The 115,343-nt window shown below is 66.8% G+C and carries 70 protein-coding genes and 4 pseudogenes (2 of these 74 cut by a window edge); 54 read left to right on the top strand and 20 right to left on the bottom strand.

All coding sequences use genetic code 11. The features are described from left to right. Nucleotides 1–78 carry the 3' end of a hypothetical protein gene (locus ACQPYR_RS18090; protein WP_433633666.1) on the top strand. The gene continues 204 nt to the left of window position 1, outside the view, so 78 of the gene's 282 nt are visible here — the last part of the coding sequence; the start codon falls outside the window, past its left edge; the stop codon is at nucleotides 76–78. Nucleotides 79–138: 60 nt separating this feature from the next. Here the strand turns inward: ACQPYR_RS18090 and ACQPYR_RS18095 are convergent, their stop codons facing one another. Beyond that, nucleotides 139–1,089, bottom strand: a complete 951-nt coding sequence (locus ACQPYR_RS18095; RefSeq protein WP_433633667.1) for a TIGR03564 family F420-dependent LLM class oxidoreductase — start codon at nucleotides 1,087–1,089, stop codon at nucleotides 139–141. A gap of 604 nt (nucleotides 1,090–1,693) precedes the next feature. On the opposite strand from ACQPYR_RS18095, the gene ACQPYR_RS18100 reads away from it, so the two are divergent. Together ACQPYR_RS18100 and ACQPYR_RS18105 are read left to right on the top strand one after the other, a co-directional pair. After that, nucleotides 1,694–2,686 (top strand): hypothetical protein, encoded by a 993-nt coding sequence (locus tag ACQPYR_RS18100; RefSeq protein ID WP_433633669.1) that lies wholly within the window; start codon nucleotides 1,694–1,696, stop codon nucleotides 2,684–2,686. Further along, nucleotides 2,683–3,324 carry a class F sortase gene (locus ACQPYR_RS18105; protein WP_433633671.1) on the top strand — a complete coding sequence of 214 codons (642 nt, stop codon included), beginning with the start codon at nucleotides 2,683–2,685 and terminating at the stop codon, nucleotides 3,322–3,324. The genes ACQPYR_RS18100 and ACQPYR_RS18105 overlap by 4 nt, the downstream gene beginning before the upstream one ends. Nucleotides 3,325–3,533: 209 nt before the next feature. Here ACQPYR_RS18105 and ACQPYR_RS18110 read toward each other — a convergent pair whose 3' ends face one another. Next, a complete protein-coding gene (locus tag ACQPYR_RS18110) occupies nucleotides 3,534–4,130 on the bottom strand; it encodes a TetR family transcriptional regulator (RefSeq protein ID WP_433633673.1) in 597 nt (198 codons plus the stop codon). Nucleotides 4,131–4,198: 68 nt separating this feature from the next. Between ACQPYR_RS18110 and ACQPYR_RS18115 the strand changes: the two genes are divergently transcribed. Both ACQPYR_RS18115 and ACQPYR_RS18120 read left to right on the top strand, forming a co-directional pair. Beyond that, nucleotides 4,199–5,137, top strand: coding sequence for a haloalkane dehalogenase (locus tag ACQPYR_RS18115; protein WP_433633675.1), 939 nt, complete (start codon nucleotides 4,199–4,201; stop codon nucleotides 5,135–5,137). Between the two features lie 60 nt (nucleotides 5,138–5,197). Continuing rightward, the gene (locus tag ACQPYR_RS18120; protein WP_433635176.1) at nucleotides 5,198–6,799 is read left to right on the top strand and encodes a sulfatase-like hydrolase/transferase; all 1,602 of its coding nucleotides are present in this window, start codon (nucleotides 5,198–5,200) and stop codon (nucleotides 6,797–6,799) included. A gap of 305 nt (nucleotides 6,800–7,104) precedes the next feature. Here the strand turns inward: ACQPYR_RS18120 and ACQPYR_RS18125 are convergent, their stop codons facing one another. The 3 genes from ACQPYR_RS18125 to cynR form a co-directional block, all read right to left on the bottom strand. Then, nucleotides 7,105–7,623 carry a DUF4822 domain-containing protein gene (locus tag ACQPYR_RS18125; RefSeq protein WP_433633677.1) on the bottom strand — a complete coding sequence of 173 codons (519 nt, stop codon included), beginning with the start codon at nucleotides 7,621–7,623 and terminating at the stop codon, nucleotides 7,105–7,107. Between the two features lie 120 nt (nucleotides 7,624–7,743). Then, nucleotides 7,744–8,142: a cyanase gene (gene cynS, locus ACQPYR_RS18130; RefSeq protein ID WP_433633679.1), complete on the bottom strand. Its 399-nt coding sequence runs from the start codon at nucleotides 8,140–8,142 to the stop codon at nucleotides 7,744–7,746. 231 nt (nucleotides 8,143–8,373) lie between these two features. Continuing rightward, nucleotides 8,374–9,267, bottom strand: coding sequence for a transcriptional regulator CynR (gene cynR, locus ACQPYR_RS18135; RefSeq protein WP_433633681.1), 894 nt, complete (start codon nucleotides 9,265–9,267; stop codon nucleotides 8,374–8,376). Nucleotides 9,268–9,432: 165 nt separating this feature from the next. Between cynR and ACQPYR_RS18140 the strand changes: the two genes are divergently transcribed. After that, nucleotides 9,433–9,903 (top strand): nucleoside deaminase, encoded by a 471-nt coding sequence (locus tag ACQPYR_RS18140; RefSeq protein ID WP_433633683.1) that lies wholly within the window; start codon nucleotides 9,433–9,435, stop codon nucleotides 9,901–9,903. Between the two features lie 719 nt (nucleotides 9,904–10,622). Further along, nucleotides 10,623–11,543 (top strand): helix-turn-helix transcriptional regulator, encoded by a 921-nt coding sequence (locus ACQPYR_RS18145; protein ID WP_433633685.1) that lies wholly within the window; start codon nucleotides 10,623–10,625, stop codon nucleotides 11,541–11,543. Here the strand turns inward: ACQPYR_RS18145 and ACQPYR_RS18150 are convergent. The 3 genes from ACQPYR_RS18150 to ACQPYR_RS18160 form a co-directional block, all read right to left on the bottom strand. Next, nucleotides 11,522–11,812, bottom strand: coding sequence for a hypothetical protein (locus tag ACQPYR_RS18150; RefSeq protein ID WP_433633687.1), 291 nt, complete (start codon nucleotides 11,810–11,812; stop codon nucleotides 11,522–11,524). The genes ACQPYR_RS18145 and ACQPYR_RS18150 overlap by 22 nt on opposite strands. After that, entirely contained in the window at nucleotides 11,733–12,371 is a 639-nt protein-coding gene (locus tag ACQPYR_RS18155; RefSeq protein WP_433633689.1) for an NB-ARC domain-containing protein, read from the bottom strand. Before ACQPYR_RS18155 ends, ACQPYR_RS18150 begins: the two co-directional genes overlap by 80 nt. Before the next feature lie 161 nt (nucleotides 12,372–12,532). Beyond that, complete coding sequence (locus ACQPYR_RS18160; protein WP_433633691.1) at nucleotides 12,533–13,213, bottom strand: hypothetical protein; 681 nt, start codon at nucleotides 13,211–13,213, stop codon at nucleotides 12,533–12,535. 1,839 nt (nucleotides 13,214–15,052) lie between these two features. Between ACQPYR_RS18160 and ACQPYR_RS18165 the strand changes: the two are divergent. The 5 genes and pseudogenes from ACQPYR_RS18165 to ACQPYR_RS18185 form a co-directional block, all read left to right on the top strand. Then, nucleotides 15,053–21,187, top strand: a pseudogene (locus ACQPYR_RS18165) (type I polyketide synthase); the annotation flags it as partial. Nucleotides 21,188–21,295: 108 nt separating this feature from the next. Beyond that, nucleotides 21,296–36,013, top strand: coding sequence for an SDR family NAD(P)-dependent oxidoreductase (locus ACQPYR_RS18170; protein ID WP_433633693.1), 14,718 nt, complete (start codon nucleotides 21,296–21,298; stop codon nucleotides 36,011–36,013). Continuing rightward, nucleotides 36,010–46,878, top strand: coding sequence for a type I polyketide synthase (locus ACQPYR_RS18175; RefSeq protein ID WP_433633695.1), 10,869 nt, complete (start codon nucleotides 36,010–36,012; stop codon nucleotides 46,876–46,878). The genes ACQPYR_RS18170 and ACQPYR_RS18175 overlap by 4 nt, the downstream gene beginning before the upstream one ends. An 8-nt stretch (nucleotides 46,879–46,886) precedes the next feature. Then, a pseudogene (locus ACQPYR_RS18180) lies at nucleotides 46,887–57,701 on the top strand (type I polyketide synthase); the annotation flags it as partial. A gap of 8 nt (nucleotides 57,702–57,709) precedes the next feature. Next, entirely contained in the window at nucleotides 57,710–59,290 is a 1,581-nt protein-coding gene (locus tag ACQPYR_RS18185) for an MFS transporter (protein ID WP_433633697.1), read from the top strand. Between the two features lie 144 nt (nucleotides 59,291–59,434). On the opposite strand, the gene ACQPYR_RS18190 is transcribed toward ACQPYR_RS18185, so the two are convergent. Further along, nucleotides 59,435–59,692 carry a hypothetical protein gene (locus ACQPYR_RS18190; protein ID WP_433633699.1) on the bottom strand — a complete coding sequence of 86 codons (258 nt, stop codon included), beginning with the start codon at nucleotides 59,690–59,692 and terminating at the stop codon, nucleotides 59,435–59,437. A gap of 651 nt (nucleotides 59,693–60,343) precedes the next feature. Here ACQPYR_RS18190 and ACQPYR_RS18195 point away from each other — a divergent pair. From ACQPYR_RS18195 to ACQPYR_RS18230, 8 genes are read left to right on the top strand one after another with little or no spacing between them, the layout of a single operon-like run. Beyond that, nucleotides 60,344–60,883: an MSMEG_0572/Sll0783 family nitrogen starvation response protein gene (locus ACQPYR_RS18195; protein ID WP_373283297.1), complete on the top strand. Its 540-nt coding sequence runs from the start codon at nucleotides 60,344–60,346 to the stop codon at nucleotides 60,881–60,883. A gap of 9 nt (nucleotides 60,884–60,892) precedes the next feature. Further along, the gene (locus tag ACQPYR_RS18200) at nucleotides 60,893–61,951 is read left to right on the top strand and encodes an MSMEG_0568 family radical SAM protein (RefSeq protein ID WP_433633701.1); all 1,059 of its coding nucleotides are present in this window, start codon (nucleotides 60,893–60,895) and stop codon (nucleotides 61,949–61,951) included. A 1-nt stretch (nucleotide 61,952) separates the two neighbouring features. After that, entirely contained in the window at nucleotides 61,953–63,362 is a 1,410-nt protein-coding gene (locus ACQPYR_RS18205; protein WP_433633703.1) for an MSMEG_0567/sll0787 family protein, read from the top strand. Continuing rightward, nucleotides 63,359–64,279: a carbon-nitrogen hydrolase family protein gene (locus tag ACQPYR_RS18210; protein ID WP_433633705.1), complete on the top strand. Its 921-nt coding sequence runs from the start codon at nucleotides 63,359–63,361 to the stop codon at nucleotides 64,277–64,279. The genes ACQPYR_RS18205 and ACQPYR_RS18210 overlap by 4 nt, the downstream gene beginning before the upstream one ends. Further along, nucleotides 64,272–64,589 (top strand): MSMEG_0570 family nitrogen starvation response protein, encoded by a 318-nt coding sequence (locus ACQPYR_RS18215; RefSeq protein ID WP_433633710.1) that lies wholly within the window; start codon nucleotides 64,272–64,274, stop codon nucleotides 64,587–64,589. The genes ACQPYR_RS18210 and ACQPYR_RS18215 overlap by 8 nt, the downstream gene beginning before the upstream one ends. Continuing rightward, nucleotides 64,586–65,866 (top strand): MSMEG_0569 family flavin-dependent oxidoreductase, encoded by a 1,281-nt coding sequence (locus ACQPYR_RS18220; protein WP_433633712.1) that lies wholly within the window; start codon nucleotides 64,586–64,588, stop codon nucleotides 65,864–65,866. Before ACQPYR_RS18215 ends, ACQPYR_RS18220 begins: the two co-directional genes overlap by 4 nt. Before the next feature lie 9 nt (nucleotides 65,867–65,875). Continuing rightward, nucleotides 65,876–66,727 (top strand): carbon-nitrogen hydrolase family protein, encoded by an 852-nt coding sequence (locus ACQPYR_RS18225; protein WP_433633715.1) that lies wholly within the window; start codon nucleotides 65,876–65,878, stop codon nucleotides 66,725–66,727. Then, nucleotides 66,727–67,869, top strand: coding sequence for an MSMEG_0565 family glycosyltransferase (locus ACQPYR_RS18230; RefSeq protein WP_433633717.1), 1,143 nt, complete (start codon nucleotides 66,727–66,729; stop codon nucleotides 67,867–67,869). Before ACQPYR_RS18225 ends, ACQPYR_RS18230 begins: the two co-directional genes overlap by 1 nt. Before the next feature lie 493 nt (nucleotides 67,870–68,362). Here ACQPYR_RS18230 and ACQPYR_RS18235 read toward each other — a convergent pair whose 3' ends face one another. After that, nucleotides 68,363–72,556 (bottom strand): caspase family protein, encoded by a 4,194-nt coding sequence (locus tag ACQPYR_RS18235; protein ID WP_433633719.1) that lies wholly within the window; start codon nucleotides 72,554–72,556, stop codon nucleotides 68,363–68,365. Then, nucleotides 72,549–73,412: a hypothetical protein gene (locus tag ACQPYR_RS18240; RefSeq protein WP_433633721.1), complete on the bottom strand. Its 864-nt coding sequence runs from the start codon at nucleotides 73,410–73,412 to the stop codon at nucleotides 72,549–72,551. The genes ACQPYR_RS18235 and ACQPYR_RS18240 overlap by 8 nt, the downstream gene beginning before the upstream one ends. A 951-nt stretch (nucleotides 73,413–74,363) precedes the next feature. Here ACQPYR_RS18240 and ACQPYR_RS18245 point away from each other — a divergent pair. Then, nucleotides 74,364–74,855: a MarR family transcriptional regulator gene (locus tag ACQPYR_RS18245; RefSeq protein WP_433633723.1), complete on the top strand. Its 492-nt coding sequence runs from the start codon at nucleotides 74,364–74,366 to the stop codon at nucleotides 74,853–74,855. Between the two features lie 40 nt (nucleotides 74,856–74,895). Here ACQPYR_RS18245 and ACQPYR_RS18250 read toward each other — a convergent pair. Beyond that, a pseudogene (locus ACQPYR_RS18250) lies at nucleotides 74,896–75,092 on the bottom strand (lipoyl synthase); the annotation flags it as partial. Nucleotides 75,093–75,487: 395 nt separating this feature from the next. On the opposite strand from ACQPYR_RS18250, the gene mug reads away from it, so the two are divergent. Then, entirely contained in the window at nucleotides 75,488–76,051 is a 564-nt protein-coding gene (mug, locus tag ACQPYR_RS18255) for a G/U mismatch-specific DNA glycosylase (protein ID WP_433633726.1), read from the top strand. Nucleotide 76,052: 1 nt separating this feature from the next. Here mug and ACQPYR_RS18260 read toward each other — a convergent pair whose 3' ends face one another. Beyond that, nucleotides 76,053–77,018: an alpha/beta hydrolase gene (locus ACQPYR_RS18260; protein ID WP_433633728.1), complete on the bottom strand. Its 966-nt coding sequence runs from the start codon at nucleotides 77,016–77,018 to the stop codon at nucleotides 76,053–76,055. Nucleotides 77,019–77,169: 151 nt separating this feature from the next. Between ACQPYR_RS18260 and ACQPYR_RS18265 the strand changes: the two genes are divergently transcribed. Genes ACQPYR_RS18265 through ACQPYR_RS18275 form a run of 3 tightly spaced genes read left to right on the top strand, consistent with a single transcriptional unit; the run spans nucleotide 77,170 to nucleotide 79,962 of the window. Beyond that, nucleotides 77,170–77,832 carry a hypothetical protein gene (locus ACQPYR_RS18265; protein ID WP_433633731.1) on the top strand — a complete coding sequence of 221 codons (663 nt, stop codon included), beginning with the start codon at nucleotides 77,170–77,172 and terminating at the stop codon, nucleotides 77,830–77,832. After that, entirely contained in the window at nucleotides 77,825–79,180 is a 1,356-nt protein-coding gene (locus ACQPYR_RS18270; RefSeq protein ID WP_433633733.1) for a glutamine synthetase family protein, read from the top strand. Before ACQPYR_RS18265 ends, ACQPYR_RS18270 begins: the two co-directional genes overlap by 8 nt. Continuing rightward, the gene (locus ACQPYR_RS18275; RefSeq protein WP_433633736.1) at nucleotides 79,177–79,962 is read left to right on the top strand and encodes a gamma-glutamyl-gamma-aminobutyrate hydrolase family protein; all 786 of its coding nucleotides are present in this window, start codon (nucleotides 79,177–79,179) and stop codon (nucleotides 79,960–79,962) included. The genes ACQPYR_RS18270 and ACQPYR_RS18275 overlap by 4 nt, the downstream gene beginning before the upstream one ends. On the opposite strand, the gene ACQPYR_RS18280 is transcribed toward ACQPYR_RS18275, so the two are convergent. Continuing rightward, complete coding sequence (locus ACQPYR_RS18280; RefSeq protein ID WP_433633738.1) at nucleotides 79,937–80,611, bottom strand: TetR/AcrR family transcriptional regulator; 675 nt, start codon at nucleotides 80,609–80,611, stop codon at nucleotides 79,937–79,939. The genes ACQPYR_RS18275 and ACQPYR_RS18280 overlap by 26 nt on opposite strands. Nucleotides 80,612–80,823: 212 nt before the next feature. Between ACQPYR_RS18280 and ACQPYR_RS18285 the strand changes: the two genes are divergently transcribed. The 13 genes and pseudogenes from ACQPYR_RS18285 to ACQPYR_RS18345 all read left to right on the top strand — a co-directional run bounded on the left by ACQPYR_RS18285 (nucleotide 80,824) and on the right by ACQPYR_RS18345 (nucleotide 93,535). Further along, nucleotides 80,824–82,437 carry a class I adenylate-forming enzyme family protein gene (locus ACQPYR_RS18285; protein ID WP_433633741.1) on the top strand — a complete coding sequence of 538 codons (1,614 nt, stop codon included), beginning with the start codon at nucleotides 80,824–80,826 and terminating at the stop codon, nucleotides 82,435–82,437. 10 nt (nucleotides 82,438–82,447) lie between these two features. After that, entirely contained in the window at nucleotides 82,448–83,242 is a 795-nt protein-coding gene (locus ACQPYR_RS18290) for an enoyl-CoA hydratase/isomerase family protein (protein WP_433633743.1), read from the top strand. After that, a complete protein-coding gene (locus ACQPYR_RS18295) occupies nucleotides 83,242–84,336 on the top strand; it encodes a Zn-dependent alcohol dehydrogenase (RefSeq protein ID WP_433635177.1) in 1,095 nt (364 codons plus the stop codon). Before ACQPYR_RS18290 ends, ACQPYR_RS18295 begins: the two co-directional genes overlap by 1 nt. Before the next feature lie 43 nt (nucleotides 84,337–84,379). Then, nucleotides 84,380–85,837, top strand: a complete 1,458-nt coding sequence (locus tag ACQPYR_RS18300) for an aldehyde dehydrogenase family protein (RefSeq protein ID WP_433633746.1) — start codon at nucleotides 84,380–84,382, stop codon at nucleotides 85,835–85,837. Between the two features lie 30 nt (nucleotides 85,838–85,867). Then, nucleotides 85,868–87,532 carry a flavin-containing monooxygenase gene (locus ACQPYR_RS18305; RefSeq protein WP_433633749.1) on the top strand — a complete coding sequence of 555 codons (1,665 nt, stop codon included), beginning with the start codon at nucleotides 85,868–85,870 and terminating at the stop codon, nucleotides 87,530–87,532. Beyond that, nucleotides 87,529–87,924 (top strand): hotdog domain-containing protein, encoded by a 396-nt coding sequence (locus ACQPYR_RS18310; RefSeq protein ID WP_433633751.1) that lies wholly within the window; start codon nucleotides 87,529–87,531, stop codon nucleotides 87,922–87,924. The genes ACQPYR_RS18305 and ACQPYR_RS18310 overlap by 4 nt, the downstream gene beginning before the upstream one ends. Nucleotides 87,925–87,928: 4 nt before the next feature. Then, nucleotides 87,929–89,227 (top strand): NAD(P)/FAD-dependent oxidoreductase, encoded by a 1,299-nt coding sequence (locus tag ACQPYR_RS18315; protein ID WP_433633754.1) that lies wholly within the window; start codon nucleotides 87,929–87,931, stop codon nucleotides 89,225–89,227. 75 nt (nucleotides 89,228–89,302) lie between these two features. Beyond that, on the top strand, nucleotides 89,303–89,995 hold the full coding sequence (locus ACQPYR_RS18320) for a transporter (RefSeq protein WP_433633756.1): 693 nt from the start codon (nucleotides 89,303–89,305) through the stop codon (nucleotides 89,993–89,995). Nucleotides 89,996–90,034: 39 nt separating this feature from the next. Next, on the top strand, nucleotides 90,035–91,393 hold the full coding sequence (locus tag ACQPYR_RS18325; RefSeq protein WP_433633759.1) for a flavin monoamine oxidase family protein: 1,359 nt from the start codon (nucleotides 90,035–90,037) through the stop codon (nucleotides 91,391–91,393). Nucleotides 91,394–91,476: 83 nt separating this feature from the next. Continuing rightward, nucleotides 91,477–92,083, top strand: a pseudogene (locus tag ACQPYR_RS18330) (DUF1345 domain-containing protein). A gap of 100 nt (nucleotides 92,084–92,183) precedes the next feature. Continuing rightward, nucleotides 92,184–92,678 (top strand): hypothetical protein, encoded by a 495-nt coding sequence (locus ACQPYR_RS18335; protein ID WP_433633761.1) that lies wholly within the window; start codon nucleotides 92,184–92,186, stop codon nucleotides 92,676–92,678. Nucleotides 92,679–92,821: 143 nt separating this feature from the next. Next, nucleotides 92,822–93,223 (top strand): hypothetical protein, encoded by a 402-nt coding sequence (locus ACQPYR_RS18340; protein WP_433633764.1) that lies wholly within the window; start codon nucleotides 92,822–92,824, stop codon nucleotides 93,221–93,223. A 138-nt stretch (nucleotides 93,224–93,361) separates the two neighbouring features. Continuing rightward, nucleotides 93,362–93,535 (top strand): CsbD family protein, encoded by a 174-nt coding sequence (locus ACQPYR_RS18345; protein ID WP_433633767.1) that lies wholly within the window; start codon nucleotides 93,362–93,364, stop codon nucleotides 93,533–93,535. 61 nt (nucleotides 93,536–93,596) lie between these two features. On the opposite strand, the gene ACQPYR_RS18350 is transcribed toward ACQPYR_RS18345, so the two are convergent. Together ACQPYR_RS18350 and ACQPYR_RS18355 are read right to left on the bottom strand one after the other, a co-directional pair. Then, nucleotides 93,597–94,802, bottom strand: coding sequence for an AI-2E family transporter (locus ACQPYR_RS18350; protein ID WP_433633769.1), 1,206 nt, complete (start codon nucleotides 94,800–94,802; stop codon nucleotides 93,597–93,599). A gap of 188 nt (nucleotides 94,803–94,990) precedes the next feature. Beyond that, a complete protein-coding gene (locus tag ACQPYR_RS18355) occupies nucleotides 94,991–95,320 on the bottom strand; it encodes a plasmid stabilization protein (RefSeq protein WP_433633771.1) in 330 nt (109 codons plus the stop codon). A 160-nt stretch (nucleotides 95,321–95,480) separates the two neighbouring features. On the opposite strand from ACQPYR_RS18355, the gene phoU reads away from it, so the two are divergent. Continuing rightward, entirely contained in the window at nucleotides 95,481–96,149 is a 669-nt protein-coding gene (phoU, locus tag ACQPYR_RS18360; protein WP_433633774.1) for a phosphate signaling complex protein PhoU, read from the top strand. Nucleotides 96,150–96,378: 229 nt separating this feature from the next. On the opposite strand, the gene ACQPYR_RS18365 is transcribed toward phoU, so the two are convergent. Continuing rightward, nucleotides 96,379–96,645, bottom strand: coding sequence for a hypothetical protein (locus tag ACQPYR_RS18365; protein WP_063038195.1), 267 nt, complete (start codon nucleotides 96,643–96,645; stop codon nucleotides 96,379–96,381). 66 nt (nucleotides 96,646–96,711) lie between these two features. Between ACQPYR_RS18365 and ACQPYR_RS18370 the strand changes: the two genes are divergently transcribed. Then, nucleotides 96,712–96,837 (top strand): Rv1535 domain-containing protein, encoded by a 126-nt coding sequence (locus ACQPYR_RS18370; RefSeq protein ID WP_433633776.1) that lies wholly within the window; start codon nucleotides 96,712–96,714, stop codon nucleotides 96,835–96,837. A 352-nt stretch (nucleotides 96,838–97,189) separates the two neighbouring features. Here the strand turns inward: ACQPYR_RS18370 and ACQPYR_RS18375 are convergent, their stop codons facing one another. Then, on the bottom strand, nucleotides 97,190–97,618 hold the full coding sequence (locus ACQPYR_RS18375; protein WP_433633778.1) for a hypothetical protein: 429 nt from the start codon (nucleotides 97,616–97,618) through the stop codon (nucleotides 97,190–97,192). A gap of 912 nt (nucleotides 97,619–98,530) precedes the next feature. Here ACQPYR_RS18375 and ACQPYR_RS18380 point away from each other — a divergent pair. From ACQPYR_RS18380 to ACQPYR_RS18430, 11 genes are all read left to right on the top strand, one after another. Further along, nucleotides 98,531–98,863, top strand: coding sequence for a hypothetical protein (locus ACQPYR_RS18380; protein WP_433633780.1), 333 nt, complete (start codon nucleotides 98,531–98,533; stop codon nucleotides 98,861–98,863). Nucleotides 98,864–99,001: 138 nt separating this feature from the next. Next, nucleotides 99,002–99,154, top strand: coding sequence for a hypothetical protein (locus ACQPYR_RS18385; RefSeq protein ID WP_433633782.1), 153 nt, complete (start codon nucleotides 99,002–99,004; stop codon nucleotides 99,152–99,154). Between the two features lie 267 nt (nucleotides 99,155–99,421). Beyond that, nucleotides 99,422–99,799, top strand: a complete 378-nt coding sequence (locus ACQPYR_RS18390; protein WP_433633784.1) for a phage tail protein — start codon at nucleotides 99,422–99,424, stop codon at nucleotides 99,797–99,799. A gap of 465 nt (nucleotides 99,800–100,264) precedes the next feature. Continuing rightward, nucleotides 100,265–100,765 (top strand): hemerythrin domain-containing protein, encoded by a 501-nt coding sequence (locus ACQPYR_RS18395; RefSeq protein ID WP_433633786.1) that lies wholly within the window; start codon nucleotides 100,265–100,267, stop codon nucleotides 100,763–100,765. Between the two features lie 605 nt (nucleotides 100,766–101,370). Next, entirely contained in the window at nucleotides 101,371–101,493 is a 123-nt protein-coding gene (locus ACQPYR_RS18400) for a hypothetical protein (RefSeq protein ID WP_433633788.1), read from the top strand. Nucleotides 101,494–101,841: 348 nt separating this feature from the next. Continuing rightward, nucleotides 101,842–103,092 (top strand): cytochrome P450, encoded by a 1,251-nt coding sequence (locus tag ACQPYR_RS18405; protein WP_433633790.1) that lies wholly within the window; start codon nucleotides 101,842–101,844, stop codon nucleotides 103,090–103,092. Nucleotides 103,093–103,384: 292 nt separating this feature from the next. Beyond that, entirely contained in the window at nucleotides 103,385–103,999 is a 615-nt protein-coding gene (locus ACQPYR_RS18410; RefSeq protein WP_433633792.1) for a cutinase family protein, read from the top strand. A gap of 1,097 nt (nucleotides 104,000–105,096) precedes the next feature. Next, the gene (locus tag ACQPYR_RS18415) at nucleotides 105,097–105,270 is read left to right on the top strand and encodes a hypothetical protein (protein ID WP_433633794.1); all 174 of its coding nucleotides are present in this window, start codon (nucleotides 105,097–105,099) and stop codon (nucleotides 105,268–105,270) included. Between the two features lie 187 nt (nucleotides 105,271–105,457). Then, on the top strand, nucleotides 105,458–107,029 hold the full coding sequence (locus ACQPYR_RS18420) for an HD domain-containing phosphohydrolase (protein ID WP_433633796.1): 1,572 nt from the start codon (nucleotides 105,458–105,460) through the stop codon (nucleotides 107,027–107,029). 215 nt (nucleotides 107,030–107,244) lie between these two features. Continuing rightward, entirely contained in the window at nucleotides 107,245–107,976 is a 732-nt protein-coding gene (locus ACQPYR_RS18425; protein WP_433633798.1) for a hypothetical protein, read from the top strand. A gap of 338 nt (nucleotides 107,977–108,314) precedes the next feature. After that, nucleotides 108,315–109,292, top strand: a complete 978-nt coding sequence (locus ACQPYR_RS18430; RefSeq protein WP_433633799.1) for a hypothetical protein — start codon at nucleotides 108,315–108,317, stop codon at nucleotides 109,290–109,292. A gap of 921 nt (nucleotides 109,293–110,213) precedes the next feature. On the opposite strand, the gene ACQPYR_RS18435 is transcribed toward ACQPYR_RS18430, so the two are convergent. Then, on the bottom strand, nucleotides 110,214–110,759 hold the full coding sequence (locus ACQPYR_RS18435) for a GNAT family N-acetyltransferase (RefSeq protein ID WP_433633800.1): 546 nt from the start codon (nucleotides 110,757–110,759) through the stop codon (nucleotides 110,214–110,216). A gap of 200 nt (nucleotides 110,760–110,959) precedes the next feature. On the opposite strand from ACQPYR_RS18435, the gene ACQPYR_RS18440 reads away from it, so the two are divergent. Beyond that, the gene (locus ACQPYR_RS18440; RefSeq protein ID WP_433633802.1) at nucleotides 110,960–112,486 is read left to right on the top strand and encodes a PucR family transcriptional regulator; all 1,527 of its coding nucleotides are present in this window, start codon (nucleotides 110,960–110,962) and stop codon (nucleotides 112,484–112,486) included. A gap of 448 nt (nucleotides 112,487–112,934) precedes the next feature. Next, nucleotides 112,935–113,519, top strand: a complete 585-nt coding sequence (locus ACQPYR_RS18445) for a CBS domain-containing protein (protein ID WP_433633804.1) — start codon at nucleotides 112,935–112,937, stop codon at nucleotides 113,517–113,519. Between the two features lie 188 nt (nucleotides 113,520–113,707). Here the strand turns inward: ACQPYR_RS18445 and ACQPYR_RS18450 are convergent, their stop codons facing one another. Beyond that, nucleotides 113,708–113,926, bottom strand: a complete 219-nt coding sequence (locus ACQPYR_RS18450; RefSeq protein ID WP_433633806.1) for a hypothetical protein — start codon at nucleotides 113,924–113,926, stop codon at nucleotides 113,708–113,710. 830 nt (nucleotides 113,927–114,756) lie between these two features. On the opposite strand from ACQPYR_RS18450, the gene ACQPYR_RS18455 reads away from it, so the two are divergent. Next, a protein-coding gene (locus tag ACQPYR_RS18455; protein ID WP_433633808.1) for a selenium-binding protein SBP56-related protein crosses the window boundary here: on the top strand, nucleotides 114,757–115,343 show its 5' end (the start). It continues 820 nt past the right edge of the window; 587 of the gene's 1,407 nt are visible here — the first part of the coding sequence; its start codon is at nucleotides 114,757–114,759; the stop codon falls past the right edge of the window.

Here is a 115,343-nt window from a genome sequence, read left to right on the forward strand (position 1 = left end):
GAGATTCCGCAGCCAGGCGAAGCTCGTGAAGCTGTCCTCCTTTATGAGTCCAGAGTGCAAGAAGCGCCGACACGGTGATGACTGCGTGAAGTTGCTCGGGTTCCTCGCCGTGCGCGGGTGCGCCGGGATCGCGTGGTGCTACCCCGCCGGCAGGGTTGCGGCCGTCGTGGCGCTGGCCCGGTCGGCCGTGAGTGCCCCGGCCAGCGCCCAGGTGCGCTGCTGATCGTGCGTGCCGGCCAGATCTGTGGTGGTGAGCACGACTTCGGTGGCGCCTGCGTCGTAGTAGCGCTGGATTCCGGTGGCGATGGTTTCCTCGTCGCCGATGAGTGCCAGTTCCGCTGCCCGGGAGGCACCTTCGAGTTCGATGACCCGGCGGTAGGACGGCACCTGCTCGTAGAACGCCAGCTGTTGCACCGCCGTCGCGCGGGTGCCCTCGACATCGGCGGTGACAACTGCCGGGACGAAGGCGACGATGCGGGGGGTGGTTTCCGAGGTCTTCGTGATCACCGGCACGATGTGGTTGCTCAAGGTTTTCGGGCCTGCCAGATACGGCAGGGTGCCGTCGGCGAGTTCGCCGGTGACGTGTAGTGCTTGCGGTCCCATCGCGGCCACCAACACCGGTACGCGTGGTTGCGCCCCGGGTACCGCGGTCGGTAGCGGTGGTGTGACCGTCAGCAGTTCGCCGTGGAAGTCGGCGGTGCCGGTGTCGAGCAATTCTCGTAGCGCGGTGAGGAACTCGCGTAAGCGGGTGATGGGCCGATCGAAGGCTGTGCCGAACGCACCAGCGGCGAGTGTCGAACCGACAGCCAGACCCAGGTGATAGCGTCCGTGCGTCGCGGCTTGGGCGGTCTGGGCCTGGGAGGACACCAGCAGGGGATGGCGCCCGACCACGGGGATGGCCGAGGTACCGACCTGCAGGCTTGGCACCTCCCGGCCCACGATGGCGGCCAGGGCGGGGGAGTCGTAGTCCATCCGCTGTCCGAACCACACCGACGCGATACCCAGCTCGGCGACCGAGCGGGCCTGCGCCACGATCTCATCGACGTAGTTGCTCGAATTCGAGGCAGCCAGCGCAATTCCGAGAGTCATGCCAGGGGCAACCTGCGCGCGGGAGCGTCTGTTCCCGAAATACGAGATGAAATCAGTTTGATCACAAGGGTTTTCGTCGTCCTGGCGTATGTGGCCTGACCCTGTGGGGAGGGGACGCGCCGATGCGGCAGCGGCGACCAGGCGTGCTCTCATGAGGAGGACATGTGCTCCGCCAGTTCAGCCACGTTCTCCCAGCAGGCGTCGACGCCCCGTCGCGTCAGCTTCCCTCCCGGGGCCGAACGCGCTTTCGTTATCGAACCGGCATGGTGTGTCGCGGCGTCGCGCCAGGTAGCGCCAAGGCGGGGGTGTTGGCGTCCTCGATCGGTCACTCACCAATCGCCTCGAAAAGTGCAGCCGCGTGCTGGTCGGGATGCGATCAGGGGATTTCTCGACAGCCCCTAATCGGTCTTAGGGTCTTGTCCGAACGTTCGGTCTCGAATACCCCCGGTTACGTCTCAGTTGACTGCTCTGCACGTGGCTTGAACGGCGGCTATGACCGAATTGGCTGCCGATTAAAGATTTCTGGCCAATTTTCCGTAACACAAGGCGCGATACATCCGACGGACGGGTTGTCGAATAACAACTGCTGGAAGAGAACTGAACAATGTCGGCAAGGACTTTCTCGGCTGCGGTGGTCGTCGCGGCCGCCGTCATCGTGTGCGCATCGTCGGCTGCTGCGGACCCCACGACGACAACGACTCCCGCTCCGGGCATCGATCTCGGAGCTGAGGTCGGCGGCGGGGGTGGCGCCTCGGCGAGCGTCGGCGCAGGCACGGCGGGCGCAGGAACCGGAAACCTCGGTGTCGGTGGGGGAGTCGGTGTCGGTGGGGGCGTCGGGACGGGTGTGGATGTGCAAGGCGGGGGTGGGCTCGGCGGCAACGTCGGTGGATCTGTTGCGCCGAGTGCCGGCGTAACACTGGGAGGCAACGCCGGAGGTGGCCCGCAGGTCGGCGGCAACGGGAATACCGGTGGCGGCGTCCAGGCCGGGGCCAACGGCGGCGGTGACGTACAGGCCGGGGGCAACGGGAACCTCGGTGGCGGTGTGCAAGCGGGTGGCAATGTCGGAGGCGGCGGGCAAGTCGGCGGGAACGCCGGTGGTGACGTTCAGACGGGTGGAAACGGGAACCTCGGCGTCCAGGTCGGCGGCAACGGCGGCGGTGACGTACAAACTGGCGGCAATGGAAACCTCGGTGGCGGTGTGCAAGCCGGTGGCAATGTCGGAGGCGGCGGGCAAGTCGGTGGGAACGCTGGTGGTGACGTTCAGACGGGTGGGAACGGGAACCTCGGTGGCGGGGTACAGGGCGGTATGCAGGCCGGCGGCAACGGCAATCTCGGAGCGGGCGTGCAAGCCGGTGGCAACCTGAACACCGGTGCCGGTGTACAAGCTGGCGGGCTGGGTGGTATCGACTTGGCCGCTGCTGGAGCGGGCGCGGCCGGCCCGGACACGGTGTACGGCATGGCCATTCCCGTGGGCGCGACCACGGGAATCCCCGGTGGCCCGGCAGTCACCGACCTGGTCCCGCCCGGCGGATACGTGATCCCCAAGGGCGCGCCCGCCACCGGTGCCGGCGGCATGGCTGGAGTGAGCCGACAGTGACGACCTCAGGCATCCAGGCCATGTGCATGCTGACCTCCCGCCGGAGAATGCTCGGCGTTTTCGTCGCCGTACTGGCGGTCACCGCGGCGCTGGTCGCGGGCTGCGGGTCGTCTACTGGCACCCCCTCGACCGCGAGTACGAGTGTTGCGCCCGCGCCGACGGGTGTGCAGACCGCGGCGCCGATAAGTCGGTCGACTCCGGTGTCGTTCAAGATCGCTTCGATCAACGCCTCCGGGTCGTTGATCGCGGTGGGCCTCAATTCCGATGGCTCGGTGCAGGTGCCCGCGGATTATCAGCAGGCCGCCTGGTATCAGAGGGGGCCCGCGCCGGGTGAGCAGGGCTCGGCGGTCATCCTCGGCCACGTCGACTCCTACCAGGGTGCCGGGGTGTTCTTCGAGCTGAAGAAGGTCAAGCCGGGTGACATGATCGACGTGCCCCGCGCGGACGGGAAAACCGCGCATTTCAAGGTCACCGACGTGCGGATGTACCTGAAGACCCAGTTCCCCGATCAGACCGTGTTCGGTGCTCGCGGCGGAGCGACCCTGCAGGTCGTCACCTGCGGCGGCGAGTTCGACCAGACCGCCAGGAGTTACCTATCCAACGTGGTCGTGTTCTCCTCACTCGACTCGGTCACCTAGACGGCACCGAGCCCGATCTGCGCCGCAGCCGCGGCGCAGATCGATGCGGGTATGGGGCACACAGGATCGGCCTTGGACTGCCCGGCCCCGCTCGGCGGTGGAATGGGTCTCGACAGTTTCGCCTGGACAATTCAGGCCTATCTGCCCATCCAGCGACCCGGATCCTGTTCTGCGCGTGCGTTTCTGGTGTCGAAGAGTCCGCACCACGGTCAGCCGATGACCGCGGCGGTTCCGTCGATGACGGTCGGCGCGGGTGCGAGCAGGGCGGTGAGGGTAGCGACGACGGCGGCTCGGGCGGCATCCGCGGAGAGGCCTTGATGGCGGCGGAATACGTCCCAGGTCTCCCATGAAGCGGCGGCGTAGGCGGCCTCGCGGGCGGGCCGGTCGAGGCGCTCGAGTTCGGGGAGGTTGGCGCGCAGGTGGGCGCGCAGGGCGGCGCGGCTTTCCTGTAGACGCTCGGCGAGGACGGCGGATTCGTGCTCGCGCAGCACGGCGGCACGGCGGGTGCCCGAAATGCGCTCGTACAGTTCGGCTCGCAGCTCGATCAGGGTCTTGATGCGATGACCCTGATCGCCGATCACCGGACGGAGCAGGGGAAACCAATGTCGCTGCATTTGCGTCTGCGCGGCGGCGGCATACATCGACTCGAGATCGGTGAAGTGATGGAACACCGACCTGGTCGCGACCCCGGCTCGCTCGGCAACGGCCCGCGCGGTCGGTTGCAGATCGCCTTCTTCCGTGAGCGCCAGCACGGCATCGAGCACCGCTTGACGGTTCCTTGCCGCCCGAGCGGTGCGTCCATCCATCGCGGTTCATCCTAACAAGCCGCGGCAATAGTTGCACTCATGATGCAAGAACATTTAGGGTCAGGACTATGCACGCACTGCGTACGCCTGAGGAACGGTTCTCGGCCTTGCCCGACTTTGCGTTTGCGCCGCACTATGTCGAAGTTGTGGCCGACGACGGCGACGACACCCGCCTGCGCATGCACTACCTCGACGAAGGCCCGCGAAATGGCGAAGTCGTCGTACTGCTGCACGGCGAGCCGTCCTGGAGTTTCCTGTACCGCAGCATGATTCCGGTGCTCGTCGCGGCGGGCCGGCGGTGTGTCGCACCGGATCTGATCGGCTTCGGCCGCAGCGACAAGCCCGTCGACCGAGCTGACTACACGTATGCCCGCCACGTCGAATGGCTGCGAGAAGCGCTCTTCGACCACCTGGATCTCGCGTCGATCACGCTGGTCTGCCAGGACTGGGGCGGTCTGATCGGGATGCGGCTGGTCGCCGAACATCCCGATAGCTTCGCCCGGGTGGTCGCGGCCAACACCGGACTTCCCGACGGAACGGCAACGCTGAGTGATGCCTTTCTCGCTTGGCAGCGGTTCTCGCAGGAGACGCCGCGGTTTCCGGTCGGGGCCATTATCGAAAATGGTTGCCGGGCAAAGCTTTCCCCCGAGGCTGTGGCCGCATACGACGCCCCGTTTCCCGATGAGAGCTACAAGGCCGGTGCCCGCGCCTTCCCCCTCCTGGTCCCGACCCGGCCCGACGACCCGGCCGCTGCGGCGAACCGTCAGGCCTGGGAGCAATTGGCCCGCTTCGACAAACCGTTTCTCACCGCCTTCTCCGATGGCGACCCGATCACAGCCGGCGGCGAGAAGATCTTCCAGCGCAAGATTCCCGGGGCGTCCGGTCAACCGCACACGGTGATCGAGGGCGCGGGACATTTCCTGCAGGAAGACAACGGTCCTCGGCTCGCGTCGGTGGTGAACCACTTCATGGACGCTTCTTCCCAGCACCCGACCGAAAGGCAGTAGGACACAGTGTCGATCAGCAGGCGTGGGTTCTTCGGTAGCGGAGCGGCGGCGACCGCTGCCATGGCGACTGCCGCCATGACCACCGGGAGCCCGAGCGCATCCGCCGGGCCGCGCACGGACATTCACCCTGACAAGCCGAATATTCTCGTCGTCATCGTCGACGAGATGCGGGCCCCCATGTGGTTCCCGGACCAGCCCGTGCTCGACACCATCCTTCCGAACATCGCCGGATTGCGGTCCAAGTCGATCTCGTTCGAACAGCATTACACCGCCGCCAACGACTGCACGCCCTCCCGGGGCGCGATGGTGACCGGCCTGTACTCACATCAGACCGGCTGTCTGTCGACCTCGACCTCGCAGCTGTCGCCGAGCTTCCCGACCTGGGGCTCGATGCTGCGCGAACAGGGCTACCGCACCTCGTGGTGGGGCAAATGGCATTTGGGCCACGACGCCGACACGACGCCGGGCGGGTTGGAGCGTCACGGCTTCGACGGCGGCACCTACCCTTCGCCCAACGGCACGCCCGAGCAGGGCCTGCAGATGGACGGCCGGATCGTCGACCAGTTCGTCGACTGGTTCAATACCGATGCGGGCCAAGGCCCCTGGTGTACGACGGTGTCGCTGGTCAACCCGCATGATGTCCAATGGTGGCCGCGCTGGACCCGGCGTACCTTGGCGTTCAACAACATTCCGCGCTGGATCGACACCCTGCCCGCCAATCACGAGACCCTCGAACAACTCTCGCGCAAGCCTCGTCTGCAGCTGGCCTTGGTGCAGGTGTCGGCGGCGACCTTCGGCGTCGCGCCGTACGGCACGCCCGACGCCGACCAGGAGTGGATCGACCTGCTCAATCTCTACCTGTGGTTTCAGCAGCAGGTGGACATCCAGATCGGCCGGGTACTGACGGAACTGGCGACCCGTCCGGAGGTGGCGGCCAATACCGTGGTGGTGTTCACCTCCGATCACGGTGACTACGCCGGCTCGCACGGCTTGCACGGCAAGGGGGGCGGGGCCTACGACGAGGCCATCCGGGTGCCGCTGTTCGTGTACGACCCGCGCGGTGACCTCACGCCGGCAGCCGGCACTCGCACCCAGCTGACCTCCAGCATCGACCTGGCTCCACTGCTGCTGGCCATCGGCGCGGGCGGCAACGGCTGGCGCGGCGACGAGCGCTACGCCCATCTGGCAAGCAGACACGATATCGCCGCGGTCTGCCGCGACTCGAGCGCGCCGGGACGGCCCTGGATCGTACACACCACCGACGAACACTCCATCGAGGAAGCCGCGGTGCTGTTCGACCGCGACGCACCCGGCCATGTGGTGGCCGTCCGGACCGCCGACGCGAAGTTCGTCCGCTACTCGCACTGGGTGCCGGGCTCCGCGAAGATCGACCCGTCGCGCGAGGAGGAGTACGAGCTCTACGACTACTCGACCCACGACGGTCGCCTCGAACTGGACAACACCGCCGCGGCGGGCGGGAGCCTGCGCGACGCGATGAGCCGGCTGCACGACCGAGCCGTCAGCGAAGAACTGCACCGACCGCTGCCCGACTACCTGCAGCAGGCACAGCAAGAAGGCTGGAACGACTACAACACCCAGATCGCCAAGCCGTTCGGCGAGCAGCTCAGCGACTTCCTCCGCGACGGCATCGGCGCGAAGTAGCCCGCCCGTGGCCCAGGTGTTCCGCACCCGGCTCGTCATCACGTCGCAGCCGGGATCCTCGCCGGTATGACCGAATCGGCCTCCGCCGTAGCGGAATGCGCCATAACCGACTTCGACGCCGTCACGTACCGCGCAGCGCGGCATGAGCATCGTGGCCCGTAACTGCTCACCGAGCAGACTGGCATAGGCGCGCACGAACTTGTCCAGGTCGGCAGCGGTTGCGAAGGCCCCACCGTCTGTACCACCCACTTCTGGTTGCTGCCGGGCTTTTCGCAGCACGTAGAACCAGCCCGGTGGATGCCGGGCTATTCGGCCGGTTCCGGATGGGTTGTCGGTGTGTGGATGATGTCGTAGTACACGGCCTTGTTGGCGGGCTCGGGGTAGACGCGGTAGGTGAATTCCTGGTCGGTGAGCGTGACGATGTCGACGACTCGGCGGAATTGTTCCTGTCCCGCATCGTTTTTCGCGACAATGGTGCGAGTCTTGCCGTCCGGAGAGACCGACCAGTCGCCGTGCATCTTCGGCGAATTGTCGAGGTTGAACATGGTGAAGGTGCTGTTCGGCCTGAAATAGGCGAAGCCGACGTAGTTCTCGACGCTGTCATCGGTCAGGGGTACTGATCCGCGCTGGGCGTTCTTGGCGGCGGTGGTCTCCCACGGGGTGGCGGCCAGCGTCGCCGAGGGCGCTGCCGCCGCGGACGAGATGTGAGTGGACATCGCGGTCGAATTGGAGCTGTTGCTGCTGCCGCAGGCGGCGAGCAGGCCGACCGCGGCGAGAGCCACGACCGCGGGTACAACTTTCTGCACGAGCGCATTCCTTGTCATGAGCACTTCCTGTCAGTCGCGAGATGGCGATAGATGCGGGGGTGTGGCGAATCGCGGCTGCCGCTGGATGATGGGGTGGTCAGAACGGCTTGGTGGGCAGGTACTTGCCGTCGAGGGTGATCACTGCGCGTTCGCCGCCGTCGGGGTCGGGCACCTTCCGCACGTCGAGCTTGAATTGATGGCGCTGATGATGCTGTCGCCGAACTGTTCGTGGACAAGGGCCTCGAGGGTGGTGCCGTAGACCTGCAGCATCTCGTAGAAGCGGTAGATCGTTGGGTCGGTGGGGATCCCGCCGGGGATTGAGCCGCGGCTCGGGGTGGTCTGCAGCTGCGTGATCGCTTCGTCATCGAGGCCGAGCAGGGTAGCGGCGGCGACGGCGGCCCGCTCCGGCAGCGGATGCCGGCCGAGTATCGCGGCGGTGACGAACGCGGTCGAGTAGCCGGCGGCGTCGGCGATCTGCTGCCAGGTCAGGTTGATGTCGCCGATGAGTCGCGGCGGATCGCGCTTCCCGGACTCCACCGACCCGCCCCACGATGGAAGTCGCCGCGCGGCGATCTTGGCCTCGACGCGGCTGCGGCGAGCGCTTGCCGGGCCGCGGGGTCGAACTGTGCGTGCACCATGGTGCGTGCCTTTCTTTCGAGTGCGCCGCCGTGCCGGGCGTGTGCCGGGTCTCGGCGCTGACGAAATCAGCCTGCAGGACCTGGTGTTATAGAGTCCAATACTTGTATTCCATCGCAACCATTGGCTTCATCAATGGGTGTGTCGGTACTCCTCCGCGACATCGTGGACGACCGCTGTGAACGCGCGACCGGCAGCCGAGTGGTACGCGGTGTTCCGCCGTAACAGCCCGACGGTGCGGGTGGGCATCGGCGGGGTCAGCGGCACCGCATACAGGTGGGCATGCATGCGCGTGATCGCGTCGGGCAGCACGGTGGCGACTGAACCGCGGCGGACGAACTCGAGCAGTGCGCTGATCGAATTCGCTTCTACCGCAATGTGTGGCACGATCTCACACTCGGCAAAGTACGCATCGATGTGCAGCCGCGTCGCGAAGTTGACGCTGAGCAGGCCTAGGGGCTCGCGGGCGAGTTGGCGAGCCGGCAGTGGACCCGTCGCCGCGAGCGGGTGGCCCGGGCCGACCACCAGCACGAGCGTCTCGGTGAACAGGGCGGTGGCGTCGATACCTGCGGCGTGCGCGCCGATGAACCCGATGCCGAGGTCGAGCCGGTCTGCGACCAGGTCTGCCTCCATCAAGTCCTGGGTCGTCTCCTGGACGGTGATGGTGATACCGGGATGTGCGGAACGGAACCGGTGCACGAGCGGTCCGATGAGATACGCGGTGAACGTCGGGGTGATGGCCACCCGCAACTGTCCGCGAGTCAAGTCCTGCACATCGTGCACCGCGCGTTCAGCGGCGCCGAGATCCCGCAGGGCCAGCCGCGCGTGGTGTGCGTACGCCTCGCCGACGTCGGTCAGCCGCACCGTACGGCCGGATCGGTCCAAGAGCACTACGCCCAGCGCATGCTCGAGCTGCTTGATCTGCTGCGAAAGCGTCGGCTGCGAGATGTGTAGCGATTCGGCCGCGCGGGTGAAGTTTCCGTGGTCGGCGACTGCGAGCAGGTACCTGATGTGGCGCAGCTCCATCGCCTCACTATAGGCCCGATCAATTGTTGCGATGGAATCTATAACTTGGACACTATTACCGCTGTTCGGCATCATGGATTCGGGCGCCCCGTCAGCGGAAACCGCCGACGATCTACACCCCGCGCCACCGACTGCCCGGCGAAATCACCGGAATCGAGGGACACGATGACCAGTGCCGACAATGACTTTCTGCGGCAAGCGATCTCGCTCGCCGAGGAGGCGGGGCAGCGTGGCAACCGCCCGTTCGGTTCCGTCATCGCGACCGCCGACGGCACGGTCATCGCCGCGGGACGCAATCAGGTTGCCGAGACCGGCATGGTCACCGCACACGCCGAACTCACCGCCATCACGGGGGCGACCGAGACCGGACGCTCCACCGACCTGGTCGGCGCCACGATCTACGCCAGTGGCGAGCCATGCCCCATGTGCAGCGCGGCGATTGTGTGGACCGGCATCACGCGGATCGTCTTCGCCGCCGCCGAACCCGACTTCACCGCAATTATCGGCGGACACCCGCGGTTCGCTCTACGGTGCGCCGACATTATCGGCGCCAGCGACGCGGACGTCACTGTCTCAGGCCCCCACCTCGGCGACGAGGCCCTCGAGCCGTTTCGTCGCCACCGTGGAAACCTTTAACCCGGCTGCACGATTCGCCTGGCCGCACCGATCTCGGCCGACTGGTCGGTGTGCATGTCCGTCGGGGATCGGTCGGTATCGACAGGCTCTGACTCTGCGGTCGATCGGCCGATAGTCGTTGTCACGCATACCATTCCGAGCAATGGACAGCGACCCGCGCCGCGCCTGCTGCGGCACACAGCCGGACCGCAGGTTCCCATGCCGCGCCCGCACACTTGCACCATAGAATCCGGATGCCGGTGAGCGAGTGAGTATTCGGATACCAGTGAGGTGTGGATCGGGAGACGACGGCTGGCGGGTATCGGTGCTTCGAGCAGGTTCCCACCCGTGCTCGAACCGTGACTGACACCTGAGTCTTGCGCCTGTGAACGGAGACCCGCTTTCGTCTGGCCATCCCCGCTTACCTGCTCGGCAAACTGTATCTCAGCGACCTGCGCCAACTCCCGCTCCCTAGAACATGTTGACCTTCGCCCAAACCTATGACGTCGACAACGATCTGGCCGCTTCCGCTGTCCTCGAGTCCACCATCGTGTCCCTGTGCCTGCTACCGATCCGGCAACTCGCTATCCGCTGACCGTCCGCGCTGGTATGTGCCCAGGGGAGGAGGTCGTTGTGGTGGCTGCTCGGTCGCCGATCGCGGTCGGGTCGTTTGGAGCCCTTGCTGATGCTGGTACTGGTGGCACCTGGATACCGCTAGTGAAGTGCGGGACGATCATCACATGACCGATGTTGTTGATGTGCAGGCGGTGCGCAAAGCTCGACGTTCCGAGCTGGGGGCATTCCTGAAGTCACGTCGTGCCAGGATCTCGCCGGAGGACGTGGGGCTTCCTCCGGGACCCCGTAGGCGAACGCCAGGTCTGCGCCGCGAGGAGGTCGCGCAATTAGCTGGGATAGGCGTGACGTGGTACACGTGGCTCGAGCAGGGGCGGAGCATCAATGTCAGTGTGCAGGTGTTGAATTCGGTTGCGCGGACGTTGTCGATGGATGCTGCGGAGAAGGCGCATTTGTATCGGTTGGCGGATGTGCCGACGGTGCCGACTGCGCATGCGGGTACGGCTCTGCCGGAGGAGCTTCAGGTGATTTTGGATCATTTGGAGCCGTTGCCGGGGGTGGTGCTCAGTCCGCGCTATGACGTGCTGGCTCACAACACGTCGTATGAGGCGCTGTGTCCGGGTTTCGTAAGGGGAGAGCGTAATGTGGCCCGTCGGGTGTTCCTGACTCCGGAGTGCTGCAATACCTATCACCATAATTGGGATGATTTGCGGCGGATGGTCGGTTATCTGCGTGGTTCGTATGTGAAGAATCTTGGTGATCCGGGTTGGGAGGGTTTCATCTCTGAGTTGTGTGCGGAGAGTGAGTCTTTCGCGTCGTTGTGGGCTCGTAATGATGTGGCGGTTCCGGCGAGTCGTACGAAGCAGATCCGTAATTTGGCAGTGGGGGAGTTGGAGATGTTTTTGACGAGTATGAGTTTGCCTGCGTTGCCGCATGCGTGGATGCAGGTCTATACCCCGGTTGATGAGGTGGCGTGGGGGAAGTTGCGTGAGTTGTCGGCGATGAGTGAGGAACAGCGGCAGCGGCCTTGGATCGAGCATCGCGAGCAGTATCACGCAGCTACCGGTCAGTCGGGGCTCGTTGGGTGAGTTGCCGTGGACGGGATCGTGTTCGACGGATCCGACTGCGGCAGTATCCGATAGGTGGCGATCAGTTCCGTCGCGTCGGTGGCCCACAGCATCGTCTGTAACCACGCCAGGTGCGACAGCAGCGCGCGCAGCTCCTCGCCCGCGTCGGCGGCGGCAAGGTGATGTGGCAGGTTGCGATAGAAGTAGCCGTCATCCGGCGAGGCGGTCGAGCAGCTCCGCCACGTCCAGGTCGTCGAGTCCGGACTGCCGCCAAAGCGTCTGTGCCGCACCGATGGTCGGATGTCTGCCGTCGAATACCGCGAGTTCGAGATAGCGGGCGCGATCAGCGGGATCCAGGGCATCGATGCTGACGCTGATTGCGCGCAAAAGGTCCGGGTATGGATAGTTGCTGAACGGTTGGGCGATCTTGGCGAGATCGGCCTGACGCAATCGGCGCAGCACTCCAGGCCAGCGCTCCGGGCGGCCGGCGATCATGGCGCCCGCCATCGCCATCGCCAGCGCAAGATAGCCGCATTCGGCCGCGATCTCCAGTTCTTCCCGCGGCAGTTCCTCAACCGCGAGCCGCGCCCACCGGGCCAATAACCTCAGCGATTCCCGGATGCTCAGACCGGTGACCTCGAAGCAGGTCGCGCCCACCGCTCGCGTGATGGCGGTATCCCGGGTGGTGAACAATAGCCGTCCAGGCACCTGCGTGAACTCCACCAGCACCTGTTCGGTGGGCATCGCGTCGGCCGCAGCATCTGCTCCGGTGGCATCGCCGATGACGTGGGCGCAGGTCAGTACATGCCGCTCGGTAATGAGGGAATCCGGCGCCGTAAGTCGCACCACCGGCGGACTCAATCGCGACCAATGCGCGCCGCCACTCAGGCGTAGGCATTCCACTGCTCCCCGTTCACCTCGCACCGTCCGGCGCGCAATTTGCCCGCCGCCGTACGGACGAACAGCGGTTCTCGACCGCACCGATGCCCCGGCACCACACCAGGGTCGGATCACCGGTACAGCGCAGCGATTCCCCGGTCGAGGGCGCGAGGTCGGGACCGACCTCGAAGCTGGTGCGGCCGGGCAGCATCGGTGTCGAGGTCCAGTCGTGTGCGTTCCTCGGGGAGGTGATACTGCCTGCGCAACACTCCGTCGAAGCTCCCGCGCGCGACAATTTCCAGCCCATACAAGCTCGTAACCACCACGGCGGGCTGTCCGACCACAGAACGAGCCAGGCTCTCCGGTCCTATCAGGCCGATCGGCTGCTGATACCAATAGTGTTCGAGCACGCCGTCCGCGCCTGTGCTGAAGACATCGAAGCGGCCGCGGCTCCAACTGACGAAGCTCGCATCCGATACCGCTCCTGCAGACCTCGCCAGCCGAGGCGGCCCCCAGTGACCGTCGAATTCGTAATGCCACAACCGCGTCTCGACATCGCGGACGAACACATCCAACCGATCCGGGCCCCAAGACCCGATGGTCGGGCGGCCAACGGGCCGGGCGGGCAGTTCCATCCGCTCGACGATCCTCGCCGCAGCATCGGCTACGACCAGATGACATAGCCGGTTTCGGTCATCGACCGCGACAACATCCACGCACTCCGGTGTGGGTGCGACAGCCGCCGGGTCGGTCACGATGCCGTCGGCGAGCACACCGAACCGTGGTACTCGCAGCACGGCGCATTCGTCCACAGCTTCTCATGATCCTATGGCGCGGGCGAATGCGGGGTGCCGTCGATCAATTCGAGCGCGCCAACCGGTTTCAGCCGATCACGGAGTTCATGATGGTCCCCGCGTCGGTTGCGATGACGCCGCCGCGCCTGATAGATCTCCACCAGCCATCGGGCCAGTGTGTGACGCCGCGCCGGGTTCGGCAGCGCGAGGCAGACCGTGTTGAGCGAGCCTTGGCTGGTATACGGATATTTCGGCCCGGCATGGCGGATGTTTCGATACATACAACGCCATAGCATCCGGTATGGAGGCCGAAGCTCGATACGCCACGGGCCGAAACCCCTGCACCCACACTGAATCCCGCCAGAGCTTTGGGGCCGCATGATCACAACTCCGCCCACTGGTCCGAAACCGTCCGGCCATACCGCGGGTGGCGGGCCGTTCGGTTTGGAAAGTCCGAAGGCGTGGCCCGGCGCGCGGGTAGTGAGATCCGCCAGGCCCGCGCGCACAAGGCGTGGGCCCTTTCCGTGACGCCGTCTCGATCGTGATCCGGCCCGCTCCGAGCGGAATTGCCGATCACCACCCTTCAGTCGTCGAATTCGATGAACGGTCGGCACCCTATCGGTGCATCCGCGCGACGTCATCGGTTGGTTCGCGAAAGTCTATCGAATTCGCGATGGGGCCGGAAATAGGTATGTCGTATAGGCATTAGAGTGCTGTTGCGGCCAACTGTGTGAATTGTCTTGCCGGTAGCCTGTCGGTTGCTGTGATAGCAAAACTGAATTGCAGATTCGGAATGACGGAAGATCGGTTCGGAGATCTTGCGGTTACAATTTCAAAGTTTGTGTTTTGTTCGTAAATATCACGTACATCGGTAGAAGCCGTTCGCTCCGCAGTATTACATTGGACTATCCAGGCGCTGGGTCTGGACGTTCATGCGCTCCGCGGAAACGGCTGGACGCAATGGGCGGCAAGAAGGACGTGGATCGCGATTCGACGGATAATGCGTAGTAGCCGGGACGCGTTGGGTGGATCGCTGACTTCTTCGTGACCGAGTGACGCTTCGGCGCACATTTGTAGAGCGACGATTGGCGGTGATCCGCATTTGCATCGACGGCGCTGATGTCCGGTATGGAACGCGATGCTGTTTCCAGCGTGACTGCGACGAGTTTTCGGCCTGCCCAACGGCCGTCTGGCCGTCGTATATAGCCGATCTAAGAAGTGTCAGCAAAAGATCGCCCATCGGTTGCGAGGGCCCGACCTTGTTGTCCGTGGTAGAGCGGGACCTGGCATGTGTGGATTCCAACACGTCTGTTCCCAATGTTGGGAACACCTGATACTTGGGTCGTATCGCGGTGTGTGGCCGATTTCTGCTGAATGAGGCTTCGAATTAACGGCCATTGATTGGCCGGAGCGGCGATGTTAAAAGGGTGTGAACGGTGGCAGTCGGCGACATTGTTGCGAGTCGGCTGGCGTCGGGAGTGTGAGAGGTATGTCGATGAGGGACATGGCGAGGGCGGCACTGTGTGCCGAAAAAAAGCAAACGTCCAGTTCGTGTCGAACGGCCTCGGCGAACGTTCGTACGTCATGGAGCGGCCGGGAATCGGTGCCCGCATGCTCGGTCGGGGACCGGTACCGCAGGCGGTCTGCGGGCGGATCCGTCGCTTCACCCCTGCCCAACGTTTCTGAGGGCAGTCACGACGGCTGGATTCAGCCGTAACGCCACCGGCCGTCTGCCGCCGATTCGCCGAATCACCGCTCCGCCACTCGAAGCTCGAGGACGGCGTCGGTATCCCTCGCCGATAGCGCCGGAATTCTTCCGGCCGCTTCGGCAACCCCGATCTACCCCTGGATGTGAACGTGGACACGAACACTGGTGACTCCTCCGATCGGATGTTGGAGTACCTCAAAAAGGTCACCGTGGAACTCATGTCGAGTCGCGACGAGCTCACCCGACTGCGGGAGCAGAGCGTCGAGCCCATTGCGATCGTGGGCATGAGCTGCCGGTATCCGGGCGGTGTAGAGTCGCCGGAGCAACTATGGGATCTGGTCGCCTCCGGCTCGGACGCGATCGGGGAATTCCCGGCCGACCGGGGCTGGGATGTGGCGGGATTGTTCGATCCCGATCCGGACCGGTTCGGGAAGGTGTATACGCGCGAGGGCGGGTTTCTTTCCGGCGCCGGTGATTTCGATGCGGGGTTTTTCGGCATCGGCCCGCGTGAGGCGGCGGCGATGGATCCGCAGCAGCGGTTGTTTCTGGAGGCCTCGTGGGAAGCCCTGGAAGACGCCGGTATCGACCCGACCTCGCTGCGAGGCAGCGACACCGGCGTGATCGCCGGAGTGATGTACACCGACTACGAGCACACGGCCAAGGCCGCCGGCCCGGCAGCGGAGGGGCACGCGGGCACCGGATCGGTGAGCAGTGTGGTGTCGGGGCGAGTGGCCTACACGCTGGGGCTGGAAGGTGCGGCGCTGACGGTCGACACGGCGTGCTCGTCGTCGCTGGTGGCGATCCATCTGGCCGCCCAGGCACTGCGCCGCCGGGAGACGTCCCTGGTGCTGGCCGGCGGTGTGACCGTGATGTCGACACCGTCGCTGTTCGTGGAGTTTTCGCGGCAACGGGGCTTGTCGCGTGATGGGCGGTGCAAATCGTTCTCGGCCGACGCGGACGGGGTGGGCTGGTCCGAGGGCGTGGGCGTGCTGGTGCTGGAACGATTGTCGGACGCGCGGCGATCCGGGCACGAAATTCTGGCCGTCATTCGCGGATCGGCGGTGAATCAGGATGGTGCGAGCAATGGTTTGACCGCGCCGAACGGTCCGTCGCAGGAGCGGGTGATCGCGTCCGCGCTGGCAGCCGCCGGACTCGAGCCGGCGGATGTGGATGTGGTGGAGGCGCACGGGACGGGAACGCCGCTGGGTGATCCGATCGAGTCACAGGCGTTGATCTCCGCATACGGACAGCGTCGCGGCGCGCCATTGCGGCTCGGGTCGCTGAAGTCGAATATCGGGCATTCGCAAGCGGCCGCGGGCGTGGGCGGGGTGATCAAGGTCGTGCAGGCGTTGCGGCACGGAATGCTGCCCAGGACGCTGCACGTGGGTGAGCCGTCGCCGCATGTGGATTGGTCGGCGGGATCGGTGCGATTGCTGACCGAGGCGGAGCCCTGGCTCGCGGGTGAGCGGGTGCGGCGGGCCGGGGTGTCCTCGTTCGGGATCAGCGGCACCAACGCTCATTTGATCGTAGAGGAAGCGCCCGCGTCCGTCCCTTCGCCGGTCGAGGAGACCGCCGCGACTCCCGCTGCCGCGGCGGATGTGCTGCCGTTGCTGGTATCGGCCAAGTCCGATGCGGCGCTGCGCGCCCAGGCGGATCGGTTGCGGCAGTGGCTGCTCGACAATCCGGATGCGGACCTGTGGAGTGTGGCGTCGTCGCTGATCGAGAACAGGACGCAATGGGACCGGCGCGCCGTGGTGGTGGGTCGCGATCGCGAACAGCTGGCGTCGGAGTTGGCGGACCTGGCGTCGGGGTCTTCGGCGGCCGGTGCGTCCGTCGCGGGTGGGACGGCATTTCTGTTCACGGGGCAGGGAGCTCAGCGGGTGGGGATGGGGGCGGAGCTCTATGCGGCCTTCCCGGTTTTCGCGACGGCGTTGGACGAGGTCTGCGCCGAGTTCGATCCCCATCTCGGCGGGTCGTTGCGGGAAGTGATGTTCTCCGGCAGCGCTGCGGCACGGCCGCCGGGGGTCGGCGCGGCCGATGTCGCACTGGATCGGACGGAGTGGACGCAGCCCGCGTTGTTCGCGTTCGAGGTGGCGTTGTTCGGGTTGATGGCGTCGTTCGGCGTGACCGCGGATGTGCTGGCCGGACATTCGATCGGCGAGCTGACGGCCGCCTACGTCGCGGGGGTGTGGTCGCTGGCGGACGCGTGTGCGCTGGTGGCGGCGCGGGGCCGCTTGATGGGTGCGTTGCCGACCGGCGGCGCGATGCTCGCGGCCGCCCTGACCGAAAAGGAAGCGCTCGAACTCGTTGCGGTACACGGTGATCGGTTATCGGTCGCGGCTGTGAATGGCCCTTCGTCGGTGGTGCTGTCCGGCGCTGCCGACCTCGTCGAAGCGGCGGAGCGCGAGCTATCCGACGCGGGCGTGCGGACATCGCGATTGCGGGTCGGTCACGCGTTCCATTCGGCGTTGATGGAGCCGATGCTCGACGAATTCCGTTCCGTGGCAGCGGGTCTGACATATCGATCGCCGACCGTTCCGGTGGTGTCGAACATCTCCGGCGGTGTCGCCGGTGCCGAGGTGACCGATCCGGAGTACTGGGTGCAGCAGGTACGCGGTTGCGTGCGATTCGCGCCCGGCGTCGATGCCCTCGTCGCGGCAGGGGTGCGGCGATTCGTGGAGGTGGGCCCCGATGCGGTGCTGGCATCCATGACTCGCCAGTGCCTGGCCGAATATCCGGAGGTCGAGGCGGGGGCGATGGTTGCCGCCGGGGCGCGGCGTTCGGTCGACGAAGTGACGCAGTGCGTGACGATGCTGGGGCAGCTGCACGCCTGCGGCGCCGAGGTGGATTGGCAGCCGATCTTCGCGGGCCGTCCGCTGCACCGGGTGTCGTTGCCCACGTACGCATTTCAGCGTCAGCGGTTCTGGTTGGAGCCGCTCGCCGCCGATGCCTCCGCGGTATCGTCGGATCATCCGATCCTGACCGGCGTCGTCTCCGTGGCGGGCAGGGACGAATGGCTGTTCACCGGACGGATGTCGTTGCGGACCCACCCGTGGCTCGCCGATCACGCGGTCTTCGACTCGGTGTTGCTGCCCGGGACCGGATTCGTGGAACTGGCGTTGACCGCTGGCGCTCGGCTCGGCGCCGAGGTCGTCGAGGAACTGCTGCTGGAAGCGCCGCTACTGATGCCGGACGACACCGCGGTCGATATTCAGCTCGGTGTCGAGCCCGCCGATGGCGCGGGCAGGCGTCGGTTCGCCGTGCACTCCAGGGTGTCCGGTGAGCATTCCGACGGCGTGGAATGGGTCGCGCACGCGACCGGGGTGCTGGCGCCCGTGGCCGGCGCGGCGAACGCGGTGTGGGACGGACGGGTGTGGCCGCCCGCGGGCGCCGAACCGGTGGACTCGGCGCGGCTGTACGAGCGGTTGGCGGACATGGGTTTCGGGTACGGCCCGGCATTCCGGGGTGTGCGCGCCGCGTGGATGCGCGGTGCCGAGGTGTTCGCTGAGCTGTCGTTGCCCGAGAACGCGGACGCGCGGCGGTTCCGGGTGCACCCGGCCTTGCTGGACGCCGCTTTCCACACCGCGATCGACCGTCTCGCCGATACCGGCGACGGCCGGGTGCCCTTGCCGTTCTCGTTCGCCGGAGTGCGCGTCTACCGGGAGGAAGCCACGGCCCTGCGGGTGCGTGTCGACCGCATCGACGACACCATCCGAGTAGATGCCGCCGACACGCGCGGTCTACCCGTAGTGGCGGTCGACACCCTCGTCGCGCGCCCGGTCGATGCCCGCACCCTGCGCCGTGATCGCGCACCCGCTCACCCGCTCTACACCCTCCGGTGGACTCCGGCATCCACCTCGATCTCCGTGAATCGTTGTGCTGTAGCGGTATTGGGCTCCACCACGATGCCGGGCGTCGAGGCACACACGGATCTGGACGCTCTGCTCGCAATGCCGTCCGTACCCGAGATCGTCGTCTGGCACTGTGACGACGTCCCCGCGACGGGTGATGCCGCCCAGGTGGCCCGGCTGCGAGTCGATGCGGCGCTGACGATGGTCCGGGACTGGATCGCCGACGAACGATCCGAGAAATCCACGCTGGTCGTTGTGACCCGCAACGCCGCGGAAATACCGGGCGAATTGTGTGATCCCGCGGCAGCGGCGGTATCCGGTCTGATCGCGTGTGCGCAGTCGGAACATCCCGGCCGGGTCGTCCAGATCGACTACGACGACGCCGCCGCGGTGACATCCGGCACGGTGGTGCGAGCCGCGGATCTCGGTGAGCCGCAGGTGGCAGCGCGTGACAACACGCTACTGGTACCCAGGCTGATACGGGCCGCCGGGCCGGATGCGGCACCGGTCTCGTTCGGCGGCGGGACGGTTCTGATCACCGGTGGCACCGGAGGTCTGGGTGCGCTGACGGCGCGACATCTGGTCGCGGCACATGGCGTTCGGAGCCTGCTGCTGGTTTCCCGGCGAGGACCGGATGCCCCGGGCGCCGCGGATCTGGTCGGCGATCTCGAGGCCGCGGGTGCGCAGGTCCGGGTGGCCGCCTGCGACGTCGCCGACCGAGATGCGCTGCGAGATCTGCTGCGGACCATCCCGGAGCAACACCCGCTGACCGCCTTGATCCACACCGCCGGCGTACTCGACGACGGCACTGTCGAGACGCTGACCACCGAGCAGATCGACCGCGTCATGCGGCCGAAAGTCGATGCGGCACTGCATCTGCACGAACTCACCCGGGATCACGACCTGTCGGCGTTCGTGCTTTTTTCCTCCGCCGCCCCGCTACTCGGTGGTCAGGGCCAGGGCAATTACGCGGCCGCGAACCGTTTCCTCGACGCGCTCGCGCATCGTCGTCGCGAAACCGGCCTGCCCGCGCACTCGCTGGCGTGGGGGCTGTGGACGCTCGGTATGGCAGGCGTGCTCGATCGGGAAGATACCGAGGACATAGCCCGCCGTATTCGCACCCGGCTCGGGCTGCTACCCATCACCCCCGAGCCGGGATTGGCGATGTTCGACAAGGCGCTGGCCACCGGCCACTCGCTGCTGATGACCGCGTCGCTCGATAGGGACGCACTCGCATCGCTCGCTCGCTCCGGCGTGCTGCCGCCGGTGCTGCGCGAGATCGTGCGCGCGCCCCTGGCAGCGCAGCCCGGCAGCGAACGCGGCTCGCTGGCACGGCGTTTGGAGATGCTGCCGGAGGACGATCACTACGAGGTCATTCTCCAGGAGATACGCTCGCTGGCCGCCGTCGTCCTCGGGCACAAGTCGGCCGCCGCGGTGGCCGCGGATGTGCCGTTCGCCGAACTCGGATTCGACTCGTTGGGCGGCGTCGAGTTCCGTAACAGGCTCGTCGCCATCACGGGTCTGTCTCTGCCGTCGACGCTGGTGTTCGAGCATCCGACCGCCGCTGCGGTCGCGCAGTTGCTGCGGTCCCGGATGGGGGCTGTCGAGGTTCGGCACGAGCCGCCGCCCGCCGCATCGGGAGTACGTGGCCGGTTGACGGAGCTGGTGATGGCGGCGCATCGGCGCGGGGACGCGACCGAGGCGATGCCGCTGTTGATCGAAAGTGCCAGACTGAGCGTCGCTTTCGATGAGCCGGCCGCCGCGAATGGCCTCTCGGCGCCCATGCTGCTGTCGCGCGCCGGCGCCGGACCCAGCCTGATCTGCATCCCGTCGTTCCTGGTCGGCAACGGACCACACCAGTTCGGCCGCTTGGCGCGCGAACTCGGCGCCGAATTCGGTGTTTCCGCGTTGCGACTGCCGGGGACCCGAGTCGGTGAACCGATGCCGCCGACCTGGGACGCGCTGCTCGACCACCTTGCCGTTGTCACCGAAAACGCCACGGGCGAGCATCCGTTCGTACTCGTCGGCTACTCGATCGGCGGAGCGGTCGCGCACGCGCTCGCCGAACGGCTCGACGAGCGTGGTCGTGGCCCGGTCGGTGTCGCGATGCTCGACACCTATTCGCCGGATGGTGAAGACCTCATCGGCACCGTTTTCGCCGGCGCGCTCGGCTTGGTGCTCGATCGTGGTCACGAACTGATCGATATCGACGACCACGCACTGGTCGCCATGGGCAATTATGTGCGGATCTTCGGCGAGCGCGGCACGCGGCCCATTGCCGCGCCCACGCTGAATCTGCGAGCCACTGTCGGGCTACCGGGCCTCGATATTGCTGCACCGGTGCCGGATTGGCAGCACCGCGGCGACACGATCCACATATCCGCCGACCACTTCTCCCTCATCGAAGACGCGGCACCGGCTGCGGCAGAGGGGATTCGGCGATGGCTCCACTCGATCGCGAGCGACGTCGTGGGCAACCGATGAACCGCGTGATCGCGAAAAACACATGCTTGGAATCGAATAAGGCGAGATAGAGGAATCATGGTCGACGCGAATGAGATCGCCATTGTCGGAATGTCGTGCCGGATGCCCGGCGCTTCCGATCTCGAGAGCTTCTGGCGGTTGCTGCGCGATGGGCGCGAGGCTATCGGCTCCGCTCCCGCAGACCGCCCGCGAATCGAGGAGAAGGCCGGATTCCTGGCTTCGGCATCGGAATTCGACGCCGACTTCTTCGGGGTGGCGCCGAATGAGGCGCGTGCGATCGATCCGCAGCAGATGCTCGGTCTCGAGCTGAGCTGGGAGGCCCTCGAAGACGCGGGCTACCGCGATCGCGACGGTGCCCGCGCGGGAGTGTTCCTGGGCAGCACCGGAACCGATTTCGCCGAAATCGAGGCGTCGAGGGGTAAGCCCGGCGTCGGCAGGCATTCGTTGTCGGGCGTCGGGCGCGGCGTCGCCGCCAACCGGATTTCGAATTACTACGGGTTCACCGGTCCGAGCATCGTGGTGGACAGCGGGCAGTCCTCGTCGCTGGTCGCGGTGCACCTGGCGTGTGAATCGGTGCGCGGCGGCGAGTGTGATGTGGCCTTGGCGGGCGGGCTGAATCTCATCCTGTCGCCGCTGGGTGGTGAGCGCTACGAGCAGTTCGGCGCGCACTCACCGTCGGGACGGTGCTACACCTTCGATGAACGCGCGGACGGCACGGTTCGCGGCGAAGGCGGCGGCATCGTCGTACTCAAGCCGCTGGCGCGCGCGGTCGCCGATGGTGACCGGATCTACGCGGTGATCCGCGGCAGTGCTATCAACAGCGGCAACGAGCGTCAAGTGCTGAGTGCGCCCAGTATGTCCGCGCAGACCGCGGTGATCAGGGCCGCGCTGGCGGCCGCCGATGTGGAACCCGCGTCGGTGGATTATGTGGAGCTGCACGGAACCGGTACACCCGCGGGCGATCCGGTGGAAGCGCGGGCCCTCGGCGAGATCTATGGCCGCGGGCGGTCCGGGAGCGCACCGCTGGCCGTCGGTTCGGTCAAGACGAATATCGGGCATCTGGAGGGTGCCGCCGGGATCGCCGGCCTGATCAAGACCGTGCTGAGCCTGCGGCATCGGGAACTGGCGCCCAGCTTGAACTTTCACACCGCCAATCCGCAGATTCCACTCGAAGCGCTGCGATTGCGGGTGCAGACCGCGACGGAGCACTGGCCGGGCGCGGCACAGCGCCGGGCGGGCGTGTCGTCGTTCGGAATGGGTGGCACGAACGCACATGTGATTCTGCAGGAGGCGCCGGCGCCGGTCACGGGTGATGCGGGTGTGGCCGCTGCCGACCGCCCGGTGACCTGGGTGTTGTCCGGTCAGAGCCCGGAAGCGTTGCGGCAGCAGGCTGTTCGATTGCAGGAGTGGCTGGCCGGACATCCGGCCGGTGATGCCGCCGATGTGGCGTATTCGCTCATCCATTCGCGCACGGCGTTGGAGTGGCGGGGTGCGGTTGTCGGTCGTGATCGCGACGGATTGATGGCGGGGTTGGCCGCGCTGGCCGATCCGGTGGCGCAGATCTCGGGAGAGGCTGCGGTGGTGTCGGGTCGTGTGGTGCCGCGTCGGGTGGCGTTTGTTTTTCCGGGGCAGGGGAGTCAGTGGGTGGGGATGGGTGCGGGGTTGTTGGCTGGGGGTGGGGTGTTTGCGGAGTCGGTGGTGGAGTGTGAGGCGGCGTTGGCGCCGTTTGTGGGTTGGTCTTTGACTGCGGTGTTGCGGGGTGAGGCTGGGGCTGGGTCGTTGGATCGGGTGGATGTTGTTCAGCCGGTGTTGTTTGCGGTGATGGTGTCGTTGGCGCGGGTGTGGCGTGCGGCGGGTGTGGAGCCGTCGGTGGTGGTGGGGCATTCGCAGGGTGAGATCGCGGCGGCTGTGGTCGCGGGCGGGCTGTCGCTGTCTGATGGCGCGCGCATCGTGGCGGTGCGGTCGCGTGCCGTCGCCGAGGTGCTGGCGGGTTCGGGTGGTATGGCGTCGATCGGTTCTACGGCGGAGGTGGTTGCCCAGCGGTTGTCGGGTTTCGGGGGCCGGTTGTCGGTCGCGGCGGTCAATGGTCCCGGCCAGGTTGTGGTGTCGGGTGAGGCCGCGGCGTTGGACGAGTTTCTGGCGGGGTGTGCGGCCGATGGTGTGTGGGCCAAGCGGATTCCGGTGGATTACGCCTCGCATTCGGCGGCGGTGGAGGCCGTTCGCGATCGGGTGCTGGCGGAGCTGGAATCGATTGTGCCGGTATCGGGTTCGGTGCCGTTCTTCTCGACTGTGACAGCGGATTTCATGGACACCGCCGAGTTGGACGCCGGGTACTGGTATCGGGGGCTGCGTGAGCAGGTGCGCTTCGCCGACGCGATCGAGACGTTACTGGACTCGGGGACGAATGCGTTCGTGGAGACGAGCCCGCATCCTGTGGTGTCGACGGCGATCGAGCTGACGGCGGATTCGATGGGGCTGGCGGACCGGGTCGCGGTCGTCGGCACGCTGCGGCGCGACCACGGCGGCCGACAGCAGTTCGCCGCGGCCTTGGCGCATGCCTACTGCGTGGGTATCGATGTGGCACCGGAACTGCTGGCCCCACCGGCACAGCGGGTGGAACTGCCGACGTATGCGTTCCAGCGGCGGCAGTGCTGGACGCTGGATGGCGTGGAGCCGCTTCCGGCTCCGCAGCGCACCGCGTCCCCGGTTCGAAGCAGGCGTGCCGTGGTGGAGGGCCCGCTGGCGCCGCGGTTGTTCGCCGCGGCCGAGCGTGACCGCGACGCGCTCGTGCTCGAGGTCGTGGCCGAACAGGCCGCGGCGGTGCTCGGCCATGATTCGGCCGATGCCGTCGCACCAGATCTGCCGTTCACCGCCGCCGGGTTCGATTCGGTGAGCGGACAACAGCTTCGGAGCAACCTGGCATCGGCCACCGGTGTGCCGTTGCCCGCGACCCTGATCTTCGACCACCCGACGCCGATGGCGGTGGCGCGGCTGGTGCGTGCACATCTGGAAGGGATCGATCCCGATGTGCCCCGTGTGACTCACCGGGCCGTCTCCGATGAGCCGATCGCCATCGTCGGTATCGGCTGCCGGTTCCCGGGTGGTGTCGGATCGGCCGAGGATCTCTGGGAACTCGTCGCGGCGGGACGGGACGTGATCGCGCCGTTCCCATCGGATCGGGGCTGGGATCTGGAGCAGTTGTTCGATGCGGACCCGGATAAGCCGGGGACCGTGTACACCCGGGAGGGCGGCTTCATCGATGACGCCGGCGGTTTCGATGCGAGCTTCTTCGGCGTGGGCCCGCGTGAGGCGGCGGCGATGGATCCGCAGCAGCGGTTGATGCTGGAGGTCTCCTGGGAGGCGCTCGAGGACGCGGGTATCGACCCCGCGTCGCTGCGCGGCAGCGATACCGGCGTCTACGTCGGCACCTGCTCGTCGGGGTACTCGCCCGGGGTCGTCGGTGAATACGAAGGTTTCCGGCTGACCGGGACATCACACAGCGTGGTATCCGGCCGTGTCTCTTATGTTTTCGGTCTGCAAGGCCCGGCGGTCACGGTCGATACCGCGTGTTCGTCGTCGCTGGTCGCATTGCACCTGGCGTGCCAGGCGTTGCGTCAGGGGGAAGCATCGCTGGCGCTGGCGGGCGGTGTGAGTGTGTCGGCGAGTCCGAGTCTGTACGTGGATTTCGCGCGACAGCGGGGGCTGGCGCCGGATGGGCGATCCAAGGCGTTCGCCGCCGCGGCCGACGGCGTGACGTGGTCCGAGGGCGTCGGGGTGCTCGTGGTCGAGCGGCTGTCGGACGCACAGCGGCTGGGGCACGACATTCTCGGCGTGGTGCGCGGCAGCGCGATCAATCAGGACGGTGCGAGCAATGGCCTGACCGCGCCGAACGGTCCATCGCAGGAGCGTGTGATCGCGCAGGCGCTGGCCAATGCCGGGCTCCGGGCATCGGATGTGGACGCGGTCGAAGCCCATGGCACCGGAACGGCATTGGGTGATCCGATCGAGGCGCAGGCATTGATCGCCACCTACGGGCAGGACCGGTCGGAGCCCTTGCGGATCGGGTCGGTGAAGTCGAATATCGGTCACGCGGTCGCCGCGGCCGGTATCGGTGGTGTCATCAAGATGGTGGCCGCCCTGCGGCACGAAACTCTGCCGCGAACGCTGCATGTGGATGCGCCGACGCCGCACGTGGATTGGTCGGCAGGGTCGGTGCGATTGCTGACCGAGGCCGAGCCATGGCCCGTCTCCGATCGGGTGCGGCGTGCGGGTGTGTCGTCGTTCGGGATCAGTGGCACCAACGCGCATGTGATTCTCGAGGAAGCGCCGGCGGTCGTGCCGTCGCCGGACGAAGACGCCGCCGCGGTGGCGACCGATGTGGTTGCTGTGCTGGTGTCGGCCAAGTCCGACGAGGCGTTGCGCGCGCAGGCGGATCGGCTGCGGCAGTGGATGATCGACCGGCCCGATGCCGGTGTCGCCGATATCGCGTATTCCTCGGTCGAGACACGCGGACACTTCGATCGGCGCGGCGCGGTCGTGGGCCGCGACCGGGAACAGGTGCTGGCCGGTCTCGCCGCTCTCGCCTCGGGCGAGGCGTCGTCGTCGGTCCTCGAGGGGCAGGTCATCCCGGGGAAGACGGCGTTCCTGTTCACCGGTCAGGGTGCGCAGCGAGCCGGGATGGGCGCGCAGTTGTACGGCGCGTTTCCGGTGTTCGCGTCGGCATTGGACGAGGTGTGCGCCCAGATCGATCCGCTGCTCGGCCGGTCGCTGAAAGACCTGATGTTCGATGAGGAGAACGCGGCGCTGCTGGACCTCACGGAGTTCACCCAGCCCGCGCTGTTCGCCTTCGAGGTGGCGCTGTTCCGGTTGGTGGAGTCCTTCGGTATGGCGCCGGATGTGCTGATCGGGCATTCGATCGGCGAGTTGGTGGCCGCCTGTGTGACGGGGGTGTGGTCGCTGGCGGATGCGTGCGCCCTGGTGGTGGCACGCGGGCGGCTGATGGGCGCGCTGCCCGAGGGCGGGGCGATGCTCGCGGTGGCGGTACCCGAGGATCGGGCAGCCGGGATGCTGACCGAGTTCCAGGGCCGGGTATCGATGGGCGCGGTGAACGGTCCGTCGTCGGTGGTGCTGTCCGGTGACGCCGCGGCGATAGCCGAGATCGAGGACAAGCTGGCCGGCGAGGGAGTCAAGACCTCCCGGTTGCGGGTCAGTCATGCGTTCCACTCGGCGTTGATCGAGCCGATGCTCGATGAATTCCGCAGTGTGGCAATGGGATTGACCTATCACGAGCCGTCCGTTCCGATCGTGTCGAATGTGTCGGGTGCCCTGGCCGGCGCCGAGGTGACCGATCCGGGTTACTGGGTCGACCAGGTGCGTGGCTGTGTCCGGTTCGCACCGGGTATCGAGACCGCGGTAGCGACCGGGGTGCGGCGCTTCGTGGAGATCGGCCCCGATGCCGTGTTGTCCGCGATGACTCGACAGTGCCTGGCCGAGATCCCGGATGTAGAGGCCACATCGACGGTGGTCGCCGCGGCCCGGCGTGCGGCCGACGAGCCGACGCAATTCGTGTCCGCGCTGGCGCAGGCCCATGTGGCAGGTATGAGTGTGGACTTGCGCCCGCTGTCGGCCGGTCGCGGTGCACAGCGGGTTTCGTTGCCCAGCTACGCCTTCCAGCATCGGCGGTACTGGCTGCAGCCTATCGAAGCGGCAGCAGGCGACTCTGGAGGTCATCCGATTCTGACGGGTGTGACCGAGCTCGCCGATACCGACGAATGGTTGTTCACCGGCCGGTTCTCGTTGCGCACGCATCCATGGATCGCCGACCACATGGCCTACGGCGTCGTGGTGGTGCCGGGCGTGCTGTTGCTCGAGTTCCTGCTCGCCGCCGGTCGCGGGATCGGCTGCGAGGTGGTCGAGGAAGTCATGGTGCAGGCGCCGATCCGGCCCGGTGCGGACGCGGTCGATGTGCAGGTGCTGGTGCAGTCGGTCGATGAGTCCGGGCGGCGTTCGTTCGAATTCTTCTATCGGAATGCCTCCGGTGAGGAATGGGTGCGCAACGCCACGGGCGTGTTCGCGGCGAAGCCGGCCGACGATTCGGCGTTGGTGTCGCAGCTACGGGACCAGGAGTGGCCACCGGCCGATGCCGAACGCGTGGACGTGGATCGGCTGACGCTTCCGGCGCAGATCACCGAGGACACCGGACTCGAGTACGGTCCGGCGTTCGTCGGTGTGCCGGCGGTATGGCAGCGTGGCGACACGGTCTTCTCGGAGGTCGTGCTGGACACCGACGCGGCACCGGAGTCCGGGCACGGTGTGCATCCGGCCTTGATGGAACTGGTCGTGCATGCCGGGCTGTCCCGCTTGGTTTTCCGGGCCGCGGAGCCCGACCCCGATTCCGGGTGGTTGCTGTTCCAGTGGGGCGGTGCGCGTTTTCACGCGCCGGTGCCCACGGAGGTGACGGAGCTGCGGGTCATGGCGGTGAAAGCCGGAGTGAACACCATCGCCGTCGCGGCCGTCGATACGAACGGCAATCCGATCCTGTCGATCGACGCCGTCATGATGCGTCGCAACGACGCCAAGGAATTCCGGCGCGGCTTGTCCGAGGGCGCGGCCGGTCTGTACCAGGTGCACTGGGAGCCTGCCACGGCTGCGTCGGCCGGATCGCCGGCGCCGTCGATGGCCGTGCTCGCGGGTTCGACGGTACCGGGGATCGGCGTGTCATTCGCTTCCGTCGCTGAACTCGTTGCGGCGGAACAGCTTCCGGAAGTCGTGGTGTGGCGCGTCCCGGAACAGACGGCGGATGGTCCGGCAGCGGTGCGGGCCGGGGTGCACAGCACGCTGTCCACGGTGAAATCCTGGCTTGCCGAGGAGCGACTGTCCGATGTCCGGATGGTGCTGCTCACCACGGGTGGGGCGGGGCTGCCCGGCGAGGTGCCGGATGTGGTGGCGGCCGCGGCGTGGGGGTTGGTCCGCAGTGCGCAGTCGGAGAATCCGGGGCGGTTCGTTCTCCTCGACGAGGATCCGGCCGAGCGGTCGGGCGCCGACCGGGTCGCGGCAGTGCTGGCCTCGGGTGAGCCGCAGGCCGCGTTGCGGGGTGCGGGAGTTCTGGTGCCCAGGCTCACCCGGACATCGAAGGCCGACGAGGTGCGCGACACCGGCGCGGCGCCGGCTTTCGGCGACGGCGCGGTCTTGATCACCGGTGGTACCGGTGGTCTCGGTGCGTTGTTCGCCCGGCACCTGGTCGCCGAACACGGCGTGCGCAGGCTGGTGCTGTCGTCGCGGCGGGGCCCCGAGGCGCCGGGGGCGTCCGAGCTCGTCGCCGAACTGGGCCGGGCGGGCGCCGATGCCCGCGTGGTCGCGTGTGATGTCGGCGACCGTGACGCGGTGCGAAACCTGTTGGACGCCATGGATTCCGACGGCGGTGTGACCGCTGTGGTGCATACGGCGGGGGTCATCGACGACGGCACCGTGGAGTCGCTGACCAGTGAACAGGTGGACCGGGTGCTGGCGCCGAAGGTGCACGGGGCGTGGTATCTGGACGAGCTGACTCGTGACCGCGATATGTCGGCGTTCGTGGTCTTCTCGTCGATGGCCGGGGTGCTGGGTTCGGCCGGGCAGGGCAATTACGCCGCGGCCAACGCTTTCCTGGACGGTCTGGTGCAGCGGCGCCGCGCGGCGGGATCGGCTGCGGTGTCGCTGGCATGGGGGCCGTGGAACGCCAGCAGCGGCATGACCGGGGAACTGGACAGCACCGCACTCGCACGATGGGAGCGGCTGGGGCTGGGCCGGCTCGGTGATGCCGAGGGCGTGCGGTTGTTCGACGAAGCGGTCGCCGGTTCGCAGGAGCGTCCGGCCGCGATCCGGTTCGACCCGACCGTATTGCGGCGCGTGTCGGATCCCGATGCGGTTCCGGCCGTTTTGCGCGGTTTCGTACCGCGTTCGATGCGCCCGGCGAAGGCTGCGGGAAAGCCCGCGGCCGGTGCGCTGGCCGAGCGGTTGGCCCAGGTGCCCGAGGCCCGGCGTGCCGACGTGGTGTCGGAGGTGGTGCTGGCGCAGGCGGCGGCGGTGCTGGGACATGATTCGGCGGCCGATATCCGGCCCGATCGGCGCTTCGACGAGATCGGCTTCGATTCGCTGGGTGGCGTGGAATTCCGGAACCGGCTGAACAAGGCCACCGGTATTCAGCTGCCGTCGACTCTGGTGTTCGACTATCCGACCCCGGCGGCGGTGGCGAAGCTGGTGTTGTCGAAGGTGGAGCCGAAAGCCGCGAGCGAACCGGCGAAGAAGGTGGCCCGCCGGACCCGGACCGACGAGCCGATTGCCATCGTGGGGATGGGCTGCCGGTTCCCCGGCGGTGTGACGTCGCCGGATGAGTTATGGGACCTTCTCGCCGGGGGAATCGACGCGACCAGTGAGTACCCGTCGGATCGCGGATGGGATCTGGAGCGGCTGTTCGACGAGGACCCGGACAAGCCGGGCACCGTGTACAGCCGTCGTGCCGGATTCCTCGACGGCGCCGGTGATTTCGATGCCGGCTTCTTCGGAATCAGTCCGCGCGAGGCATCGGCGATGGACCCGCAGCAGCGTCATTTGCTCGAATCGTCCTGGGAGGCATTGGAAAACGCGGGAATCGACCCGGTCGCGTTGCGCGGCACCGATGCCGGCGTGTTCGTGGGCGCGTGCTACTCGGGCTATTTCAACCGGGTAACCCCCGAGTTCGAGGGCCATCGGCTCACCGGCACGCAGGGCAGTGTGACGTCGGGACGGCTGTCGTATGTCTTCGGTATCGAAGGACCTTCGGTCACCGTGGACACCGCGTGCTCCTCGTCGCTGGTCGCCTTGCATCTGGCCTGTCAGGCGCTGCGGCAGGGGGAGACCTCGCTGGCCTTGACGGGCGGTGCGACCATCTACGCCGATCCCTATCTCTCCATCGATTTCGCAAGGCAGCGCGGCATATCGCGTGAGGGTCGTTGCAAGTCGTTCGCTGCCACGGCAGACGGCACGGCATTCTCCGAGGGCGTCGGCATGCTCGTGCTCGAGCGCCTGTCGGACGCGCAGCGCGCGGGTCACCCCGTGCTGGCGGTGGTCCGGGGCAGCGCGATCAACCAGGACGGGGCGAGTAACGGTTTGTCGGCGCCGAATGGTCCTTCGCAGGAGCGGGTGATCACCACGGCGTTGGCGAACGCGGGGCTGGAGCCGGCCGATATCGATGCGGTGGAAGCACACGGGACGGGAACGCCGCTGGGTGATCCGATCGAGGCGCAGGCCCTGATCGGAACCTACGGGCAGGGGCGATCGAGTGGGCCGCTGTGGCTCGGGTCGTTGAAGTCGAATATCGGGCACACCACGGCCGCGGCGGGTGTGGGCGGTGTCATGAAGATGGTGCTGGCGTTGCGGCACGAGACGCTGCCGAAAACCCTGCACGTGGACGAGCCGAGCCCGAAGGTGGACTGGTCGGCCGGCGAGGTGGAGTTGCTGACCGAGTCGCGGCCGTGGCCGCGCAACGGGCGTGCTCGTCGCGCGGGCGTGTCGTCGTTCGGTGTCAGCGGCACCAATGCCCACGCCATCCTGGAGGAGGCGCCGCTCCCGACCCGCGCCGAATCTCCCATTGCCGCACAAGATTCGGGTCCAGCCGATTCGGATGCCATGTCGTGGATGTTGTCGGCGGTGAGTCCGGAGGCATTGCGGCAGCAGGCTGTTCGGCTCGAGCAGTGGTTGCGCGCGCACCCGGATACCGACGCGGCGGATGTGGCGCATTCATTGCTGCGTCACCGGTCGCAGCTGGAGTGGCGGGGTGCGGTTGTCGGTCGCGATCGCGGCGGATTGATGGCGGGGTTGGCCGCGCTGGCCGATCCGGTGGCGCAGATCTCGGGAGAGGCTGCGGTGGTGTCGGGTCGTGTGGTGCCGCGTCGGGTGGCGTTTGTTTTTCCGGGGCAGGGGAGTCAGTGGGTGGGGATGGGTGCGGGGTTGTTGGCTGGGGGTGGGGTGTTTGCGGAGTCGGTGGTGGAGTGTGAGGCGGCGTTGGCGCCGTTTGTGGGTTGGTCTTTGACTGCGGTGTTGCGGGGTGAGGCTGGGGCTGGGTCGTTGGATCGGGTGGATGTTGTTCAGCCGGTGTTGTTTGCGGTGATGGTGTCGTTGGCGCGGGTGTGGCGTGCGGCGGGTGTGGAGCCGTCGGTGGTGGTGGGGCATTCGCAGGGTGAGATCGCGGCGGCTGTGGTCGCGGGCGGGCTGTCGCTGTCTGATGGCGCGCGCATCGTGGCGCTTCGTTCTCTCGTTGTGGCACAAGACCTTGCGGGTCACGGCGGTATGGCCTCGGTGAGCGCGGCCGCCGAGGTGGTTGCCGAGCGGTTGGCGGGTTTCGGCGGCCGGCTATCGGTGGCAGCGGTCAACGGTCCGGGCCAGATCGTGGTTTCCGGTGAAGTGGCGGCTCTCGAGGAATTCCTGGCGGGGTGTGCGGCCGATGGTGTGTGGGCCAAGCGGATTCCGGTGGATTACGCCTCGCATTCGGCGGCGGTGGAGGCCGTTCGCGATCGGGTGCTGGCGGAGCTGGAATCGATTGTGCCGGTATCGGGTTCGGTGCCGTTCTTCTCGACGGTATCCGGCGATTACGTGGACACGGCGACCTTGGATGCCGGGTATTGGTATCGGGGGCTGCGTGAACAGGTCAGGTTCGCGGAGTCGGTGGCGGCGTTGCAGCGTGCGGGGACGAATGCCTTTATCGAGGTGAGCCCGCATCCGGTGCTGACGATGGGGATCGAGGCGACGGCGGGAGAGCTGGGTCTGGCCGATCGGGTGGCCGTGCTGAGCACGCTGAAGCGTGATCAGGGCGATCCGCTGCAGGTCACCACCGCGTTGGCGCAGGCCTACTGTGCCGGCGTCGACGTGGCGGCCGACGCGTTGGCTCCGGTCGTGACACGGGCGCTCGGTACGCTCCGACCCGTCGCTCGGGTGGCTCTGCCGACGTACGCCTTCCAACACAAGCGGTACTGGTTGCAGCCGAGCGCCTCCCGGGATGTGTACCAGTCGGGGCTGGGCGAGGCGAAGCATCCGCTGCTGGGTGCGGCGGTCTGGATGCCGGACTCTGAAGCGGTGGTCTTGACCGGGCGCCTGTCGCTGGCGGATCACCCGTGGCTGGCCGATCACGCGATCAACGGAGCGGCCCTGCTGCCGGGGACGGCCTTCGTCGAATTGGCGTTGCATGCCGGGACGATGGTCGGCTGTCCCCGGTTGGCCGAGCTGGTCGTGGCCGCGCCACTGGTCCTACCGGCCGATGGCGCCGTTGAACTGCGGGTGATGGCGGCCGCACCTGATGATGCGGGAGCACGAGCCGTATCGGTGTATTCGCGCCCGCAGAGCGACGGCGAATCAGACCAGGACGGCACGGGATCGTCCGGCGCACCGCGCTCGGAATGGGTACGCCATGCCACGGGAACCGTTGTCGCCTCGCAGCTTTCGGCTCCCGAACCGATCGGGGCCGATGCGGCGAGCTGGCCGCCCGTCGGAGCGCTGCCGGTACACATCGGCGATGCGTACGCCGAGTTGGCCGAGCGCGGCTACGACTACGGGGCGATGTTCCAGGGGCTGACCGCTTTGTGGCGCCGTGGCGACGAACTCTTCGCGGAGGTCGCGCTGCCGGAGCAGGCACAGTCGGCGGATCGGTTCGGGATGCATCCGGCACTGCTCGACGCGGCACTGCACACGATCGGCCTCGGTGGGATGACTGCGCCTGCCGCGCCCGGTGAGATCCTCGTGCCCTATTCGTGGGAGAACGTGACCGTAGACGCGGTCGGTGCCGCATCGGCCCGGGTTCGAGTGGCGCCGGCCGGGACCGACCCGCAGGACCAGCGAATCACCCTCACGCTCACCGACTCTCAGGGCGCACCGATCGCCGAGATCGCGGCGTTGACTCTGCGTCCGATCCAGATCGGCGCGGTGGGCGCGGCGGCGCCGGACGGTACCTACCATCTGCGTTGGGTTCCGTTGCCCGCGCCGAATCCGGACGACGTGGCCGCGGCCACGCGGTGGGCGAGCACGGACGACGGCGAGACGGTGACCGTGGACGGCCGGCCCGCGACCGTGATTCGACTCGATGGTCTCGTAAGCGGCGCCACGGCGGCAGCGGACACGGACGTGCCCGATGCGGTGCAGAGTCGGCTGGCCGAGGTCGTGGCGCGCGGCAAGGAGCTGCTTGCCCAGGATCAGCGCATCGTCGTGGTCACCCGAGGTGCGGTCGCGACGGCCGCGGGCGAGCCCGTGGATCTCGTCGCCGCGGCGGTCTGGGGCCTGCTGCGCAGCGGACAGAACGAGCATCCCGACCGGATCACCGTTGTGGACGTGGACCGCTGGGACGACTGTCGCGATGCCGTTGCCACGGCCTTGGCCTCGGCGGACGAGCCCCAGGTCGCGGTGCGCGCCGGCGTTCCCTACGTGCCGCGGCTGACATCCGACCGCGGCGACGTGGTGGGAGGCGGTGACGCGCTGCGGGCCCCGGCGTGGGCGTTGCGTCAGCTCGGCAAGGGCTCTTTGACCGGTGACAACTTCGCTCTGGTCGACACCCGCACTGCCGTGCAGGAGCTCGGGCCCGGTCAGGTTCGGGTGAGTCTGCGCGCCTCGGGCGTCAACTTCCGGGACGCACTGATCACCTTGGGTATGTATCCGAACCCGGACGCCACCATCGGCATGGAAGGTGCGGGCGTGGTGCTGGAGGTGGCGCCGGACGTCACCGAATTCGCCATCGGCGACCGGGTTTTCGGGATGATCGAGGGCATCGGTTCGGTCGTTGTGACCGACCGCAGGCGGCTGGCTCCGATACCGCGGGGATGGTCGTTCGCACAGGCGGCCGCCGTGCCTGTGGTGTTCATTACCGCGTACTACAGCCTCGTCGATCTCGCCGACGCCCGGCCGGGGGAGACGTTGCTGTTGCATGTCGCCACCGGCGGTGTCGGCACGGCCGCTGTGCAACTGGCGCGTCATCTCGGTCTGCGGCTGCTGGTCACCGCCGACCGTTCCAAATGGGATGTGCTGCGCGGCATGGGATTCGACGATGCGGTCATCGGTGACTCGCGCACCCTCGACTTCGAGCGGAAGTTCCTCGAGGTCACCGGCGGCAGTGGTGCAGACATCGTGCTCGATTCGCTGGAAGGCGAATTCGTCGACGCCTCACTGAGATTGCTGCCGCGCGGTGGCCGCTTCCTCGAGATGGTGGCGACCGATCGGCGCGATCCCGGCAAGGTCGCCGAGCAGCACCCGGGCGTGCACTACCGCTACTTCCATCTCGACGAGATCGGGCTCGATCGATTGCGCGAGATCATGAGTGCCCTGGTCGAATTGATCGATACGGGGGTACTGGCACCGCCTGCGATCACCGGATGGGATCTGCGGCAGGCGCCGGAGGCGTTCCGGTTCGTGGGCGAGGGCAAGCATATCGGCCGCAACGTGCTCACCATTCCGACCCCGCTGCGCCCCGAGGGCACCGTGCTGATCACCGGCGGTACCGGTGTTCTGGGTGCGATGGCGGCCCGCCATCTCGTCGTCGAGCACGGTGTGCGGCGGCTGGTGCTCGCGAGCAGGCGCGGTCCCGCCGCCGACGGTGCCCCCGGCCTGGCGGAGGAATTGACGGCGCTGGGCGCACAGGTGGACGTGGTCGCCTGCGATGTGGCCGACCGGGAGGCGCTCGACAAGCTGCTGGCGAGTATTGCACCGGAGCACCCGCTCACCGGCGTCGTCCACACGGCGGGTGCGCTGGCCGACGGTCTGCTCGCCGACATGACACCGCAGCAGCTCGCGACGACGCTGCGCCCGAAGGTCGACGCGGCATGGAATCTGCACGAGGCGACCGAGAATCTGGATCTGTCGCAGTTCGTGCTCTATTCCTCGGTCGCGGGCGTGATCGGCACTCGGGGACAAGCGAATTACGCCGCCGCCAACGTCTTCCTGGATGCGCTGGCACACCACCGGCACCTGAGCGGTCTGCCCGCGACGTCGGTGGCATGGGGTCTGTGGCAACAGCGCAGCGGGCTGACCGATGCTCTACGCGAGGCCGACCTGGCCCGGTTGCGGCGGGAGGGAATCGTCGCGCTGGGCGAACAGGACGGGCTGGCGCTGTTCGACGCGGCACTGGTGGATCAGGAGTCCGCGCTGGTTGCCGCGCGGTTCGACCGGACCGCGCTGCCCGACCCGGTCCCCGCGATATTGCGGGGTCTGGTGCGACATTCGGAGCGGAATACGGTGAGCGACAAGCGCTCGCGCGGCTTGGAGCTGGGCCTGATACCGGAAGCCGAACGGGAGCAGGCCGTCGTGGACTTCGTTCTCGAACAGGTGGCGGCCGTACTGGGCTACTCGTCGGCCGCAGATATCGAGCCGGACAGGGGATTCGACGAGATCGGGCTCGACTCGCTGTCGGGTGTGGAGCTTCGCAACCGGCTGTCGAAAGCCACCGGCCTCCAGATTCCGGTGACGCTCGTCTTCGACTACCCGACCGCCCCCGAACTGGCCGGTTATCTGTACGAGCGATTGGCCCCGGCGGTGGCCGTCTCGCCGGATGCGGCCGACACCACATCCGACGACATCGCCCATCTGGCGGCGATGGTCGATCGGGTCCTGGCCGCGGCGGGAGACGACGACGCCACGGTCACCGCACTGCTCGGTATCGGCGACCGGCTTCGGTCCCACCTGGGCGGGAGGTGGCGCGGCGGTGAGGACGAACACGCCGACCTCGCCACACATTCCCCCGACGAGCTGTTCGCTCTGATTGATGAGGAGTTCGGTCGCTCATGAGCAACGAGGAAAAGCTCACCCAGTATCTGCGCAAAGTCACCGGGGACCTGCGAACCGCCAACAAGCGCATCCAGGAATTGGAAGAGGGTGCGCGCGAGCCGATCGCGATCGTCGGGATGAGCTGCCGCTTTCCCGGCGGCGTGGAATCCCCCGCGCAGTTGTGGGATCTGGTGGCCTCCGGTGCCGACGCGGTCGGCGGCTTTCCCGTCGACCGCGGGTGGGATCTGGACACACTCTTCGACCCCGATCCCGGTGTGCCCGGGACGATCTATACGCGCGAGGGCGGGTTCATCCATTCGGCGCCCGAATTCGATGCGGGCTTCTTCGGGATCGGCCCACGCGAGGCCGCGTCGATGGATCCACAACAGCGTCTGACGCTGGAGGCTTCCTGGGAAGCTCTCGAGGATGCGGGCATCGACCCGAAGTCGTTGCGAGGCAGCGACACCGGCGTCTTCGCCGGTGTCTTCCACCAGAACTACGGCCCTCGCATCGGCTCCCCGGCGCTGACGGCGGAAGCCGAAGGTCATGCCGTTCTGGGCGTGTCGAGCTGTGTGCTGTCCGGCCGGGTCTCCTACGTGTTCGGTTTCAAGGGCCCCGCGTTGTCCGTGGACACCGCGTGCTCGTCGTCGCTGGTGGCATTGCATCTGGCGTGCCAGGCGCTGCGGCGGGGCGAGACGTCGCTGGCTCTGGTCAGCGGTGTGACCGTGATGTCGGACCCGTCCCATCTGATCGCCTTCGCGCGTCAGCGAGCGCTGTCGGCGGATGCGCGGTGCAAGGCGTTCGCGGCAACCGCGGACGGGACCGGTCTCTCGGAGGGGCTCGGGATCCTGGTCGTCGAACGGCTCTCGGACGCACGGCGATTGGGCCACGACGTGCTCGCGCTGGTGCGCGGGACGGCGATCAACCAGGACGGTGCGAGCAAGGGGCTGACCGCGCCGAACGGTCCGGCGCAGGAACGGGTGATCGCGGCGGCGCTGGCGAATGCGGGCCTGGCACCGTCGGATGTGGACGTGGTGGAGGCGCACGGGACGGGCACCAAGCTGGGTGATCCGATCGAGGCGGGTGCACTGATGTCGGTCTACGGTGCGCGGGGTGAGCGTGGGCCGCTGCGTTTGGGGTCGCTCAAGTCGAATATCGGTCATACCAATGCCGCCGCGGGTGTCGCCGGTGTGATCAAGATGGTCGAAGCGATGCGCCACGGTGTGCTGCCGAAGACGCTGCATGTGGATGCGCCCACGCCGCATGTGGATTGGTCCGCGGGCACGATGCGGTTGCTGACGGAGGCCGAGCCGTGGCCCGCGAGCGGGCAGGTGCGGCGTGCGGGTGTGTCGTCGTTCGGAATTAGCGGCACCAACGCTCACGTGATCCTGGAGGAAGCCCCTGCCGATCCGGAGGCCGCCGAGTCGGCAGGTGAATCCGAGCAGGTCGTCACGGCCGAGCCCGTGGCGTCGGATGTCGTCGCGCTGATGATCTCGGCCAAATCCGAGGCAGCGCTGCGAACCCAGGCGAACCGGCTGCGACAGTGGTTGCTCGACGACCCCGATGCGGATGCCTGGGATGTGGCGCATTCGCTGGCGACCTCCCGGGCGCTGCTGGACTGGCGCGGTGTGGCGGTGGCGCGTGACCGGGAGGAACTGCTCGCCGGTTTGGCCGATCTCGCGGCCGGGTCGCCCGGTGCGATCCAAGGCCGCACGGGTGCGGGCACAACCGCTTTCCTGTTCACCGGCCAGGGCGCTCAGCGCGCGGGTATGGGCAAGAGCCTGTACACGGCCTTTCCGGTGTTCGCGGCGGCGTTGGACGAGGTGTGCGCCCAGTTCGACCTCGCGTCGGGACGGCGGCTGAAAGACCTGATGTTCGGCGACTCCGCCGAGGTGCTGGCGCGCACCGAAAACACCCAGCCGGCGTTGTTCGCCTTCGAGGTGGCGATGTTCCGGCTACTCGAATCCTTCGGTATCGCCCCGGATGTGCTGCTCGGGCATTCCATCGGTGAACTGGTCGCCGCGTATGTGGCCGGGGTGTGGTCGTTGCAAGACGCCTGCGCTCTGGTCGCCGCGCGCGGCAGGCTGATGGGCGCGCTGCCCGAAGGCGGCGCGATGCTCGCCGTCGCCGTCGGGGAGGAGCGGGCCGCCGAACTGATCGCCGAGCACGCCGGAAGAGTCTCGATCGCGGCCGTGAACGCCCCCTCCTCGGCAGTGTTGTCCGGGGACCTGGAGGCCATCGATGCGATCGAGTCCGCGTTGTCGGGTACCGGCGTCAGGACCAACCGGCTCGACGTTTCCCACGCTTTCCACTCCGCCCTCATGGAGCCGATGCTGGCCGAATTCCGTTCGGTGGCACGAAGTATCGCGTATCGATCGCCGCGCCTCGCGATCGTGTCGAACGAAACCGGAGAGCTCGCCGGGGACGCGGTGACCGATCCGGAGTATTGGGTTCGGCAGGTGCGGGGGTGTGTGCGGTTCGCTCCGGGAGTGGACACCCTCGTCTCGGCGGGTGCGCGACGATTCGTGGAGGTGGGCCCGGATGCGGTGCTGGCGGCGATGACGCGTGCGACCGTGGCCGAGAATGCCGAGGTCGAATCGGTGTCGCGGATCGTGGCGGCGGCGCGCCGATCCGTCGACGAGGTGTCGCAGTTCGTCACCGCACTGGCGCAGATCCACGTCGCGGGTGCGCGGGTGGAATGGGCGCCGCTGTTCGCGGGGCGAGCGGTGCGCCGGGTCGCTTTGCCGACCTACGGATTTCAGCGTCGCCGGTTCTGGTTGCAGCCCAGTGCCGATGCGGCGGCGTCGGCGGATCATCCGATCCTGACCGGTGTGGTCGGCGTGGCCGGGACCGACGAGTGGCTGTTCACCGGCCGGTTCTCGGTGCGTACGCATCCGTGGATCGCCGATCACATGGCCCATGGTGTTGTGGTGGTTCCGGGCGTGTTGCTGCTCGAATTCCTGCTCGCCGCCGGCGGGCGGATCGATTGCGAGGTGGTCGAGGAGATCATCGTGCAGGCGCCGATCCGTCCCGGTGATGACGAGATCGAAGTGCAGGTCTTGGTCGCGGCCGCGGACGAGTCCGGGCGGCGTTCGTTCGAGTTCTTCTACCGCAGGCCGTCCAGCGACGAATGGGTGCGCAATGCGACCGGATTCCTCGCGCCACGGTGGAATGGCGACTCGGACTTGGTATCCCGGCTCGGTGAGCAGGCGTGGCCGCCGACCGATGCCGAACTCGTCGATGTCGACCGGGTGGCACTTGCCGAGCAGATCGCGAAAGATACCGGGCTGCACTACGGTCCGGCGTTCATCGGTGTGAATGCGGTGTGGCAGCGTGGCGACACGGTCTTTTCCGAGGCGACGCTGAATACCGACGCGGTATCGGAATCCGGTCGCCACGACCTGCATCCGGCGCTATTGGAGCTGGTGATGCATGCCGGACTCTCGCAATCCATATTTCGTTTCGCGGAGTCCGATCCGAATACCGGTTGGCTGCTGTTCCGGTGGGGCGGTGCGCGTCTGCACCGGCCGATGCCCGCGGAAGTGACAGCCCTGCGGATCATCTCGGAGAAGACCGGCGCGGATACGGTGTCGGTCGCGGCAGTCGATCCGGAGGGCAGGCCGATCGTATCGGTTGATTCGGTGCTGCTGCGTCCGTACGACGTCGAGGAGTTCCGGCGCGGTCTGTCCGATGATCAGGACGCCGGTCTGTATCGGGTGGGCTGGAAGAGCACGGCCCCGCCTCCGGTCCCAGGCTCTATGCCGGCGTCGGCAGTCCTCGCGGACACGGTGGTGCCGGGAATCGCGGCATCACACAGATCCATTGCCGATATCGTTGCCGCGGAACATGTTCCGGATATCGTCGTCTGGCGTCCGGCGATCGCCGGAGAGGTCGTCGACGATCCGGGTGTGGTGCGGGCACGGGTGCACAGCACACTGGCCGTGCTCGGGACATGGCTTGCCGAAGAACGCCTGTCGGATGCCTCGCTGCTGGTGGTGACCACGGGTGGTGTCGGTCTTCCCGGCGAGGACGCTGCCGTGGATGTGGCAGCCGCCGCGGTGTGGGGGTTGGTCCGCAGCGCACAGACGGAGAATCCGGGGCGGTTCATACTCCTCGACGAAGACCCGGCCGAAGCGGTGGACGCCGATCGGATCGCGGCCGTGCTGGCCTCGGGTGAGCCGCAGGTCGCGGTGCGCGACACCAGGATTCTGGTTCCCCGGCTGACCCGCACCGACACCGAGGTTCGCAAAGATAATCCCCTGTCGCCGTGGTCGGGTGCGGGGACGGTGCTGATCACCGGTGGCACAGGTGGACTGGGCGCAGAGTTCGCCCGGCACCTGGTCACCGAGCACGGTGTGCGCAGGCTGGTGCTGACCTCCCGGCGCGGCCCGCAGGCACCCGGCGCGGACGAGCTGGTCACCGAATTGGCGCGGGCCGGCGCCGACGCGCGCGTCGTGGCCTGCGACGTCACCGATCGTGACGCAGTGCGGAACCTGTTGGACGCCATGGACTCCGATGGTGGGGTGACCGCCGTGGTGCATATGGCCGGGGTTGTCGACGATGGCACCCTCCAATCGCTGACCGCCGAGCAGGTGGATCGGGTGCTGGCGCCGAAGGTCGACGGAGCGTGGTACCTGGACGAGTGGACGCGCGGCCGAGATCTGTCGGCATTCGTGGTGTTCTCCTCGATCACGGGAGTGCTGGGTTCGGCCGGACAGGGCAATTACGCCGCGGCGAACGGATTCCTGGATGGCCTGGTCGGCCTGCGTCGAGCCGCGGGCTTGCCCGCCATATCGCTGGCGTGGGGACCGTGGCACTCCGGCAGCGGGATGGCCGGCGAGGTGGACGGTGCGGCGTTGGCGCGGTTGGGCCGGTGGGGGCTCGGGCAACTCGAGAATGCCGACGGTGTGCGCCTTTTCGATGCCGCTCTCGCGGTCGCGAGCGACGATGGGCGGCTGGCTCCGCTGCGGTTCGACCCGAGTGTGCTGCGGCGCGTCTCGGATCCCGTGGGGATCCCCGCGGTGCTGAGCGGGTTCGCGCGGCGTCCGCTGCCGGCCGTGAGCCGGTCGGAGGCGAGTTTCACGGCGGGTTCGCTGGGGGAGCGGTTGGCGCGGGTGCCGCACGCGCAGCGCCGCGACGTGGTGCTGGAGATGGTGCTGGGGCAGGCCGCGGCCGTGCTGGGGCACGATTCGGCGGCCGATATCCGGCCCGATCAACCTTTCGACGAGATCGGTTTCGATTCGCTGGGTGCGGTGGAGTTCCGCAACCGGTTGGCCAAGGTCACGGGGTTGCGGTTGGCGTCGACCCTGGTGTTCGATCATCCGACTCCCGCCGCGGTGGCGAAACACATACTGTCGAGGCACGAGCCGAAGACGACGGGCGGACCGGGCAAGAAGGTCGCGCGCCGAACATCGGCGGATGAGCCGATCGCGATCGTGGGCATGGGATGCCGGTTCCCGGGTGGGGTGAAATCGCCGGACGAACTGTGGGATCTGGTGGCCGCGGGGATCGATGCGACCAGTGCGTACCCATCGGACCGCGGCTGGGATCTGGACCGTTTGTTCGACGAGGATCCGGACAAACCCGGGACCGTATACGCCCGCCGCGCCGGATTCCTCGACGACGCAGCGGATTTCGACGCCGGATTCTTCGGGATCGGCCCGCGGGAAGCGACGGCGATGGACCCGCAGCAGCGGCAGTTGCTCGAGGCATCGTGGGAGGCCCTGGAGGATGCCGGGATCGATCCGGCTTCGCTGCGTGGCACCGATGCCGGGGTATTCGTGGGTGCGTGCTTCTCGGGTTATTTCAATCGGGTGACCCCCGAGTTCGAGGGCTATCGGCTCACCGGAGCCCAGGGCAGCGTGATCTCGGGCCGGCTGTCGTATGTGTTCGGCCTGGAAGGGCCGTCGGTCACAGTGGATACGGCGTGTTCGTCGTCGTTGGTGTCGCTGCATCTGGCCTGTCAGGCGCTGCGGCAGGGTGAGGCATCGCTGGCATTGTCGGGCGGCGCGACGATCTACGCCGATCCCTATCTCTCCGTCGATTTCGCTCGGCAGCGTGGTCTGTCCCCGGACGGGCGGTGCAAATCGTTTTCCGCCGCGGCCGATGGTGTCGCGTTCTCCGAGGGCGTCGGAATGCTGGTGCTGGAACGGCTGTCGGATGCTCGCCGCCTGGGCCACAACGTTCTTGCCGTCGTGCGGGGGACGGCGATCAATCAGGACGGCGCGTCGAACGGTCTGTCCGCGCCGAATGGGCCGTCGCAGGAGCGGGTGATCGCGGCGGCCCTGGCCAACGCGGGGTTGCGGCCCGCCGACATCGACGCGGTGGAGGCGCACGGCACCGGGACGACACTGGGTGATCCGATGGAGGCGCAGGCATTGATCGCCGCCTACGGTCAGGATCGGCCGGGAGCGCCGCTGCGGATCGGCTCGCTGAAGTCGAATATCGGGCACACCTCGGCCGCCGCAGGCGTGGCCGGAGTGATCAAGATGGTGCAGGCGTTGCGGAACGAGACTCTGCCGATGACGCTGCACGTGGATGTGCCCAGCCCGCATGTGGATTGGTCGGCCGGCGGTGTGGAGTTGCTGACCGAGCCGCAGCGGTGGCCGCGCAACGGGCGTGTTCGCCGCGCGGGCGTTTCGTCGTTCGGTGTCAGCGGCACCAATGCGCATGCGATCCTGGAGGAAGCGCCGCCGCAACGAATCCTGATGGCACCCAACGGAACTCCGGCAGACGTGCCGTTGCCGTTGCTGGTATCGGCCAAATCCGAGGCAGGGTTGCGGGCGCAGGCGGATCGGCTGCTGCAGTGGTTGGTGGCCGGACCCGAGCGAGAGATCGCCGATGTCGCATTCTCGCTGAGCGCCTTCCGCTCCCATATGGAATTCCGGGGTGCGGTCGTCGGGACGGGGCGCGACGAGGTCCTTTCCGGTCTGGCGGATCTGGCGGCGGGCAAGGTGTCTTCCGGTGCGGTCGAGGGCGTCGCGGCGACGGGGAAGACCGCGTGGCTGTTCACGGGACAGGGTGCGCAGCGTGTGGGGATGGGTAAGGACCTCTATGCGGCGTTCCCGGTGTTCGCGCAGGTTCTGGACGAGGTGTGTGCCCAATTCGATGCTCTCCTGACGCGTGATCCGGGAGCGGATTCCGCGCCCGGGCTGCTCGCGGTGATGTTCGATGACACCGAGGGACTGCTGCACCGCACCGAATTCACCCAGCCCGCGTTGTTTGCGTTCGAGGTGGCGCTGTCGCGGTTGCTGGAGTCGTTCGGTATCGCCGCGGACATGCTCATCGGGCACTCGATCGGTGAGCTGGCCGCCGCGTATGTGGCGGGGGTGTGGTCGCTGCCCGATGCTTGCCGTCTGGTGGCTGCCCGCGGTCGGTTGATGGGAGCTCTGCCCGAGGGGGGAGCGATGCTGGCAGTGGCCATCACGGAGACCGACGCGACGGATATCGTCGCCGGATACAGCAGCAGGGTCTCGATCGCGGCGGTCAACGGCCCGTCGTCGGTGGTGCTGTCCGGAGACGCGGACGCCATCGACGCGATCGAGCGTGTACTCACCGGACGCGGACGCAAGACCAACCGGCTGCGGGTGAGCCACGCATTCCATTCGGCGCGAATGGATCCCGTGCTCACCGAGTTCCGGATGGTGGCCGACAGTGTGACCTACCACCCGCCGAGGATCCCCATCGTGTCGAACATCAGCGGCGCCGTGGCCGGTGCCGAGGTGACCGACCCGTGTTACTGGGTCGAGCAGGTGCGCGGTTGTGTGCGGTTCGCGCCCGGGATCGCCACCGTGGCCGAGGCCGGGGTGCGGCGGTTCGTGGAGATCGGGCCGGATGCCGTGTTGTCCGCGATGGCCCGGCAGTGTCTCGCCGAGATTCCGGACGTGGAGGCCGCATCGACGGTGGTCGCGGTTGCCCGGCGTTCAGTCGGCGAGCCGTTGCAACTCGTGTCCGCATTGGCACAAGCGCATGTGGCGGGTGCCGTTGTGGATTGGACGCCGCTGTATGCGGATCGTTCGGTATCGCGGGTGCCGTTGCCCACCTATGCATTCCAGCATCGGCGGTACTGGCTGCAACCGGTTGCCGGTGGGGTGTCGCCGGGAGTATCGGATCACCCGGTGCTGACCGGTGTGGTGCAGGTCGCGGGCAAGGACGAATGGATGCTCACCGGGCGGCTCTCGCGCCGGACCCATCCGTGGCTCGCGGATCACATGAGCTACGGCGTGATGGTCGTGTCGAGTACGACGCTGGTGGAGATGTTGTGTGCGGCGGGACCGCGGTTCGGCTGCGCCGGGGTGGACGAGCTCACGCTGGAGGCCCCGATCTTCCCGCCCGAGGACGGCGCCGACATCGATCTGCAGGTGCTTGTCGACCAGGCCGACGACACGGGCCGCAGGCACTGCACGGTGCACTACCGCGTCGGTGAGGGAGAGTGGGTACGCAACGCCAGCGGCATTCTGACCGGTGACCGGCCGGCGGCGGAGCCGCTGCTGGAACGTCTTCGGGCGCAGCCGTGGCCGCCGTCGGATGCGGACCCGATCGACCCGGAATGGGTACCCGCGCATATCGAAGCCGTGTCGGGACTCGAATACGGTCGCTCCTTCCGCGGCATCGAACGCGCGTGGCAGCGTGGCGACGCCGTGTTCAGCGAGGTTGCGCTGGATCCGGCCGTCGAATCGGACGGTTTCCTGCTGCATCCGGGCTTGATCGACGTTATCGCGCATGCGGGGATGGCCCGTCTGGTGTGGCCGGAGCCCAGCTCGGACCCGAGCCGCGGCATGCTGCTGTTCCGGTGGGGCGGCGCCCGATTCCACGATGTCCGCAGGCCGGGTCCGTTGCGGGTGATCGCCGTGGCGAAAGGTGAGGACGTGCTCGCCGTGGCGGCGGTGGACGGCGACGGCAACCCGGTGGTCTCCTTCGACGAGATCGTGATGCGCCCCTATGACGTCACCCAGTTCCGCCGCCCGCTCGCCGGTGACGCCGGGGTGTACGAAATGGAATGGGCGGAGGTTCACCCGGCACCCGACGTCCAGGTGACCGACGAGGTCATCGCACTGGGGTCGGCTTCGATTGCCGGTGTGCGGGAACACTATCCGGACCTCGACAGTCTGATATCGGATCGTGCGATGCCCGCTGTGCTGGTGTGGTCGGACGCGGCAGCGCGAAACGAGGATGTCACCGCCGCCGCACATGAGCGGGCCCGGTCGGCATTACACCTGCTGCAGGGGTGGCTGGACAAGGATCCGTCGGAGCGGTCGCGGTTGGTCGTCGTCACCCACAACGGCCTCGGGCTGCCCGGCGAGACACCGGATCTCGCGGCGGCCACGGTGGCGGGCCTGGTTCGCAGTGCGCAGTCCGAGTATCCCGGCCGGATCGTCTTGCTCGACCAGCAGTCCACGTCCGTTCCGCTGTCGGTCGACACCGTGTTGTCGGCACTGGCGGCCGACGAGCCGCAGGTGGCCGTTCGCGCGGACACGATGTTGGTGCCGCGGCTGCGGCACTCGGAGGTGATGGCCGGCGCGAGACCGGCATTCGGCTCCGGCACCGTGCTGATTACCGGGGGTACCGGTGGTCTGGGCGCGATGGTGGCCCGTCACCTGGTTGCCGAGCACGGTGTCCGGCACCTGCTCCTGGTGTCCCGAAGTGGCGAGCGAGCCACAGGCGCAACGGAATTGGCGACGCACCTGTGCGAGCTCGGAGCGAACGCGCGCATCGCGGCCTGCGATGTCGCGGACCGGTCCGCGTTGCGGGCACTGCTCGATTCGATACCGGCCGAACAGCCGTTGACGGCCGTGGTTCATACCGCGGGTGTGCTCGATGATGCGACGATCGCGACGCTCACCGTCGAACAGCTGGACCGCGTGCTCGCGCCGAAGGTCGACGCGGCATGGAATCTGCACGAGTCGACGCGGAACGCTGATCTCTCGGCCTTCGTGCTGTTCTCGTCGATGGCCGCTGTCATCGGCGCTGCGGGACAGGCCAATTACGTTGCCGCCAACAGCTTCCTGGACACGTTGGCCGCGCGGCGCAGCGCCGAAGGGCTGCCCGCTGTGGCGCTGGCCTGGGGTCTGTGGGAGCCCACCGCGGCCGGATCGGGCGGTATGGGCGCCACCCTGGATCACGTGGGTGCCGCACGCATGGCCCGCCTCGGCGTGCATCCACTGGCGCCGGCGGACGGCCTTCGGCTGTTCGATACCGCCGTGGGGATCGGATCGACCCCGGCGGGCGTATCCGCGCTCATGCCGTTCCGCCTCGACGTCAATGCGCTTCGGCGGGAAGCACATATGGCAACGGTTCCCCCGGTCCTGCGAAAAATCGCCCTGCCTTCTCGGTCCGCCGCCGCGGAGGAAAGACCATCGCAGGGTCTGGTACTGGATCGGCTACCGGAGGCCAAGCGGGATCGCGCGGTTCTGGACCTGGTCCTCGAGCAGGCTGCCGCGGTACTGGGGCATTCCTCGGCGGGGGATATTCGGGCCGACAAGGGATTCGACGAGCTCGGCTTCGATTCGCTGGCCGGTGTAGAAATGCGCAACCGGCTGTCGAAGAGCACCGGTCTGCGGTTGTCCTCGACGATGGTGTTCGACTACCCGACCCCGGTCGAACTGTCCCGATATCTGCACGAACAGCTGATCTCGGCGTCACCTGCGGCCCCACCGGCCGCCGTTTCCGCACCCGTCGATATCGCCCGGCTGGAGGCGATGGTCGAACAGGCTCTCGCCGCGGCCGGTGACGACCCCGCTGCCGCTACCGCACTGCTCGGTATCGGCGACCGCCTCCGGTCGCACTTCGGCGATCGATGGCAGGACGAGGAATTCGACGATGACCTTGCCGAGCATTCCGGCAGCGAACTATTGGATCTGCTTGACGAGGAGTTCGGTCGATCATGAGCAATGAGGAACGGCTCACCCAGTCCCTGCGGCGATTCGCCAGGGACCTGCGCGCCGCCAACAAGCGCATCCAGGACCTGGAGGAGCGTGCGCGGGAACCGATCGCGATCGTCGGGATGAGCTGCCGCTATCCCGGCGGCGTCGAATCGCCGGCGCAACTGTGGGACCTGGTGGCCTCCGGCGTCGACGCCGTCGGCGAGTTCCCGACCGACCGGGGCTGGGATCTGGAGAAACTCTACAATCCGGATCCGGACGTTCCTGGCACGACCAATACCCGTGAAGGCGGATTCCTGTATTCGGCAGGCGATTTCGACGCGGGATTCTTCGGGATCGGCCCGCGGGAAGCCGCGATGATGGATCCCCAGCAGCGCTTGGCACTGGAGGCGTCCTGGGAAGCGCTGGAGTACGCGGGCATCGACCCGATGTCGCTGCGCGGCAGCGATACCGGTGTCTTCACCGGCGTTTTCCACCAGTACTACGGACCTCGGGTCGGTTCCCCGACACTGACCGCCGAGGCGGAAGGCCACGCCTATCTCGGTGCGGGAAACTCCGTCGTATCCGGCCGGGTCGCTTACACATTCGGCTTCAAGGGGCCCACGATGTCGATCGACACCGTGTGCTCGTCGTCGCTGGTGGCCCTGCATCTCGCGTGCCAGGCGCTGCGCAACGGCGAAACATCGCTGGCCCTGGCGGGCGGTGTCACGGTGATGTCGGATCCGTCCCATCTGATCGCATTCGCCCGCCAGCACGGGCTCGCCACCGATGCCCGATGCAAGGCATTCGCGGCCGCTGCGGACGGGACCGGATTTTCCGAAGGTATCGGCATGCTGGTCGTCGAACGCCTGTCGGATGCGCAACGCCTGGGACACAACGTCTTGGCGGTCATTCGCGGCAGCGCGCTCAATCAGGACGGCGCGAGCAAGGGGCTGACCGCACCGAACGGCCCGTCGCAGGAACGTGTCATCGCACAGGCATTGGCCAATGCCGGACTGGAACCCGGCGACATCGACGCGGTGGAGGCGCACGGGACCGGCACGATGCTCGGGGATCCGATCGAAGCGCGCGCGCTGATCGGCGTCTACGGCGCGCGGCGTGAACACGGGCCGTTATATGTGGGTTCGCTCAAGTCGAATATCGGTCACACGTCCGCCGCGGCGGGGGTGGGCGGTGTGATCAAGATGGTTCAGGCGATGCGGCATGAGATGTTGCCGATGACATTGCATGTGGATGCGCCTACGCCACATGTGGATTGGTCGGCGGGCACTGTGCGCCTGCTGACCGAGGCGCAGCCGTGGCCCGCGGGTGGGCGGGTGCGCCGTGCGGGTGTCTCGTCCTTCGGGGCCAGCGGTACCAACGCGCACGTGATCATCGAGGAGGCGCCCGCCGAACCGGTCGCCGGGGCTGCTCCGGAACAGGTAGCGGCCGAAACGATTACGCCCAATACGAACTCCGATGTCGTCGCGTGGCTCCTGTCGGCGAAATCCGAACCCGGCCTGCGCGCGCAGGCGGATCGGCTGTGGCAGTGGTTAATCGGTGAACCCGATGCGGATGTATGGGATGTGGCCCATTCGCTGATCACGTCGCGGGCGCTGTTGGACCGGCGCGGAGCGATCGTGGGCCGTGACCGGGAGGCGCTGCTGGCGGGACTTGCGGCCCTTGTCGACGGTGCCCCATCGGAGGGCGTGGTCGATGGCGTCGTGGGCGCGGGACGCACGGCGTTCCTGTTCACCGGCCAGGGCGCGCAGCAACCCGGAATGGGCCGGGAGCTGTACGCGGCGTTCCCCGTGTTCGCGGCCGCGCTGGACGAGGTATGTGCCGAACTCGACCCGTTGCTGGGACGAGCGCTGAAGGACGTGATGTTCGCCGCCGACGGTGATGCCGGTGCGGCCCTGCTGAATCGGACGGAATTCACCCAGCCCGCGTTGTTCGCGTACGAGGTGGCGGCCTACCGGCTGGTCGAATCGTTCGGTGTGACACCGGATGTGCTGCTCGGGCACTCCATCGGCGAGCTGGTGGCGGCGTATGTGGCGGGGGTGTGGTCGCTGGCGGACGCGTGCGCGCTGGTGGCGGCGCGGGGGCGACTGATGGGCGCCCTGCCCGGCGGCGGTGCGATGCTGGCGGCGGCTGTCACCGAAGACGAGGCGATCGAACTGGTGGCCGGATACGCCGATCGGCTGTCGGTCGCCGCGGTGAATGGACCGGCGGCCGTGGTGCTGTCCGGCGACGCGGAGGCGGTCGACGACGTCCAACGGCTGCTCGCCGAGCGGGGTCGCAAGACCAGCAGGCTGCGGGTCAGCCACGCCTTCCATTCCGCCCGGATGGATCCGATGCTCGACGAATTCCGTTCGGTGGCAGCGGGATTGACCTATCATCAGCCGACCTTTCCGGTGGTGTCGAACGTGACCGGCGCTGTGGTGGAGCGGGAGCTGACCGATCCGGAGTATTGGGTGCGCCAGGTCCGTGCGGCCGTGCGGTTCGAGCCAGGCGTGCGCGCGCTGGCCGCGACCGGGGCCCGGTGGTTCCTGGAGATCGGCCCGGACGCCGTCCTGGCCGCGATGACACGGCAGTGCCTTGCCGAGGAACCCGGGACCGAGGGGCGGGCCGTGGTGGCCGCTGCCGCCCGACGTGGTTGTGCGGAAGTCGCGCAGTTCACCACATTCCTGGCCGCCGCGCACGCCGCGGGACTGGACGTGGACTGGAGCCCCTTGTTCGCGGGCCGGGAATCGCGTCGAATTCTCTTGCCGACCTATGCATTCCAGCATCAGCGCCATTGGATCGCACCCACCGCCGTGCGGGGCGATGTCGGCCGCGCCGGTGTGACGGTGGTCGACCACCCCATGCTCGGCGGGTCGATCGTGGTGGCGGGCAGGGACGAATGGCTGTTCACCGGTCGGCTGTCGGTGGCGTCGCATCCGTGGATCGCCGATCACACCGTCTTCGGCGAGATTCTGGTCCCGGGAACAGGTTTCGTGGAGCTGGCCTTGGCAGTCGGCGCTCGGCTGGGTGTCGAGGTCGTCGACGAGCTGGTGCTGGAGACGCCGCTGCGTTTCGGCGAGCGGACCGAGGTCGACGTGCAGATCGCGGTCGAAGAACCCGATAACGAGGGGCGCAGGCGATTCGTCGTGGCGTCCCGGATCGTCGGCGAACAATCGGCGGGCGCGAGTGGAACAACCCATGCGCGTGGCATTCTCGCCCCCGGCGGGGAAATGGAGGGTCCGGCCTACACGGTCGACGACAACCCGGAGGACGACGCGATCCCCGGCGACGTTCTCTACGACGGGCTGGCCGCGCGCGGATTCGATTACGGCTCCGCATTCCAGGGGGTGCGCCGCGTCTGGCGCGATGGCGGCGGTGACATGGTGGCCGATGTGCGGTTGCCTGCCGAAGTCGGCGTGGACGGTGGCCGATTCGGCATCCATCCCGCGCTGCTCGACGCCGCGTTGCATGCCGGGGTGCAGGATCTGGCCGCGGATCTGCCGCCCGGACAGGTGCCGCTGCCGTTCTCGTTCGGCGGCATCCGGTTGTATTGCCCGGGGGCGACCGCCGCACAGGTGCGCATCCGGCGCGTCGGCGACAGTATGCGACTGGAACTGGGTGACGACACCGGCGCTCCGGTACTGACCGTCGAATCGCTGCGGGCGCGCCCGGTGAACAGCCAGGCGCTGCGCGGTGATCGATCGATTGCCGACCGCGGGCTCTACGACGTGCAATGGAGTCGAGTCGACTCCGGCGACGCGTCCCATGAAGTGGACGGCCTGCTGATCGCCGGGGTGGCCGTGCCCGGATTCGCACGGACCTACCCGGACCTGGCTGCCGACACCGGCGACGCTCCGGATGTGCTGGTGTGGTTCGCCGATGGTCCCGACCGCCGCGCTGCGGACAGCGAGGCCGGTTCCCGGTCGGCGGCGGCCATCGTGCGAGATCGCGTGCACGCGGTGCTGGCCTCGGTGCGATCCTGGCTGCGCCTGCCCACTAGCGACGCCCGACTCGTGGTGGTGACGCGCAATGGTGCGGGGTTGCCCGGCGAAGACCCTGATTTGGCCGCCGCGGCCGTCTGGGGTCTGCTCCGGAGCGCGCAGTCGGAGAATCCCGGCCGGATCGTGCTGCTGGACATCGACGATGGCAGCGCGGTGACCCCGGAACTGATCTCGGCGGCGATGGCCACCGACGAGAAGCAGCTGGCGCTGCGCGGGGGTGCGCTGCTCGCGCCGCGGCTGACCCGCCGCGATCCGGCCGCCGCGCGGACCATCGATCTCGGCCCGGGTGCGGTGCTGATCACCGGTGGCACCGGCGGGCTGGGCGCGCTGGTGGCGCGGCATCTGGCCGGCAGGCACGGGGTGCGCGAACTGGTGCTGGTGTCGCGGCGCGGTGAGCGGGCCGAGGGGGTCGCCGAACTGGTGGCCGAACTGGCCGAACTCGGGGCCCGGACCCGGGTGGCGGCCTGTGATGTGAGCGATCGCGCCGCCGTGGCAGCGCTGCTCGACGACATCTCCGACGGCCCCGCGCCGACCGCGGTTATCCACGCCGCCGGCGTGCTGGCCGACGGCACCGTCGACACCCTCACCGCCGAGCAGGTCGACCGCGTGCTCGCACCGAAAGTCGATGCGGCACTGCATCTGCACGAGCTCACCGCCGATCTGTCGGCGTTCGTCCTGTTCTCCTCCGTTGCCGCGGTGGTCGGATCGTCGGGACAAGGCAACTATGCGGCGGCCAATTCGGTACTGGACGCATTGGCGCTCCGCCGCGTCAATGCGGGCCTGCCGGCGGTGTCGGTGGCCTGGGGGCCATGGGGCGGGCGCAGCGGAATGGCGGCCGAGCTGACCGATGCGGACCTGGACCGGTTGTCGCGCATGGGTTCTCGCCCGCTGTCGGAATCCGACGGTCTCGAATTGTTCGATCTGGCCGGTGGCGCCGGAGCTCCGTTCGTCGCCGCGGTCGACCTGGACACGGCGGCATTGGCCGTCGCTGCCGGGTCGGGAATGCTGCCCTCGATGTTGCGGTCGCTGGTGCCCTCCGCGCGCCGCGCGGCCGGAGGTGGCGACCTGGCGCGGCGGCTGGCGTCGCTGGCACCGGATGCTCGCGACGCGGCTGTACTCGATTTCGTCCGTGGCCAGGTCGCCGCAGTGCTGGGATATGCCGCGGGTGATCTGGTCGATATCGAGAAGCCCTTCAGCGCAATGGGTTTCGATTCGCTGGGCGCGGTCGAGTTCCGCAACCGGCTCACCACGACCACCGGCCTGCGGTTGCCGTCCACCCTCGTCTTCGACCACCCCACCACCCGGGCGGTGGCCGCCTTCATCGGGTCCCGGATGGGGGACTCGTCCACGCCGAAGCAGCGCAAGACCACGCGCCGGCTGCGAGCCGACGAGCCGATCGCGATCGTTGGAATGGCGTGCCGCTATCCCGGCGGCGTCGAATCCCCGGACGACCTGTGGGATCTGGTGTTCTCCGGCGCGGACGCCATCAGCGAGTTTCCGCCGGATCGCGGTTGGGACACCGCCCAGCTGTTCCATCCGGACCCCGACCATCCCGGCACGTCCTACGCCCGCGAGGGCGGCTTCCTGATGAACGCGGCCGAATTCGACGCGGGCTTCTTCGGAATCGGCCCGCGTGAGGCGATCGCGATGGATCCCCAGCAGCGGTTGCTGCTCGAGGTGTCGTGGGAGGCATTGGAACATGCGGGGATCGCCCCGACCTCGTTGCGGGGCAGCGACACCGGTGTCTACACCGGCGTGATGTACCAGGACTACGACGCCCTGACCCGCCTGGGTGGGCCCGAAGTGGAAGGCTATGTCGCCACCGGCGCCGCGAGCAGTGTGGTGTCCGGCCGGGTCGCTTATTCGCTGGGGCTGGAAGGTCCGGCGATGACGGTGGATACGGCGTGCTCGTCATCGCTGGTGGCACTGCATCTGGCGTGCCGGGCTCTGCGCGAGGGGGAAAGCTCCCTCGCTCTGGTGGGTGGTGCCACGGTGATGGCCACTCCGACGGTGTTCGTGGAGTTCTCCCGGCAGCGCGGTCTGGCTCCCGATGGCCGGTCCAAAGCGTTCTCGGCGGCAGCCGATGGTGTGGCCTGGTCGGAGGGCGCGGGCGTGCTGGTGCTGGAACGACTGTCGGATGCGCGGCGGCTGGGGCACAACATCCTCGCGGTGGTCCGTGGCAGCGCTGTCAATCAGGACGGCGCGAGCAATGGCCTGACAGCGCCGAGCGGTCCGTCGCAGGAGCGCGTGATCGCGGCGGCGCTGGCCGATGCCGGTGTGCGTGCGCAGGACGTGGACGTGGTTGAGGCGCACGGGACGGGGACGGCATTGGGCGACCCCATCGAGGCACAGGCATTGATCGCCGCCTACGGACAGGAGCGGTCGGACCGACCGTTGCGTATCGGCGCACTCAAGTCGAATATCGGCCATACACAGGCGGCCGCGGGTGTGGGCGGTGTGATCAAGGTGGTGCAGGCGCTGCGGCATCAGGTGTTGCCGAAGACACTGCATGTGGACGCCTTGTCGCCGCACGTGGATTGGTCGGCTGGGTCGGTGCGGGTGTTGACCGAGCCCGAGCCGTGGCTGACCGGCGACCGGGTGCGGCGTGCGGGCGTCTCGTCGTTCGGGATCAGCGGAACCAACGCACATGTCATTGTCGAGGAAGCGCCGGATGCGCCGTCACCGGCCGGCGTATCGGAGCACGGCGGTGATCCCGATGTGCGGCAAGGCCCTTCCGTCGTCGATGTTTCCGTGGTGCCGCTGATGCTGTCGGCGAAGTCGGAGCAGGGACTGCGGGGACAGGCGGACCGGTTGCGGACTTGGTTGGCCGACCGACCGGACATCGATCTCTGGTCGGTAGCACGCTCGTTGGTGGACACGCGCGCACGGCTCGACCGTTGGGGCGCCGTTGTCGGGCGCGATCGGGAGGAGTTGCTCGCGGGCCTGGCCGCGCTGGCATCGGATTCGCCGCTGCCGGGGGTGGTCGACGGTATGGCGGGTTCGGGGAGAACCGCATTCCTGTTCACCGGTCAGGGAGCGCAGCGGACAGGGATGGGTTCGGGCCTGTATCAGGCGTTTCCGACGTTCGTGACCGCGCTGGACGAGGTGTGCGCCGAGTTCGACAGCCGGCTCGGTGGGTCGCTGAAGGAGGTCATGTTCGCCGATCCGGGGCAGATGCTGGATCGGACGGAGTTCACCCAACCGGCGTTGTTCGCGTTCGAGGTGGCCATGTTCCGTCTGCTGGAATCGTTCGACCTGTCGCCGGATGTCGTTGCGGGACATTCGATCGGTGAACTGGCGGCGGCGTTCGTGGCGGGCGTGTGGTCGCTCGAGGACGCGTGCGCGCTGGTGGCGGCGCGAGGCCGGTTGATGGGGGCGTTGCCGGCCGACGGGGCGATGCTGGCGGTGGCCGTGCCGGAGGGCGAGGCGATGCGCGTGCTCGGCGAATTCGGCGACCACGTGTCGCTGGCGGCCGTGAATGGTCCGGAATCGGTGGTGCTGTCAGGGGACGCGGATGTGATCGACGAGATCGCGCGACGGCTGTCGGAAGAGGGGAGAAAGACCACGCGATTGCGGGTCTCGCATGCGTTCCATTCGGCGTTGATGGAGCCCATGCTGGACGAGTTCCGTGCTGTGGCACAGGGTTTGACGTATCGCGAGCCGTTGTTGCCGATCGTGTCGAATGTGTCGGGCACGCAGGTGCGTGCGCAGGTGTGCGATCCGGAGTACTGGGTCGCGCAGGTTCGTGGTTGCGTGCGATTCGCTCCCGGTGTGGACACCCTGGTCGGTGCCGGTGTGCGCAGGTTCGTGGAGGTCGGCCCGGACGCGGTGCTCGTTGCGATGACCGCCGAGTGTTTGGCCGAGCATCCGCGAGCGGAGACGAAGTCGATGCTGGTGGCGGCGTCGTCGCGTCGGACGATCGACGAGACGGTCGGGTTCGTCACCCTCCTCGCGCAAGCGCACGCGGCGGGGCTGGAGCCGGATATGTCGCTGCTGTTCGCCGGGCGTGGCATGGATCGGGTGGCATTGCCGACCTACGCGTTCCAGCGTCGGCGCTATTGGGTGCAGCCACAGGCAGGAGTCGTGACCGGAACATTCGGGCATCCGCTATTGGCGAATGCGGTGCCGGTAGCGGGCAGGGACGAGTGGTTGTTCACCGGGCGGTTGTCGCTGCGGACACATCCGTGGATCGCCGACCACGCGGTATTCGGTTCGGTGTTGTTGCCCGGCACGGCGTTCGCGGAATTGGCGTTGAGCGCGGGCGTACGACTGCGGGTGGACGTCATCGAGGAACTGCTACTCGAATCCCCACTGGTACTGGCCGACGACATCGAGGTCGATCTGCAGTTGAGTGTCGCCGCACCCGATGAGGAGGGACGGCGCGCCTTCGCGATCTACTCCCGCCCCGCCGCCGAGGGGGACTCGGCCGCAGAGCATCCGTGGGTACTGCACGCGAGGGGTGTGCTGACCGCTGCCGCCGGCGTCGCCCCGGTGTGGGAGGAGCGGAGCTGGCCCCCGGCCGGTGCGGTGCCGTCGAGCGATGCGTCCTTCTACGATCGATTGGCGCAGCGCGGTTTCGAGTACGGCCCGGTATTCCAGGGCGTGACCGCGGTGTGGACTCGCGGCGAGCAGACCTTCGCCGAAGTCTCACTCGACGAATCGGTGAGCGGTTCGGCCTCGGCGTTCGCCGTGCATCCGGCACTGCTCGACGCCTGTCTGCACGTGGCGATCGACGGCCTGTCCGACGACCTTGCCGCCGGACAGGTGCCGTTGCCGTTCTCGTTCGCGGGAGTGCGGCTGTGGCGTTCCGGTGCCGGGGCGGTGCGTGTGCGGGTGGTCCGCGACGGTAGCGGGCAGATCGGAATGGTCGTCGTCGACGACACCGGTTCGGTCGTGCTGACAATCGATGCCGTGACCGCGCGCCCGGTCGATGTCCGGGTCTTGACCGCGAGCTCGGCTCGCCGTGCGGCGCCGCTGCACCTGCGATGGGTTCGCGCGGATCGAGCTGCTGCCGCCGCCACCGCCGCCGTCATGGCTACAGTCGGGTCGGCGAGGGTGTCCGGGATCGACAGGCATTATCGTGACATCGCGGAATTGGCTGCGGCCGAGGAGATTCCGGATCTGGTCGTCTACTCGCTCGCCGACGGGGTCGCTACCGCGTCCTCCGGCGCACGTGCCGCCGAGGTGCGAGCTTCGGTTCACACGGTCTGGACGATGCTGCGGTCGTGGTTGTCGAACGAGCGGCTGGCCGATGCTCGTCTGGTGGTGGTGACCCGCGGTGCGACGGCCGTGGCGGACGAGCCGGTCGATGTGGTCGCCGCCGCGGTGGCAGGCATGGTCCGCACCGCACAGTCCGAACATCCCGGCCGGATCGCGCTACTCGATCACGACGGCATGGTGGACGCCGATGTCGTGCGCACTGTCGTCGAATCGGATCGGGGACAGACGACGGTCCGCGACTCGCAGATGTTCGTACCGCGACTGTCCGGCGGTGCGGTCACCGACGAACCGCAGTCGCTCGACCGGGGTGCAATGTTCGGGCACGGCACGGTATTGATCACCGGCGGCACAAGTGGTCTGGGTGCGGTCCTGGCCAGGCATCTGGTGGTGACGCACGGTGTCGAGCACCTGCTGCTGGTGTCGCGCCGGGGTGAAGCGGCCCCGGGCGTCGCGGACCTGGTGGCCGAATTGACCGCCTTGGGAGCCGAAACGCGTGTTGCCGCATGCGATGTCGGTGATCGCGCCGATGTCGCTGCGGTGCTCGATTCGATCGCGGCCGAACATCGATTGACGGCGGTGATTCATTCCGCGGGTGTGGTCGACGACGCCACGCTCGAGAAACTGACCGCCGGGCAGATCGACCGTGTACTCGCGCCCAAGGTCGACGGTGCCCTGCACCTGGACGAGCTGACCCGGGGACACGACCTGTCGGCCTTCATCATGTTCTCCTCCGTCGCATCGACATTCGGTGCACCCGGACAGGGCAACTACGCGGCGGCGAACTCGTTCCTCGACGGACTCGCACTCGCCCGCCGCGCCCAGCGGCTGCCCGCGCTCTCGCTGGCGTGGGGACCGTGGAACCAAGACGTCGGTATGACCGGCGCGATGGACCGAGCCGCGCTGACGCGGTGGGAACGACTGGGCATCAAGGTGCTCGGCATCGACGACGGGACCGCACTGTTCGACGCCGCGATCGCCTCGAACGAACCGGTGGCCGCCTGTGTCGAATTCGACAGGGCGGCACTGGCGGCGCAAGCCCGGACCGGGCTGTTGCCCGAGGTGCTCGAGAGCCTGGTGCCCGCTCGAGCGCGTCGAGTGCCGGGCGGCAGCACCGGCCGGTTCGCCGCACAGGTGGCCGCCGCGCCGGAGGATCAGCGAGATGAGCTGATACTCGAATTCGTGCGGGAACTCGCCGCGGCGGTTCTGGGACATCCGTCGGCCGCGGCCGTTGATCCCGAAATCCCGTTCAACGAACTGGGATTCGATTCGCTCGGAGGTGTCGAGCTGCGGAACCGGCTCGCCGAGGAGACAGCGATGAAACTACCGTCGACCCTGGTGTTCGATTACCCGACCGCCGCCGCGGTAGCGAAGCTGCTGGGGTCGCGGTGGGCGGCCACATCGGCCACATCGGCGGTCGACGACCAGATCGACTCGCTGCAATCGCTGTTCGCGACCATGACGTCGGATCGGGACAAGGCACATCTGGCCGAGCGGATCCGCTCGCTGCTGGCCGAAGCGGTCCACGGCGGCGAATCCTCGGCCGGAAGCGACCGCGCCGCCGTCGAGGCGGCGGCCAGTGCCGACGAACTCTTCGCACTCATCGACCAGCAGATTTCGACTCAGTGAGGAATACCGTGACACGTAATGAGGTGACCGCATCCGCCGATCACGACGCAACGTCCCGTGGTCGGTGGTGGATCCTGGCCGTGGTGTGCATCGGCCCGATGATGGCTTTCGTCAATGTGTCCTCCACGCTCGGAGGGCTCGCCACCATCCAGGCCGATCTGCACCCCTCGTCGTCGATGGCCGTCTGGGTCGCCAGTGCCTACAGCCTGGTCGTGGCCAGTCTGGTGCTCGGCAGCGGGACCGTCGGGGATCTCATCGGCCGGCGGCTGATCTTCGCCACCGGCGCGACTCTCTTCGCGGCGGGCAGTGCTGTGGCATTCGCCGCGCACAACACGGTCGCATTGATTGCCGCCCAGGCCATCATGGGAATCGGCGGCGCGATGGTGTTACCCACCAGCCTGGCCATCATCAGCCACACCTTCACCGATATGCGCGAACGCACCGAGGCCGTTAGCATCTGGGCCGGAAGTTCCGGAATCGGCCTGGCGATCGGTCCGCTGGGAGCGGGGGTGCTGGTGGGTGCCTTCTCCTGGCATGCGATCTACCTGATCAATGTCGTACTCGGTGTAATTGCCCTTCTCGGCGCGGTGACACTGATTCGTGAGAGCAGACTCCCCACCCGGGCACTCGATCCCGTCGGGATGGTGCTGGGCACCCTCGCCATCGCGGCACTGACCTATGCGGTGATCGAAGGCGGCTCACTGGGATACACCGAGGTCCGCGTCCTGTGTGCCTACGCTGTGCTGGCCGTGTCACTGGTGGCATTCATCCGGTACGAAGCCCGTCATCCTGATCCCATGCTGGACGTGAAGCTCTTCCGGTCCGGATCCTTCAGCGCCGTGATGGGTACGGCCGCGGTCACCCTGCTGGGATTCACCGGCACCGCGCTGGTCACCGTGCTCTACCTGCAGCACGTGCAGGGAACTACGGTCCTCGCCGCCGCCGTGCGGCTCCTGGTGATGTTCGGCCCCTTCGTCCTCATCAGCGCCGTCGCCGCCCGTATCGTGCATCGCATCGGGTTCACGACGATGCTCACGCTCGGCCTCGTCGTCATGGCCGCCGGCATCTTCGCGCTCCTCGCCAGCCCTCCCGGTACCGGGTTCGGCCGGATCTGGCCCGGACTACTGCTCGCCGGTATCGGCAGCGGCATGCTCATCGCACCCGCTACCGCGGCGGCGGTCAACAGCGTCGCACCACACCAGGCAGGTATGGCCAGCGCCACGGTCAACTTGTTCCGCCAGGTCGGCAATGTACTGGGTGCCAGCGTTCTGGGCACCATCCTGACGACGCGGTTCGCCGACAACCTCCGCGACGAACTCCGTGCTGCCGACCTGCCTCGACCGCTCACCGACGCCGTCGTGTCCGCCGCCGCAGAGGGCGAGCACAGCTCTGCCCTCCCGCCCGCCGTCGCCGGACCGGTCCACAACGCCATCCAGCACGCGTTCACCGACGCCACCCATCTCGCCCTCACCGTCGCCGGCGTCGCGCTGCTGATTACCGCGGTCCCGGTTGCGATATTCGTCCGCCGGCAACCCGGCACATTCGAGACTGCCACGGCCCCAACGACTTCGGAACTCGACGCCGCATAGGGCGGACGTGCCGGTCGAGCGGGCGGCACTCGTCGGATGTGCTCACCGTAAGCGGGTCGGTCCAATACACCGCGTGGCCCCACAATTGCCACAGGTCTCGACGGCGGCCTTGTCGGTGAGCTCGATGTGAGGACCGTCGTTCTGTTACTGCCAGGTGAGGCAGAGCTGTTCGATCACGGCGGTCAAGCGCCGATGCGGCGCTCTCGGGATCGAGCCCGGCACAGTAGCCCGCGGCCCGGGCCAGTAACCCGCGGCCCGGGCCGCGCGGATATCGCGAGCGATGAGCGGATTCATGGGAGCCGAAAGTGGTGAATGCGCCGACGCCGTCGGTCGGTTCGTCTCGACGGCACCGTGGCGGACGGCGATCTGCAGCATCGCGCGCAGGACGATCTTGTGCTGCATGGCTTTACGGGCGCAACCCCAAGCTCAGCAGCCGCTCGAGATGCCGATCCAATTCTCCGGCGGTCGCTTGCCAGACCCGAAGGCTGCCCAGGGAGTTCTCGATCTTGGCGGATGGTGACAGCATCCCTGCTGGGATCGCAGATCGCGACGACAACCTACTGACGCAGATGGAATCACTCTCGGGCGGTGCGAGTCGGTTGCGGTCCTCCGATGCTTCCACGGACAGCCAGAGGGGAACGGGAAATTTCGACACAGAGTGAACCATGACGGTTCGTTTGTTTCTGTGTCGTGACGGTGCACAGCGTAGCTGTGTTCTGGTGTTAATTCATTTCCGGTGAAACGTGGGCATATGTTTCGCGGTGTTAAGTCGTTCGCTCAGTATCCAGGCCTTCTCACGCGCTCGTGAGCGAAAGATGTTGCGGACAAACATGTTTCCGTGATGATCCGGTGCGAGTGGCGTGAGGTTCGGCTAACTTCCAATTATTCTGGACGAAACCATTCGGCAATGGACTGCGCGTGAAATTCTCTCATCCGATCTGCTGCGAATCGCAGAATTTGGGATCGGATATCGCTTCAGCATCGCCTCGCCCGAACCGGGAGTCGGCCCGGGACCGAAGCCCTGGGCACCGTCAGCACATCGCAGGAGGAACCGTGTCCGCACCCACTATCGCCGAGATCGACAAGGCCATCGAGGAGAACATTCAGAAGTCTTTGGCCGAGATCCCGCACCCCGCGCTGCCGAAGGGCACGAATATCTACGGTGCGACGAAGATCTTCCCCGACTATCAGGCCGAGGCCGGCGAAACCTACTTCACGCTGGTGCACGGTATCGCGCACGAGTCGTCGGTGAGTTTCGTGGCGATCCTGCAGGCCACCAGAGCACTGCGCAAGGGATTCGATTCGGCGATCTACTTCTACGGTCCCGGCGCCATCAATGCCGTTGCTACACGCGGCTTTCCGACCACCGGCGACAGCGGCTTCCCGGGTGAGCAGAACATCAACGAGGCGCTGGCGACCTTCATCAAGGAGGGCGGCAAGGTGTTCGCGTGCCGATTCGGGCTCGCGCTGCACGGTGCCCGCGAGGAGGACCTCATCGAGGGTGTCATCCCGGCGCACCCCCTCGACGTTCAGGATGCGTTGATCCACTACGCGCGCAAGGGCGCCATCATCAACTCCACCTACCAGCTCTGAGGTGACCCGATGACAGGTCTGTCCACTCGAGTCGATCTGGCATTGCTCGGCGTTCGCGCCGAGGTGCCGGTGGGGCGCCGCTCCGGTGCGGGCCCCAGCGACGACGGTCACGTACTCATCGACGGCATCGGCGCCGCCGTTCCGATCCGCTCCGACAGCCCGTTCGTCTTGTCGGGCAACCGGCTGCTGCAGTCCGGCATCGATACGGGTATCGAGATCGAGCCCGTCCGCAGGCCCATGTTCTACGACCTGGCCACCGCCGACGGAGTGTCCTACGAGAAGATCGCCAAACTACACGGCTCGAATGTACTGGCTACCACTGTGGTGCAGACCTGCATCCGCTACGGCGAGGACCAGCGCTGCCGGTTCTGCGCTATCGAAGCCTCGCTGGCCGCGGGCAGCACCATCGCGGTGAAGCGGCCCGACCAGCTCGCGGAGGTCGCGGCGGCCGCGGTCCGCCTGGACGGCGTCGAGCAGATGGTGATGACCACCGGTACCTCGGCGGCCAGAGATCGCGGCGCCCGGCATCTGGCCCGCTGCGTGCGGGCGGTCAAGGCGGCCGTGCCGGAACTGCCGATTCAAGTGCAGTGCGAGCCCCCCGGCGATCTGCACGTGCTCACCGAGTTGCGCGAGGCGGGCGCGGATTCCATTGGCATCCACGTCGAATCACTCGATGACGAGGTGCGCAAGCGGTGGATGCCGGGCAAGGCGACGGTGCCGCTGAGCGAATATCGGGCGGCCTGGGTCGAGGCGGTGCGGGTGTTCGGCCGCAATCAGGTCTCGACCTACCTGCTGGTCGGGCTCGGCGAGAATCCTGACGAATTGGTCTCCGGCGCAGCCGCACTCATCGATATCGGCGTGTACCCGTTCGTGGTGCCGTTCCGTCCGCTGGCGGGCACGCTCGCCGTCGACGTGGACGGAGCGACGGCGCCGACTCCGCAACTGCTGGCCGAGGTCACCAATCGAGTGGCCGAAGAACTGCAGCGAGCCGGGATGCTCGGTGTGGACCAGCGCGCCGGATGCGCTGCCTGCGGGGCCTGCAGCGTGCTGCAGAACGCGGGCGGTTGAGATGGACAGCTCAGCCACGGACCTGTGCCTGCTTGCCGGTGTGCCGGTAAACAGCTCCGGCGCAACGGATTTCCTTATCCAACCGGCCGACCAGCGTCAACTGGCTGCCTACCGGGTATTGCGGCGCGCCGAGTTCGTTGTCGATCAGGGATTGTTCGTCGGTAGCGACGGCGACGACAACGATGATGATCCACGCACCCGTGTGCTCGTTGCGCTGGATTCCGATGGCGTCGTCCTCGGCGGCGTGCGTTTGTCTCCCGCGACCGTGGAGGATCTGGGTTGGTGGACGGGCAGCAGACTGGTGGTGGATCGGAGTCGCCGCGCCGCCGGTGTCGGCCCGGCCCTGGTGGTGGCGGCATGTGCTTACGCCGAAAGCCACAATGTGTTGCGGTTCGAGGCTACCGTGCAGACCCGCTACGAGTCCATGTTCGCTCGCCTGGGCTGGATCAGGCTCGGCGACAAGGTGATCGGCGGCGTCGCGCACACCTGGATGCGGTGGCCGATCGATCGGATTCAGCGGTTGGTCGGCGCCACCAAGGCGTTGCTCGCGCAGACGCTGGCGCCGCTGCGTGGCTCGTCGCTCGCTCTGGGCGGCAAGGGATTTCGTGGGGATGACGGTGTCCCGGTGCCGGGCAGCGACCTCATTGCGGCATGTGACGCCATCCTCCCGTCGATGGTAGAACGTGATCCGGAATGGGCCGGGTGGTGTTCGGTCCTGGTCAACATCAATGACCTGTCGGCCATGGGTGCCACCCCGATCGGCCTGCTCGATGCGATCGGTGCGCCGACCCACTCACTGCTGACCCGGGTAATCCGCGGGCTCGCCCGCGCCGCCGAGGCCTGGGATGTCCCGGTACTCGGCGGACACACACAAGTGTCGGTCCCCCCATCGCTATCGGTCACGGCGCTCGGCCGTGCCGCCGTGCCGGTGCGTGGGGGCGGTGGCAGGCTCGGTGATGAGCTACGACTGACCGCCGATCTCGCGGGCGGCTGGCGTCCCGGATACCACGGCCAGCAATGGGATTCCACCTCCCGACGCAGCGGTACCGAACTGCGGGCACTGGCGGAATTCGTGGCTCGGTCCGCCCCAGCCGCGGCCAAGGACATCAGTATGGCCGGCCTGGCAGGCACCACCGGCATGCTCGCCGAGGCCAGCGGCCTCGGCGCCGAACTGGAGGTAGCGCGCATTCCGCGCCCCGACACCGTCGCAGTCGCCGACTGGCTCACCTGTTTCCCGGGTTTCGCGATGATCACCGCGGACCGGCCCGGCGCGCCGATCGCGCCGCCGGGGCCGGCAACCTCGGCGGCCTGCGGACGACTGGTCTCGACGCCCGGTGTCCAGCTGTGCTGGCCGGACGGCATCACTACACGCGCGGTGCACGGCACCGTGACCGGATTGGGAGCATCATGAACCTCACGATCTCCGTCGCCGCCGCAGAGTTCGGCCGCGATATGGAAGAGGGCTATCGCACGATCGCCCGCCTCATCGAGCAGGCCCGCGCCCGCGGCAGCCGGTTGCTGGTGCTGCCCGAGGCCTGCCTCGGCGGCTATCTGCCCAGTCTGGGGGGCGGGGACGAGACCGAGGAGGCCAAGCAGCGCAGACTGCGCGCGTTGCCGCCCGCACTCGCACTGGATGGTCCCGAGTTGCGCCGAGTCGTCGACATGGCGGGCGATCTGGTGATCACCCTGGGATTCTGCGAGGCCGACGGAGACACCCGCTACAACGCGGCAGTCACGCTGTGCGGTGACGGAATCCTCGGCTCCTACCGCAAGGTTCATCAACCGCTCGGTGAAAATCTCTGCTACGCAGCTGGTTTCGAGTACAAGGCATTCGATACGCCGGTCGGCCGGATGGGTATGCAGATCTGCTACGACAAGGCGTTTCCTGAGGCCGCACGAGCGCTGGCACTGGATGGCGCCGAGATCATCACCTCGTTGTCGGCCTGGCCGACCGCCCGGACGCAGACCGTGCCGAATCTGGAAGACGATCGGTGGAAGCGTCGCTTCGACATCTTCGACCAGGCGCGCGCGGTGGAGAACCAGGTGGTGTGGGTGGCGTCCAACCAGGCGGGCACCTTCGGATCGCTGCGATTCGTGTGCAGCGCCAAGATCGTCGGCCCCGGCGGGGATGTGCTCGCCACGACCGGCGTCGAGCCGGGGCTGGCGACCGCCACGGTCGACGTCGCCGAGGTGCTCGGGCTGGCCCGCGGCGGCGGCATGTACAACCTGCGTGACCGTCGTCCTGACCTGTACCACAGCGTGGTTCGCGAATACGACGTTGTCGGACAGCCGACAGCGCCGACAGACCTGGAGCCGTCGCATGCCTGAGATGACCTTCGTGATCGAGTGGCCGAACGGGACCAGCCAATCGTGCTATTCGCCGTCGCTGGTGATGCACGATCACCTCGAGGCCGGAAAGACCTATCCCATCGCCGAATTCCTCGCCCGTACGCGTACGGCGTTGAACGAGGCCAGCGAGCGGGTACGCGCGAAGTTCGGCTACTACTGCAGTTCGGCGGCCGACCAGCTGACCGCAATCGAACGCACCGCCGCGCAATTCGAACAGTGCGAATTCATCCGCGTAGTCTCGATGACACCGGCGCTGGTGGTCGCGAATACCGTTGGAGAACAGCAATGACCACCGAATACGAGGTTGTAGTGATCGGCGCGGGTCAGGCCGGACTGTCCATCAGCTGGCATCTGACCCGTCATGGCATCCACCACATCGTGCTGGAACGCGACACCATCGCCCACGAGTGGCTCGACAGCCGCTGGGACAACTTCACTCTGGTGACACCGAACTGGCAATGCGTGCTGCCCGGCTATCCCTATAGCGGGCCGGATCCGAACGGATTCATGAAGCGCGACGAAGTGTATGCGTTCGTGCGCGCCTACGCCGATGTGTTCAACGCCCCGGTCCGGGAGGGGGTCGTGGTCACCTCCGTCCGTCCGGCCGCTGACAGCGGATACGACATCGACACCAGCGCCGGTCCATTACACGCGAACCAGGTCGTGGTAGCGACCGGTGGTTACCACGAGGCGGTCGTCCCGCGCTACGCCGAGAAACTGCCGCCGACCATCGAACAGCTGCATTCGGTCGAATACCGCAGTGGCGCAGCGCTTCCCGAGGGGGAGGTGCTGGTGATCGGCACAGGGCAGTCCGGTGCGCAGATCGCCGAGGACCTGCACCTGGACGGCCGTAAGGTGCACCTGGTCGCCGGCGATGCCCCCCGCGTGGCACGGTTCTACCGTGGCCGTGACTGCGTGGCCTGGCTACAGGATATGGGGCACTACGACCTGCCGATCGAGGAGCAACCGGGCGGGCTCGGCAAGCGCGAGAACACCAACCACTATGTGACCGGTCGCGACGGCGGCCGCGATATCGACCTCCGCCAATTCGCCCTCGAAGGTATGTCGCTGTACGGCAGACTGCTCGACTGCGACGGCACGACATTGCGGTTCGCGCCGACACTGGAGAAATCGCTCGATGCCGCCGATGCCGTCGCCGAGAGCATCAAGGACTCGATCGACGCCTATATCGCGCGCGAAAACATCGACGCACCTGAGGAACCCCGCTACGTCCCGGTGTGGCGACCCGAAAATGAGGTCACCACATTGGATCTCGCCGATACCGGCATCACCTCGGTGGTGTGGTCGGTCGGATTCCGCACCGACTATCGGTGGCTGCGCGTCGGAGTATTCGACGGCGAGGGCCATCCGTGCCATAACCGCGGCGTCACCACCGCGCCCGGGCTGTTCTTCCTCGGCCTGCCGTGGCTGCACACCTGGGGGTCGGGCCGGTTCGCGGCCATCGCCAGGGACGCCGAGTTCCTCGCCGATCACATCGCGGTGCACGTCCATGCCTCGGTGGTCGATCGCGACTTCTTACAGGTCGCTGGCAACAAAACCGCCTAGTCGATGCCGATGGGAACCACACGAATCGCCGCGCTGGCCGGGCACTTCGGCCGGGATATCGGTCGCGCGCTGGAAAAACTCGACGGTATCTTCGAACGGCTCATCCAGGATGGGGTCGACCTGCTGGTGCTGCCCGACGCCACCCTCGGTGGCTATATCGGCGATCTGCGCAACCCGACGATCGGGCCGCTGCCCGAACCGATCGATCCCGACGGCCCGGAGTTGCGCATGCTGTGCTCGATGGCGGGTCCGATGACGGTGTGCGTGGGATACGCCGAGAAGGATGGCGATCTGCGCTACAACGCGGCCAGCTGTCTCACCGGTGATGGCATCCTCGGAAACCACCGGAAGGTGCATCAGCCCGCGGGGGAGCACCTCGCGTATGCGGCGGGGGACACCTTCACCGCGTTCGACACGCCGGTCGGTCGGCTCGGCATGCTGATCGACTACGACAAGACCTTTCCCGAATCGGCCCGCACCCTCGCCCTCGATGGCGCCCACATCATCGGCGCGCTGTCGGCCTGGCCGGCCAGCGTCACCGATCGGGCCTCGCGGATGCCCAATGACCGGCAGGCCCGACTGTTCGACCTCTACGACATGGCCCGCGCCGCCGAAAACCAGGTTGTGCTCGCCTCGTCCAACCAAACCGGTGTCACCGGCTCGCTGCGCTTCCTCGGCCAAGCGAAGGTGGTCGGCCCCGGCGGCGACATCTTGGCGAAGACCTGGTCCAAGGGCGGGCTGGCCGTGGCCGACGTCGATGTCGAGCGGGAGGTGGAGCGGGCTCGCCGCACCCTGCGGCACCTCGACGAACGACGCGTCGACACCTACCGCAATCTGTTGCGCGAGACGGGAACTCGCTGATGCGCATCGCGCTGCTCACCTACTCCACCAAACCGCGTGGCGGGGTCGTGCACACTCTGAATCTCGCCGAGGCGCTGACCAGGGCAGGCGCGGAGGTGACCGTGTGGACACTGGGACGCGGTGGCGACAGCGCGTTCTTCCGTCCGCTCGACCCGGGCGTGCACGTCGAGGTGGTTCCGTTCGAGGCGAATGCCTCGGAAACGGTGGGACACCGGATCATCCGCTCGATCGAAGTCCTGCGCAAGGCATTCCGGCCCGGCGACTACGACATCGTGCACGCACAGGACTGCATCAGCGCCAACGCGGTCGGGCACTGCATCCGCACCATCCACCATCTCGACCAGTTCACAACTCCCGAGCTCGCGGCCTGCCACGAACGGGCGATCGTGCAGCCATATGCCCGGATCTGCGTATCGGCCGCAGTCGCCGAAGAGGTCAGGGCCGGATGGGGTTTCGAGCCGACGGTCATCCCGAACGGTGTCGAATACGAACGATTCGCGGCGGCCGCCGGCACCGGAGCGATCCCGTCCGCGCGGCGCGCGGCTTGGCGGGAGCGGTTCGGCCGGTATGTGCTCGCGGTCGGTGGAATCGAACCACGCAAGGGAAGCCTCGACCTCCTGGAGGCATTCGCGGTATTCGCACGAACCGCGCCCGCGCACCGGTTGGTGATCGCGGGCGGGGAAACCTTGTTCGACTATCGCGAATATCGAGCCGAATTCGACAGGCGAGCGAACGAACTCGGCATCGAACCAATAGTGCTCGGTACCGTCGAGCACGCCGAACTACCCGCGCTGGTCGCCGCCGCCTCGGTGCTGCCGTTCCTGTCCACCAAGGAAGGATTCGGCCTTGCGGCCATGGAGGCCCTGGTCGCCGGAACACCTGTGGTCGCCCGTGATCTCCCGGTCCTGCGCGAGGTCTTCGCCGACGCGGTCGAGTACGCCACCACCCCGGAAACAATGGCCGAAGCGATGGCTTCGGCGATTGTGCCCGATACCTCACGCCGCGCCCGCGGCACGGCACTGGCAGCCGAATTCACCTGGGATACAGTCGCATCGGCTCATCTCGCGTTCTATGTTGCGGCACGGAACGGTGCGCGGGCCGCGGACGCCGAAAGCAGCATGCTGGCGGCCCCAGCGCCGTAAACGTCGTTTCTGGCTGGTCTTTCGTCGGAGAGCATGCTGGGCGTCGCGGTGACCTCGATGTCGGCGTGACGGACGAACTGGCGGCAGAGCTTCCTGGCGCGGCCATCGGCCTCGGGGCGGACGTCCGCGCCGAAGCCGGCGTGGACGCGTGCATATCGAGGTGCCCCGGTCAGCGTGCACCACTTGCGGGATGGGCGTGGATGCCGAAGATCTCGAGCATCAATTCCGTGGTCAACGCCTTATAGGCGACGGTCAACGCTGCTTGCGCTTGTCGTCGGAATCCGCTCTCTCGGAAAAAGTTTCGAAGAGAGCGTGTGCTTTTTTCCCATAATGTCGAGCGCGGTCCGGTGGCCGGAGGTCGAGTTGCTGCGAGGCCAGCTGTCCGGTTGCGGTGTGGGTGAATTCCACTGTGTGAAGGGTGTTTTCATCTACGCCCGAGACCGCGGTCAGTGCCCGTCCGAGCAGATTGTATGTGGGGGAATGGGTTCGTTGCTTATGCTGTTGGTCGGGTTCCGGGTGTCTGTGCCGGTGGCCGTCGTGTGAGGACGGCGATGTCGTTGCCGAGGCCCAGGATTATGTCTGCTCCGGGGCTTGCTGCGACGACGGGTTCAGGCGCGGGGCAGTCGATCACAGCTGTGAGGGTCATCGTCGTCAGATCCCAGATCCGCGTGATCTGGTCGTAGCCGGCGGTGATAACCACGGGCCGTCCGTCGAGGGTGGTGCACGCCAGTGCGGCCACCGGGCTGGTGAGGACTGCTTGTTCCCGTCCGGTGGTCAGGTCCCACACCCGCACCGTCTCGTCGAAGCTGCCGGTGACGGCGACCGGTCGCCCATCGATGCTGGTGCACGCCACTGCGATCACGGTGTTGGTGTGGCCGGTGAGGGTGGCGGGTTCACGTCCGGTGTCCAGGTTCCACACCCGCACCGTCTTGTCGTCGCTGCCGGTGATGGCGACCGGTCGGCCGTTGATATTGGTGCAAGCCACCGCGTACACCTCGCCGTTGTGGCCGGTGAGGACGGCGCGTTCACCCCCGGTGTCCAGGTCCCACACCCGCAACGCTTTGTCCTGGCTCCCGGTGAGAGCGACCGGCCGACCACGGATACTCGTGCATGCCACGGTGTGCACCGTGCCGATATGGCCGGTGAGGGTGGCGCGTTCACGTCCGGTGTCCAGGTCCCATACCCGCACGGTGGCGTCGTCGCTGCCGGTGAGAGCGACCGGTCGCCCGTCGATGCTGGTGCATGCCATGGAGGTCACCCAGTCGGTGGGGATGGTGAGGACGGCGCGTTCACCCCCGGTGTCCAGGTCCCACACCCGTACTGTCTTGTCGCCGTTGCCGATGACGGCGACCGCCCGGCCATCGATACTCGTGGTCGCCACCGCGTCGACCCGGCCGGTGGGTGCGGCGTGTCCCTGCGCGGTGTCCAGGTCCCACACCCGCACTGTCGCGTCGCTGCTGCCGGTGACGGCGACTGGCCGTTCGTCGATGCTGGTGCACGCCGCCGCGGCCACCCAGCGGGTGTGGCCGGTGAGGACGGCGCGTTCGCTGCCGGTGTCCAGGTCCCATACCCGCACCGTGTCGTCTTCGCTGCCGGTGACGGCGACCGGACGCCCCTCGATGCTGGTGCACGCCACCGTGTGCACCGCGCCGGTGTGGCCGGTGAGGACGGCGCGTTCGCTGCCGGTGTTCAGGTCCCATACCCGCACCGTCGCGTCATAGTTGCTGGTGACGGCAACCGGCCGGGAGTCGATACTCGTGCAGGCCACCGCGATCACCGTGTTGGTGTGGCCGGTGAAGGCGGCGCGTTCGCGCCCCCTGGTCAGATCCCACACTCGTATTGTCTCGTCGCCACTGCAGGTGACGGCGACCGGCCGACCATCGATACTCGTGCACGCCACCGCGCGCACTCCGCCGGTGTGGCCGGTGAGGACGGCGCGTTCGCGCCCCGTATCCAGGTCCCAGACCTGCACCGTCCCGTTGTCCCTGCCGGCGACGGCGACCGGCCGCCCATCGATACTCGCGCACACCACCGCGCGCACTCCGCCGGTGTGGCCGGTGAGGATGGCGCGTTGACGCCCGGTGTCCAGGTCCCACACCCGCACTGTCTCGTCGCTGCTGCTGGTGACGGCCACCGGCCGGGAGTCGATGCTGGTGCACGCCACGGTGTACACGGTGTTGGTGTGGCCGGTGAGGGCGGCGTGTTCACCCCCGGTGTCCAGGTCCCAGACCCGCACGGTCCCGCTGTCGCTGCCGGTGATGGCGACCGGCCGCCCATTGATGCTGGTGCATGCCACCGCGCGCACCCCGCTGGTGTGGCCGGTGAGGGTGGCGCGGTGAGCGGGGTGGGTTTGGGTTCCGGTGGCCCACCGGCACGGCCAGGTCAGGCCGCGGTTGAACTGCGCCTGCAGGGCGGTGGCGTGGAAGCGGGCGGCGTCGATGGCCAGGATCTGCCGGCGTCGCGGCGGGGGAAGGTGGCGGTGGTAGGCAGCGGAGCAGCGGTAGACGGCGCGGGTGCGGTGCCCGGTGTCGGTGGTGACAGTGTGCAGGGCCGCCAGCAGGGTAGTCGGGTCGGCGTGGGCGAGGTAGCCGGTGTCGGTCACGAGGTCGTCGACCAGCCCGGCGAGGGCGGCGTGGGTGGCCAGGTGCGCCAGGGCGTACGGGTGCGCGCGGGACCAGTCGCGGTCACCGTCGGCGGTGACCGGGACGCGTTGGCGCAGGACCTCGACGAACATCGCGTGGATCGGAGCGGAGTCCAGTCCGTCGGTGAGGTGTTCGGCGAGGGCTTGATGGTAGAGCCGGTAGGCCGAGCGCCCGGTTTCGGTGGCTTCCACGACATAGGATCCCGCGGTGCGGCGCAGCCACATCAGATCCTGGTCGGTGTAGCTCGTGTCAGCGAGACGCGAGGCCAATGGCGCCCACAAGTCTTCCCACGGCAGGCCCTGGCCCTGAGCGAACGCCAACGGCCGCAATAAATCCCGCGCACGTTCAGCATCACTTCCCAGCCGCGAGTGAAGATCCTGGCGCATGGCGGCACCGGGCAGGGCGGGCAGGCTGCGGCGCCAGGCACGGTCATCGGCGTCGGGCAGGTGCGGATCGGAGGACAGTGTGGCCGCGACGATGCGGGCGACCAGGAACGACCGGTCGGCCTGCTCGGCGACTGCGTTCGCGACTGCGCGGATCGTCTCGGGCGGCTGACCGCGGTAGATGGTGTCGGGGTCGGCTTCGAGCAGCCCCCGCGCCGCATACGTGGTCAGCGCGGCACGGTCGGCGTACCGCGCGGCATCCAAATCGATCGACCGTCGGCGGTCGATACCGAGGCCGGGCAACAGGTACGGCCGGGTCCCGGCCAGCAGCCGTACCCGCCCGCCAGCGTGATCTATCAAGGGCCGCAACAGTTTCCGGATCAGCTCGTCCGGGTTGGCGGCTTCGTCGAGGCCGTCGATGAGCACGGTCAATGCCTGTGTCCGCTGGTGCAGGCCGTCGAGGAGTTCCCCGACGCTGGCGGCGGACAGGTGCGCCGCGGCGGCGATGCCGTCGCGGACTTGGTCGAGGGTGAGGTTCTGGGCGTAGATCGCGACATCCACCGCCCCGACCGGCGGGATCGCAGGTTCGGGCAGGCCAAGGGTGTAGAGGGGGACGGTGCGGTGATACTCGGGGTGGGTGAGGGTGGCGATCAACCCGAGAACCGCGGTTTTCCCGGAGCCTGGGTCGCCAGTCACGGCGAGCAACGGCCGATCGGGATGGGGGTCGGTGAGCCATGTGGTGATATCGGTGAGGGCGGTGTGGCGGCCGCAGAACCACCAGCCTTTGTTGTCCCGGTTCCCCATGGCCCGCATCAGAAGCCGGGTGCGGAACTCGATGTCGCGGCGGTCGGCGTGGGCCTCCCATTCGCCGGCCTGCTGGATCGCCAAATCCACCTCGTACAGGCGCGGATCGCGGCGGGGGTTCGGCAGAAACGGGGGCGGGTCCCCGGTGACCAGGGGTGCGACCGTCCACCCCACCGTCTGCTGGTGTGGCCGGGTCGGGTCGCTGTTCATCGCCGTCACCAGCGCCCCCACCGCTAGAATGTCAGGCCCGTAACCCGCGGTGGCGAGGTTGTCGACCGCGGCTTTCAACAGCCGGGGAAACGCCGTCGCCTGGGCTTCCTGGCGAGGTTGCGCCGAGCTGACCACCACCACCCCGGTGCCGGTCTCTTCGCGCCAGTGCCGGGTGAAATCGGTTAACGCCTCAGCGGCCAGCGCGGCGCCGCCGGCGCCGGCGTAGCAGGTGTCCAGCATCAGCAGCAGCCGCCGCAGCGGACTGCCCTGCAGCATCCATCGGCCGATGTCGCGGGCCGGTACCGCGTCATCGATATCGTCGGGCCTGGTATCAGCGGCCAGCAGTACGTATTCGCTCGTGGACGGTAACCGGGCGCCGTGGCCGGTGAAATACACGGCCACCAGATCATCCGGCCGCCGATCCGCTGACATACTGAACGCCCGCAACCGCTGGTGCAGGTCATCGGCAGTTGGGTTCATCCCCAACACCGTCACCAGCTCGTACCCGAACCGGCCGGTGAACAACGCGATCACCTCATCCCGCGCTCGCGCCAACCCGGGCCGATCCCACCCCGGCTCGTACTTGTGCTCGGCCACAGCCACCGCGATCAGAAACCGGCGCGGACCCCCGACATCGAGGTCAGTCACCGTCGGCCAGTCCTTCCGCGATGACCTGTCCGGTCAGTTCGGCGGTCAGGTACGGGACCGCGTTGTGTGCTCGGGACTCGTTGCGCACCAACGCATTACGCACCCCCGGCCCGAATCGGTCACGCAGGTCCTTCACCAACGCCACCACGTCGCCACGATCAGCGATATTCGTCCACACCAGCTCGTCCGGGCCGGGCCATCGCCCGATCCCGCCGACCGGGGCCGGGTCGAGCCGGTCGAAGATCAGGTTTGGAATCCCCAACGGCGATCCCAACGTCACCAACGCTCGAACCTGATGATCGGTTGTGGCGCAGAGGGTTTCGTATGCGACCACCGTCCCTAGCGAGTGCGCGACCACGACCCGGGTGTCGGGCGTCAGCAGCGTGTGGAGCCGATCGCGGATCTGGTGCCGCAGCACGGGTTCGGTGAAATACCGGTGCACCTGCTTCAGGTTCCAGATCATCACCCGCTCGGCCACACCCGCGAAGAACCGTGACCGCGACAACTGATACAAACCCTGCTGCACCGCGCCCGGCACAGCCACCAAACTCTCCGCGCCCGGCACCGTCACCTCCGGGTCGACCGCTGCGGCAGCCCGCCACCACGCGACCAGCAGATCCTGCTCCTCGCCCGGCTCCACATCCGCAGCGTCGTAGAACGGGACATCCATCGACAGCCATTCCCCGGGTGGCCGGAACAGGTTTCCATAGAACGCGAACCCAACCTCGGCCTCCGACACCGGGCCGGCGCCGGTCCCGGCGAGGCCGTCGTTCATCGCCCGCAGCCACGGACCGGTCATCGACGACCCACCCGAGGTCTGGGCGCCGATACCGTGCACGAACACCACCCGCGCCATATGACAACCTCCCCGGCATCCCTGGGCCGACCCCCGACCCCGGTGCGCACCTTCATCTTCGCCCATCACCGGCCACCCGTTACAGAGACCAGCCGCATTCCACCCGAGCGCCGCGAAGACACACCGGAGCCCGACACCCAGAACGTCCGGTAATCGGCTACCGGTCGTTCGGCTTTCGTCGCCATGATCGGTGCGCCTGACGGATCTGGAATATGTTCTCGCAGCGGATCACTTGCTGTCAGTGGTCTTACGACTGGCAACATGGTGGTCCCACAACGGGTGCCGATCGACACACGCCGAGCACGGGTGCTCCCGCTACTTCCCGTCGCATTCGTATGTCTGAATGTGCTCGCGGTCTCGGGCCGTCGACAAACCGGTAAGGCCTGACCGGCTACGCCCATATTGGAGGCGCGACATCCGTACACGCGACTCCGTGTCTGGAATGTGTAGAGGCGAACGGTTCTTGGATGTCGCGTTGGACGGAGACCGGCACTCGCTACAACATCGGTCTGGTGCGAGCGTTGCTCACCCAAGCGATCGACGGGACGGATCCCGCCACAGCCAGTGGCCGCGACGGCTCACGTCTTGCTGGGAGCCGTGCGGGAAGCCGTTCTCCACCTTGACAGCTGAGAGGGTGGTGAGCATCTCTCGATAAGATATGTAACTCATGTGGTATCTATTTCAAAATAATTGACAAGATTCTCGTGTCGAATTCATCCGATCGACTCGCTGAACCGGTCGCGCGGGTGTGCTGTCGCGGCCGCGGCGGAATCCGCCCGTCGATCTAGGCGTTGGGCGGTGACATGGCGGCGCATACACCGTCTTGACGTCATGCCGGTCTGGCGATGCGAATTCGTCCGCCGTTCGGTCGGTTCTGCGCGCCGTATCCATGCTTGTGCTGGGTCTGCGTATGATATGTAAACCGTATAAATGTGGGCGAGGTGGCGCAAGATGAGTTCGGTAGCAGGCCGTGCTTCGACGCGGAGTAAGCGGAGGTTGACGGCTGATGTGCGGGAAGCGTTGCGTGACTTGAATATTCAGTTGTCGCTGCTCAATCGAAGGTTCGGTGGCCGGGTTGAGGTCAAGGATGTCGATTGGACGTGCCTCGATCTGATCAACCGATATGGCCCGCTGTCGCCGACGGCGCTGGGGCGTCGTGCCGGGCTGCATCCTGCGACGATGACGGGAATCTTGGATCGATTGCAGAAGGGCGGGTGGATCGTGCGCGAGCGTGATCCAGAATCCTCGGATCGTCGTGCGGTCACGTTGCGTGCTGTGCGTGAACGGAATGCCGAATTGTTCGAGTTGTTCTCCGGGATGAACAATCGCATGGATAAGCTATGCGCTCGTTATTCGGTGGCTGAGCTCGAAGTGATCGCAGACTTCCTGCAGCGGACCAGCGCGGCGGGTCACGAGGCCGCGGAGGAGTTGGCTCGAGGCTGAGCGCAGGGGGTAATAGTCCTGCGGACGCCGCTGCGCCGCGCTGAAAGATGTCGGGACACCCCGCCTCTTCGCAGACCGTGTGCAGCTCTTCGCGTTTCACCAGGCCCTCGAGTTCGGAGTACTCGGGGCCCATGGTGGCGCGGGTGCGAATCCACTTGGGTTTGCGCTCGATCGGGTCTCGGCGTTTTGCGCCTCGATGCGGAGCAGCTTCCGGTCCGCCGATGTCACCGTCATCATTCGAGGCTGATCAGCAGGCAGTCCACCCCGCCTCCACCGGCAGGCCAGAAGATCTATGCCATCCGGCCAATTCTCGTTGCCACCGCGAACTCCTCCGGTGACACCGCCGCAATCCGCTCGCTACCGACCGCTCTCGCCGCCGACGATCCGGCGCCTTCACTGGATTTCGGTGACGACGAATTGGGCCACGTGGCCAACGCCTTCAACCGGGCGTACCTGGCCGCCGTAGCAGCCGCTGTCGCCCAAGCCCGCACCCACGCCGGCGTCAACGCGGTCTTTCGCGATATCGCCCACAGCTGCCGGAACGCTTGTACACGGAACTCGATCAGGCGGCCCTCTTCATCACCGCTGTGGGGCCCTGCGGCACATGGTCTGCCGCCCGGCAGACTGAGGGAATGGGTTCTGGTTCGTCGGTTCGGCCGTCGCCTGCGGATCTGGCCGCGGCGCAGGACAAGACTGTTCCCGATGTGATCGGGCCCGGCTTGCATGTGCTGTTCTGCGGAATCAATCCGGGCCTGTGGTCCGGGGCCACCGGATATCACTTTGCTCGTCCGGGAAATCGGTTCTGGCCGGCGTTGCATCGGTCCGGCTTCACGCCGCACCTGGTGCGGCCCGACGAACAGCAGGAACTGCTCGGGCTGGGTTTGGGGATCACGAATGTGGCCGCACGCACGACCGCCAAAGCCGAGCAACTGACCGCCGACGAACTGCGGGCCGGCGGACGCGCGCTGGTCGATCGGGTCGAGCGGTATCGACCCCGAGTACTGGCCGTACTCGGTATCGGCGCCTACCGCACGGCCTTCGGTCGTCCGCGCACCACGATCGGCCCCCAACCCGAGCGGATCGGTGGCACCTCGGTATGGGTTCTGCCCAACCCCAGCGGGCTCAACGCCCACTACACCCTCGACGCCCTCGCCTCGGAATTCCGCGCGCTGCGTGCGGCGGTCGAAACCGGTTGACCTACCTCTGCGCGAATTCGCGCAGGTACAGGCATATTTCGTCGATTGCGTGCTTGGCCTGGGGGAACAGGGTGACCTCGGAGAGGAAGCCGTGGAAGACGCCGGGGTATCTGGTCAGGATTACCGGGACATCGTCGCGCCACAGGCGGGCTGCGTAGGCCTCTGCGTCGTCGCGGAGGGGGTCGACCTCGGCGGTGACGATCAGGGCGGGTGGGAGGTCGCGGAGTGAGGCGGCGCGCAGGGGCGCGGCGAATTGGTCGCCGCCGGGGTGGTTCGGGCCGACGTACTGTTCCCAGCACCAGCGGGCGTCGGCGGCGCTGAGCAGGGGAGCGTCGGCGAACTCCGTCCATGATGGGGCGGTGAAGGTGTCGTCGACGGCGGGGTAGGCGAGGATCTGGGTGCGGGGGAGGGGTAGGCCTGCGTCGCGGCGATGCAGGCACAGGGCGGCGGCGAGATTGCCACCGGCGGAGTCGCCGGCGATGGCGATTCGGTCCGGGTCGATGCCGAGTTCCGGAGCGTTCCGGATCAGCCAGGCGAAGGCGTCGACGCAGTCGTGTAGTGCTGCGGGGTAAGGGTTTTCGGGTGCCAGGCGGTATTCCAGGGATACGACTGTCCAGCCTGAGCCTGCGGCGATCCCTCGGCACAGCTCATCCGCGCCATCCAGGGTGCCGAGGACGAATCCGCCGCCGTGCAGATAGACGACGGCGGGTGCGAAGTCGCCGCCGGTGGCGCCGTCCGCGCGGTACAAGCGAGCGGCGATCGCGCCTGCACGCGTTGACATGGTCAGTTGATCAACTTGATTTAGGGGGGTGATCGGCTCGGGTGGGGCTTCCGTGTTCGCCAATGCGCGGGCCCGCTCCGATCCCAGCTCGCGGAGGGGTCTCGGGATGGTCTGGCCGAAGATGCGGGCTATGGCCGCGGCGTTGTCGTCGAGCAGATTCCAGCACTCGGGGGTGCGGTCGTTCATGGAAAGCCTCGCAAATCATTGACAGGAAGTGATCTGTGCCTCACGATCATAGTCACATGACTCAGTCATTTGACTATGAAGTTGTGTCACCGGGATCCACTGCCGCTGGTTTGCCGCGCACGCGATCTCGTCGAATCGAAAGGACAATCAGATGACCGAAACGACGACCGGTCTCGCGGTACGCGGGGCTGACGCGGTCGGCGGGGTCGACATTCGGATCGAGGACGATGCCAGTCCGATGGTCCGGTTGATCGGCCGGACCATCGCCGATTCCGTACGCGCCAACGGCAGGGACTCCGTAGCGGCGTGCGAGGGCACGATCGCTGTCCGCTCCCACGACACCCCGCAGGCCGTCATGGTCACCATCGCCGACGGTGTCGTCGCGGTGTCGAGCGGCGTTTTCGTCGAGCCCGATATCAGCGTGACCGTCGACCTGAACGGGCGGTGCGCCCTGGTCGGGGAGCCCGGTGGCGCAAGTGATCTCGCTGTCGCCGTGCAGGCTCTGCTGTCGCCGCCGTTGGCGGACTGGCGGGAGGCCGCGGAGTCGTTCTGGGCCGCCGCACGGTCGGTGCCGGGCATTCCCGACATGCTGGTTGCGATCACGGAGGGCCCGGAAGGAATTGATCAGCACGTCGTCGGTGCGGGCGACACCCACTATGTCATCGCGGGGCCGCCGGAGCTGCTGGCCGGGATCTTCTCAGGTGCCGACGATCTGATCGCCGCTCTGTCCACCGGCCTGGTCGGCGTGCGCGGCACGCTCTCGCAGCTGTCGGTGCTGGTCGCCGCTTCTTGGAAGGTTCGTTACGATGTCTGAAATCAACACCGCCACAATCGATCTCGATGATTCGGTGCACACTGTTCGGCTCGAGGCCACCAATCACGAGGGCTGCTTCCTCGGAAAAAACGTGGCGCGCAAGAAGTTCGCCGCGAGCGCGGGTTCGGGTTTCGCGATGGCCGATCTGCTGTTCGGCCTCGACCTGGGCAATGCGCCGACCTTCGGGTTTCCCTTCCCGGAGTGGCGTGGGCACGTCTCGGACGTGCAGTTCCGGCCCGATCTGTCGACGCTGATCGAGTGGGAGCCCGGCCTGCGGTCGGTGATCGGCGACTACTGGCAGGCCGACGGCAGCCCGATCGGGATCTGTCCGCGCAATCTGGCCCGTGCCCTGGTCGACCGGCTGGCGACCCGTGGTTACACCGCGACCGTCGCGGTGGAGATCGAGGCGACACTGTTCCAGGAGTCCATCCACGAGGCGCGGGCAAAGGGATACCGCGATCTGACCCCGCTCGGCGGTTCCGCCGGGACCGCGTATCACCTTGCGAAGTCGAAGGATTGGGTCGACTACATGTCGGCGGTCGCGCGTCGCCTCGACGAGATCGGCATCGAGTGGGAAGCCTGGAGTGACGAGGACGCGGCGGGTCAGGTCGAATTGAATCTGGTGCCCGGCGATCCGCTGTCGGTGTGCGACAACTGGGCTCGCGCCCGGCAGGTCATGCGGGAGGTGGCCTTCGAGCTCGGTCACACCGTGACCTTCATGGCCAAGCCGACCGCCGGGTACGGTCAGGCTTCGCATGTGAATCTGTCTCTGCAACGCGACGGGGTCAATGTGTTCTACGCGCCCGACGGTCCGTCGGCCACCATGCGGCACGCGGTCGCCGGACTACTCGCGACCATGCGCGGCGCGACGTCGGTGATGCTGCCGCAGATCACCTCCTTCCGCCGCCTGGTCGATCTGAGCGGTCCGCCGACCACCGTGACCTGGGGTATCGCCAACAAGAGCACCGCGGTGCGCGCGGTGTGCGGGCATCCGTCCCAGTCTCGGCTCGAGTATCGGCTGCCCGGCGCGGACGCGAATCTGTACCTCGCGGTCGCGACGATTCTCGCGGGCGTGATCGCCGGACTCGACGGTGGGCTCGAGCCGCCCGAGCCGGTCAGCGATCTGGCCTGGTGTGTGCCGGATTTGGAGCGGCTGCCCGATACGATCACCAAGGCGGCTGCCGCGTTCGAGGCCGATCCGATTCTGCGCGAGCAACTCGGCGACGAATTCGTCGACTACTGGGTCGGCACGCGGCGCTGGGAGTGGATGCAGTTCCACACCACCGGCGGTGATCCGTTCGCCGAACTGTCCGAATGGGAATCGGGCCGATACTTCGAGTTCCCGTGATCGCGCGTGCGACGGTCCGGCCGCTGATCGGCACAACCGGCCGGCGGGTCCGGCTCGGGTTGATCGCGGGATTGGACTCCCGCTACGGCCATCTTTTCGCGGACACCTTCACGTCCGACTTCTCGGAGCGGATCGCCGGGGCGGGCGGAGTTCCGGTGAACCTGCCCTACGACGCCGATCCGGAAGCCTTGTGCCACTGGCTTTCCGGCGTGATCATCACCGGCGGCCAGGACGTGCACCCGGCGTGCTGGGGTGGCGATCCGGCGGTGGTCCGGGACGTGGATCCGCGCGACGATCCGATGGTCCACGATGTCGAACGCGACCGGTTCGAAATCGCGCTGGTGCGCGCCGCCTTGGACCGGAACATCCCGGTACTCGGAGTGTGTCGTGGTCTACAGATCCTCAATGTCGCGCTGGGCGGCACCCTGATTCCGCATCTGCCGCCGGGTTCCGTCGAGCACCTGTCGATATCGCCCCCGAGCACCGACGGCGCGGATGATCACAAGGTGCGATTCGAGCCCGGATCGGTCGCGGAACGGATCTTCGGTGCGAGCGCGGTGACGAATTCGTGGCATCACCAGGCGGTCGACCGCTGCGGCACCGGCCTGGTCGTCACCGGCCGCACGGCCGACGGCGTCGTGGAGGCGGTCGAACTGCCGGGCCGGCCGGTGCTGGGTGTCCAGTGGCATCCGGAGTGGATGGAACGGACGGATCCGTCATTGAGCTGGCTCGTCGCCGAGGCGGGCGGACGCGTGCTCACCGCATGCTCACCCAAGACATGAGTGAGAGCGGCGCTTTCTCGGGTGCGGGCTGTGGACTCTGTGCGCTGAGCCCGGACCCGAGATTGACGGCCATCCAGGCGTCCAGTGCGCCCAGGATGAGCTCGATCTGGCGCCGTGCCGCGGCATCGTCGGTGAACACCAGCCAGTTGAGTGCGAACCCGTCCGACAGGGTAGACACCATGTAGATCAGCGCCTCGACGGTGTCCGGCGCGATCGCCTCGCCCGAGGCGGTCGCGGCGGACTCGATGATCGTGCGCATGGTCGTGAACGCCTCGCTGTAGACCATCTCGGCCTGCTTGTCTGATTGGCGGCGGGCCCAGCTGATCAATTCGACTGTGGCAGCGCCGAGCTCCGGGTTCGTGAGGTACCACTCCATCACCCCGCGCAGCAGCGCACGCGCGCTGGTTCGTACATCGCCGTGAACGTCGTTGCGCGTCAACACATCCCGGTACTGCGCGGCAACGTGCTCGAAGACAGCCGCGAACAGCAACTCTTTCGTGGCGAAGCAGTAGTGCAGCGTGGCCAGCGGGGCGCCGGCCTCCTGTGCGATGCAGCGGGTGGTCGCCCCGTCCACGCCACGGGCGGCGATCATGCGCACCGCCGCGGCCACCAGATCGGCGCGACGTTCGGCGGAGGGGATGCGTGCCATGCGCTACTCCTGTCGAGATTTTGATCGGTTGATCAAGTCAATTCTGACACTACCAGTCGTAAAGGTGGATTGCGGCCGGATGGCCTGCGTTTTAGTAGACTGGATCAAATGACTTGATCAAATGATCGTATCGGATTATCGTTATGACTGGCATCACAAGCTGGCTCTCGTCTACGAGCCGCTCGCCATCGCAAATCTCCGAAGAGGACCCCGTGATCCACGAAGATTCAGTCCATCCAGAACGGGCCGGCGAACTCGCACGCCTGGCCATGGACCCGCCGATCGACACGCTTGTCGAGCTTCTGGCGCATCGGGCCCTGCATTCCCGTGAGCGCGAGTTCCTCCGGTTCGAGGACGGTTCCTGGACTTTCGGTGAGATCGCCGACTGGACTTCACGTTTGGCGCGGCGGCTGGTCGAGGAGGACGGCGCCCGTCCGGGCGACCGGGTCGCGATCATGCTGCCCAATGAGGTGCGGTGGCCGGTCGCCTGGCTGTCGATCCTCGCGGCGGGCGGGGTCGCGGTGCCGGTGAATTCGGCATATCGGCGCGCGGACCTGGAATTCGTGCTCCGGGATTCCGGTGCGCGACTGGTGTTCACCGACGCGGCGCACGCTCCGCTTGTCGACGATGTGCGCACCGCGAACAGCGATCTGGCCGATGTCCGGGTCATCGACGTCGCCGCGCCCGGGGAGCTCACGCGGTTCCCCGCGGATGCTCCCGCGGCCGGAATCACCGGCAGCACGCTCGCCAACCTCCAATACACCTCGGGGACAACCGGATTCCCGAAGGCATGCATGCTGCCCCACGACTACTGGGCCAGGCTCGGGTGGGTCTGCGCACATGCGGCGGGGCTCGGCTCCGACGATGTGGCGCTCACCTCGCAGCCTTTCTCCTACATGGATCCGCAGTGGAACACCGCGCTGTGCCTGACGATCGGCGCGCCGCTGGTGGTGCTGCCCCGGTTCTCGGCCTCGGGCTTCATGGCCGATGTGCGCAGGCATCGGGCCACGTTCTGCTACGTGCTCGGGTCGATGCCGACCCTGCTGTTCAAGCAGCCGCCCGATATTCGGGACCGCGACAACCAGCTGCGCATCGTGCTGTGCTCGGCCATCCCCGTCGCCCTGCACGAGCACCTCGAACAGCGCTGGGGTGCGCCGTGGCGGGAGATCTTCGGGATGACCGAAAGCGGCGTCGACCTGGTCAGCCTTCCCGAGGACAGCGCGGACGTCGGCAGTGGCCGGCTGGGCCGGCCGGTGCCCACCAAACAGGTCCGGGTGGTCGACCCGCAGGGGATCGACGTCGCCGAGGGGCAGTCCGGTGAACTGATCACCTCGGGCATGCCGATGATGCTCGGCTACTGGAATCGGCCCGGCGATACCGCACAGGTGCTGCGCGGCGGCTGGCTGCACACCGGTGATGTGGCGGTGCGGGAAGCGGGCGGTTACCGCCTGGTGGGCCGGATCAAGGACATGGTCCGGCGCGGCGGGGAGAACATCGCCAGCGCCGAGGTCGAAAGGGTGCTCGAACGCGACCCCAGCGTCGTCGCGACGGCGGTGCTGGGTGTGCCGGACGAACTGTTCGGCGAGGAGGTCAAAGCCTTCGTGCAACTGGCACCCGGTGTCGAGAGCACTGCGGCGACCGCGCGACTGATTGTCGATGCCGCGCGAAATCAGCTGGCGCGCTTCAAGGTTCCGCGCTACGTGGAGTTCGTCGACGACTTCCCGCGTACCCCGTCCGAGCGGGTGTCGAAACCGGTGCTGCGGGCGCGGGCCGCCGAGCGAACAGGCGTCACTTACGACCTGCAACTACCCCGGCACGGCAACTGAGGACCCGGATATGACCGACAACCACTTGGACGTACGCATCGACGAAGACGTCGCGGTGCTCACACTGAATCGCCCCGCCAAGCTGAACGCGCTGGACGTGCACACCCGGGTGCTGCTCGCGCAGACCATCCGCCGGTTCGGTGCGGGGGATCGGGTCCGCGGGATCGTGCTCACGGGCGCGGGCCGGGCCTTCTCCGCCGGAGAGGATCTCCAGCAGGTTCCGGCCACCTTCGACGAGATCCGGGTGGCGTTCGCGACCTTCCACGACATCACGCGCGCGATTCTCGAGACGAAAGTCCCGGTGATCGCGGCCGTGAACGGGATCGCGGTCGGCGGCGCCTCGGAGATCACCCTGTGCTGCGACACACGGGTCGGCAGCCCGGCCGCCGAGTACTTCCAGCCCGAAAATCACCGCGGGATCATCATTTCCAACGCCTCGAGCATCCTGCTGCGCCGCCTGGTCCGTAACCACGCGATGCGAATCATCCTGGGCTCGAACCGGATCGGCGCCGACGAGGCGCGGCGGATCGGCCTGCTCGACGAGATCGTCGCCCCGGAGACGCTGGTGGGTCGCGCGGCCGAGGTGGCCCGGCAGTGGAACTCCGATCCCCGAACCACCGCACTGCATCTGGGACTGCTGCGACCTCGTCCCGAAGACATCGAGGCCGCCTTCGCACGGGAGGACGAAGCGGCACGCCTGGCCTGGGAGTCCGGCGCCTTCAGCGAAGGCGTCGAGGGCTTCTGGGCCGCGAAGAACGCGGCGCCGCCGGCGCCCGCACCGAGCAACCGAGATCGGAGACGATGATGATCACCACCCAAGCGGCGCTGCTCACCGCGCTGAACGAACCCCTGGAATTCACCGACATCCGGGTAGACGATCCGGAGCCCCACGAAGTCCGCGTCGCGGTCTCGAATGTCGGCCTGTGCCACAGCGATCTGCACTACATGACCGGAACCGTGCACGCCGACCTGCCCGTGGTGGTCGGCCACGAGCTCGCCGGCGTCGTGGAATCCGTTGGGGCCGCGGTGACTTCACTGCGTCCGGGAGATCGGGTGGTCGGCGCGCTCACGCCCTCGTGCGGGCTGTGCCGCAACTGCCAGGTGGGGCATTCGACCCAATGTCAGCGCGTATCCAAGATCCGGCAGCGTCCCCGGCCCGCCTTCCAGTTGCCCGACGGCCGGGTGGTCGAGCGGCTCGGCGATGTGGGCGCGTTCTCCCGGCACACTCTGATGCGAGAGAACGCGCTGGTGAAGATGCCCGATGAGGTGGGCCTCGAGGTGGGCTGCCTGCTCTCGTGCTGCATCATCACCGGTATCGGCGCGGTATTCCGCGGCGCACAGGTGCGACCCGGCGCGACCGTCGCCGTAATCGGCTGCGGCGGAGTTGGTTCGGCGATCATCCAGGGTGCGCGCCTGGCCGGCGCCTCAGCGATCGTCGCCGTCGATCTGGACGATGCCCGGCTCGCCGCGGCCCGAACCTACGGTGCCACTCACACCGTGAACGGTGCCGCCGATGTTCCCGCCGAGATCACGCGCCTGCTCGGCGACGGCGTGGACTACGCGTTCGAGGCCGTCGGCTCCGCGCGGACCGCCGCCACCGCCCTGTCGGTTCTGCGTGCCACCGGGACCGCGTGCCTGGTCGGGATCGCGCCCGACGGAACCGAATTGACGCTCCCGGCCTCGGACTTCTTCTTCGGTGAGAAGCGCCTGATCGGCTCCTACATGGGCTCGGGTCAGGCACACGAGGACATCACCCAGTTCGCCCGCCTGTATCTGCAGGGCAGTCTGCTGCTCGACGAGATGGTCAGCGACATCATCCCATTCCACGCGCTCGACAACGGCTTCGAGGCGATGAGGTCCGGCGAGGTGACCCGCATCGTCGCCGACCTCACCGTGTGATCCCACCGAACCCGCCTCAGCCCGAACGCCGAAGGAACCGCAGATGTCGAATCCGCAACTGCCCCAGCCGATCAACTACATAGCCGACGAATGGTCCGAATGCGTGACCATTCCGGATGCCTGGAATCTCGACCCCAATACCGGACATCCCGTGCACCGTGCCGTCACCACCCGCCCCGGCGACGTGGAACGCGCGCTGCGCCACGCCGACCTGTCCTACGGCTTCGAACGATGGGACGACGCGGCGAGTGCGGAACGAGCCGCCGTTCTCGACCGTGCGGCCGACCTCGTCTCGTCCCGGGTCGAGGACATCGCCCGTACCGATGCCCTCACCAGTGGTGTCCCGATCGCCAAGGCGCGCGCGATCGCGCAGTTCCTGCCGCACCGGATCCGTTCCGCGGCAGCGGATCTGCGCACCATCCCACGACGCACGGCCTTGGCGGCCGAGGGGCGCGACGTGCGGTTGTACAAGGTCCCGTGGGGACCGGCGGCCATTCTCACCCCGTGGAACGGCCCGAGCTTCATCCCCGCCGCGAAGGTGGCCAGTGCGCTGGCCGCCGGATGCCCCGTCGTCCTCAAGCCGTCGGAGCACGCGCCCAGCAGTGCCCAGATCATCGTCGAGTGTTTCGTCGCGGCCGGATTGCCCTCGGGCGCACTGCAACTCGTGCACGGAGGGGGTGATGTGGGTGCGGCGATCACCGGCGATCACCGGGTGCAGATCGTCTCGTTCACCGGCGGCCCGAATGCCGGTCGCGCCATCGCCCGGGCGGCGGCGGAGGACTTCAAGGTGCTCCAGCTCGAACTCGGTGGCAACAACCCGGCCCTGGTGCTTGCCGACGCCGATATCGACGTGACCGCCGACGGTCTTCTCGACGGCATGACCAAACTCAACGGCCAATGGTGCGAGGGGCCGGGAAAGGTGCTGGCGCACAACAGTCTTGTCGCACCACTGCGCGAGGCACTGCTGGATCGCCTGGCCCGCCTGGAGATCGGGCACTCTCTGGACGAGAATGTGCAGCTCGGCCCCATCTCGAATGCCCCGCACTTCGCCACCCTGCACAACCGCATCGATGCGCTGCGCGCCCACGGCGCGGTCATCGATCAGCCCGCGAAACTGCCGGAGCTCGACGGCTTCTTCCTGTCGCCCACGATCGCCTCGGGTGTCGACGCGTCGGTCGCGACCGCGGAGTTGTTCGGACCGCTCATCACTCTGCACGGCGTCGAGTCCGACGAGGACGCCCTGCGGGTGGCCAATGCCAACCCGTCCGGCCTGGACGCCTACGTCTTCGGCCGCGACCTGGACCGCGCCATCGACATCGGCGCGCGCGTCCGGTCGGGGGAGGTGCGCGTGAACGGCGCGAAGATTGCCGATCTCGCCGACGGCTCGGCCCAAAGTTTCTGGGGCACTTCGGGAATCGGCGGCCACGCCGCCGGCGAATCGATGCGAGTGTTCTGCGGCGATCGCGTGGTCGGCGTCGATTCCCCCGACCTTCCCCTGTAACCACCCACTCGACGAAAGCGGCAACCTGCAATGAACTCCACTTCCACCCCGGACACCGGAATCGTCGACGTCATCGGCGTCGGCGCGGGCTTCACCGGCGTCTACCTCTCGCACCGGATCACCGAGGCAGGCTGGACCTTCGCCGGATTCGAGGCCGGGCCCGATGTGGGCGGCACCTGGTTCTGGAACACCTATCCGGGCGCGCGCTGCGATGTCGAGAGCATCTACTACTCGTACTCGTTCGACGAAGCGCTGCAACAGGAGTGGACGTGGAGCCAGCGCTTCGCACCGCAGGCCGAGATCCTCGCCTACATCGAGCATGTCGCCGACCGCTTCGATCTGCGCAGGCACTTCACCTTCGGCACGCGCGTGGTCGGCGCGACCTGGAATGCGGCTGACCGGCTGTGGGAGGTGCGGCTCGACAACGGCCGGACCCAGCGCGGGCGCTACCTGATCTCGGGTGCGGGCGGACTGTCCACGCCGAAGGATTTCGATGTGCCGGGCCTGGAGAACTTCACCGGCCTGCGGGTGTCCACCAGCCGGTGGAACATCGCGCTCGACGATCTCGCGGGCAAGCGTGTCGCCGTGATCGGCACGGGATCCTCCGGCGTACAGGCCATTCCGTTGATCGCGGAGGTGGCCGAGCACCTGACGGTGTTCCAGCGCACCCCGAACTATGTGATGCCCGCGCGCAATGCCGAACTCGCCCCGGAGCAGGTGACCGCCGTCAAGGACGAGTACGCGGAACTGCGTGAGGAATGCCGGCACTCGCCCGGCGGCATCCCCGATCGCCCGGTCACCGACAATGCCTTCGACGTCTCAGACGAGGAGCGCAAGCGTCGCTACGAGGAAGCTTACGAGCGCAGCGGTTTCCAGGGCGTCGGCTCCGAATTCGCCGACCTGCTCATCGATCCCGAGGCCAACCGGACCGCATCGGAATTCCTCCACGACAACATCCGCGAGATCGTCCTGGACCCGGAGACCGCCGAACTCCTTGTGCCCAAATATCATCCGCTCGGCGCCAAACGCAGCTGCTTCGGTACCGACTACTACGAGACCTACAACCGGCCGAACGTGTCGCTGGTGTCGCTGCGCGACGAACCGATCCAGACCATGACCGAGAACGCGATCGTCACCTCGCGGGGCAGCTACGAGGTGGATGCCGTGGTGCTGGCCATCGGTTTCGATGCCTTCACCGGCCCGCTGTACGGGCTCGATCTCACCGGCGCATCCGGCGGTAAGCTGCAGGAGGCGTGGCAGGACGGCATCCGCTCCTACCTCGGGATGATGATCACCGACTTCCCCAACTTCTTCATGGTCGGCGGCCCGCTGAGCCCCGCACTGGTGAGCAATGTGGTCGTGACGATCGAACAGGCCGTCGACTGGATCGCCGATCTGCTCGAGCACGCCCGCGAAACCGGCGCCACGGTCATCGAAGCCACCGCCGAAGCACAGGACGAGTGGGTGGACATCACCGAGGCGACCGTCGCCCCGACACTGTTCGCCACCACCGAATCCTGGTACCGCGGTTCGAATGTCCAAGGCAAACCCAACACCTTCATGGGCTACGTCGGCGGCGTCGGCAAGTACCGCCGCATGTGTACCGAGATCGCCAAGCGCGGCTACCCCGGCGTCGAGATCGACGGTGCAGCGCCGTCCAGAACCCTCGGCCCGATTCACGAGGAGATCGCATGAGTACGGCTGTCCATCGGCGCTATGTCGCGTTCTCCGACGCGCACTACGCGGGCAATCTCGTCGACGGGGCTTACGCGCTGAAGCTCTTCGGTGATGTCGGCACGAATCTATCGATCGAACTGGATGGGCACGAGGGCCTGTTCGCCGGTTATTCCGGTGTCGAGTTCCTCGCGCCGGTGCGAGGCGGTGACGTAGTCGAGGCGCGGGCAACCCTCGTGAGCAAGGGAAATCGAAGCCGCACAGTCGATTTCGAACTACGTGTGATCTGCCGCGGCTCCGATGACACCGGCCGCGCACACGTCCTCGAGCCGCCGTTGCTCGCGGTCCGCGCGCGCGGCACAGCGGTGATCCCGGCGGATTCGGCGGTACCACCGACGGACGGAGCGGAGTAGCACCATGGAACTGATCCACGACACCGGATGGGCCGCACAACCCGCCACCGTCGAACCGCCGTTACGCGGCGATATCGACTGCGATGTGGTGGTCATCGGCGGGGGCGGAGGCGGCATGTCGGCTGCGCTCCGGCTCGCCGAGCAGGGTGTGGATGTGGTGTTGCTCGAGGCGAAGACCCTCGGCTGGGGCGCCACCTCCCGCAACGCCGGATACATCACCAACTCGATCGCGGCCGATCCGGAATTGCTGGGTCTGTTCCTGAAGCGTGAGCGGCTGCAATCCCTCTACCGGTACGCCGAGAACTCGGTGCACTTCGCCGAGAAGGCCATCGCACGGCACGGGATCGACTGCGGCTATCAGCGCGAAGGCATCGTGATGGCCGCCGTCTCCAAAGGCCAACTGCGACATGCGCGTCGCAATGCGAAGCTTATGGCCGAGGCCGGATCGTCGGCCACCTTCGTCGAGGGCCGGGAGGCGGGACTGCCGGAGGGGTTCCTGGGCGGAATGCGCGAAGGTGTCGGCGGCACACTGAATCCGGGCGAATTCGTCCTGGGGTTGCGAGCCGCCACCATCGCCGCCGGCGTGCGTGTCCACGAGTGCACCCCCGCCCTCGATGTCGTCGACACCGGCGCGGGCGTCACCGTCCACACCCCGAACGGCCGGGTCCGGGCGCGCAAGGCGCTGCTGACCACCAACGCCTACGGCACAACCCTTTCCATCACGCCGAAGCACCTGTCGACCCCGGTGTGGACCTCCCTGGTCGAGACCGAACCCGTCGCTCCGGAGCGACTCGACGAAATCGGCTGGACCAGTCGCGCACCGATGGTCACGCTGCACATGATCCTCGAGAGCTACCGCGTCACCCCGCGCGGCACAATCGTGTTCGGCACCCGCCGCGTGCAGGCCGGTCGCCATCCATTGCCCGAACGGACGCCCGCACCGAATGTCGTTGACGATCTGGTCCGGGGCTTCCGCGAACGCTTCCCCGGACTGCGAGACATACAGCCTCGGCAGGCGTGGGGCGGCTGGATCGCCATGAGCTCCACCTGGCTGCCCGTCGCCGGTGAGGCGTCCGGCAATGTCCTGTACTCGCTGGCCTGCAACGGCCACGGCTTCGCCCAGGCGCAGTACGTGGGCAATCTGCTGGCCGGCCACATCGCCGGCGCGCCGCTGCACGAGGATCTGGCGGCGATATGGCACGGCCGCAAGCGATTCCGGCGCAGCCTGGTCGGCGGTCCCGCGCTGTACGCGGGCTGGCTCGCCGACCGCGCCTCGGACCGCCTGGCAGCCCTCACGAAATAGCCCTCTGCTCGACGCGACCGCTCAGCGGTCCGGCCACCGCGCACGTCGTCTGATTTTCCAATTCAAGGAGTAACAATGTCCATTCGAGAACTGCTGTTCGCGGTCGCGGACATCTGGATGATCACCGTGGGATTCACCTATGGCATCAAGTTCATTCGCAACTACAAGAATTACCTGCTCGGCCTCGAATGGATCATTGTCGCCACGTCGGGTACGAACTTCCTGATCTACGGTCTGATCAAGGCCGGTCACGACAGCCCGATGTACGCCTTCGCGTATTTCCTGGACGCGTTTTCCCGGTCGGTCGGCATCACGCTGATCCTGGTTCTCGGATTGATGAGCGTGACCCACCGGTACAAGCCGTCGGTGGCGGTGGACATCGGCGCGTTCGCCCTGGCGGGCGCGGCAGGCTTCGTCCTCAGCCAATTCGCCGAGGCGATCGGCACTCCCGGCAAAATCTTCTACATCGTCGTCAACGTGCTCACCACGCTCTTCCTCGTCTACTTCGCCAAGCGTCTGTGGGATATCGGCGAGCGCGGGCACGCCATCTGGACCGCCATCGCCACCGCCTGCGGATTCATCGTCGCCTCGATCTACGACTTCGTCCACATCCCGGGTGACGATGCCGAGCACACGCTCTTCTACATCTGCGCGTTGTCCTCGTGGGGCCTGCAGATGTTCACGTACTTCCGCGCTTACCGCGTGTTCGACGCGCACAACCAGCGTGCCGACGCCAGGGCGGTCAACAGCGCACCGGTCACGGCGTGAGCGCCGCCCATCGACATCGATCCGAAATCAGGAGTCCCAATGACAACGCATGAATCACATGAAGAGACCACCGCCGTAGTCGTCATCGGCGCCGGAATCGCGGGCTTGACGGCCGCGACCACGCTGTCCGCGAAAACCGATTTGGTCGTTCTCGAGTCCAGCGATCGCACCGGCGGCCGCGTCGAGACCGTCCGGCAAGGCGATTACTGGATCAACGTCGGCACTCAATTCACCGAGGGCACAGGCACATTGATCGAGGCCCTCGACCGGCACGGCATCGAACGAGGCTCGCTCGCGGGTAAGAGCGTCGCGCTGTACCTGAACGGCAGTACGGTCGACACTTCGAATCCCATTGCGCTCATGTTCCGTACGCGAATGTCGATGATGGACCGTATCGGCATGGCCATCGTCGGTGCCCGCATCCTGGCGGTCATGCCGTTCCTGGAATCGCAGACCCGGATCGCCCAGCGGGTGCGCGCCGGGCTCGACGCCAAACCGGCCTCGTACCTGCTGAAGGGCGTCCGGTCCGAGCTGGCCGCCGCCGTCGTGCGGTCGTGGTCGGCGCAGTGGATGGGATGCGAAGTGGGGGAGACCGCCGCCACCCAGCTCGTCGCGTCGGTAGGCATCGCTTTGGCCGATCCGGCGAAGATCCCGAATTTCTCGCTGCCGGTGGGCGGCAACCAGACGCTGACCGATGTGCTGGCGGCGGATCTCGGTGACCGCATCCGGCTGAACACGACGGTGCAATCGGTGCGGCAGGACGGTGACGGCATCATCGTCGACTACCTCGACGGTGATCGGCCGGCGCGACTGCGCGCCGAGCGCGCGATCGTGACCGTTCCCGCCGATATCGCCGAACGGATCATCCCGGATCTCCCACCGCGGTACGAGGGTGCTCTCGACGATATCGCCTACGGCCGATACGTGATCGTCGGGTTCTTCACCGACGAAGTCGGGCCGCAGCGCTGGGACGAGTACTTCGCCGTCTCGACACCACAACTGTCCTTCCAAGCGATGTTCAACCACGCTGCCGCGATGCGTACGGGCGATGATCGCAAACCCGGTGGCGCACTGGCCTGTTTCGCCGGCGGCGCTCAGGCCGACGCCATGTTCGACCTGTCGGACGCGGAGATCGTGTCACGGTTCACGAAAGACCTGCTCGCCGTATTCCCGGAGCTCGACGGAAAATTGGGCGAAGGCATCGTGCGGCGGCACCATCGGGTCGTGCCCTACTGGGCGCCCGGTGGACGGACCTCGCTTCCGACGCTGCGGACTCCGCTGGGGCCCATCCACCTCGCTGGCGACTACCAGCTCGATATGCCGTCGCTCGCCGACGCAGCCGCATCGGGCGAGCAAGCGGCGCAGGCCGTACTGACGAGCCTGAGCCGATCGCGGTAGACGAGGACCCGAGAGTCTGTTCCTGTCCGACACACGGCGACCGATACCCTGGAACCACCCACCGGGCACGTTATCCACTGGCCATGACCGGGGTCGCGCGGTTCGGTGTCGGACTGGTCGTCGGCGTGATCGCAGGTGCGGCCCGCCTGGACCACATCGGGACAACGGCCGTTCGGACTGCTGATCCTCATCAGCACAGCCGCAGCGGTCAATATCGTCTGAACCCTGAAAGTCCTGCTGCCCAAGGACTCCGAGGCAACCCATGCCGCCGCCGTCGATGACCGGGTCGGCGATATCGCGCTACTGCTCATCCTGGTCGGCAGCCTCGCGAGTATCGGAATATTGCTGGGGCCCGGCACCGACGAGAACAAAGCTCTGTACGCGGGCCTCGCGATGACGGCCGTACTCACGGTTTGGGCGCTGCTGCACACGATCTGCGCCGCGCGGTACGCACGGGTCTGCTACCAGGCGCCGGTAGGGGGTATCGACTTCAATTCGGAGACTCCACCGCGCTACACGGGCTTCTGCTACTTCTCGTTCAATCTCGGTATGACCCAACAGATTTCGGATACGAACGTATCCGATTCCGGGATACATTCCGGGGTTCTCGAGCATTGCCTCTTCAGCTATGTCTACGGCACGGTGATCATCGCGTGCAGTATCAACCTCGTCCTGGGCCTGGTCGGGTGACGAACGCCCGCCGGGCGATCGGCGTGATATCGGCGTTGCATTCGGATCGAAGGTGACCCTGGTCCGGCTGACCTGCACGAACGGGACGCGCCGATAAAGGGTGGCACGCTCGGGAAAGTATCGTGCGGGCTCATTGTTCTCGACTCCGGAGTGCTGCAATACGTATCACCATAATTGGGATGATTTGCGGCGTATGGTCGGTTATCTGCGTGGTTCGTATGCGAAGAATCTTGGTGATCCGGGTTGGCAGGATTTCATCTCTGAATTATGTGCCGAGAGTGAGGCGTTCGCGTCGTTGTGGGCTCGTAATGATGTGGCGGTTCCGGCGAGTCGTACGAAGCAGATCCGGAATTTGGCCGTGGGGGAGTTGGAGATGTTCTTGACGAGCTTGAGTTTGCTTGCGTTGCCGCATGCGTGGATGCAGATCTATACCCCGGTTGATGAGGTGGCGTGGGGGAAGTTGCGTGAGTTGTCGGCGATGAGTGAGGAACAGCGGCAGCGGCCTTGGGTCGAGCATCGGGAGAAGTATCATGCTGCCGCCGGGTGGTGGGAGGCTCTGTGCGCTGTCGTGGGCCGGATCGTATCGAGGTCATGATCTGTAGGCGCGAATGATCTCCTCACGCTGGGCGATACCTACTCGGCGGATCGCCTCAGGTGTCCGATCACATATTTATGCAGTTCCGGGGTAGTCGAGTGGCGTTAGGAAAAGAAAGGGGGGTGAGTGCGAGGAGTCGAAAGATGAGCACCACCGGTGTGATCGTGATCATTGTCGTTGTTGTTTTGGTTATTTTGCTTGTGGCCGGCGCATGGATGTTGATGCGCAGACGGCGCGAACAGCAGCGGGTCGAAGCCGAGAGAATCCGTGACCATGCGGCGGAACGGGAATTCGAGGTCGGTCAGCGGGAAGCGCGGGCGGCGGAGACTGCCGCCAGAAGCCGGGCGGCAAAGGCAGAAGGCCAGGTCAAGGCGGCGCAGGCCGAGCAGCTCGCTCAGCAGGCGCATGTGCATCGCAGTGCGGCGGCGGATTCGCGGAGCGAGTTGGACAAGGAGTGGGAGCGCGCGGACAAGGTCGATCCGGACTCGAAGCCAGGTGAAAAACAGCAGGGGGCTGATCCCGGAGCGCCGTCCCAAAACCCCTGATTTGATCCAGGACAAGCTAGCCCTCGACCCGCGGCCAGTCTTATCGGCAGCGTTGTTTGGCTGTCCGAATGCGGGTTATCGCCAGAAGACCGGCTGGAGCCAGTAGGCCGGGCACCTTCGAACGATGGGGCCGCAATCATGGGCACTGCAGACAAGGCAAGGAATAAGGCCGAGGAACTCTCCGGTAAGGCCAAGGAGAAGTTCGGCGCGGCGACCGACGACGAGGAAAAGAGGCAAGAGGGCAAGACCGATCAGACCAAGTCCAACCTCAAGGATGCGGGTGAGAAGGTCAAGGACGCCTTTCGCCACTGACTCAACGCTTGTGGGCGTCGACCACGGGCGGATGGCCGGCGAGCCATCCGCCCGCGGGTAGCTAGCGCTCGTCCAGCGACGGTAACACCGTTTCATTGATGATCAGCAGCACCGCGGCAGCCACCGGGATGGCGAGCAGGGCACCGACTATCCCGAGCAAGGCTCCACCGAGCAGAACCGACACCACCGTCACAACCGCAGGCACCCGCACCGTTCTGCCGATGATTCTGGGCACAAGTACGTAGTCCTCGAACAAGCGCAGGATGATGAAGAAGACGACGGTCGCCACCGTGACGGGCAGGGACACGGTGAGTGCGACCAGGGCCACGATGATTCCGGCCAGCGTGGAGCCCACTACCGGGATCAAGTCCAGGACGGCAACCAGGACGGCGAGCAATAGGGGGTAGGGCACGTCGAAGATCAGCAGCCAGATGAATGTCAACACCGCGGTTATCACCGAAATGACCAGATTGCCCAGGATGTAGCCACCGACCTTCACGAAGATCTCGTCGCCGATCAGGATCGCGCGAGCTCGGCGCGAGTGCGGAAACAGGCGGTAGATCGAAGTCCGAATCTCTGCGAAATTGGCCATGAAGTAGCCGGTGAGCACCGCGACGATCACCGTGCCGCTGACGATGCTGAATACGAGGCGCCCTGCGCCCAGGACACCACCGGCCAGCTTCGAGGGATCGGACCCGAGCCATTGTTGGAGACGGTCCTGCAGATGGAAGCGTGTGTTGAGCGTGTCGATGAGCGGATATCGGTGCGCAAGATGGTCGACGTAGTCCGGAGCGTTGTGGACCAAAGCGCTACCTTGGGTGACCAGCGGAGGTATCGCGGCGGCAAGGAAACCGGCCAGCAAGCCGATCGCGACCAGGAACACTGCGGTCACGGCGGCCCACCGTGGAAACCACGGCCGAACCGACCACGAAACGACCGGCTCCAACCCTATCGCCAGGAACAACGCAATGGTGATCAAGACCAGCACTTGACTCACGGCGATCAGTGCTTGGATCGCACCGTAGGTCACCGCCACTCCAGCCGCGCCTGTCAAACCGACCATGAACGGCGATCGCGGATCGAATCGTCGCCCCGGCTTGCCCAGCGGGTTCTGCGCCGTCCTGGCCCGCGCCGCCGCCGCTTCCGCGGTAAGGATCGGTCCGCTTTCGTCGGGGGTGTGGGGTTGCGCGACCAAGTCCCTGTGGCCTTGCTCCGTCCCGTCCGGGGCTCGGCGCTCGTCGGGTTCTGGGTCGGAGTCTGCATTCATGGCATCGACACCCGCGAGCACATGGGCCCCGCACCCGGGTAGCGCTGGGTCATCTCCCTCGTGCGGGCCGGACACGAATCCGTTCGCGGCGCTGCGATTTTCGTGTGCACCAGGGTGACCATTTCGACTTGGACCGGTTTCATCCAACCGCCGCTCTTTCTCGACCCTTGCATGTCGACCTGATCCGATCAGGCGCGGCCGAGCGCTTGGGCAAGTTGGCCCTTGGTCATCTTCGAGCGGCCCTCGATATTGCGCATTTTCGCCTCGTTGTACAGCTGATCTCGGGTCGGGCCCTTCGGTCGATTGGTTCCCGACCGGAGACCACCACGTCGCTGCGGCGACATGTCCTGCACCGAGGACCGACTGGCGGTACGGGCCTCGCCGGACTGAGCACGGTTCTTGTTCACCGTGCGCGCCGCGATCTCCTCCGCCCGCCGGCTGGACGCACCCTGCTCTTTCTCCGAATCCTTGATGTGCTCGAACTGCCGCTCCCGCTTGTTCGACCATGCCTTCGGCATGTCCATCACCTCCTGAGCCGCGAATACCCCAACCCGGCGGCCGAAACATCGGTACACCGCGCTCGGTTCCCGGGATGCGAAAAGACGGTGTCCACCGATGCTTGCCAACGGGATCGGTGGCCTTGGCCACGGGGTGTTGGCACGTGGGTCAAGATGAGGGATGCGGACTCGCTTCCACGAGAACCTCGACCGGCTGGCCGCTCAGTTGCAGGCGATGTGTCAGCGGGACCGGACCGCCGTCGCAGCCGGTACCAATGCGCTGCTACGCGCCGATCTCGAGCTCGCCGAGCAAGCCATCGATATCTGCCGTGACCTCGATACCCAGCGCGATCATTGTGAGCACGCAGCGGTGACGTTGCTGGCGTTGCAGGCCCCGGTCGCGGGCGAGTTGCGGCAAGTGGTCACCGCGATCCAGCTCGTCGGTGACCTCGACCGGATGGGCGTGTTGTCCGAACATATCGCCAATATCGCGCGCCGCCGACACCCTGCCTGCGCGGTCCCGGTATCGGTGCAACCGATCGTGGCCCGCATGGGGGCGGCCGCTGTCGCGATGGCCACCAGTGCCGCCGCGGTGCTGGGATCCGGTGACCCGGGCGACGCCGCAGCGCTCGATCGCCAGGACGACACCATGGATCGTCTGCATCACGACCTGCTGGCAGCGGTGCTCGACGATGACTGGGATGGCGGGACGGCCGCCGCGGTCGATCTGACGCTCCTGGGCCGGTATTACGAGCGGTTCGCCGACCATGCCGTGCAGGTCGGCCGTCGCACGATCTTCATGTCGACCGGTGAGTCATTCGGCGACTGGTCTTCACCCAGCGGCGAATGACAAGTCGGTGCTGTGGGTGGAAAAGGTTGCCACGCCGAGCGGATCGTCGTCGCCCAGGGCGTGATCCTGGCCAACGCGCCGACCCCGACCGCCGGCCTCGGGTCGGATGGGATCACCAAGGTCGCCGCAGTTCACGTTCTGCGCTGCGCTACCAGCCCGGACTCGTGGTCATCTCCCGATTCGAGGCCCGGCCGGACACCGCCGGGACGGATCTCGCTGATGTGCTGATCTACGCGTCTTCGAGCGCTTCGCCGATCTCGTGGGCCACGCGGTTGTGCTGATTCTGCACCAGCCAGTGACCGGTCGCGAGGACGACCGCGACGGGCCATTCGATGATCTCCGCGGCGGCCAAGGCGCCGAGGGCACCGTAGTACGCCAACTGTTCGGGCCGGGGAATGCGGACACGGCCGAGCACCGGCAGATCCACCGCGAAACCTTGGGCGGCCAGCACCCGGTCGACGGCGTTTCGGTGGCCGGTTGATGATTTTTCGGCCATGTGTTGCCTCCCGGTCATGGTGTGTTCGAGTATTCGACTCCTGGCATCCGCATAGTGTCCAGTGTGATGAGTAGTGGCGTGGGCGTTGGCTCTGATTCTTTGACGGGTGCATTGACGCAGGTGCTGACCGTGCCGTTGCGCGAGGTGTACGCGGTGCTGTGGCGGCTCGGGGTCATCGAGATTCTCGACTGATCCCGCTGGCGACCGCCCCGGCGAACAGTTGGGGAGCGATGGCGGTGGCGACGGCGGCGGTGGACAGGGCCTGCCACGTCGCGGGGCTCGCGCCCGTCCAGGCCACGTACTACGATCCGGCAGCGGCGCTGGCCGCACCAACGTCGCCGGCCGGGCGCACTACCGAGCAATTCCGATGCGGCCTCGGTGACGGCCTCGACCACGCGGCGATCGAGCACCGTGCGCACCGGCGAGGTGACCAGCTCCACACCCGCGACGGCAGCGCCCGCGGCCGAACGCACACCCGCGCCGACGACGCGCGAGGGCAGGGAGGACGCGGTCCGTAGCAGTAGGCCCAGGTCCACGTCGACGACTAACGCTTACTCGGCGACCGTCGTGCCCGAGTAGTGCTCTTGGGCGCGGAGGCCGCCTTCGTCGCAGTGGCGGGCCGTTTGGTCGCCTTCTGCGTGCGGGTAGGGGACTGTCCGGCGCGATCGCCGACGGCGGGTGCCGACACTCGACCCGATCGCTGCCCGAGACGCTGGACCACCAGGGCGGCGCCGCCGACGCCCAGCAGCACCGGCCAGTCCACCAGCCCAGTGGCGCCGATCGCCGCCAATGTCAAAACCGCCGCCGGTGCCGAGTGGCTACCACTGCCCAAGCCGTGTTTAACACCGGCCGCCGCCCCTCGGATACCGCCGACGACGCCCTCGACAGCAGCGCCGCCCACGGCCCCGGCCGCCGCCGTCGCTGCATCGGCCGTCCGCGTGATCACGTCCACCACGCCATCGGAAATGTTCATCACCACTCCGTCGCGTTCACCTTATGGACACCAATGAGCAAACGGGAGTTTACCCCCAGGGAGCGGGGATATCGCGACTTCAGGTCCGAATGCTCAACGGCTGCGCCCTCGACAGTGGCTCTCACGTTACGAGGCAGCAACCCATCGAAGTCGCGTATACCGCATCGAGCCGGAAAGTGAAGGCTGGCCATGTCTGGATCGCAACCAAGGCGAGACGGAGATCAGATTTGGATTGTGTCGGATACACGATGGGGATTGCTTCGATCAGCGGAATTTTCGCTGCGCAATTTGGTCATCACATCGTCATCACAATGGCTTGACTGCGGTTCAATCGGCCTACCCTTGGAATACAGGGCACATCCTCCAGTGCTCTATTCGAGGAGACGATGCAGCTATGGCTAGCGAACATCTGCCTGAAGAATCCCAATCGGAACGAGGAGCCAAAGGCTCGCGAGACAGCGGATCGGATTCGCCGGGCGGCGGCTCGGTAGATCGCCCGACTGGCACATTCGACCAAGAGGAAGTCACCTCAACGCGCGACCACAACGCGACGGAAGACCAGACCGGCACGAGCGGGACCCTCCCTCCCGGAGACGCGGAACCGGCTGTACCGCCCTACGAAGGCCGCCGAACGAGCGCCGACGAAATTACCAGCAGCAGTGCAGGCGAGGGCAGCGGCGCGAATACCGGAGGCGCTGCAGGCCCAGTGGTCGACCCGGAGTACAAAGCGCCTGATCCCGATGACACTCCCGGAGGCGCGACCACCTCCCCGGCTGGCGAATAACCGCATCGCGGCCCCGGAATTCGACGACACCGACAGGGGGTGTCGGCCCTCGAAGCGGCGTGAGCCGAGGACCCGAGCAATCACCGCAGCACCGAACTCACCGACGCCGTCGTACACGAGAACCGCGAATGCACAGCTGCGATCGGCCAGCCGGTGGCGGGGACGGCGATGGTCGCTACCGAAGCGCACGAGCACCACCCGCCGGACCCGGTCGGGACTCGGCAGAACATGTCGGCGGCGTCGAATGGGTGCGCGGCGATATTCGCACCGATGATCTGGCAGGTTGGTTCCATGGGGCCGATGTCGTGGTGCATCTGGCCTGGGTATTCCAGCCCGCCCGTCGGCCCATGGCCACCTGGCATACGAATGTCGACATCGTCCACGCGTACATGCTGGCGATCGCTTCTGACGCCGCCAGGCAACCGCGAGTCCGGCACACACAAGCCGTGCCGGCACGGTGATCGGGCGGGCGTCGAGGGATTCGGGATCCACCCCGGGCTCGTCAGTGTAGGAGGGGACGTGGCGGTCTCCGATCACGCCGACGCTGTATCGGGCGCGACGGGTGCGGCGCGGAATATCGTCGTCGGACTGCGCAACTAGTGCCCGCACCGCCGGAGTTGTTCGACGCGGTGATGCACCTGCCGACTCTCGATACCGGACGGGCCCGTGCCGATCTCGGTTGGACACCGCGTTTCGCCGCCACCGAGGCACTGCGCGAACTGCTGACCGGGCTGCGCGACAACGCCGGGTGATGACACACCACCCATGCACGCCCACGCGGGCGGACCGTGGCGAGTGCACGAATTCACCTGCAGGGACCCGGTCGACCTGCCCACCCGACCCGAACGGCTCAGCCCAATCGACCACGCGAATGCTGCCGGCCCAACGCCCGAGGACCCGACCAGAACCACAACGGGATTGGGCGAATTCGCACTACGGTGGCCCGAGCCACACCGTATTCTCGAGTGGCATTGCCTCATGAGAGAGAACCCAACCGGTTACGAATTCAGGAGGTCGACATGCAAATCCAGGACAAGACCGACAGCCGTAGCTTCGCCATCGATCTGGGTGACTTCAGGGTGGAAACGGTGCAGGACGTGCGGGGTCTCAGCACGCCGTCCGAGGGAACGCTGGGGGAGGTGCGGATAACGCGGGGGCTTGATCGGAGCAAAGCGTTCACCGATTGGATCGAGCGAACGCTGGCCGACGGCGGCGTGGACTCCGCCAGAGAGGACATCACGATCACCGTGATGGACGCTGATAAGAAGCCTGGTCGCCGGATTCGCTTGCTGCGCGCCTTGCCGACCAGTTGGACGGAGCCTTCGCTCGACGCCGAGAATGCAGAGCTGGCGAATGAGAGCGTCACTGTCGCCTACGAAGAGATGAGAATCGAGTAGCACAGTTCGCTCGGCGTCGTTCAGCGACCAGCCCGGTTTTCGGCGCCGGATCGGCCCGCGCTGTTCCGCGGCGGGCCGACTCGGCGGTCCATCATTTGCGCACTGGCGCCGCGTCCACCTGCACGATCCCGCCCAGTTCCTCGGCGAGGCTGTCGCTGGGATCCCCGCGCACGATTCGCGTATGCCTGCGGCCGACGGGCACGTACGCACCGACCGGGATTCCGGTGTCGAAGCCGCCATTGCTCGAGTCCCGTGCGACCTGCGAGCGATGTGCCGAGTGAGAATATCCAGCTGTGGCGTTCGAATTCGGGATAGCTCGCGCCGAGTTCGCTTGCCGGATCGGCCTACGCGTCGGCGATGGCGTCGAGCTTGTGGAGCTAGGCCGCCGTGGCGGTTTCGGTTCTGATATTGCGGGCACGCCTGGCCTAGGTCCATTCCGTGAGTATTCGAGCCCGAGGAGTTGCGGTGTCCAGTGATGCGATCGTCCTATTGCGTGAAGACCACAAGGAGATTCGGAAACTGTTCCGTGAGTTCGAGAAGGCGGGCGATAGGGCGCACGCCACGAAGGGACGGCTGGTCGACAAGATCATCGAGGCGTTGACCGTGCACACCTATCTCGAAAACGAGTGCATGTATCCGACAGTGCGCAAGCTGGTGCCCGACCTGGAAGACGACATCCTCGAATCCTATGAAGAGCATCACGTCGCCGATGTGCTGGTGATGGAGTTGGCGATGATGAAGCCCGAGGACGAACGCTTCACTGCCAAGGCCACCGTGCTGATCGAGAGTGTCGATCATCATATCGACGAGGAAGAGGGAACCTGGTTCCCGAAGGTGCGAGAGCAGTTGGGGCGCAAGCAGCTTCAGGAGATCGGTGCGCGGATGATCGAGTTGCGCAAGAAGGCACCGCGATCGCCCGCGCGGCCTTCAGCAGTGAAGAAGGCCCTCGATTCGGTGATTGCGTGACGGCAGGTAGTTGTACTGCCGTACCCATCCGATGATCCCTCGAGGCGAGGGAATTCTCAGCAGCCACAAGCCGCTGAATCTGCCCCGGACGCATCCCCGCATGACGGCCCGCGGAGTGCCTGATGGATACTCGCTCGCTCAGATCCTCAGCGGTGCAACGCCATCGTCGCAAATCCGGCAGAGTGACGAGTTCGCGAAATAGCTATCGGCATCGCCGAAACCGCGTGATCGGCAGTTGATCCGAACAGGCTCGCGCTCTCGATGGCGCTGCCCGCAGCCGGGCTGACCTCGGCTGCGCTTCCGCGCATATCGCCGAGCTGGAATCCGTCCCTTCCCGGACTGACCGGCGGTCGTGCAGCACGATATTCAGGTCCAGAGGAAGTCGACATACCGCCGAGCACCGGGAAGTCGTTGGGCTCCGCCGAGGCTGTCGGTTCGGGCTGCGGATCATCCACCGTGGACTACTGCGGGCGGTGAGCAAGTCGTCCTCGGTATCGTCAAGTTTCGCCGCCAGCGCAGCACGTTCTTGTCGTCGTGGCGAACCGCCCGGCAATTCGGCCGCCTCGCCGACGTGGAACCTCATCGCGAACACTGTGCTGCCGTTCATGACTGACGACCGGTTCGGCGGGGACATGCTCGGCGGGGTGTGGTCGCGGGACGGAATCGACGAGGTGTTGTTCGACGACCACCATTGGCGAATGCGTGCGTGCGATTCCCGACGCAAATGAAGCTCGTCGCCGGCAGCCGGCTGCAGGAGCATCAACCGGTGCTGATCAGCCTCGTCTGCTGCCCCGCCGCCCCAGAGATCGAGAGCGGCGACACCGACGACCGCAAGGCCGACAGGTCCTACCTGTTGTTCGGTGCCGGCGCGCATGCATGCCCGGACCCAGCGCAGAAGATAGCGATGCTGATCGCGCACGAGTCCGTCGCTCAGGTGGTGGACGCCCTGCCGGACGTCGGGTTGCCGAGCATCTGGACTGGCTGCCTGTCTCCTGTCGCCGCGCACTGGTTGCGCTACCGGTCGTCTTCCGCCCGACGCCACCGCTCCCACTCCCCAGTTCGAGGAGAACCCGGCCGTGCCGCAGAACCCCTCTCCCGCTCTTTCGGTCCCGATCGAAAACGTCGGTCCCGGCGATCGCTACGCGCTCCACACCTCAGAGTTCGCGCAGGATCCGCACCAGGCCTACCGGCATATGCGCAAGACATACGGGTCGCTGGTACCGGTCTGGCTCGCGCCCGGTGTGGAAGCGACGCTGGTGATCGGCTACGAGCTCGCCGTAGACATCCTCGGTGATCACGAGCATTTCCCCGCGGACCCGCGCACTTGGGAACGCACCGTGCCTGCCAACTGCCCGATCTTGCCGATGGTGGGGTGGCGGCCCAACGCGCTGCGCAGCACCGGCGAAACCCACACTTTCTACCGCGCCGCCAATCAGGCCGCCCTCGACGGCATCGACCAGCTGGGCTTGCGTGACCAGATAATTCAGACCGCCGAACCGCTGATCAACACCTTCTGCGGCATCGGGACGGCCGACGTGATCGGCGACTACCTACTGCCGCTGGTCTTTTCGCTGGTGAACAAGATGCTGGGCTGTCCCGACCATATCGGCGAGCAGGTCCGAGTGGCGATGGCAGCGATGTTCGAATCCACCGACACCGCCCACGTCAACGAATTACTCGGCCGAGCACTGGGCCAGCTCATCGCCATGAAGCGTGCCCAGCCCGGCAACGACATCACTACGAGGCTGCTCACGCATCAACCCCCGTTGTCGGACGAGGAAATGGTCAACCAGGTGATGACCCTCTACGGCGCGGGCATCGAGCCGACGGTGAACCTGATCGCCAACACGCTGCTGATGATGCTGACCGACGACCGATTCGTGTGCGGCGCAGCAGGATTCGGTGCGCCGACCATCGACGCGGTCAACGACATCTTGGTCTACGACCCCCCGATGGCCAACTACTGCCTGTCCTTCCCGCCGCAGCCGATCAACAAGGGCGGGGTGTGGCTGCCCGCGAACAAGCCGGTCGTGATCAGCATGGCCGCCTGCAACAACGACCCCGCTGTGAACAACGGCGAATTCCTCCACGCGGATTGGGGGCTGGCCTTCAGTACCGGCAAGCACGCCTGCCCGAAACCCGCACGCATTGCGGTAATCCAAATCGCCTGTACCGCCATCGGTTACCTGTTCGACGCATTGCCCGAACTCACGCTGGCACGGTCCGAAGAGCAACTGGTCTGGCGGCCCGGACCGTTCCACCGCGCACTGGTCGAGCTTCCCGTCACTTTCCCCAAATCCCGGCCGCTGCCGGTCCCCGCCGCATGACCTATGTCAACCTGCGAGTGCGACGAGCTGGGAAGCAAAAGTCTACCGCGACAACCATTCCCCGCAGCCATGTCCCGTGACGTTCGACCATCGAAGCTCGAGTAACGAAGAGCGTATCGCCCGGGCGGGCGGATTCGCTTCGCGGATCATGGCCTCCGACATTGCGTTACGGACAATATATCGATGGCCTGCGTAACTATTTCGCCAGAAAGCAAGAACGCGAGCAACTTCTGGGTACTCCCGACACAAGCCGGGCTGGACCCGGAGGCACGATAAATTAAGAAGTACGACCATGCGTAGAGCAACGGCGCTCTTCGCCGCATTACTGTTGGCAATCATCCTTTCCTTCACGAACGAGATGGGGTCGAAGGCTCACGCCGACAACTGTATTGGCGACTGGGCCATCGGTATCGGCGGTCTCGGTGACAACACCTCGTCGGTGTTCATCCCCTTTGTGGATCAACCTGTCGGCTACAATTCGCTCGACCCGATGTCGGGACTGAACGAACTCGACCGCTTGTTCTGGCTGCATCGCAGCGAATGTCCGGACGACCACATCAGGCTGATCGGGCACAGCGAGGGCGCGGGCATCGTCCACGCCTGGGTCACCGCCCACCAGGATGTCGGCAATGCCAACGCTATTCTCCTGTCCGATCCCAAGCGAGCCCCCGGGCCTGGTTGGGGTGGCCTGTCGTCGACTCCCGGGAGTGGGATCGTCGGTTATCCGCTGGCTGGTGTCGACGACTGGTTCGGCGACTTCCCGGTGCTGACGGTGTGCAACCACGACGACCAGATCTGCGACACCTCGGCCGGATGGTGGGGCTATCTGTTCGGGGGTGCGCATGGTCGCTACGATTTCAATGTGTGGGACTACGGTGATTGGGATTCCGGTATCTGGTATCGGTAGCCGGTGATTCGTGGGGATCAGTAGCCTTGTGGCACTGGTCCCCATTGGCTGAACCCGTGCCCCATCGATGTGCATACTGCCGCACCTTGATAGGTGATTTGGCAATTCGCTCCGGCATAGGTGATCGAATACTGTGGGTCGTGGTAATTCGCGGGTGTGATGCGCGGCAGCGGCGGATTCCCGCCTGGCACAGTGTGACTGCCGTTGGAGTTCCACTGAGGATGTGCCGGCCACATGGTCGAGTCGATTATGACGGCCGGCACATTCGGCATCGGGACCTGCATTCCGGCATACAGCACATTCATGGACGGTGCCGGGACTGCGAGGTCGCAGCCCACTGTGCCGTCCGCGCCGATCGAGCAGTTCCAACTGCCCATGGCGAAATACGCTGTGTCACCCACCAGCAATGGGCCAGGTTCATCATCGGCGTGCGCGGTGCTCACCGCGACCAGACACGCGAGTGTACCGAGAATTCCTCCGCAAACCCTTGCAGCGGCGACGCTTCCGGCCATTGACACGACATCTCCCTCGATGCGCGGCGAGTATGAGATCTAGCCGATCATATAGAAAAACTATCACCAAACAGTGCAATGGCAAGAGGGCTTGTCAAGGGGGATTCCGTGGTAATCGCGGCGTCGCTCACGCTAATCGGCACGCGGTGGTTTGCGGTCCAGCCGGATACCCCTGTCGGACAAGCGATCAGAAGCTGCCGGCCGACAATGCATCCACCCGTATCAACGAATATCCTGAGGTTACCCGGCGATGCCGGACCGCTGCACGATCGGTGAACACCGCTGAGGGTCAACGGTTTTCGGTGGCGGGTCCGCGAAACGCCGCGTCGGCGTCCTTGGCGTCGAGCCGATCATCGAGGACGAGCAGAGCGTCCCGAACCCGGATACGGGCCTCGCGTTCTTCGGCCCCGCTGCGGCAGGCTCGGCTGCCGGTCTGCCCGGAGGCGCACCTGACTCCGTTGCCTGGATGCCGTTACCGGCGCCGCACCCGATCCGGTCCGGCGCCGGATACGGGCCCCCACCCGTCACGGCCAGCCGCCGCCGACTGGTGGCAGCAAGGCCGGGCTATCATCGCCGGCGTTTGTCGTGCTGGTGGTGCTTTGCATCGGTGTGGCGGTCGGTTACCGGATCCGCGGTGGGGACGCGAGCGCCGTGCCCGTAGGTGCCACGGCGACGTCGGCGCAGGGCAACGCGGCGCCGACGATCTGTGCGATGAGCACGATCACCAATGCGTGCGATCTCGTCGACACGCGCCGTTGACCAAATGGTCGTCGACTCCCAAGGGCGCCCCCGACCACACGGGCCTATGTGGTGTGTGTACAGGACGGCAACGTCTCGGTGCGGGGCAAGGTCGACCTGAGCCGGGAGGATAAGGGTGGGCCTGTGGCGAGAGCATCCTTTTCCAGGGATCAAACGCTGTGCAGGCGGACACGCCTATGCTCGCAACATGACGCGTGACGCTCGGGACTCGGGTGTTTCGCTGGCCGCGCTACTGGCCGCGTTCTCGTTTGCGATGGATCTCGGCCTGGGCCAGCCGATGGCGCATGTGCTGCGGTCGTGGCGGCTGGCTTCGCGGCTCGGAGAGCGAGTCGGGTTGAGCGCCGAGGAGCGGTCCGACCTGTACTACACCGCGGTTCTGGCGTGGACCGGTTGTGTGGCCGACGCACCCGAGGTGGCCGCGTGGTTCGGCGATGACATCGCTTTTCGCGCGGACAGTTACAAAATGGATTTGCGCGGGGCGAGCGGGGCGATCTTCTTCCTGTCGCACGCGGGGTCCTCGGGACCGTTCGCGCAGCGGGTGCGCAAGACGGTGACGATCGCGGCGAAGGGCGGCCGCGATATCGAGCGGGGGTTGATGTCGCACTGCCTCACCACGTCGACGATGGCGGAACGGCTCGGGCTTGGCCCGGCTGTCGGGGACTCACTGCGGCAGTTCTTCGCGAGATGGGACGGTAAGGGCGTGCCGGGGGGTGTCGCCGGGGAGCGAATCGGGCTCGGTATGCGGCTGTTCCATCTCGCCGATGTCGTCGAGGTGTTGCACCGTAGTGCTGGAATCGATGCCGCGATCGAGGTCGCCCGTTCGCGGCGTGGGACGCAGTTCGATCCGGCCGTGGTGGACGCGTTCTGTGCCTCGGCCCGCGACCTGCTGGCGGATGCGGAAGTCGAGCCGGACTATGCGGAGCTCATTGCCGACGATCCGGCCCTGCGGCGGAATCTCACCGGCGCGGAACTGGATTCGGCACTCGAGGTGATCGCCGACTTCACCGATCTGCGCTCGCCCTACCGGGCAGGCCATTCTCGTGGTGTAGCCGATCTCGCCGGTCGGGCCGCGGCCGTCGCCGGGTTCCCCGAAGCCGATATCACCTTGGTGCGTCGCGCGGCGTTGCTGCACGACATCGGGTTACACGGTGTTCCGGCCACCATTCTGGACAAACCGGGAGCGCTGAGCGTGACCGAGCTCGAGCGGCTCCGGATGAACTCGTACTACACCGAGCGGGTGCTGGCCCGCCCGGCCGCGCTGTCTCGCATCGGGGCTATCGCGGCCATGGCCTACGAGCGCCTCGACGGCTCCGGTGCGCATCGCGGGCTGACCGGACCGTCGATCCCGCTGTCGGCGCGCCTGCTGGCGGCGGCTGATACGTATCGGGCCGTGACCGAGCCGCGTCCGTATCGAGATGCCTTGCCACCCAAGCAGATTCTCGCCGAACTGCGCGCCGAGGTGCGCTGCGGTCGACTCGACGCGGCGGCGGTCGACGCTGTCCTCGCGGCAGCGGGACAGCCGCGCCATCGCCACCGCTGCGGCCCGGACGGTCTGACACCGCGCGAGCTCGAGGTCCTCGTACTTATCGCGCGGGGTGCCTCGACCCGGCACGTCGCACGCACCCTGGGCATCACCCCGAAAACGGCAGGCACCCACATCGAACGCATCTACGTCAAGACCGGATCGTCGACTCGAGCGACCGCCACGCTCTACGCGGTTCAGCACGGCTTGCTGGACACGCTGGCCACCGATTCGTAGGGAGAACACCCGACGACATGCGTAGCCGTCGCGCCTAGCGTTCGTTTCATGATCCGTTCTGTCGTCCGGCGGCAATGCATGAAGTGAGGTGTCCGATCTGCTTCAAGGCCGAGCAACGCCGAACTGCGGCGCGCCATCCCGACGCGACAGTGGATCGACGAGGTCCCGGCCACCACATTCAGCTACTCAGGCGCGCCGCGCCGGAGGTGAGTACCATGTTAGATCTGGCATCCCAGTTGACCGACCTGCCGGAAAACCGGGGCCACGCGCCGTGGCCCGGCCACGAATACGTCAAGGGCTGGGGCGTTTTCGGCCTTCCCTTCGACAGCGGCCACATCCTGGCCTTGCGTGTCTTCCCCGAAAACGACTTCGGCCCATACAAAACCGTCTGGCACCGCGACCCCGACGGCCGATGGTCGATCTTCGTCGACGGCGACCGGCTGGAGACCGCCTGCCCCCGCTACTACGGTCCCGCGTGTGCCTACACCGGTTTCGCCACGATTCGAGTGGCGTGGACCGGACCGGCATCGCTGCGAATCACCGTCGACGAACCCGCGCTGGACTGGACGCTGACCGCACACGAGACTATCGCGCTACATATGCTCAACGCCGTCGGAGGGCGTCTGCCGCTTTCCACCTGGCGGTCGCGTTCGCTGGTGCGTGCCCGGGAAATGATCGCCGCCACACTGGGTTTGGGACATCTGAGCATGGCGGGTGTCATGCCGAGCGGCCACGTCGGAATCCTCATGCCACAGAAGATGTACCTGATCACGCAGTCGACGGCTGTGCTCGACGACCGCGACCTCGGGCATCCCGCACGCCTGGATACGAACCCGGTCATAGGCGATGTCGCCCTGCCCGCCCGCGGCGTGGTCGCTATCGGCCAGGCGATGTGGCAGGCCCTGGCCCCGACCGAAAGTAATTCGGGCCCTGGCCCGCGACTGTAGCTCGGACGGGGACAGCCAGTAGATCGGCGGTCGCCGCCATCACCTGGCGCAGCCACGCCACCGCGAGGATGTTTCCAGGGTAAGTTCAATACGGAATGCGCTGGGGGAGAAGCAGTTGCGACAGGGGGTGCGGAGCAGCGGGCGGTGCTCATCGGTGGCCGGGCTGTGGCGCGAAACTCGGCTGCTGGGCATTCTGCGAGCCCATCACGGTTGCCGCCTGGATTGATGTGAACCCGGCCGGTTCGGTACATCACCCTGTAATCAGATCCGGCCTGAACGCGAAACCCGCAGCCACACAACCGATTCCGATGCGACTAGGAAGATGCTGCCATCTCGTCATGACCGAATCCGTCACCGCCGCTTTCTCCGCTCGCCGCGACCTGGTCGGGCAGCTGCGCGAGCAGGCTGTCGCTGCTTTCTACGGCCCGCTCGCCGTACACTCTCCGGCCGAGGCCACCACGCTCGTGTGGAGCCTGGCCGGTGAGCTCACCGGCGCAGACACCCTCGCCCAGCGCCAGATCTATCGTGCCGCGCTGGTGTGGGGGATACGGCAGGTGCCCGCCGACATCGACGAGATTCTCTCCAGCGCGCCCGCCGCGCCGTTGTGTGACACGGTCGCCGCGCTCGTCACCGCCGAGGCATGCGCCGTCACCGAACCGTCCGACGCCGAGCAGTGGATCCTGGCCCGCGACCAGGCCCATGTTCTCGCCGTTGACCCCGATGCCACGGCCGGATTCGCCGGTGCGGCACTGTTGTTCGGCGCGCTGGCACGCGCGCGCCGACGCGTACTGGTCGAGGGGGACTTCCCGCGCCACTGCGCACTCGTGTTGTGGCTTGCCGCGGCGATATACCGCAGTCGCGATGCGCGCTGGACCGCGACGGAACTGGGGTCGTGCAATGGATGGGTCCTGACCGACCACCGCGACCGCGTGGCGGGCCCCGGTAGGCGCACCTACCACTTCGATCTGACCGGCGCGCAGGAATACGTGCTCACCGAGCGGCACGCCACCTGCAGACGGTTGCTGGCGTCGCGGATCGCGGCGGGGCAGAACCTCGAACCGGTCACCGGCGCGTACCTGCGGTATCTGATCGCGGTCGACACCGACAGCCACACCGGGATCTTTTTCGTGCCGGGGGAATTCACCGAAGTCGAGTACAAGGCCTGCGCCTTCGAAGCCCTCGGGAGCAATCTGGAGCCGACCCTGCATGTGCACTCCGACTGCCAGGTGTTCCACGCCGCGGACGTGGTGTGGCAGCAGCTGGCCGCGCAAGATCCGCAAGACCCCGATGCCGAGTCGGGAGCGACAACTCGGTGAAATCGCCGATACGCCAGATGATTTCGGCGTCGGCGATGTGAAGATCAGTCTTCCCCGGTAGCGCTGACCGCAGCGCAGTCGACCGCCGACCACGGTGCCGGGCCGCAGCCCCGGTGAGACCCCCTGCTGCGATCGGGCACGCGTTCTACAGGCCGCGCCTGACTATGCAGCGCCGAGCTTCGGCATTGGGCTGGACACATCCGGCCCATGAAGGGATGTGCCAACTCAGTTGATGCAGCAGGCCGTGAACCGGTTCTCGAGCACTGCGGAGGGGGACCCGGACCACTACAACAGAACCAGACCCGAACGCAGCGGCCGATTCGCCGACATGAAGCCAGTCGGTAAACCGCTGCGTGATAGCCGTGCCTTCGCTACGATTCTGCTTGCTCCGGTGAATCGGAAGGCCATAGGCGGCAGGCGCACCCACGTAGCTGCCGTTCGCTGTACACCGGACAGGGCTCTCGCTGGAGATCGAGTCCCTGTCGCTGTGCCAACACCATCAGCCTGGCAAGGGAGCCAGTATGAAGCGAACCGACGTAGCTATCCCCGCAGTCGAACTGCTCTCGCATATCCACGCCGCGGGCTTCGCCTCCGTGGACCATTTCATCGCGACGCTACGTGTTGACCCGCTGGCCGATACAACCCAGCTACCACCCCTCGCTTTGTCACTACCTTCTCGCCCCGGACGGCACCGCAAGTAAGGCTGCCGCGCCCATTCGGGTCTGTCGGCCAGCCATCCTCGCGACAGTCAGGTCGCCGAACGCCTCGAAAGACCGTCGTCGTGCGCGCACACCGCGTACCTCCGTCGCCGGGCAACTCCGGCGCACTCGAGGTCCCTTTCGACACCAGCAGCTGCGACGGCTGGATCCGCCGACAACCGTTGGCGGGCGGTGCCCTACCGACGGACTGTGGAGCAGATGGTTATTCCGCTTCCAGGAGTGACCAGATGGTGCTGTCGTGGAAGTGGCCGTCCTCTTCGAGGGAGTAGTCGCGCAGTACGGCGTCGCGGTGGAAGCCCAAGCGTGTCAGGAGTCGGATCGAAGGTTCGTTGGTGCGGATCGTGTGGGCCTGGATGCGGTGCAGGCGCATCTGATCGAAGCCGAATCTCACGATGGCGGTGAGGGCTTCGGTGGCGATGCCTTGTCCCCAGTGTGTCCGTGCGAGGTCGTAGCCGACCTCGGCGCGGCGGTGGAAGCGTTGCCAGGAGTTGAAGCCGAACACACCGATGGGACGGTCATCGCGCCTGGTTAGGGCCCACTGGATTTGTTCCTCGGCGGCGTAGGCGGTGCGTAGCGTGGCAATCAAGGCCTTGGTGTCGGATACGTTGCGATGGGCTTCGGAGTTGTAGCGCTGCGCGATGGGATCGCTGCGGAAGGCGAACATGTCGCTCGCGTCGGTGGGTTGCCATTCACGAAGTACCAGTCGCTCGGTCTCGAGGACCGGGAAGGTGGAGAAGTCGAAGACCACGCACCAAGAATGTACCCGGCGGCGGACCCGTGTCGTTGTACCGTGGATTGTCGGCGTTCACCGTGCCGGGCACGACAGTTGACCTGTAGCAATTGTGCGATTTCCAACTGGTCGAGCCGAAACCGATAAGTCGTGGTGGATCGCATCGAGCCGGTGCAGGCTGGGCGGCCGGGTGATCGATGCGGTATTGGGAGGTGATTGTGGTCACCTTGGATCGGCTGGTGAATGTACTGGGTGGCTACGGGGTTCGCCTGCGTTTTTCGGCTGTTTCGCGGTCGGCGGAGTTGCGCAGCGTGGTCCTGCACGAGTCGGCGACGGGCGGCCCGGTGGTGGGCGAGGTGCTGCTGGCGATCGGTGCCGGGTCGGTCACCGAGGCTGTGGAATGGGCGGTGGCGGCGCGAGCTGTTGTGGTGCTGGTACGCGGCGATGGTGAGCAGATCACGTTCGCAGACCCCGCGCCGGCTGTCGCGGTGATGGTGGTCGATCCGGCCGTGTCGTGGAGTGAGTTGGCGGCGGTCGTCTATGGCGTGGTGCTCGAGGGACGTGAGACCGAGTCCGGTCGCGGCCCGACCGATTTGTTCGCGTTGGCCGATGCTCTGGCCGATGCGGTCGGCGCCGCGGTCACGATCGAGGACCGGCTGTCTCGGGTGCTGGCCTACTCGACGTTGCAGCAGGACGCTGATCGGGCGAGGGTGGAGACGATCCTGGGCCGGCAGGCGCCGGAGTGGCTGTGCCGGGTGTTCGAGAAACGGGGGGTGTTCGCACATTTAGCGGCCTCGGATGAGCCGGTGTTCGTCGGCGCGGACACCGAACATGGGATGAGCGGGCGGATGGTCGTGGCCGCGCGGGCAGGGCAGGAACTTTTGGGATCGGTGTGGGTAACGTGCTCGACGCCGTTGGCTGGAGCTGCGCTGACGGCCCTGACCGACGGCGCACGCACGGTTGCCCTGCACGTTCTGCGATCACGAGCGAGCGCGGACCTGGAACGCCAGGTCGAATCCGAACTGGTGCTCCGGTTGCTGGAAGGCACCGCGGACGCGGCGACGGTGGCAGGCAGGCTCGGGTTACCGCAGACGCCGCTACGGGTGATCGCGCTGCATGCTCACATCGCGAACGAGCAGCACGCCGCACTGCTGCTGCTCTTCGAGCAAGCCACCACCGGGTTCGGGTGGTCACGGCCCGGCCGTAGCGCCCTGGCGGGCAACACCGTCTACACGGTGCTGCCCGGCGACCAGGCGATGACGGCGCGGCGCTGGATCACCGGTCTGCGCGCCGCCTTGCCCAAGCGGATGAGTGTGTCAGCCGGCATCAGCGCAGGAGCTGGGGCAGTGGAGCTGGCGGTGGCGCGCCAAGAGGCCGACGAGTGCCTCGTACTGCACGAGAGTGTCCAACCCAGCGGCGAGCCGCCCGCCTATGACGAATCGTGGCACGCCATTCTGCTCCAACGCTTGCGCACCGCCGCCCGATCCGGTCGCGTCCCCGCACGCGGTCCCGTTGCCGAACTCCGCCAGTACGACCACGCGTTCTCCACCCACTATGTGGTGACGCTGCAGGCGTGGTTGGAGGCGCAGGGCGACCCGGTCGAGGCAGGCGAGCGCCTCGGCGTACACGAGAACACCGTGCGCAACCGGCTGCGGAAGATGGGCGATGTGACGAATCTGGATTTGCAGGACCCCCGCAAGCGACTCGCGATGCTCATCGAACTCGCGGCCACCGAAAGCGAGTGACGATTCGCGTTGTCGAGAAGCGACAAATCCGGCTATCGCCGCTGTCGGATTCGGGCAACCCCGAAATCCCAATTCACACCATCATCGAGGGTGTCAGCCGGATAACCGCAGCCTGTGCCGACGCGAGGAGCGCCGACTAGAACACGATCGCTGATGGCTGCAATCGGTTGTCGTTGCCAATTCGAATGAAGTGACAATGGCGGACTGCGCAGATCGCGCACGAAGCGCATAAAAGGAGATATCGATGACAACAACTTGGTCCCGGGAGGGCGCATCGAGTACAGCGATGAGCACCGCTGAGATAAAAGCACGAATCGAGGCAATGTTCGCGCAACGAGCCACCGATCCCGTCGCACTGGTAGCCGGCCGGCACGTTCGAGAAACAGATGCAGACCTCGCCGAGCCGGCCTGCTCAGGGCATGCGCAGACTGCCGAACCGGAACCGACGATGACCGTGACAGCCGGAGACGTGATGCAACGACCGGTGGTGACCGTGCGGCACGGCGATAGCGTTCGAGCAGCGGCAATACCCCTGGCAGACTACGGATTTGCCGCGATACCGGTGGTCGATGACCAGGACAGGCTGGTGGGAATGTTGACCAGCGGCGACGTGTTGCGCGCCGACGAAGCCCGCACACAGACGGTGCGCAGCGTGATGACAGCGCCGGCCGTCGCGGTGTCCGAGACCAAGACCTTGGCCGAAGTCGGTCAGATCTTGCCGCGACACGGACTGCGCAGCGTGCCCATCGTTGACGACGACGGCCTGGTGGTCGGCATCCTCAGCCGCAGTGACCTACTGCGATTGATGCTCGAGCCGGACGAAAGGACAGCGGTAGAAATCCAGAAGCGCCTGGACGACTACACAGGCAACCGACGCTGGCGGGCCACCGTCGACGAAGGCCGCGTCACCCTCACAGGCCGGTTCGCCGATGAGTCCGAACGCCGCGTCGCCATCGCACTGGCCAACACCGTATCCGGCACTCGGGCAGTGTCGACAAACCACGCGAACCAGTCCTCGAGGCGGCAGGAGTAACCCGATCCGGTACCTCGCGAGTACCGCGCAGCATCGGCCGGACAGCGATGAGCGAAATGCACCGGCACTGCGATCAGACCTACAGTGACCGGGAGTCCGTACGATCAGTTTGCGCGACTACGAACTAGCCGAAGCATCCTCGGAACTGCTGCGGACGGGTGCCGCGACAACACCCCGCGATTTGAACTTCACACACTTGCCCGCATCCGGTCGATTCCTTCGTACCAGTGGTCGTGCAGTGTTTGCCAGTCCTCGGCGGCGGTACGGGTCCACTTCATTTGCAGCTCCGTCGCAGCCAAGGCGGGTTTCTCCCGCTCGACTTCGTTCTCCGCGTGCGCTGCGCGGTCGACCAGTTGGGTCCAGCGATCGAAATCCTGATGTAGTGCTTGTTCGACCTTCTTGTGCATGGCCAACTCCTTTGGTGACTATAGTGATCTTGTTCTCTGAATCTGCTTTCTAGATCACGTGCTCCCGCTCGCCGGCGGTTGAATCCGTTGCCCTGGGCTTCGCGCCCGAGGCGAGGGCAATATTTTGATTTCAGCTCGGTCACAGTTTACGCACAGTCGGTTAACGATGCATAGAGCGAGAGTGCGAGATATTCGAGTAAATCGCAGGTACGCCACCCTTTCGACGCACATGCGGGGATGTTGCTGAGGATTTCCGATCGCAGCGGCCACGCTGCCGCGATTGCTGAGCCGCGCATCGCCGCCCGCTATCGCCGCGGACGCGCCGACACCGAACCGACTGTGGTGATCACTCCACTGGAGTTCGACCCGCCGCCGCGCGACGGCTCTCACATCGACCGCCGCGGCTTCCGAGCAACGCCATATGGCCAGGTCAGGCCGATCGGCGTGCGGTGACCAAGAGGTATTCCCACTCCATCCGCCCGTTGCCCAGGTCGTATTGGGACGCGAGACTCGCGAGTTCCCGATCCAACCGCGTGATCCGGTCAGGTTCTGCGGCAATGGCCTCGGCGTATCTTCGCCAAGAAACTCGGCCTTCTTTTGCTGTTCGACTTCCGTCACGAACTCGTCCGCCCGGCTTTCCCGGATTGCGACTGCGGCCTACCGCGCGGGCTGCCCGGAGGTAGCTGGTGGATCTCTGTCGAAAGGCCGAGACTGGTTACTGTCTGCCCTCGCGCCATTACGGCACGCGACCGGCGAGTGGGGCCAACCTGGGAGCCGCCGGAAGGGCGAGGTGCGTGGGTGTGCGCCCATCGACATGGAGGAGGCTGGAAATGGATCACTCGGACATGGACCCGACCTTCTATCGGAGCGCGGCGGATGCGGCTGCCGCGCCGCCGGAGCGGCTCGCATACGTCGTTGCGTTCGACCGGGCGGCACAGCAGCCGGACGCGCTGTCGGTAGTCGATGTGGATCCGGGCTCGGCCACCTACGGCAGGGTGGTGGGCTGGACCGAGGTGCCCCACCTGGGCAACGAGCTGCACCATTTCGGCTGGAACGCCTGCAGCAGCGCGCTGAAGCACGAGGGCCATCGCATCGACGGGCTGGCTCGGCGCTACCTGATCGTGCCGGGTCTGCGCTCGTCGCACCTGTACGTGTTCGACACCCAGCCCGACCCGTGTCGGCCCACCCTTTCCAAGATCGTGGACAGCTCCGAGCTCGCGGCCAAGGCCGGCTACTCCCGCCCGCACACGCTGCACTGCGGGCCGGACGGTGTTTTCATGACCTGCCTCGGTGGGGCAGACGGATTGGACGGGCCGGGCGGGATAGCGCTCCTCGATCACGGCACGTTCGATGTGTTGCGGCAATGGGAGACCGACCGCGGGCCGCAATATCTCGCGTACGACGCCTGGTGGCATCT

The organism is Nocardia sp. CA-120079 (assembly GCF_050955745.1).
Classification (GTDB): domain Bacteria; phylum Actinomycetota; class Actinomycetes; order Mycobacteriales; family Mycobacteriaceae; genus Nocardia.

Coding starts and splice junctions, on each gene's coding strand:
- ACQPYR_RS18210 (WP_433633705.1), top strand. CDS start 63,359: ATGAACCTCACGATCTCCGTCGCCGCCGCAGAGTTCGGCCGCGATATG.
- ACQPYR_RS18225 (WP_433633715.1), top strand. CDS start 65,876: ATGGGAACCACACGAATCGCCGCGCTGGCCGGGCACTTCGGCCGGGAT.
- ACQPYR_RS18340 (WP_433633764.1), top strand. CDS start 92,822: ATGAGCACCACCGGTGTGATCGTGATCATTGTCGTTGTTGTTTTGGTT.
- ACQPYR_RS18350 (WP_433633769.1), bottom strand. CDS start 94,802: ATGAATGCAGACTCCGACCCAGAACCCGACGAGCGCCGAGCCCCGGAC.
- ACQPYR_RS18270 (WP_433633733.1), top strand. CDS start 77,825: ATGTCTGAAATCAACACCGCCACAATCGATCTCGATGATTCGGTGCAC.
- ACQPYR_RS18240 (WP_433633721.1), bottom strand. CDS start 73,412: ATGGCGCGGGTGGTGTTCGTGCACGGTATCGGCGCCCAGACCTCGGGT.
- ACQPYR_RS18290 (WP_433633743.1), top strand. CDS start 82,448: ATGACCGACAACCACTTGGACGTACGCATCGACGAAGACGTCGCGGTG.
- ACQPYR_RS18315 (WP_433633754.1), top strand. CDS start 87,929: ATGGAACTGATCCACGACACCGGATGGGCCGCACAACCCGCCACCGTC.
- ACQPYR_RS18375 (WP_433633778.1), bottom strand. CDS start 97,618: ATGAACATTTCCGATGGCGTGGTGGACGTGATCACGCGGACGGCCGAT.
- ACQPYR_RS18370 (WP_433633776.1), top strand. CDS start 96,712: ATGAGTAGTGGCGTGGGCGTTGGCTCTGATTCTTTGACGGGTGCATTG.
- ACQPYR_RS18420 (WP_433633796.1), top strand. CDS start 105,458: ATGACGCGTGACGCTCGGGACTCGGGTGTTTCGCTGGCCGCGCTACTG.
- ACQPYR_RS18175 (WP_433633695.1), top strand. CDS start 36,010: ATGAGCAACGAGGAAAAGCTCACCCAGTATCTGCGCAAAGTCACCGGG.
- ACQPYR_RS18140 (WP_433633683.1), top strand. CDS start 9,433: ATGACCAGTGCCGACAATGACTTTCTGCGGCAAGCGATCTCGCTCGCC.
- ACQPYR_RS18445 (WP_433633804.1), top strand. CDS start 112,935: ATGACCGTGACAGCCGGAGACGTGATGCAACGACCGGTGGTGACCGTG.
- ACQPYR_RS18320 (WP_433633756.1), top strand. CDS start 89,303: ATGTCCATTCGAGAACTGCTGTTCGCGGTCGCGGACATCTGGATGATC.
- ACQPYR_RS18120 (WP_433635176.1), top strand. CDS start 5,198: ATGGCGACTGCCGCCATGACCACCGGGAGCCCGAGCGCATCCGCCGGG.
- ACQPYR_RS18280 (WP_433633738.1), bottom strand. CDS start 80,611: ATGGCACGCATCCCCTCCGCCGAACGTCGCGCCGATCTGGTGGCCGCG.
- ACQPYR_RS18125 (WP_433633677.1), bottom strand. CDS start 7,623: ATGACAAGGAATGCGCTCGTGCAGAAAGTTGTACCCGCGGTCGTGGCT.
- ACQPYR_RS18425 (WP_433633798.1), top strand. CDS start 107,245: ATGTTAGATCTGGCATCCCAGTTGACCGACCTGCCGGAAAACCGGGGC.
- ACQPYR_RS18215 (WP_433633710.1), top strand. CDS start 64,272: ATGCCTGAGATGACCTTCGTGATCGAGTGGCCGAACGGGACCAGCCAA.
- ACQPYR_RS18145 (WP_433633685.1), top strand. CDS start 10,623: ATGACCGATGTTGTTGATGTGCAGGCGGTGCGCAAAGCTCGACGTTCC.
- ACQPYR_RS18410 (WP_433633792.1), top strand. CDS start 103,385: ATGCGTAGAGCAACGGCGCTCTTCGCCGCATTACTGTTGGCAATCATC.
- ACQPYR_RS18190 (WP_433633699.1), bottom strand. CDS start 59,692: ATGCAGCACAAGATCGTCCTGCGCGCGATGCTGCAGATCGCCGTCCGC.
- ACQPYR_RS18365 (WP_063038195.1), bottom strand. CDS start 96,645: ATGGCCGAAAAATCATCAACCGGCCACCGAAACGCCGTCGACCGGGTG.
- ACQPYR_RS18110 (WP_433633673.1), bottom strand. CDS start 4,130: ATGGATGGACGCACCGCTCGGGCGGCAAGGAACCGTCAAGCGGTGCTC.
- ACQPYR_RS18430 (WP_433633799.1), top strand. CDS start 108,315: ATGACCGAATCCGTCACCGCCGCTTTCTCCGCTCGCCGCGACCTGGTC.
- ACQPYR_RS18310 (WP_433633751.1), top strand. CDS start 87,529: ATGAGTACGGCTGTCCATCGGCGCTATGTCGCGTTCTCCGACGCGCAC.
- ACQPYR_RS18345 (WP_433633767.1), top strand. CDS start 93,362: ATGGGCACTGCAGACAAGGCAAGGAATAAGGCCGAGGAACTCTCCGGT.
- ACQPYR_RS18260 (WP_433633728.1), bottom strand. CDS start 77,018: ATGAACGACCGCACCCCCGAGTGCTGGAATCTGCTCGACGACAACGCC.
- ACQPYR_RS18450 (WP_433633806.1), bottom strand. CDS start 113,926: ATGCACAAGAAGGTCGAACAAGCACTACATCAGGATTTCGATCGCTGG.
- ACQPYR_RS18300 (WP_433633746.1), top strand. CDS start 84,380: ATGTCGAATCCGCAACTGCCCCAGCCGATCAACTACATAGCCGACGAA.
- ACQPYR_RS18170 (WP_433633693.1), top strand. CDS start 21,296: ATGGTCGACGCGAATGAGATCGCCATTGTCGGAATGTCGTGCCGGATG.
- ACQPYR_RS18380 (WP_433633780.1), top strand. CDS start 98,531: ATGCACAGCTGCGATCGGCCAGCCGGTGGCGGGGACGGCGATGGTCGC.
- ACQPYR_RS18325 (WP_433633759.1), top strand. CDS start 90,035: ATGACAACGCATGAATCACATGAAGAGACCACCGCCGTAGTCGTCATC.
- ACQPYR_RS18390 (WP_433633784.1), top strand. CDS start 99,422: ATGCAAATCCAGGACAAGACCGACAGCCGTAGCTTCGCCATCGATCTG.
- cynR (WP_433633681.1), bottom strand. CDS start 9,267: ATGGAGCTGCGCCACATCAGGTACCTGCTCGCAGTCGCCGACCACGGA.
- ACQPYR_RS18400 (WP_433633788.1), top strand. CDS start 101,371: ATGACTGACGACCGGTTCGGCGGGGACATGCTCGGCGGGGTGTGGTCG.
- ACQPYR_RS18265 (WP_433633731.1), top strand. CDS start 77,170: ATGACCGAAACGACGACCGGTCTCGCGGTACGCGGGGCTGACGCGGTC.
- ACQPYR_RS18220 (WP_433633712.1), top strand. CDS start 64,586: ATGACCACCGAATACGAGGTTGTAGTGATCGGCGCGGGTCAGGCCGGA.
- ACQPYR_RS18230 (WP_433633717.1), top strand. CDS start 66,727: ATGCGCATCGCGCTGCTCACCTACTCCACCAAACCGCGTGGCGGGGTC.
- ACQPYR_RS18245 (WP_433633723.1), top strand. CDS start 74,364: ATGAGTTCGGTAGCAGGCCGTGCTTCGACGCGGAGTAAGCGGAGGTTG.
- mug (WP_433633726.1), top strand. CDS start 75,488: ATGGGTTCTGGTTCGTCGGTTCGGCCGTCGCCTGCGGATCTGGCCGCG.
- ACQPYR_RS18355 (WP_433633771.1), bottom strand. CDS start 95,320: ATGCCGAAGGCATGGTCGAACAAGCGGGAGCGGCAGTTCGAGCACATC.
- phoU (WP_433633774.1), top strand. CDS start 95,481: ATGCGGACTCGCTTCCACGAGAACCTCGACCGGCTGGCCGCTCAGTTG.
- ACQPYR_RS18095 (WP_433633667.1), bottom strand. CDS start 1,089: ATGACTCTCGGAATTGCGCTGGCTGCCTCGAATTCGAGCAACTACGTC.
- ACQPYR_RS18115 (WP_433633675.1), top strand. CDS start 4,199: ATGCACGCACTGCGTACGCCTGAGGAACGGTTCTCGGCCTTGCCCGAC.
- ACQPYR_RS18200 (WP_433633701.1), top strand. CDS start 60,893: ATGACAGGTCTGTCCACTCGAGTCGATCTGGCATTGCTCGGCGTTCGC.
- ACQPYR_RS18205 (WP_433633703.1), top strand. CDS start 61,953: ATGGACAGCTCAGCCACGGACCTGTGCCTGCTTGCCGGTGTGCCGGTA.
- ACQPYR_RS18100 (WP_433633669.1), top strand. CDS start 1,694: ATGTCGGCAAGGACTTTCTCGGCTGCGGTGGTCGTCGCGGCCGCCGTC.
- ACQPYR_RS18305 (WP_433633749.1), top strand. CDS start 85,868: ATGAACTCCACTTCCACCCCGGACACCGGAATCGTCGACGTCATCGGC.
- ACQPYR_RS18295 (WP_433635177.1), top strand. CDS start 83,242: ATGATCACCACCCAAGCGGCGCTGCTCACCGCGCTGAACGAACCCCTG.